Below are 115343 nucleotides of genomic sequence, written 5' to 3'. Positions count from 1 at the left end.
CCACCAATCCCATAGAAGGATTTTGTTGACCAAGAGGATATAAATCAAAATTCTCCGACACTTGATTATTGGCATCAAAAGCCTTATAATTTACTCTATAATAGGTATTAACCCCTACTGTGGAATCGCCAAGATAAGTAACAGTATACTTATCAATTTTCATAGGCTCATTTTTCCAAAGCAAAATATTTTCCCGCTTGTTTTTGGCATCAAACTGAGAGCCGTAATCCAAACCAGCTGTATTAATAGAAATTACTTTGTTTTGAGATGCAGCTATCAAAGCTCCTACCAACATTAAACCAAAGCCTATGTGAGCTATTGCTGAACCGGTAAGCTTAAACTTACCTTTTATAGCATCCGATAAAACAGTAAAGTTGGCTAAGACACCAAACACAGCAGCAAAAACCAAAACCAAGAACATCCAGTTGAAATCGTTGGTATTTTTGAAGCCTTCACCGTAAATAGTTGTTAATCCATTAAACAAAGTGAAATAAGCCACAATAGCAGTAATTAGCATACTCATTACAAATGAAACACCGGTACTAATCCAGAACTTAACAGGTTCAGACTTTTTGTATTTCATAAATTGAGAGAACCCAAGTAAAATGGCAACAACCACTGCAAATGGCATTTGCCACTGGTTGTAGAAGGCCACAGGTTCTAAAGGAGGAGCGATATCAGTACCAAAAAGTTTATTGATAACCGGAACGGAGGTAAATCCAATGATTTGCAAGCACGACAAAGTCATTACTAAAGCCCCGATAAACATCCAGAATTCACGAGAGTAAATACTTTCCTCTTTTTCAGTAAATGGCATTTTCTTCCAATTGAAAACAATTAGAACAATACTTAGTGCTAAAAATGCCAATACATAAATCACCAATTGGCCCGACATACCTAAATCAGTGAAAGAGTGTACTGAAGTTTCTCCTAAAATACCACTTCGGGTTAAAAATGAAGCATACAGAACTAAAATATAACTGATAAGGGTAAGGAATAAGGCGGTAAAATAGGAGTGCCCGGTATTTTTATAAACAACTAGCACGTGTACAGCCGAAATCATAGTTAACCATGGAATCAACGATGCATTTTCTACCGGATCCCAAGCCCAAAAACCACCAAAGTTAAGTGCTTCGTAGGCCCAAAACGATCCCATAATAATTCCAGTACCAAGTACCATTACCGCTACTAAAGCCCAAGGGATAGCTGGTTTAATCCATTCTGTAATTCGTTTAGTCCATAAGCCAGCAATTGCAAATGCAAACGGCGCCACCATTGAGGCAAATCCAAAGAATAAGGTTGGAGGGTGTATAACCATCCAATAGTTTTGCAATAACGGATTTAAGCCTTTACCATCTGCAATGTACTTGATTAAATATTCCGGATCTTTAAATATTGGCGCTTGCATAGCTTCGCGCAACAAAATAAACGGAGAACTACCAATACGGTGGCCCAAAACTTCTACTCCTAGCAACATGGAAAGAATGAAAACCTGCGAAAGCCCGATAATTGTCATCACGCTATCTTCCCAGGTTTTGGCTGTACGCATTATAATGTTTCCTATAACCAATTGCCAGAATGCCCAAAGCAAAAAGCTACCTTCTTGTCCTTCCCAGAAACAAGAAATCATGTACTCAACCGGAAGGGTCTTAGAGGAGTGTGCCCAGGCGTAATTGTACTCAAAATAATGATTGTAGATGATGTAAAATAACGATGCAATAATCCCGACTACGGCAACTGATTGTACTCGAAAAGACCAACGGGCAATTTGACGCCATGAAGTATCATTTTTATCCTTTACCGTTTGAAAATAGTATGCTATTGTAGATAAAAGAGAAGTGCCGAAAGCCAGAACTATAAAAAACTGGCCTATTTTACCGGGAAGCAGGTGCTCACCTACGTATTGAATGTCCATCTAAAAAATTAAGAACTCTATAGCAAAAATAACGAATAGCTCGTTTTAAGCCTACTTTTCTAGCTTAAAAAGGCTACAACATCATTAGTTAATTATTGCAGTTACCTTCAACCGCCGATTGTATTTACCACTATAAAGCGGTAGCCTTTTTAACAGAAGAAAATTCCTTCATGTCACCACCTTGTTCAGTATATTTTGAAGGACATTTCATTAATATTTTTGAAGCATGAAACTCATTGCCCACCATTTCACCGGTAAGAACAATTTGCTCTGATTTTTCAAAATCCTGAGGTTTGGTACCGAAGAACACTATTTTACATTCGCCACCTTTGTTGTCAGTAGCATAAAATGAAAAATAGTTTGCATCCTTAATCGGATCATAGTGTTGCGGCTTACTTTTTACTAAATGACTAACAACATGCATTTCTTTTGCCGATTCTTTTGCTTCAGCAAAAGTGGCGTATGTACTCGAATTACCATAAGTTGATACAATGATTGCTATGGCAACGGCAATGATAACAATACCTACAATGTGCGTCTTTTTCATTAATAATCAATGGGTTAAAAAGTTCTGCAAAGATACGTTTTTTTACCTTTTTAAGGTGATGTTTTAGGGATATTGTTTGATTTGTTACACTTAAAGTCAATAAAAAACCGGAGAGCACATTCCTCCGGTTTAAAATCATTCAGTTAAAACAAGAGTTATTCAAGCCTAAACGCAAGCTGACAAATGACACCGAAGGTGGTTACTCGTCCGTCTTTAACATGCGCTTTAACATCTTTTACATAAACTGAATCAATATTTCTAATGGTTTTAGATGCTTCGGTCACTGCATTTTTGATTGCATCTTCAATACTGGTTTCAGAAGAGGCAATTACCTCTATAACTTTAACAATTCCCATAAGTATAAAATTTAAATTGGTTAGATATTAGGTTGATTAACAAGCAAATAGCATTATGGGAAAATACCCAGATTTTTATATGAAATTGCTACTTTATCGATTGCACAAACAAAGGCCGCTACCCGTAAATCATTTATTTTCTTATCGCTTTGTTTTATTTCCCTTATTTCATGATAAGCACGTACCATTGTTTCCTCCAAACCCGAATTCACAAGCTCTAATTCCGAAGCTCCTTTAACAATCACCTTACGTTGATCAGCAGTAATAGATTGGCCTGTCATGCGTTCAATCATATCAACCATGTTACGGGCAGCATTTTCTTCAAATCGTTTATTCATTCTCCCAAATGCCACATGTGACAGGTTTTTTAACCATTCGAAATAGGAAACGGTCACACCGCCTGCGTTTGCATACATATCTGGAACTATTAATCCTCCGCCTTTGATAAAAGCAGCAGCAGCATCTGGTGTTGAGGGGCCGTTGGCACCTTCAACAATAATTTTAGCCTTTATATTTTTAATATTATCATCATTAATCTGATTTTCTAGGGCTGCCGGAATTAAAATATCACAATCCTGTTCCAATCCTTCGGCACTGTGCTTAAAGTTTTTCGCCTTCTTATAATTCAAAATAGATCCGGTTTCTTTTCGGTGACGAACCACTTCGTCAACGTCTAAACCTTTGGCGTCATAAATAGCTCCTTCGTATTCACACAATCCTACTATAATCCCTCCACCTTCCTGAATAAATTTTGCTGTATAATACCCTACATTACCTAGACCCTGTACAATTACCCTTTTACCGGCAAGCCCAATTGGCAGCTTGAGTTTTTTCATATCTTCGGTAACATTTACGCATTCACGAGTCGCAAAAAACACTCCTTTCCCAGTAGCTTCTCTCCTTCCGGCAATTCCATGTTGCGCCAGAGGTTTTCCCGTAACACAAGCATTTGAATCAATCTGACCTGGATGATAGGCTTGATAGGTATCAACTATCCATGACATTTCTCGTTCTCCTGTGCCATAATCAGGAGCCGGAACGTCAGTTCCCGGGCCAATAAAATTCTTTTTAATTAACTCAGCTGTATATCGACGGGTGATATTTTCCAGTTCTCTTTCGGTATAATTACGAGGGTTAATTTTCACCCCGCCTTTTGCCCCCCCAAACGGCACATTTACAATCGCACATTTGTAGGTCATAAGTGCGGCCAGGGCTTTTACTTCATCTTCGTTTACCATATCGCTGTAACGAATACCGCCTTTGGTAGGTAGTTTATGGTGGGAGTGTTCAACCCGCCACGCAGAAATCAGTTCAAAGCCATCACCTTTTCTGATTGGAAATTGAAAGGAATAAATACTGCTGCATTTTCTTATCATTTCCAAAATATCCTTAGGATGGTTGGTGAAAGAAGCGGCGTGATTGAAATAGGCAACTACATCATCCCAGAAACTAATTTCATGGGAAGGCGATTTCATAGATTTCTTAGCCATAGATTACATGATTGGTAATCTTAAAAATAAAGAAAGCCAAACACTTCAGCAACTGAAACTGAAGCATTTGGCTATTTTTATTAATAATTTGCTAAAAAAACTTTATTTACTTAGGCGGCGTTGCTCTTCTTCAAGCTTGGTAATTTTTTTATCCATTGTATACAGGTAAACAACAATACCAATAAAGATGATTGCTAAAACCCCAACAACGATATAAATCTTCCCTGACCTGCGTAATTCGTCAGCCATTTCAATGCCGGTATTACCCTGAGCAAAAGTGATGAACGAAATCAACATTAAAACCAAGCTCAATACGTATTTTTTCATTTTCCTTCGACTATTTAACTGTTAAAAGAGCGTAGCAATAATGTTTATTTTGATAAAAAATGATTTTGCAATGTTCTGATTCTAAAACGCAATTGCGCAATCCAAAAGCCTGCTAAAATCCAACCTAAACAAGCCGGATAAAACACAATGCGCATATTTGAGTCCAGGTCATATCTATTAAACCCTGGATTGCCTCCATTGCCCGGATGCAAAGAATCGGTCATACGAGGCAATACGAAGATAAGTACAATCATTACCGGAAAAGCAAAGATATTATAAACTGCTCCGATACGGGCACGCTTTTGTTCCTCGTCCAATGAACCTCTGAGTACCAAGTAAGCAAAATAAATTAAAATGGCAATTAAAGCCGAATTGAGTTTAGGATCGGGAGTCCACCACGTACCCCAAGTAAACTTTGCCCATAACGATCCGGTAAGTAAACCCAATACACCAAAAAGCACTCCGGTATTCACAAACTCAACTGCTTTCAGATCGTCATGCTCCTTACCACTCTGTAAATATTTTATGCTGTAAACAACCGAGGCCAAAAACAACATGATCATTGTAAACCACATCGGCACGTGAAAATATAGATTCCTTATGCTTTCGTGCAAAATGGCCAATTGCGGGACTTTAATAAGTAAACCGCTAATTAATGAGTAAAAAATTAACACTACTGCAAGTAGTTTCCACCAATTCTTCATAATATATGATTAGAATGATTTAAAAATCGATTAGCTTTTATACAAATGGCACATAAATCTTTATTGGAGAAAAGTAAAGCCTATGAGCTATCAGCTATCTACTTGAACTTATTATTCTCGCCAAAGATAAGGAAAGAGCAGTAAAGAAGTAACCGTAATGATAACATTGATACCCATTAGTAGAATAATTTCATCAACACTTACGGAACGATCAAGGCCGTCCATTGCATTTTTTGACAATTTTATAATAGCCATTAACACAGGGATCACCACTGGAAAGCTCAATACTGCCATTAACGTTGCATTATTACCAGCCTTGGAGGCAATTGCAGAAATCATAGTGAATGAAGTAGCAAAACTTAAACTGCCAATAAGTACACTCAACAAGTACAATGGAAAATCTCCTACCGGATTATCAAACACTACATTGTAAAAAAACAGTGCTATGGATGATAAAACGATCATTAACAAAAAGTTGTAAATAATCTTTGAGATTATAATTGCCTGTGGGCTAACCAAAGTGTAATAGTACAATTGCCGCCCCTTGCTTTCGTTCATAAAGCTTTTTGCAACTGCATTAATGGCGGCAAATAGCATAATTATCCAAAACAAGGCATTCCAGGTTATCGGATCAACTTTTTTAAATGATTGGTAACAGATAAAAACAGTGGCGGCTATATAAAGAAATATTCCGTTAATTGCATACTTCGAGCGCCACTCCAGCACTAATTCTTTCAGCAGCAATGTTTGAACTTGTGAAAATAAAGTCATGTACAAGTTTTAATCAGCAACAAAAATATTGTTTTTAGGGTTATCTCTATACCTTATTGGGTAAACAAAATGCAGAATCAAAGAATTTATTTTAATTTGCAGATTATTTTGAATCTGCATCAGGAATGAGAAATCTGTTTTTTATTATCATACTTATCTTCCCTTTAGCTTTAATCGCCCAAAAAGCTCCGGTAAAAACAACACCTAAATCTCCTGTTAAACAAACTGTTAAAAAGATCGATACGGCAAAAAAAAGCAGTGTGGCTAAAGTTGTATTAGTCGATTCCACTGGTAAACAACCGTTTGCTACTGATTCTATAAAAAAAGCTGTATCCAAAAAGACAGCAAAACCAGCCGACTCATTAAAGAAGAAAAAAGCTATTAAGGGAACTATTAAACCGGCTGATTCTTTAGCAAAAAAATCAACGGTAAAACCATCAAAAGTCGATTCAATAAAAAAAGGACAGGGGAAAGAAAGCAAACAAGTAAAAGGTTGGTTTGAAATTTCAGGAGTAGATTCTACTGATATGAAAGAATCTTTGTTAAAGAAAAACGCAGAAGAATGGTTTAGCAACTGGTTTACACTTCTGAGTGATCGTTATCCAAGCTTTAAATCATCTGAGCCGGATAGTATTAATCCAACGAAGGGATATTTCAGAGGGCACGGTCGCAATCAATTTAAAGATGAATTAAGCCAAAACCGTGTAAGCCAAATCACTATGGATTATAAAACCGAGGTTAAAGTTAAAGACCGGGCTTACCAGTATCGTTTTTATGATTTCAAAATCAAATCAACTTTAAGCCAAAACGGTAAAGTAGTCAGTGAGGAAACCATAACCGACATTGATCAGGAAAAGGAAAAAGTAAAGCAAACTAAAGATGCCTTTAAAAGTTGGCGCTTAAAACGACTACAAGAAGAAATGCAATTACTGCTTGATTCATTTCAAAATATAATGATGCAAACCCCTCAACGATTAAATCCTTTGGATTGACATTCTTAGGCTGTATGTTTTTGACAAAAAAAAGCAGTCAAACCCACCTAAATTCAGCAGAAGGTTTGTATGTTTATATGTAGTAAATAACGTTTGTCAGTGATTTTTCGATTAATTGCTTACAGTTTTTCTTTTAACGGCTACAGATCTAATTATAGGCTAAAAACTTATTTGTTTTTAGTTGCGTTCTTATTACCACAGCTTGCTAATGCACAATCAAATCCCACCACCGACAGCCTAATTCAACTCCTAAACAGAACAAAATCAACTAAGGAGAAGCTCCCCATAACACTACAACTTTCTGAAGAGCTTTATAAAAGTAATTCCACTTTAGCCCTTAAGTATGCTTTTGAATCTGAGCGCCTGGCAAAGAAGCTACATTCAGATTCATTACTAAATAAGGCTTATATTAACCAGGGTACTGCTTATTTGCATTTAGGCAACCATCCAAGTGCTCTCAATCTTTTTTTTAAAGCCATTCACGGAGCTCAAAAAAATGGTGATTCTCACACTTTATTTGCAGCGTATGATAACCTCGCCATTCTCTATTATTACCAAAAGGACATGGATAATGCCCTGAAATATTTATTTGCAGCACTTGATCAATACGCCCGTAAAAAACCTATGAGCAATTTTCAAATTGAACGTAAGATTTATGTGCTTAACAACATTGGAATTGTTTATGACGAAACCAAGCAATATAAAAAATCAGCCCAATACTTTAATAAAGCGCTTGCTTTGGCCAAACAAATGAATGATCATGAAATTATTGCCAACGTTCTCACCAATCAAGCTGATTTGTACAATAACCAAGGGAAATCAGAATTAGCTCTCAAACAATATGAGGAAGCCTTGGCCATAAGGAGGAAAAACAATAACAAATGGGGCCTTAGTAAATCTTACCTAAGTATTGGCCAATTTTATTTGACCAACAAGAATTACGATAAAGCTGAATCCTACATAAAGGAAGCCATTGAACTAGGAAAGGAAGCCAAGTATTGGCAAAATGTAGATGTAGCTTCATCAAAACTCTTTAATTTATATAAACTAAAAGGTGATTATAAAAATGCATTAACTGCTCTTGAGTTAAATAAAAAGGTGAATGATACACTGTTTAACCAGGAACGAATACGTAAAATAACCCAATTGGAAATGCAGTTTGAATTTGATCGCAAACAAGCTGATTTTTTAACCAAACAAAAAGAAAGAAACATCTATTATTGGTTGGCGTCAATTGCACTTAGTCTCTCCCTGGTTATAGTAACATTGTTATTTTATTTACAGAAAAACAGAACGCGAAAATTAAGGCTTGAACAAGAAAATTTAACGCAGGAAAAATCAAAACTTGAGAAAGATGTTGAGTTAAAGGAGAAAGAGCTCGCCAACAAACTATTGCACATAACTCAAAATAAAGAATTTATTGATGATATCTCTACCAAACTTATTGGCATTAAGCAGAAAATAGAGATAGAAGCACAATCCTCGGTGCAAAAAATCATTTCTGATCTTCAAGCCAATCTTCAACCTGACTTATTGCAAGAATTCGAATTGAGATTCCACCAGGTTCATGATGAATTTTTCAATACGTTAAATAAGAAATTCCCTGATTTAACTCCAAGTGAGCGTAAACTATGTGCATTTCTAAAATTGAATATGTCCACAAAAGAGATTTCAACCATTACTCATCAAAGTACTAAGTCAATTGAAATTGCCAGAACTCGTTTACGCAAGAAATTGAATCTTACCGGCTCTGACCAAAATCTAGTAGATTTCTTAACGCAATTAGATGTGTAACAAATCTTAGACACCAGATGCTCTCTACGTAAAAAGAATGAAGATTCGTATGTTTACAGCCCCTAACCCAATATTGTGAATTTTACTATAATACTTAAAACCTTACTTTCCACAATGGAAACGAAAGGATTAAGATTCATTGCAATAGCATGTATGCTATTAATGAATTTTAATTCCTATGGGCAATCAATAAACATCGATAGTTTAAAAGCGTTATTAAATCAAACTAATGATACTGAAGAACGCTTTAAAATCACCTATCAGCTTTCAAAAGCAACTCTAAGAACCGATCCTCTCCTATCTCTAGAGTACTCAGAAGAATCCGTTCGATTAGCGACCCGTATTAAATCAGATTCCTTACTGAATAAAGCTAATCTGGGTTTGGCTACAGTCTATTTTCAATTAGAAAATTACCCACGGACTTTACAATTATGCTATAGTGTTATTCAGAACTCACAAAAAACTCCTGATGAAAGCACTCTTTTTACTGCCTACAACATTTTAGGAAATATCTATTTAATACAAGGTGATTTAAAAGTTGCCATTTTAAATTTTAATAAAGCTCTTGAATATTTAAGTCCTAAAACAGAACGATTCATTGAACGAAAAGCAGGTGTGCTAAATAACATTGGTGGCACTTATAAAGAAATGAAGGAGTATGATAAGGCAATTTTTTACCTGAAAGAAGCACTAAGACTAAGTAAGCAGATAAATGATCAGGAAAATATTGCCAATATCTTAAATAACCAGGGTCAAATCTACCAGCATCAAGGTAAAAATGAGTTAGCTCTCAATAATTTTCTTGACGCAATGGAGCTTAGAAAAAAGACCAACAATAAAATTGGTATTATTACATCTAACTTCAGGCTCGGAGTATTTTATTATGAAATAAATGATCCAAAAGCTGCTGAAAGTTATTTCAAAGAAGCCATTAGCTTGGCAAAGAACATAGGCTCAATGCAAATTGTTGGCAATGCTTCAAACTACCTTTATGAATTATATAAAGATCAAGGGAGATTTAAAGAAGCCTTTGAGGCACTTGAATCGTACAAAACTGCAACAGATAGTGTGTATAATGAAAAACGTACACGTAAAATTGCGCAACTGGAGATGCAATTTGAGTTTGATCGTAAACAAAATGAAATTCAAGCCAAGCAACGTGTAAAAGACCTTTACTACTGGCTTGGGGCAGTTACCCTTGTGCTTTCGTTTATAATTATTGCCCTTCTCTACTTTTTGCAAAGAAATAAGGCCCGCAGGTCAAAACTCGAACAAGCGCATTTAGTACTTGAGAAGAAAAGTTTAGAAAAAGATATCGAAATAAAAGATAAAGAGCTAGCTACTAACATTTTGCACTTAATGCAAAAGAATGAACTCATTGATAATATCTCTGAGAAATTACTCGAGATTAAACAAAACGTTGGCAGTGAATCTCAATTGGCAGTTCAAAGGATAGTAACGGATCTACAGTCCAATCTACAACCTGAGCTCTTACAAGAGTTTGAATATAGATTTCAGCAAGTACATGAAGAATTCTATATCAGTCTCAATGAGAAGTTCCCTAACCTTAGTCCAAGCGAACGCAGACTATGTGCTTTTTTAAAGCTAAATATGACAACTAAGGAAATATCAGCGATAACTCATCAAAGCACTAAAACAATTGAAATTGCCCGAACACGTTTGCGCAAAAAATTAAATTTAACAGGCACCGACCAAAATCTTGTTAATTTTTTAGCAAAGTTGAACTAAAAAAGATCCTTTTGAGGAAGAAGAAACCCGCAGCATCTCCAGCACTGAAAAAGTCCCATTCTTAAACTTTTTAATCACTCATGCTATGAGTTGAAGGACTTCTTTTGTGTTCCAATTAGTCATAAAGTCCATCCTGATCAATAAAAGATCCATTAATACAAAATTGACCAAACACCTAATCAACGAAAGTATACAATTCATTAAAAAACCAAGCCCAAAATCAAATAATAAACTTAAAATCAATGTGTTAAAACCACTAAAACACAAAATGTAGTAGTTTATTTAGGGTACATTATTCCCCTTGTAGTGGTTTTGTAGTGGTACTTTTTTGCCTAAAACCCATTATAAACCACGTATTTAGCTCTTCGAGATCCAATCATTTTTTTAGCTCAAAAGCTCAATTGAAATTGATTATGTATATGGAAGAAAATAGAAGGAAAGATGGTTTTGTTGGCGAAAAGCAAATCAACATACCTACAGGTGCATTAAATACTCATATAGTTAATGTTCCTTTTAAAAATGCCCTTTACATTACGCATATAGGATACTTCCCTAATGCAAATTTCCATTATCGTAAAAGGGAACAGGGTTGTGAAGACTATATTTTAATCTATTGTTTGGATGGTAGAGGTCACTATGAAACCCCTAAAGGCAGTTTTACATTAGAATACAACCAATTTATACTGTTACCTCCAGATCAATTTCATTCCTACTGGGCCGATTTAGAAAACCCTTGGACAATCTGTTGGGTACATCTAAACGGTAGTATGCTTAATGAAATGAATGGAAACTTCAAGTTGGAACAATTTGAATCTCCAACAGCTTTACCATACAACAATCAAATTTTGGAATTGTGGAATGAAATGTATTCCAGTTTATCGGAGGGGTATACCGAAGAGAACTTAGTATATGCCAACCTTTGTTTATATCGCTTCGTTTCATTTTTCTTATTCCCTAGCAGAGTATCTAAGTTGCAAGTAGAGCATAAGAGAGAGGATCAATTGGAGAAATCCATTTCATTTATGAAAGCTAATATTCATAAACGTCTTACGGTGGATGAGTTAGCTAAAGAATTCAATTACTCTCCTTCACATTATGCAACCTTGTTTAAGCAGAAAGAGGGATTGTCTCCTATAGATTACTTTATCAGGATTAAAATCAGATATGCTTGTCAATTGCTATCAAATGGTAATCTAATTGTAAAAGAGGTGGCTGAGAAGATTGGATATGACGATCCTTATTACTTTTCAAGAATCTTCAAAAAGGTAACCGGTAAATCTCCGCAGGAATACAAGATAATTAATCTAAAAAACAGTTTGGCCTTTTCAGGCAGAACTGAAGAACTAGCTACTGCAATTTAATTTAATCTTAATAATTGTTTGTGTCGTTGCGTTAGCAAAAGAAAAGGGGCGTAAGCCCCTTTATCTTTACCATCAACCATAATAATCACCACTCCTTCTATGTTGTAAAGCAAGAGATCTGGAAGTTTTTTTAATGATTACCTTTGTGATATAAATCCGAAGAGGAAGTGGGCGCTGCTGGAGAGCAACTCACCAGCAATAGGATTTATGACGGTGAATATAGCTTTGAAGCCCCACAATGACAGGGGCTTTTTTGCTGTATTCATTGTCCTAAATGGCTAAAGAAAACTCTCTTGCCCTGAATCTTCAGACACACCTGTCTTTTCAATGAACTAAAAGCCTATAAAAACATCCTTCTATTAGCAGAACCGGTAAATCGGGCTGCAATGCCGTGTTTAATTTTTTATAGATAGTGAGCTGTAGCCTTCAGATAGCAGATACAGAATGACCAGCACTGCAGGAAGCGTGTTATCAGTCTCAGATTAAAAGGATGTTTTTATATGGCGTTTTAGTTTTATTTAACCACTGCACACTCATATTCTTGTTTGTTTATTAATACATACCTGATTCTGTTGAGTAATTTCCGGGCTATTCTTACGATGGCCTTATTCGGTTCCATTCGCCGGCAATACTCATGAAAACTTTTAGTCAGTGCCGGATCCAGGCGTGCGGCTACCCATGCACTTTCAATCAGGGCGCTGCGCAGCACGCTATGCCCCCGTCGGGTGATAGTACCGGCTAGTTCTTTTTCCCCACTTGAATGCGTCGAGGGGATGAGTCCTATAAAACTGCAGAGTTGATCCGTGTTTTTAAACCGGTTAATCGTCTCCAGCTCGGTTAATAAGGTCATGGCCGTTAATAATCCGATGCCAGGGATACTTCGCAGTAAAGCGATGGCTTCCTGGTAAGTACCTGTTTTTGATAGCTCTAGTAAATGCCGGGTGAGTTGCAATACAGAGGCTCTCAAATGTTTCGCTTCTAAAATCATGGCCTGCAGGGCCGTTTTACTACTCTGCTCAGCCATAGCGATGCTTTCCAGCCAATCAACAAAAGGTTTCGACCAGTGGGACTGTTTTTTGGTGAAGGGCGCAGGTAGTTCAATGCCATGAAAGTACAGGAACGATTTTACCCGGTTTTTATACCGGGCAAGGTCCTTGGTCAGTATGGACCGGGTGCGAACTAAACAACGGTCCTCTAGGGTTTTACTGGAAGGAACATAAATCGGGATTAAGGCGCCACTTCTTAATGAGTGTGCGATTTTACGGCTATCCCTGGAATCCTCTTTTTGCACTTTTTCTTTATCGGTGGTGGGAATATCGGCAGGATTGACCACGATGGAGTGAATGCCCAGAGCCTCCAAGCGGTTATGGATCCAGTAGCCGCAGAAGCCTGCTTCGTAGGCGGAATGATAGGTGCCGCCGGGGAAATTCTGCCGGAGATACTGGTGTAATACTTCGGGTTTAGGTGGCTGCGAAAAGGTTTTATGGGTGAGCAGTTCAGTCATAACGGTAACCTGCCAGCTTTTTAAGTGCACGTCAAAACCAACATAAATGTTTTGACCGCTAAAATCTAATTGATTAACTTGTGGTTGCATAAGTTCCAGTGTTATAAAATTTTAGGGGTTCTTTCTTAAATTTACATAACTTCCTGGAACTTATTCCTTTACAAACATACGGCCTTCAGAGCTTCATGGAATATTATTTCTTATCAGTAGTTAAAGCTGGTACTTGATCATTGTACTGCTTCATTAAATCAACCAACGTGTTTTTCATCATCAATTGAACCTTTTTATAGGAAGGATCGTTATATACATTATTCATCTCACTCTTATCGTTCTTCAAATCATACAACTCCCATTCATTGTTTTCATAAAAGTAAATCAATTTAAAACGATCAGTTCGTGCCCCTATATGCTTAGCAACCTTGTGCTCTTTATTTTCATAGAAATGATAGTATAAAGCGTCGTGCAAATTTCCTTTTTGAGTTCCCTTAAGCAAAGGCACAAAGCTTTTTCCTTGCATATCTGATGGGATTGGAAGTCCCGCCATGTCTAAAATAGTTTCTGCAAAGTCAAGATTCTGCACCATGGTGTTTGTGGCCAGCTTTTTATTGGTAACACCTGGCCATTTAACTATCAGGGGCGTCCTAAAGGACTCTTCATACATAAAACGTTTGTCAAACCAACCATGCTCACCAAGGTAAAAACCTTGATCCGACGTATAAATAACAATCGTATTCTCATCTAAACCATTAGCATTCAGATAATCCATCAACCTACCTACATTGTCATCTACACTTTGCACACAACGCAAATAATCCCTCATATACCGCTGATATTTCCAAATAGCTAGTTCTTTGCCTGTAAGATTTGCTTTATTGAAAGCCTCAATTGACGGACCGTAAGCAGCTTCCCATTTTTTCTTTTCTTCGACAGTAAGCCTGTTATAAATGCCTTGCCAATTAGCACCCAAGCCCGTCTGTTTTTCTTTTGGTAAATCAAAGGCAAGCTTCAGATCGTACGCATAATGCATATCTGTTGCAATTTCCATTTCTTGCTCCCTTGCCGCCTTTGTTCGAGTTGCATAATTGTCAAAGTAATTATCAGGTATTTTGAACTGAACGCTATCAAACAAATGGTAGTACTTTTCCTCTGGCATCCAATTGCGATGAGGAGCTTTTTGCTGATAGATCAGGAAAAAAGGCTTATTCTTATCTCTCTTCTCGAGCCAGTTAATAGCTATATCTGTAGTAACATTGGTTACATAGCCCGGTATCCGCTTGTGAACACCATTTTCAATAAAGTCAGGATTATAATAATCTCCCTGGGCAGGCACGATATTCCAGTAATCAAAGCCTTGTGGATCAGAAATCAAGTGCCATTTACCAACCACTGCTGTCTGATAGCCTGCATCATGCATTAGCTTAGCAACTGTTTGCTGATTACCATCAAATGTGCTATGGTTATCCATAAATCCATTAACATGGCTATGCTTACCCGTTAACATAACCGCGCGACTTGGACCACAAATTGAGTTTGTAACATAAGCCCGGTTAAATAACATACCCTGCTCACCCAGCTTATCAATATTGGGAGTTTGATTTAAACCATGACCGTAAGCACTGATGGCTTGATATCCATGATCATCACTCATCATATAAATGATGTTAGGTCGTGAGCTTTTTTGCTTTTGTGCCATTACCGGTAATGTAATGATGACCAGTAATATCAATGATCGAAAATATTTTAAAATCATTTTAGTTTAATTGCATTTAGATATCAATATACTTTGCATTGAATTTTCTTAAGCATCTATTCTCCTGAGGATGCCTTATAAAGTCCAACTTCCGCCAATTCAAGCTGATTTTCAACTTTAGCATCAGTTATTGTTAGCCTAATTTTACTTGCAGTAACCTGAGGAAAGCGAAGCAAACGTTTATACCCTATTGTACTGAAAGAGCTGATTAATTGCCATTCCTTTCCATCCCAGTATTCAAAAAATCCAGATTTTATACTCTGTCCGTTATGAATGTTCTCCTGGAGCATAATGCGATCAAAAGTCATTTGCTTTTTCAAACTAAACTCCACAGGCACATTTTTCTTAAAAATTGCATAAGAGGTTAACTTATTGTCAGTAAGTTTCGCTGAAACAGAGCCTTTTAAGTAGTTTGCAGCAAAGGTTTCATTTAAAATCGTTCGAAAATCAGAGATAGCTTTAATATCCGACTCTTCAAATAAACCTTGGTTATTGGGTGGAATATTAAGCAACAGTAAACTATTGCGCCCTACTGATTGATAATAAAGATTCACAAGATTCTTAGCACTTCGAACTTTATCATTTTCCTTGGCATGCCAAAACCATCCCGGTCTAATGCTAACATCTGTTTCTGCAGGAATCCATTTTTTGCCATTCTCATCGCCTGTATTTAGGTATTTAGAGTCTGCTACACCAGGCATCATGCCATCAGTTGAAATAGATGACCAACATATTTCTCCGGCATTGCCTTTTTCATTACCAACCCATCTTACATCAGGCCCTGCATCGGAAAAAATAACGGCTTTAGGCTGCAGTTCTTTGACCATTTTCCAATAACCGTCAAAATCATATTGCATGTCCTTTTCGTTTTTACCCTTTGCCCCATCAAACCATACCTCGGCTATCTCCCCATAATTAGTCAATAATTCTTTAAGCTGATTTTTATAAAATTCATTGTACACAGGAGTACCATATGTCCTCTCATGTCTATCCCATGGAGAAAGGTAGAAGCCAAAATCCACCTTAAATTCCCTGCATGCATCTGTCACCTCTCTTACCACATCCCCTTGACCATTTTTCCAGGGACTATTCTTTACTGAATGTTCCGTATATTTTGAAGGCCATAAACAAAAACCATCATGGTGCTTGGCCGTTAGAATGACCATTCTAAATCCGGCATCTTTCAAAGCCTTAACCCATTGCCTTGCATCCAATTTTTCAGGATTGAAGATTTGCGGACTTTCAGAACCATTTCCCCATTCACTATCAGTAAAGGTATTTACGGTAAAATGAATAAAAGCTGTTGTTTCCCTTTTTTGCCAATTCACCTGTAAATGTGTTGGTTTGGGAATAGCTACTTGGCAATAGGCTTGGATTGTTAATACTGAAGCAACGAGTGAAATTAAAAATCTATCAAACCTCATCTGAAATAGTTATCTATTTAAATTTACTTTGGCAGCAGGTCTTACCTCTAATCCCTTCTGTTTGGTAAGATCATCCCCAATCTCTTTTCTATACTTTTCAGCAATTTCTGAAAGCTGCTTTACTATCTCCGGGTATTTTTCTTTAACATCCATAGTTTCTCCCGGATCGGTGCGTAAATCATACAATGCAAGTTTTACTGAATCAGAAGCATACTTTCCCGGCCAGCCATCATTTCCAATGGCAGTTGCTTTTTTATAGGTTTGAGACACACATGGAAAGGTCAATACCCATTGCCCCTTACGAATTCCCTTTAAACTGCAACGGTCATAGTAGTAAGCAAATTCGTCACGTGGATTTGCATTGGAAACTTGTTTAAATAAGGAAAAAACATCAACTCCGTCGATTTTTTTCCTAGGCAGAGTTGCACCACAAACACGCATCAACGTTGGTAAAATATCCATGCTAGCCGCCATATTATTACAAATGGTTCCTGAAGCAATCTGATTGGGCCAGTGGACAATAAACGGCACCCTCACTCCTCCTTCCCAGGCTGTGCCTTTTCCTTCACGAAAACCACCAGTATTACCTGCGTGGTTACCGTAAGTCAGCCAAGGACCATTATCACTGGTAAAAATTACCATTGTATTTTTGGTTAGTCCATTAGCTTCCAATGTCTTCATGATCTCCCCTACCGACCAATCAATTTCTTCCATCACATCTCCAAACAAGCCTGCATTGCTTTTTCCTTTAAATTTAACAGAAACAGCCAAGGGCACATGCGGCATTGGATGAGCCAGATAAAGAAAAAATGGATTTTTCTTATTTCGTTTTATAAAATCTACAGCCTTATTTGTGTAAAAGGTAGTCAATTCGGCAGCATCATCTAATGTTCGAATTTCCTTCACAGGATTATCACCTTCCAACAAACGAAGGACAGGCCATTTTCCCCTATCGGTTGAAGCATCTAAGGGTTTACCATCATAATTAACCGGCCAGTAATCATGCGAATACGGCAAGCCTGTAAACTCGTCAAACCCATAATGCACTGGTAGATATGGGGCCTTTTGACCTAAATGCCATTTCCCGAACATGCCGGTTTTGTAGCCCTTGTCTCTTAACAGTTTTGCAATGGTCTCCTCTTCCGGATTTAAGGCTGTTTCAGAGTTGGGGCTCAACGCTCCGCTAATACCAATGCGGTTAGGATAACAGCCGGTTAAAAAAGCAGAACGAGAGGCACTGCAAGTTGCTTGCGCTACATAAAAATTAGTAAAGCGCATTCCGCCTGCGGCCAGTTTATTTAGATTCGGAGTGTGATATGGAAAACCTCCATAACACTCCAGGTCACCATAACCTAAATCATCCATTAAAATCAGAATCACATTAGGAGTTTCTGATTTCGGCTTTCTCAGATTTGTAAAAGAAGTTAAAAATATAACCCCCAATATGGTGAACAAAGGCCCCACCCATTTAATGATCTTTTTCATGTGATTCAGTTTTGATTCTTGAGGCTATTTTATATTTTTTACAATAAAAACACAACAAAACAATCAATTCGATAAAAATAAACCAGTTTAATTTTCCTAATGATAGACAATTTCATTTAAATAATGGTTTATTCAATGAATTTAAAATCAATTTAACTCGATTGTCTAGCTACCAAAGGATTAAACAAGAAAAATGCTGCCAAATTTGACAGCTTTCTTTCTTCATGCACTAATTTGAGTGAAATACTTCTTCCACCCTATGCCATATCTGTTTGTTAGCCATAGCTTCAGGCAATGGCTGCTGACAAGGATCCGTTTCTCGCCACCAACGTTGTGTAGTGGTATCGGCTGCCATTTTCTTCATATCTGCATCAAAATCATCACCCGTATATTCAAAATAAGAGAACAGGTAATATTTGTTTTCTATTTTTTGTAGATAGATCGAATAGTTTTCAATATTGCATTCTTTAATTTTCTCAATAACCTTTGGCCATGGATGCGCGTGCAACTCTTTATACTGAGCCAACTTTTCGGGCTTAACCCCTGTTACCATCCCGTATCTGACAGTTTTAGGGATTGGCATCCATGCTGAATTAAATTTCCAGACAACGAATACCAAAACAATTGAAACAAAATAAACTAAGCGACGCATGATGAACAGCCTTATATTTTATATTTAACGAAACACCCAGTATAATACAACCATAACAGCCAAAAGCAAACACGACTGAAGTTTATAGTTTCCAATACCCTTCCAACCCATTCCTTTTAGTGGTTCCAGAGGTGATTTCCAATAAAGCTTACTGCTTTCTGCAGTATGCTGAACCGGATAAACGTAAGATAAGCCTATTTGTAAAAGGGTACAAATACAAAACAGGTAAAAGGCCATCATCATAAATGGAACCTTAGCTAATGCCGTATTAGGTTCTATTTTATTAATGAAAAACACTGCAGCTCCTATTGCAGACCCAATCCATAATGTATATTGAGCAGATTTGGCCGAAGCCTTTTTCCAAAAAACACCCAATAAGAATACGGTAGTAATTGGCGGGGCAATGTGGGCAATTACATCATTAATACCGTTAAACAAACTCTCATAGCGATTTAGCAAAGGAAGTAAGGCAAAGGAAACTAGCAATGCTATTGCAGCTGAAACCCGTCCTGTTTTCACCAATTGCTTATCGGTAGCTTCCTGCTTGAAACGCTTATACAAATCATAGCTAACTAAAGTAGCGATAGAATTAAGAGCGCCCGATATTTGGCTCATTAGTCCGGATAGCAAAGCTGCTACCAAAACACCAACTAAACCGGTAGGCACTAATTGGGTAATCATTAAGGTGTAGATCCCCTTGGAGTCAGTAACAACTTTACCAGTAGCATCAATCATTTGAACACTACTGATATTAAAAACTCCTTTTTGAGCCAATACAAAAGCCATTAATCCTGGTAAAACAAAAATAAAAACCGGAAGCACCTTTATAAATCCACAGAATAATGCACCAACTCTGGCATGATTTTCATCCTTGGCTCCTAAAACTCGCTGGACAATAGTTTGATCGGCACACCAATACCAAATACCCAAAACAGGATAACCTAAAAATATGGCATACCATGGCATACCGCTGGCATCGTCTGCAGGGCGAAGCATGGATAACTTATCGGCATTTCCTGAATGCCTTAAGGTCTCTGTTAATTCAACCCAACCACCCACTTTATTGTAGCATAAAACAGTTATAATAACAGCTCCTGCAAGCAATACAACAGTTTGAATTGATTCAGTTACCACCACTGCCCGCAAACCACCAATAATAGTGTAAACTCCGGTAAGCATAGCAATAATCATAACGCTTAGGTACATGTTTACCCCAAATAAGGTTTTAAGCACAATACCGCCCGCTAAGAAGGAAAAAGCAATATGAATGATAACGGCTGAAATAACTGACACGATAGCCAACCAGTCACGACAAGCACGGTTGTACCGTTTTTCTAAGAAATCAGGCAGGGTTGCTACGTTTGAGCGAAGGTAAAAGGGCACAAAGAACAGTGCCAGTACGATAAGCGTAAAAGCAGCCATCCATTCAAAGTTTCCATTGAGCAAGCCCGAATCAAAACCTGATTGAGCAAGACTTACCAAGTGAAGACAAGAAATATTGGTGGCAAATAAGGCCAAACCAATCATTGGCCATTTAAGTGTTTTTCCTGCAAGGAAATACTCATTGGAGGCCCCATTGGCAGACAGGTGCGGTTCTTTTTTAAATCCAGCCCACAATCCGATGGTAACAATACCAACAATGTACAATACACTTATAATAATATCGATATTTCCAATCATAACCTTATTACTATTTTAAGTCACAACTACTTCCAGGTTCTTGTGGGGTCTGATATGTACCGTTTACAATTTTTGCCGGATGAATAAAGTGTTGTTGCAAATGCGGAATATGCTCTAAAAATAAAGCTTCATGGCCCATCGCAATATGGTTGAATAATACTAAGTGCTGATGTAATTGACCCATATCGCCCACATGGGGGACAACTGGAACACCAAACTTTTTACACAAAAGGCTTACTGTAATAAACTCACTTACTCCACCTAAGCGAACTGCATCAGCCTGCATAAAACCTGAACAACCTGTTTGCAAGTAATTTTTGAATATGATACGGTTGGGCACGTGTTCACCCAAAGCCAGTTTAGTGGGAGCAATTGCATCAGCCAATGTTTTGTGAGCCAGCACATCGTCCGGATGGGTTGGTTCTTCAATCCAGTAGGGTTGCATTGACAGCAGCTCTCTGCAAATAGTCATTGCCTGCGGTAAAGTCCATTGCTGATTTGCATCCAGCATTACTTTACAATTATTACCAGCTACTTCACGCACAATATGTGCCCTTCTAATATCTCTTTGCGGATCGCTTGATCCTACTTTTAATTTCATGGCTGTAAAACCGGCAGCAATTGCTTTTTTGCAATTAGCTCTTACCTGTTCATCATCATAATTAAACCATCCCACTGATGTATCGTAACCAGGATACCCATTTTCCAATATAACAGAACGTTCCTGCTTACCAACCAAACCACCTTTCATAATTAGCAGCGCCTGTTCTCTTGTTAACACATCTTCCAGATAGGACAAATCAAGAGTATTAATAATTTGTTCAGGAGAAAGATCGATTAATAACTTCCAAAGCGGCACACCTCTTATTTTAGCCCACAAATCATAGCAGGCATTTGTGACCGATGCAAGAGCCAAATGCACAATTCCCTTATGCGGACCCAACCACCTGAACTGCTGCTCATTTGAAAACTGATTAAATACCTGACCGAAGGTAGCCATTAGCTCTTCAATATCTTTACCTTTTAACTGTTCGGCATAAAAAGCTGCTGCTTTACATACTAAATCATTTCCTTCTCCTAGCGTAAATGCAAACCCAGTACCTGTAATACCTGTATGATCCGCCAGTTCAGTTACCGCATAGGAATAAACAGGATCCCGATGAATAGCATCGCTACCGGCTCCCCCATTCAATTGAAATCTTTTATCTTTTATAGTAAAGGCTTGTATCATTAGTTATTTGGTGAATTATTAACAACAGGAATGTTCTCTACATTTTGATTCATCTCTAATACAATCACTGAACAATTGTTATCAGGCATTTGTCCAACCCAAGTCACAATAATTTTTTCATCATCTTGTTGAAAATTAACAGAATGACCATTCAAGAAAGATGCACTTTTAATTTTGTAGCCAGGTAGATTTTTAAACTGCAATTGCTGTTTATTTTCAAACAAATGCACATATATTTTATTGCCTTTGCGTGTAAACGCTTTAACACTATCAGTAACAAAAGGACCTCCTTTTGTACCATATATTGCTTCTCCATTTTTATGCAACCAGGCACCGATTTCTTGCAAGCGTTTAATCTGCCTTTCCTCTATTCTCCCATCAGGCATTGGACCAACATTAAACAGTAAATTCCCATTTCCCCCAGAAGTGCTGGCAAGTGTTTGCAGGCATTGTTTCAAAGATTTCATTTCATCATTAGGTTTCCATGCCCACTGTTTACAAATAGTAATACACGATTCCCAAGGATCTTGCATATTCATTTCACCTATTTGCTGCTCAGGAGTAGCATAATCACCAACTGTTGAAGAACTAAGCACTTTATGATCACCTTTCCCTAATCTGTTGTTTACAATTACCAAGGGATCCTGCTGTTTTATGAAAGCATACACATCCTCCCCCATTTCCTGTGTCCATGGAGCTTCCCAGTTACCATCAAACCAAAGCATATATGGGTGATAGTTGGTTATTAATTCTTTCAACTGGTTTTTCATGTACTGGGTAAAGCGTTGCATATTGGCATTGGTATCCGGCTGCTTAGCTCCATCATTATGTAATGGATAATCTTTAGAGTACCAATCCAATACGGTATAATAAATACATAATTTTACATCGTATTTTTTGCAGGCTTTTGCCAAAAGCCCTACAATATCTTTTTTGTAAGGTGTATTGGTGATGTTATAGTCGGTAAATGCCGTAGGCCATAAACAAAATCCATCATGATGCTTGGCGGTGATGGTAAGGTATTTCATTCCGGCGGATTTAGCTGTTTTCACCCAGCTTTCGGCATCAAACAAAACGGGGTTAAATTCCTTATACAAGCTATCATAGTCATTTTGCTTTACCTGATGATTTCTTGACCAGCCAATTTCAGTACCACGCAAGGTAACAGGACCCCAGTGTATAAACAGCCCAAAACGCAAGTCCATGAACCCATCAAGGACCTCTTTACTAGTTTTGGCTACACTCTTAGGCTGAGCATGTATAACAACAAACGAAAAACAAAAGAAGGTTGAAAGTAGAAGTATTTTCTTAAGCATAAACGTCAATTTTATTTGATAACTGTATTGGATTCCGAAACAGAAAGAATGCTTCTGTATCCCAATTCGGCACCTCCGCTAACAGGCATTATACAACCGGTAATAAAACGGGCTTTATCTGAAAGCAGAAACACACAAGCATCAGCTATTACGTCTCCACTCGGGCAATATCCCAAAGGATGGATGGCATTCAGATACCTGACTATATTGGCGCTGTCGGGTTGTTCTTCTTTCCATTGGTGCAGCATAGGCGTCCAAACACCAGCCGGACTTACAGCATTTACCCTGATATTATATTTTGCATAGTCAAGTGCCAGAGATTTAGTTAATGCATTAACACCTCCCTTGGTTGCCGTATAGGCAGCGTGTAATTCCTGCCCTATTTCACCAACCATACTGCTGGTGTTAAGAATGCAACCTTCAGACTCTTTCAATGCCTCAAAACCATATTTTACTGTATGAAAAATACTTTTCAGATTTACATTCATAAGGAGATTCCATTCCTCATCTGTGGTCTGCTCAAGCGTTTTAGATGGATGGGCAATTCCGGCATTGTTATGAATAGCATCAATCCGACCGTACTTCTCTAATCCTTTATTGATAGCATTCTCTACATCATTAGCATTGCTAACATCACAATAAACTCCAAGCTGATCAGAACCAAGTTGATCAATAGCTCTATTTAGTTTGGCTTCATTGTTCGCGGCAATTATTACTTTGGCGCCTTCCTTAACGTAGGCTTTAGCACATTCATAACCTATACCTTCTGAACCACCGGTTAAAAAAATAACCTTATTGCATAATTGTTTCATTCTACCTGTGTTTAGCTTTACTTCGTTGTAAAAGTATTCTTGAAGCATTAACCCTTCAATAGACTATTTTATATTTTTAATAGATTTTACAATTACATGTTGAGTTTGCACGCTTTTGAGCTCTCTTCTTTTGACAAATAAAAATGTGTAACTATAAATCAACTCATTTAAGCAAACTACAAGTTAAAATATTCCCATTTCTACTTAATAGGAAAACAAACATTAAAGCTATTATTCTCAAATGCCGGATTTTCCATTTCTCCCTTAGTAGGTTCTTCAATTGAAGCGGCGGCAAATAGTGCTATCGGCTTACCTTTTTTATCAGTTACCACAAATGGACGCTCCAAGTGTGCCAAATCAACCTTTTTTCCATCTTTCATTTTCATCTCTCTTAAGGAGATCAATGGATGAGCAGCAGCTTTCCAATTCAATCCGTTCTCTGAAGTAACCAGGGCGAGCGCACCAAATTGAGGTACCAGTTTTTGGCTATGAGAATAATATTTAACTGCAGCGTAAAATCTTTTATTGGTTTTATCGTACCACATACACGGATCTTCACAGGCCATATCTGCTGATGTAAATACCTCACCTAACATGGAATAAGGACCGTCCGGCTTATTACTTACCGCCATGTAAAACGTCATATTCCCCACATTGGGTTTCCTCGACTTATACATCATGTAATACCGTTTATCCGGACCTTGGGTAACGGTAGGGTTAGTTGCAACTTCAAACGTATTGATGTTATCTGGTCGCATTAAGGGCTGTTCCGGCTTTTCATACTTACCTTCCAACAAATCCTTAATACTTTTAGCTTTAATTACTCCTATTGCCTGTGTACAATTGTATTTAAGCCAATGCGCCCAGTCTTTATCGATTTTTTTATCATTTTTCACCTTAAAAGTTGGATCAAATGAATTACTTATATAGTATAAGTAATAATACTTACCGAATTTTCTGATTTGAGGATTATGCATCGTAAAACGATCCCACTTTGTCGAATTTCCGTCACCTTTTAGTAGGGTTGCGGTGTATTTATACGGTCCATTTATGTGCTCCGCAACTGCATGTGCTATTTCTGAATATTTACACCAGCCTCTAAAGCCATTGAAAATATAGTTCATGGAGTCGTCATCAAGTGATCTTTTACCATGGGACCAACGGGAATAAAACATATGATATTTCCCATCTTCCCCCTGTATAACACTACTGCACCAGGTATAGTGGTTATTTGAATAGAAAATATTTGAAGAATCAACTTCTTTTAATAAAGGCTGAAAATCCAGATTATCTTGAGCGTAACCTGCCTTTAAAACAATGAGCATTAATAAGGAAAAAAGGGGAAAGATGGATTTAATTTTCATTATAGAGTTAAAATAAGCATAATAGAAAGAAAATTATAAATGTAATCTCTTTGCTGGTAATGAAAAAGGAGCCATTCAATACAAATGCCCCCCCTTCCGTATGAACACTATTTACAGGAAATAAAAATAAGTCTATAAATAACTAAAATAAATAGACTAACCTATTGACTTAATGCATTATTCGATGTCACATTCTGCCAGTATGGTAGGCGTTCAACTATGAATTCACAAAACCATTAATAACTTTACCGTACGGTGGACTAAGTTGGCATAGATATCATCACCCCAGCCTTTACCGCCCGTTGTTACCAATTTTAGTCAGACACGGAATATGCAGACAGGCAGCAAACTTTTACTTAACAAATTAGCAGTTAAAAGAATTGACAATTATGCAAACAGACCAACTATTATTTTTCTGCATGATTCCTTAGGCTGTATTGAATTGTGACGGGACTTTCCACAAACATTAGGGGAATTGACTCAATGTAATGTGATTGTCTATGACCGACAAGGCTATGAAAAGTCATGTCCCTTTTCCTAAAAACGCGACAACTATTATATGGAACAGGAAGCCGACATTTTGAACGAACTGTTAGACTATTGGAACATTGACAAAATAATACTTTTCGGACATAGTGATGGTGGTTCAATTGCTTTGATTGCAGCTGCAAAATATCCAAAAAAATCTTAGGCATCATCACAGAGGGGGGCACACACTTTTGTAGAAGATATTACACTTAAAAGCATAAAGGAAGCAATAGAACTATATCAGTCGACTGACTTAAAAACCAAATTAGAGAAATATCACGGTTATAAAACAGAAGAAATGTTTTGGGCCTGGGCCGCAACTTGGACGACAGACGAATTTAGGGCTTGGAACATTGAACCCTTTTTGACATTAATTCAATGCAATTCGCTTATTATACAAGGAAAAGAGGACGAATTTGGAACGTTAGAACAAGTAGATAGAATAACTAAGCAAACGAACGGACAATCACCAAAATTGATTATTCAAGGTGTTAAACATACGCCTCACAAAGAAGTTCCCGAACTGATTTTAGAGAAATCGACTGAATTTATTAACCAACTTACAGACGAATTCGAACGCACAAAATCCGTATAATCATCCTTTTTTTTAATCGTTTAACAATCCTTGAGCCCGTTTGCAACGAGTGAACAGTACCCCAAAAAAGATGAAGACAAAACGAGGCATCAACCCACAAACTCAACGCATGGCCGCCGTTTTGTCTTCCCTGCACTGTTCCCTAAAATTTTTCTTCAACAAGTTCCTTGTTTACTATCATTCCTGTGGTTGTTCCCATAGCTACGGCATTTGCAACTGTTCGCATACGGGTAGTATTATCACCACAGGCATAAATTCCTTTAATGGTCGTTCTTTGAAAAGTATCGATTTTAATATATCCATCGTCAGTTAGCTCACACCCTAATTGTTGAGGTATTGGGCAATGTTGCACAAAAGGAAGCCGTGTGTAAATTGCTTTTAAGGTTTTCTCTGAACCATCTTTAAAAATTATTTTTTCAAGTTTACCGTTGGTGTGTTCCAATTGACCAATTTCCTTTTCTACTATTTTAATATGATGTTTTTGAAGACTTGCCGTTTGTTCATTTGTTAAAACGGTTATTCCATTGGTAAACAGCGTTAAGTCTTTTGTCCAATTTGAAATAAGTTTTGCAAACTCAAATCCGTATTCTCCATTACCCAAAATACCAGTTGTTTCGCTCCTTTCTTCATAACCGTGACAATAAGGGCAATGAAGAACAGAAATACCCCAACATTCAGCAAACCCCTTTGTGTCTGGCATTGCGTCTTTAATGCCTGTTGCGAAAATCAATTTGGTTGAAGTAAATACGTCTCCAGATGACGTTTCGATTTCAAAACCTTTTTCTGTTTTTTTTCCACTGGTTGCCCACTCACTTAAAAACTCCACAGTTTTATAAATTGCTACTTGTTGTTTTGCAAGTGTTGTAATTTCCTTTGGTATTTTTCCGTCCTGTGTTAGAAAATTATGCGAAAGTGGGGTTTGTCCGTTGCATGGTTTTCCGCTGTCAATGATGAGTACTTTTCTTAAGGCCCTTCCCAAAGACATTGCGGCTGCAAGTCCAGAATAACTACCCCCAACGATTATAACGTCAAAATGTGTGGTACCTGTCATGCGATTATTTGAGTTTGAATTACTTGATGATGATGTGATTTTTTCAGTATCACTTATCATCACTTTTGTTTTTAGCATTACCTGTTTTAAGCATAGAATCAACGAATGGAATACCTATAAAAACCATCCAAGGAACTAATGTAATTGTCAAAATAAGGGTCCTTATATATAACGGAAACCCAGACAAGGCTTCTCCCAAAAGGAAAAGAAAGAGCGTAATTGAAGGGTAAATAACAACCCATATTTTTAGAGCTGCTATTAATTTCATTTTAAGTTTCATAAACCGAGGTTAGTAAGGTTTAATTATTTCTCCTGTATTTGCACCAAACAGACTTTTTCTGAAGCCATATTCCAATTGCTTCATCGTTACAGGAATTTCTCCAGGAAAATAAGGGAAGTATTGAGGCGAATCTTCAATTACTGTAGGGCTTACAGCATTGATACGAATACCTTTGTCCAGTTCAATGGCAGCAGCTCTTACAAAGCCCTCAACTGCACCATTAGCTGCTGATGCGTTGGCAAAATTTAGCTGTGGTTCACAAGTTAATGCTCCAGAAATCAATGTAAATGAACCTTTGGGATTAATATAATGCTGCCCAATTAAAACCAAGTTAATCTGCCCCATCATTTTACCCTCTATTCCTTTTCTAAACATTTGGTCTGTTAGGGTTTTCCATGGGCCTACATAGGTAGGGCCGGCTACAGACAGAAGTGCATCAAAAGAGCCTATTTGGTTGAATAGATTTTCAATTGATGAGACAGAGGTGATGTCCGTATTAATATCAGATTTTTTTGATGCCACTCTGATGATTTCGTGTTCTTTTTCAAACTCATGGGATAAGTATTTACCCATTGTGCCCGTGGCACCTACGATGATAATTTTCATATTGTTAAGTTTTATTTTATAAAAAATATGGAAGACCTCTTTTGATAGGAAGATTATGAAGTTGTACTGGAGTATTTGGAAATACTTAAAGGTGCAGAGTAAAAAACAAACCGTAATTTTCTTTGTGACTTTTATATTTCCCGTACCAATCAAGATTACTGGCCACGCCGAAACTGTATTTCTGGTAATTCAGCCCCAATCTTGTGTACATATAGCTTCTGTAATGACAGTTATTTTCAAAATCGTAAGCATACGTTGCTTGAAACCTGGAATATACAGACCAATGTTTGCTGATTTTGGGTTTAACTTCAATAGCTAATAAGTTGGAAAGCATTTGTGAATTGATAAAATAATAACCGGGGAGGTAAAAAAGTGATAAAATCTTGTCTTCGTAATAATATTGCAAGCCCGCAAAACTTCTTAATCCAGACTTTGAATTGAAGGTTGATCCCAAATTGGCACTTAATCCTTTGCAAACTTTTTGATAAAAAGCGACAGTGGTCAAATACTCATTTTGAGAAAGCTCTTTTCTATAATCAGCTGCAAACGATGAGATGCTTAGTATGCCGTTTTTCTTGTTATCAGACAACGGTTTATTGACAATTATTTGAAGATACTGCCGATTATTACCAATAACGTTTTCAATTGGAATTGATTTACGGCTGTAAACGTTGATAGTATCTTGTGCAAATATTTTGCTATTTATGGCGCTAACAAGAAATACCATAAAATATAAACAGAACTTTTTCATACCCGAAACTTTAGAGGAGAATAATTATTTATTATTCAGCAAAAGTACCGGCATGAAAAGAGTCCTTTGTAGGACAAACCCAAAGTAGGATAGCACTTATCTAAAATTCTGCCTGAATGCTTCTGGCGAATAACCTGTATGCTTTTTGAAAAATCTGATAAAGTAGGAAACGTCTTCGTATCCCAAATTGTAAGCAATTTGAATTACCCGACTTGATGTTGCAAGAAGATGTCGTTTGGCTTCAAGAACAAGCTGTTCATTAATAAGTTGAGAACAGGTTTTTCCCAATGTCTCCTTTGTGATTGCGTTAAGCTGATAAGATGTAAGATGCAGCATGTCCGCATATTGTGCCACTTGTTTATGTGTGGTAACGTGAGTACGTAATAGTTCTAAAAGATCTTCTAACCTTTCTTGGGAATATGAATTCTCATCTTTTGAAAGAGCATTAGGATTTTTACTTTGTCTGATAAGCTCAATGAAAAATATTTTTAAGTTTGCGATAATTACTTCTTTATATTCTTGTTGCTTTTCTGTGTATTCCTGGAAAATATAATCCAAAACAGAAAATGCTTTTCTAAATCTATCCGAATTAAGCCGACAACAATTTTTGTTACTAACCTTTCGCAATATCTTATTGGCTTCCTCCTCACGGAATGAGTAGAAATTGGCATTAAACTGCATTAAGTAACCAGAACTTCCTTCTTTTAAAGTAAGTTGATGTACTTGTCCGGGCCGCATAAAAAAAACGGAATAGTCGTTGATAGTGTACGATGTAAAATCAATAATGTGTTCGCCCAATCCTTTTTTTAAAGCCAAAACCAAAAAGAAATTGTGCCTGTGAAGTTCCTCCATCATATCTTTTCCTGAAAGCAGGGTTTCGATGTTCCGAATAGTGAAACTCTCAATAAAGTCAGGTTCTTTAATCTGTCGTACAGGAATTTTTTCCATTTTTAATCTGTCACTGTTATCATTTTAAGTCTGGCGTAAGCATGAAATTATTAAAATCGATATTGAATTCCTGCTACAACACCCAAATAACCGGTAGCCTGGCTGGCATTTGCCGCGCCCGGAGGAGGTCCGTCAGTAACGATCGGGGCATTCAGTTCAACGAAAGGTAATAAACTTTCCTTCCACTTCATTCTCACACCCGCTTTGGGAATAAAGCTGAAGCTGACATTGAAAATCGCCTCTCCTGTTGTTGGGCTGGTATCGTATGCAATATTATAAAGACTACCCCCCAGGCCTAGACCAGCATAAGGAATCCATTTTCCCTTTGTTAATTCATAATCGGCATATAAGAATATCGGAATCTGGTCAAGGTGTACATTCTGGAAAATATCTAGATCATTATTATCATTATGCATGCGTGCCCATGCCAGCTCTATGCCAACTCCCAAACGTTCCTCAGCCAATCTTTTGGTTATGTTGAACTGAAGGGCGGTGCCTGCACTAACCATTTCATTGTATCCTGTTATGGGGGTTGCAATGCCTATTCCTCCTTCCAACGACCATTGTGCATATCCGCTAAATGAAGTGACACTGAATAGAACCAACAGAAAATATTTGATATAAAACTTCATAACTGAAGATTTTAAAAAGCAACAAAAAAATAAAAATTATCAGTTTATTCTCTTATAACTTAATCAAGCCTATTTGTTTGTACAATTCTAAAAAATCATAACTATTCCATGCTTCTACTATTTTGCCGCCGACAATCATTACCCAGCAAATTCCGGAAAAATTCACCATGCTATTTGTCCCTTCATGTCTAGCCGTAACATTTGTTCTCGCGCATTCGATGTTGTCATGGCAAATAACATCCTCTACTTCTATTTTAATGTCTTTAAAGTCTTTGCGAAATTCACGATAAAAGATTTTAAATCCAGAAGCTCCGTTGGGTTGCCCTTCTTGAATTATTCCATGAGCATTTGAATTTTCTGCCATCAATTTGTCTATTGACTCTTCATTTCCTTGATTCCATACTTCATCGAACCACTGAAATAATACTGTATTCTTTATGTTTTTCATTTTAGTAGATTTTATTCCTTCATTGTTGTTTTTGCATAGTGGCCGTTATAGTAGGCCGAGACGTAAAGATATTGCACCTCGCCCGTTTGTAGTGGCTCATTTTTAAAATTACTTCCAAATAATTTTTAATATCAAAGGCTGTTAATCCGAGTTTATATGCTGCTCTGGATGGATGTCTCGGGTGTTTACTTGCGGTTAAATTACCAATTCTTAGCCAACTAATATTTTGGTTTTTAGTCGAATTGTAAATATCATTTAAACAATCGATGAAAAACGGTTTAACATTAATTGTTTGCCCCCAACCAGCGAGAACAGAAGGATTTTTATGTTTTTTTAAGGTTGAAACAATTTTGTCAATATTCTCTCTGTGTAGCGTGCTGTCAATCTTGTCGTGAATTTTATCGGGATAAGGTGTTCTTTGAGCATATAGATTAAACATTACAAAACTGTCAAAGCCCGCTTGCTCTGCAAAAGTCATTACTTTCTTAATTGTCAAGTCAGGAATTTTGTCGTCTGCTGTGCTTGGATTAAGACCAACAACGAAAAGAGGTTTTGCTCCAACAGTCCCCAATGTAAAACGGGAAAGATTGTCTGGCCTTATATTGTAAAGTTTAATTTCGTAAACCATTTTTACTTGCTTTAAACTTTATTATTATTTCCACTTTTTCAGATTTGCACTGTCGTCCATCCGGTGTTGATGCTAAATTGAAAATATAAAGTTTAAGTTAACTACTAAAGTTCAATTTATAAAACCTAGCCCAAAAACTAAGGCTTAATTTCTTGTCCTACAAACAAATCGAAGCTCTAATTTTTTGTGGAAGTTTCTCAATCCGTATACTTGTAAAAAAACGAAATGAAAAATTGGATATCAATTATTGCTGGATTTATATTTCTGTTTTTTATCTATCATTTTCCGGAATTTTTTCAGTCTTTTTGGGTAACTGCCGTATTCAAGATCGGTTTTTTAGTGGCTGCAATATTTCTCTGCAGATTACAGGGGTGGAAGTTACTGGAAGGTTATGGCCTATCATTAACCGGAAAATGGTATCGAATATTACTTGTAGGACTATTGGTAGGACTTGCCTCATTCACATTATCAATCCTACTGTCTATTGGATTAAATTATGAAAATTTAGAAAGTCTGCAAACATTTGGATTTTTTCTAAAAAGTCTTCCACTAACTTTATTTATGACTTTTTTCCCTTCCATTGCTGAAGACATTCTAACAAGAGGATATTTATATGGGCATTTGAAATCTTTAAAGCCAATTGTTTGGATATTATTATCTTCTGCACTCTATGTATTAAACCATATTTGGAGGCTTAATGAAGATATATCAGTATTGTCTTATTTGTTTCTATTGGGATTAGTTTTAGGTTTCTGTGTGGTAATAAAGAAATCACTTTGGCTCGCATTAGGAATTCATTGGGGAGCAAACATTGCATATGAATTAAGTAATGAAGGTCTGCATCTGAATAGTACTGGCGATAAAAATGCTTCAACTTGGATGCTTTCATTAGTTTGGGGAACGATATTAGTTATCCTGATAATGATACACCGCAATCGCACATCACAATCAATTAGGCAAATCGTATTGGAATAAAATAACCACCAATTTATGGTGTACAGGCCCCCTAACTTTGGAAGGGGTTAAATCATCAGAATCTGCTTTTGTTCTTCATTTCATTTAGAATAGAAGGAAATAAATTTTGTTGACTTCGTTAAGCGGTTATTTATTTATTTATTTATAATAACCCTGGTAGGGACTGGCCCTGAAACATTATTTTTATCCCAGGCATTTTTCACATCTTCCTGCACTGTAAAAAATGCATCCCAGTAGTCAACAGGTGTTGCATAAGGACGAATTGCCAGTGTAATCATTCCATCACCAACTTTAATTACATTTACTGATGGAGCTGGCTCCTTTAAAACAAACCTATTTGCATCAATTGCTTGTAAAGCAACCCTACGCACTTTTTCAATATCGTTGTCTGGTGCTACTGCCATTGTAATATCCACACGCAAATTCCCATGTCGACTATAATTAATTATTGTACTATTTGATACTCCGCCGTTAGCAAGTATTACCGTTTTATTTTCAGGCGTAAGTAAAATAGTGTTGAAAATTTGGATTTCTTGAACATGCCCTGTTTGTCCACCTGATTCAATTAAATCTCCAACTTTAAAAGGTTTAAAAACCAATATTAAAACCCCGCCTGCAAAATTTGCCAGTGATCCCTGCAAAGCCAAACCTACAGCCAAACCTAAAGCACCAATCACTGCAACAAAAGAAGTGGTTTGAATGCCTAACATACCGGCAACGGAAATAAGTAGCAATATTTTCAATCCAACACTCACTAAACTTCCTAGAAAAGATTGTAGGGATATATCAATCCTTCGTCTACTTAACGCTTTGGAAACCAGTCGTGCCACCATATTGGCTAAGTAAAGCCCGATAATAAAGACTACTAATGCACCGAGAAGTTTTGGACCGAAAGTAACCAGCCAGTCAATAAATTTTGTCGAGTAATTATCCAGCTTATCCATATTGTATTATTTATTGCTTTAATTAATGTATTTGTAAACAAATAAATCATCCGCCCAGCTTTAGCAAATACTCATGTTAAGTTCATCTATTCTCTCCTTAAGTTATCTCTCCATTTGGACACAACACCTTCGGTAAATTCGTTTAGTTTAGCTGCTGTTGTTCCTGGATTTAGATCTTAAGGTTTTTTACCGTTGAAGGCTTTGAAGAAATCATCCAGAAACTTTTCCCCTTTTACCTTATAGATTTTTTCCCCAGGGTAGTATTTCATAGAGCCATTGGGTTGAGTCAAGCATTAATAGCTTTACATCGAAAGGCTTTTTATACTTATGAATATAATATGAGAGTGCGTTGTTTCAATGAAGATAAACAAAGTTTGCAAATTCCGGTTAGTTATTAACCAACAATAACGTCTTAACATTAAAACACTTTCAAGCAAAACTTTAAATCAAAATAGTGGCATTATAACACTTAGGCCGACTGACTTTAGGTACATGATAATGAAGCGAATGGTATGATTAGGCGTTAAACAACCTCTCGTAAAAACAATTTATGTTAAAATTATTTACCTTAAGAGGCATAAACTGCAATAGCCTGCTACCTTATGCTGGTTTGAAACTAACCTAAAGTGTTTGATTATTAGAAACTACAACAATTAAAATGGATAATACAAGAGTCTTTAAAATGTCATTTGCAAGTGTCTATCCGCATTATATTAACAAAGCAGAGAAAAAGGGCCGGACAAAGGAAGAGCTAGATAGTATCATTTGTTGGCTGACTGGATATGATCAACAAACATTAGAACAGCAAATTGATAATAAGACTGATTTTCAAACCTTTTTCGAGGAGGCACCAGAAATTAATCCCAACGCTTCAAAGATTACAGGTGTGATTTGTGGCTATCGTGTAGAAGAAATCGAAGATAAACTCATGCAAAAGATCCGTTATTTAGATAAACTAGTGGATGAATTGGCAAAAGGAAAAACAATGGAGAAGATTTTAAGAAAGTAGTGTGAAAAAGTTAAAAGTTCTATTCGCATTTTTTGTATTGGGTAACAGCATACTGTTTGCTCAAACCAATAACTCTATGATTCAGAATGAGTATTTATCGGCAGTTTATCAACCGCAGCTGAAAATGATTGAAGTAAAAGACCTGACATCCGGAAAAGTCTTTCTCAAAAAGGGAATTGCTGAAAATGTTGCTGGAGCTTCAGTTGAGCCAGTATCAGATAAGGTTTTTGGTCAAGGACGTGCATTGAAACTGAGCAAAGCCGATGGCGGTTATTATAACATTGCGCTATATCCGCAACATGCTTTTCTTTTTATCAGGGAAACCATCGTTAATAATGGCCACGCAGCAATGAATTTGCAGAAAGTAAATCATTTTTCCTTCGAGGTAGATTTGCAAAAGCCATTACAAAATCTAAAAACACTGGGAACAGCCGGACTCCTTTCACCCAAGGATAACCCTGGCAGCTATGTTTTTCTTACAACGGTTGACCCTGCTACACGCAACGGTGTAGTTGCTGGATGGCTTACCAATGAAAAAGGAAGTGGTGTGTTCTTTTCCGATACCAGCGATAACAGGGCACGGGTGCAATCGCAGATTGATTATGGCAGATTGATCATTCCAAAAGGAGCAGCAGAGCCATTGGAAACATTAATGATTGGCTATTTCAAGGATGCACGTGAGGGTGAGGAAGCATTTGCTGCTACGATAGCCCGTCATCAACATATTCAATTACCACCCCGCAAAGCGGTGTATTGTACCTGGTACAGTGAAAAAAACGGGGGCGCCGGAAACAGCGCTTCTACATCGCAGTTAGCAAAGTTTACTGCCGAAAAACTGAAGCCATATGGTCTAAACGTTATCCAGCTCGATGATCAATGGCAGGACGGAGGCAGCTATAACGGGCCAACACGTGGCTTCGATAGGCCAAAACCGAATGGGCCCTACCCTACAGGAATGCAATCAGTGGCTAGCAGTATTAAAGACAACGGGTTGACTGCCGGCATCTGGTGGATGCCCTTTGCACGTAATCACCAGGATCCTGAGTACAAAGATCGCCAATCCTGGTTTGCAAAACGGCTCGATAGCACACCCTACGAAACAAAATGGGGTGGCACATCACTCGATCTGACTAACCCTCAGGTTCAGCAGCATTTAACTTCCGTAGCTAAAACCCTGCATGGATGGGGTTTTAATTATTTTAAGATGGATGGCTTGTGGACTGGTACGGTTACAGAACAGGTTTATATCAATGATGGGTATAAAGACGATCAAATGGGCAACTGCTTGCCTTTATACGATGCAAGCAAAACACAAATCGAAGCATTTCGCAGCGGGTTAAAACTATTGCGAGAGACCGTGGGGAAAGAAGTATTTTTTTCAGGATGCTGTGTTAGCCAGAATATGCGGTCTTTCGGTGCTTCTATTGGATTGGTTGATGCTATGCGGGTGGGCCCTGATTTTAATCATGACGGCCAAAGTATCCGCACAGGCGCCATCAGAGCATCCCGGTTATATTTTTTGAATGGAAGGGTTTGGTGGAATGATCCGGATCCGTCCATTATACGTGAGTCAGGTTCGGCTACCGCAGATGCTGCCTGTAAAGGAATTGGCTCAATAACACGAGCCCGACTGTTACCATCCTGGGTAGCGTTGAGCGGTCAGTTTTTTCTTAGTAGCGATTGGTTACCCGATCTGCCTGAAGACAGACTCGAGATCATGAAAAGATGCATGGCTTCTCATAGCGGCACAGCTCGTCCCGTTGATGCATTTGACAGAACATTGCCAACCATCTGGCTGGCAACTGATCACAAGAAACGCGTACAACGCAATGTGATAGGCCTGTTTAACTGGGATACTACGAAGCAGGTGATTGGCTGTACTACAGAATGGGCCGGATTACAAAAAAACACAAGCTATTATGCGTTTGATTTCTGGGAAAAGAAGCCATTGACCGAGATCAACGATCAATTCGCTTACGAGCTTCCTGGCGAATCATGCAAGATTATTGCAGTGCGCGCTAAGACTAACCATCCTGTACTGGTATCTACATCGAAACATATTACACAGGGAATGATTGATGTGCAAGATGAGAATTGGAGCAATGAAACGCTTTCAGGCAAAAGTGAAATTATTGGAGGCGATGTTTATGAATTGCGCATTGCTGGTCTAACAGACAATGGAAACTGGAATGTAGCAAAAGTGGATGTGAGCGACAAGGAAAATGGCAATACCATTCAGGTGCTCCCGCAAACTGAGAAAGGTTGGGTGCATATCCTTATCCATAGCAAAAATGATACTACCGTTCAATGGAAGATACAGTTTAAAAAGTTATGACCTATCATGTTATGATTTCAAGCGATGGATAAGATGATGGAAGAATTAGAAATGGAAAAAAAATAGAGCAAACCACATATTAGTTCTAAACAGTGTATGACTTATCGAGAAGCAAAGTTTCAAGACATCCAACAAATACAGTTTGTCCGTAACTCTGTGAAGGAAAACATACTTTCTAACCCTGGTTTAGTAACAGATGAAGATTGCAATCAATATCTATTTAACCGTGGTAAAGGCTGGGTTTGTGAAATCAATACAAAAATTATTGGGTTTGCAATTGCAGATTTAGTCAACAACAATATTTGGGCACTCTTCCTCCATCCGGAATTTGAAGGTAGAGGAATTGGAAAAACACTTCATAACTTGATGCTAAATTGGTATTTCGAACAAAACAAAGAGGATGTATGGCTTGGAACCGCTCCAAATACAAGAGCAGAGCAGTTTTATATTAAAATGGGGTGGCGAAAAAATGGAATACACGGCAAGGAAGTGAGGTTTGAGCTGACCAAAACAGAGTGGTCAAATTTAAATAAATAGCCAATTTGTTTGCTGCTTTTCGGTTCAACTAACCAATCAACTGTTCTCTACATTTACGTTCAATGCAAAACTTAGTTAACCATGTGGGCTTCGAAGCAACAGTGAAAATTTAACGAACTACGTCATTAACGATAAACATTCTAACAAATGAAAAAGGCATTACTTATTTTAGTTATTGTGACATCTTTTCTTTCAGGTTTCGCAATTAAAACAATACTGACCAAGCAAAGCTCAACAACAAGAAATTTAAAAAAGGCAACAGGCATAGGTGGCATTTTTTTTAAATGTAAAAACCCTAACAAAATGAGGGAGTGGTACCAAACCCACCTTGGCTTAAATACAAACCAATATGGGACAGTCTTCGAGTGGTATCAAGGTGATGACAGCACAAAAAAAGGTTTTACGCAATGGAGTCCATTTGCCGAAACAACAAAATACTTTAGCCCTTCAACAAAAGACTTCATGATAAATTACAGGGTTGAAAATATAGAGGTTCTTGTGAAAGAATTGAACAAAGGTGGTGTAACAGTTGTAGACACCATTGAAACAGTTGAATACGGAAAATTTGTTCATATTCTTGACCCTGAAGGCAACAAGATTGAACTTTGGGAGCCTAATGACATCGAATATGAAAAAATGGGTAAACAACTTGGCAGCAAGACAACAAAATAACGAAGATACGAAGTTGTTGAAAAGCATTAAACTACTTAAAAGAAGGCAAGAGAAAATCAATACTTCTTTACTTTCCCGCTACCACTAATATGTGTAGTTACCTGCGGATTGCCCATATAAATGATATTACCACTGCCGCTGATAGTGGCATCCAGGGTTTGCGTAGCATTGACCTCGCAGGTGCCGGAGCCCGAAATGGATACTTTTACATCCTTACTAACCAAGCCAAATGATCTAATCTTCCCCGAGCTCGAAATGCTTTGGTCGGTGTTGGTTGCTGTACCCCATAATTCCATTAAACCCGAGCCTGACATATTGCTATAAATCTTTTCGGTATTAACAGGCAATTTTACTTCGCCCGAGCCGCTGATATTCAACTTAACTTCCGAAGCAAATAAAACCGGTGTACCATGTATTGAACCGCTGCTTTGTAAATCAACAGCTCGCAGGTTTTTCACTGGAACGTAAATATCAACCCGGCCATGGTCATATTTGCTACGATAATCGCGGTAATAAATACTCAATGAATTATTTGAGTTTAATTCAGTTACAATTTCGGGGACGATATTGTCTTCGGCGTATATCCGTACTGAGCTAACAGAGTCTTTATGCAGTACCACATCAAAATCGCCGCTGATGGTAACAGCATTAATCTCGCCCAAAGCGCGTGTTTCTGTAACATAATATCCCGAGCCTTCAATGGTATTCCTGCAGGAGCTTATTATTGATAGGCCTAAAAAAGCAAATAGAATGAGAGTTAGTTTTTTCATGTTTAGTAGTATTTTAACCTAAAAAGCCCTCAAGACAAGGCAACATTAAGTTTTTGCAATATCTTACCAGCTGACAAGGTGTGTTACAAATTACTTGTTCACTCGAGTTGCATTATGGCTCATTTTCTCCACCTGCAACGAATTATAGTAATACAATGATATATCGGCATAATTATAAGAGTTACCCCTACCCATTATCGAGGTGGAGAAATGCTTTTGTTTTTGTTTATTAGTAATGTACTCATTGTTGTGCCAATAGCCGCAATTGTAGGCAGTAGCATAAAACCTTAGTTTCTCGGTTTCCGAAGACCATCTTTTGTTTTTGAATTTTTGTTCGCAAAGCTGATAGAATGCAGCCAGATACAACACCTGCATTTGCCTCGATTCGAGGTTTTTCACAATTTCTTTTCGTTTACATTCCTCATCCTTCCCGTTCATAACAAGCAGCTTGAATACTTTCGTCAGTTTGGCTGTTTCTGCATCAATCATTAATCGTTCAACAAACGAAGGTTTCATTTGAAAGTTTCCGATGGAAAAATCAGCATAATCATTACCAAAGGAAACGTACAAAATTTTCAACCCGCCAATTTCCATCTGATCGCGCAGGGCTGAGTAGCGTATCAACTCAGGGAAAACGATTGCCTGTGCAAACGTTGCGGGTACCTTATATTGGCATAATGAATCGACAATCCACGCGTTGTTTTCCCAAAATCGTTGAGCACGTGTATAGTCATCCTCAAACTTCTTACGAAAATCGGCAGTTTGGGCCTGGCTATAAAATGCCTGACCCAGACATGTCAGCAGCAGGAAAAGTTTAAAGTGTTTTTGCATAACGAGTAACTGAATAATCCTGCTTCGAAACGGCAACCCAGCTTAAAACAGTTTTGCCATTTTGATTGGATGAACCTACACTGAACCCGTCATCAATTTTGCTGCCATCACTAAAATGCAATTGATTGTCAACTAAAGCCGCCCATGCCGATCCGTCGCTGTTCAGCCAAATATCTCTCCAATCCGAACCAACAGTACGTTCAAATTCTTTTAACACTTTACCGTTTAAAAAGACCGTTTTCTCGTTGGTAGCTAACAGATGATTATAGGCATCGTACCAAACACTGTTTAGTTGTGGATTAATCACTTGTTTGTTGCCGCTAAGTGTTGCCAAAACAGATTGCATGCCACCTGTTTGAGCATAGGCTGCTGCTAGGTCTTGTCCCCAAAACGCAGCATCGGTAAATGATGAGTTGACCACTATCTGCCCGAAAAGCTGTCCGCCTTTGGCTAATTCAATCTTCTTACCCTCCTGGTTAACCAAGAACTTTTGCTTGTTGTTGTCGTCAATATCAATCGAAATCACCGCCACAAACTTTGTTTTCTGCGGGTTGACTTTCATGGCATCCAGGGTACTGAACGGGCCGTGCTTTTTACCGTTAAAAACAATGTAGGTATTGTCGTTATCTGTTTTAATATAGTTCTGATAAATGGCAATCATTTCCTGCGGGTCAATATTGTCGCTTTGTGTCTTTGCTGCTTTATTGGTTTGCTTGAGAAAATCGAGCGGAATGGTTTTAACAGTGTAAGGTCCTTTTTTAACGCCGTTTTCAACCACATAGCGGGCGCCGCTTTTGTTTACAATTACAAGGCCCGAAACCTTGTTATCACTGCTCACCATAATCCTTGATTCTCGGTAATCAATGCGTTCCCCGGCATCAAGCTTATAAATTAAAGTTTTTTCAACACCCTTAAGGGCTTCGCTACTCGAAGGATTTGCCCTGTTTTCACTACTTGTGCTGCCGGTTGCCGATGAGCTTTCCTGAGCCGTTTTTTCTCCGCTAACCTTTTCGTCGGCCTTATTAAGCTGTTCATTTACCTTGTTTTTGATTTTATTGAGCAGTTGAGCTTCAGAAGGAATAGCCAAGTGCATCAATAGTGCAACGAGCGTAAATCGATAGATTGTTTTCATGAATAATTGTCTTTAAGAGATTTAGTTGAATGAGTAAAAGTGTATCCAGTGAATTAATACAAATTTAAAAGGATACTTCCGACGCTTTTTCAGTAGTAATACTGATTTACATCTAAGTAAAACTACCTGATTTTGAATCGGTGTTTATCAAAAAACAACAATTGGATCAAAGGAATTTTGTGACTTGATTTTAGGAAACTATGAAAATGATAAATATGATGGGGAATGGAAAGCCTTTGATGAGAACCGGAGCATTGATGCATCATTACATACAATTAAAACAACTATATTTGTAACAAATCTCATTTATGGAACTTATATCGCCTAGCATTGGTCTTATTTTTTGGACTACATTTACTCTTTCTTTAATTATTATCCCAATTATTGCGCTCATTAGTCTATTAAAAACAACATTTAGAGACAGTACTACAAAGTTAATTTGGCTCGTAGTGATTTTGTTTGTTCCAATAATAGGATCAGTTTTATATTTTACTATTGGTAGAAAGCAAGCGTAAAACTATTAACACATCACCTAGTTAAAATTGCCTAAGAAAGGTCCAGAGATACAAATCCTCTTTGGCAGGCATAAAACGTTGCCTGCATTTTAATTATCAATTAATCGTACTATTGATAAAAAATCAAAACCATGTTTTCTAAGATGACTGTAAAAGCTTTTGCGCTTGTTGCTATCATTCTTTCATCTTTTGCACTTCTATTATGCATTGCCAAAGCTTTACTTTTAAAGACTACACTTGCCCTTGTTAAAGGCATTGTTTCATGGACAATTTTACTTTGGGCCAGTATCATAGGCTTTAAACTTTGTTCATCATACAACCTCTATGACGATGAATATGAAATAATAGGTCCCAGAATTTATACTATTATTTTAGCTTCCATAGTATTTATATTAGTTGAATTTCCATTTGGAGCATTAAACTCTTTCTCTTTACTATTTACAATTTGGGAACTTATAGTAAATACATTTGGGGCATTAAACTCTTTCTATTTACTATCTACAATTTGGGAACTAAAAGAATATACTTTGAGTGTATTTGTCTCTTTCTCTTTACTAACTTCAATTTGGGAACTTAAAGTAAATTATGATCAATGGGAGTATAATAATACTACTACTGAGATTGTTTCAATTAATGACACCAGTAAATCAGAAAATGTATGACTTCTAAAGTAGTAAGCAACACAAACATTCACTTTATGTCGGATGGGATAAAGACATTTTAAAAACAAAATTCGACTTCAATTCGATCTTAAAGAAAACCCTAAAAAAATAATGTTTTGGAAAGGTAAATTTTATACTGATATCAAGACAAAGTGAAGAAGGCAACAGCTGATAAACTCAATAACCATTAGGATTGTTAATTCAATAGTATAGAATGAAAAAAATATTAATAATAAATGGAAGTGCAAGCGAAAAATCTTCAAATCAAAAACTTATTGATAACATTATAAGCATAACGAAAGAATTCTTCAATGTTACAATTTTCAATAATTTAAAAAACCTGCCTCACTTCGACCCCGAACTTTCTGAAAATAATACTCCCAAAATAATATTAGATTTTAGAAGTGCTATTGAAAAATCAGACGGAATTATAATTTGTACACCTGAATATGTTTTTAGTATACCAAGCGGACTCAAAAATTGTATAGAATGGTGTGTTTCAACAACAGTGTTTTCAGATAAACCTACTGGATTAATTACAGCATCTGCAAGCGGAGAAAAAGGACACGAAGAACTAAAGTTAATTATGAAGACCTTGATGACAAAAACAACCAACGAAACAACATTATTAATTCAGGGAATAAAAGGAAAACTGAACGAAAGAGGAGAAATAAAAGATAGTAAAACAGTTGATGAGTTAACAAAGTTTATTCAGGCGATTAAAGAACTAACAGAAAACAGCAGCAGCTAATATCGTGTTATAGGTCTATTAAGTTTACAGAGACCACCTTATAGCTATGAAAACACAAACCAACCCCATGCTTCCAGCATTACTATCACCATGTTCTTTTAGTGGGTAATATCTTGTTGTAAGTGTTGTACTCTGTTAATAAATAATTTTATCAGCAATGTTAGCAGCTAAGTCGTCAAGACTTACGGTGCCGGTGTTACAAAGAATAATTATCGTAGAACCATCCTCCAATATATGAAACAACATAGCTTGTGCGCCCATTATTGAGCCGGGTCTTTTAACAATTGTGTACATTGTATGATTGATTTCATAATTTTTATACACCCAGACACCATAGCCATACTCACCAAGCCCTGAAGTAAACATTTGATTTAAAGTTTCCTGTTTTACTAGTTTGCCTTTAAACAAAGCATTTGCAAATTTTAAAATATCGCCTGCAGTTGAATACATGGCTCCTGCAGCATACCAGTTGCTCCAATAAACAGGTAAATCATTTGAGAGTATTTTTAAATTGTCTCTGTAAAAATAGGTGTCGGCAAGTTTCTCAATAATTTTTTCCTGCGAAAGCAAACCAGAATTATCCATTTGCAATGGCCGCCATATTTTTTCCCGTAAATTATCTTCATATGTTTTGCCTGTTATCCTTTCAATAATTTTCCCCAGAATAATAAAATCAGCATTATTATAATCAAAAACTGTCCCCGGCGTTGTAACCAGTGTATCGCTGCAAAATTTTGTAAGCATTTCGTCTGACGTGTTCGGCGTTTGATACTGTGGCATTCCATTCTTTAATACCTTTTCAAGTGTGAGTCCATCATCCATATTCTTCATGCCAGACGTCATATTCAGCAGTTCTTTTACAGTAACTATATTACCGGCTGCTCCTTTATAATCAGGTAAATAAGTAGTTATTATTTTGTTTAAATCTATTTTTCCTTGCTCATACAATTGTAAGATAAGTACAGATGTAAATGCTTTTGTGATAGAAGCCACCCTATATCTTGTATCGGATGTGTTGGGTATTTTAAACGGAAAGTTGGCGAAGCCAAAGCTTTTGTTGTAAGTTACTATTCCCTTTTGCTCAATAAGTATTGTCCCATTAAAATTGTTTTTTGCAACAAATGAATCAATAAACAAAGCAACTTTTGTTGTTTGCGAAAAAACACTAGTGAGTTGTGTAAATAAAATAATTATCAGAAATATTTTTTTCATGTGTGAATCATTTGTTTAAAGCTATTTTGCAGAAGAAATATGTTACAGGTAACCGCAGGTTGTTGTTAATGGCGTGCAACATTTCCGGCGCGAGAAAACTGCGCCGTCATTGTTCGCCTTTACCGTAAAGATATTAATTAGGTTGTAAGTTGTGTCTAGTTGTTGTTGTCGGCTTGTTTTATTCGCAGCGATGAGGGACTGGAAAATCATAGGATGGACTATTCAAGGTAAATAATAGCTTATTCTTCGACTATTATTCTCTCTTTAATTTTATCTCTATTTTACTCCTTAATTAGTTAATCCATTCGATTAATCAATAGCAGAAATTAAATTAAAGGTCTCTTAATGAATTAAGGATCAATTAATACGATTTCACTAACATGGAAAAAGAAGTAATTGATATAATTAAAGAAGGTCAAGGTGGATTAAACTCTATTAAAAAACAGAGAGACGGCTTTATTGGTGCCAAGCAAATAGACATACCAGCATCGATATTGGTCAAACAGATAAACCTTATTTATATTACCCATATAGGCTATTACCCAAACGCAGAATTTCATTATAGAATTAGAGAAAATGGTTGTGATGATTACATTTTGATCTATTGCTTGAATGGAAAAGGATATTATAAATCAGCACAAGGAACCTTTACAATAACACCGAATCAATTTATCTTGATTTCACCTAAGGAATTTCACTGTTACCAATCTGATATTGAAACTCCATGGACAATCTACTGGGTTCATTTTACCGGAAAAAACGTAGAGGGGTTAATTAATAATTTAAACCTTAAACGTTTTTTCATTCCAACCGATTTACCTTATAATGAACAGATTGTAGAGCTATGGCAGGAGATGTTTAGTAGCATTCAAGAAGGATTCAGTTTGGAAAATCTAAATTACGCCAATCTCTGTTTGTGCAGATTTATCACTTTTTTCTTATTCCCTGAAAAAACTAATAAAAAGGTCAAAGAATCGAGTACTGTAGACCATTTAAATCTATCAATCGCCTTTATGCATGAAAATATAGATAAACGGCTTTCAGCAGAAGAGATTGCTCATGAATTTAATTTTTCAACCTCCCATTACTCGGCTCTTTTTAAGAGAAAAACAGGCCTGTCTCCTATCGAATATTTTATCCGAATAAAAATTCGATATGCTTGTCAATTACTTACGCAAAGCAATCTTATCATTAAAGAGGTGGGTCAAAAAATTGGATATGACGACCCTTATTATTTCTCCAGGATATTCAAAAAAGTAATGAGCTGCTCCCCTATGGAGTATAAAGCCTTACATGACAGATCGACTACTGACTCTATACCAGGCAATTAACCTCCGATAACAAAAAAAGCCGTTCCTAAAAACGGCCTTCATCACCTAATGATAAATCATTTATTACTCTGGGGGTAAATATCGGGACATGCATAGATTTCAAGAATGGAGATTTCCATTGAAATAATACACTATTCAACTAACTTAATTCAGATATTTCAGAAGGATGGGTTGGGGATTATATACTGATGAAGAATCAACTGATATATTGATGGAAAACAATCTAGTATATAAAAGTCGAGGGTTTCATCAGCATTTTGGAAAAAACAACACCATTCTCAACAACAACTTTGCCTTTAGTGACCGGTAAATAAAGAGAGGCTGCTTAAAAAGTTAAGGAGCCTCTCTTATATTATTTACTGCATTTTAAATTACTACTGACAATGTTTCTTTAACTTCTCCATTTACCCGCACTTTTATTTTCTTCTGTTCTTTTGAAGTTATTTTATAAGAAATCACCTTACCATTTTCCCAGCTGCATTCAACGGTAAATCCTCCTCTGGCTTTTAAACCTTTGAATGATCCTTTAGCTTCCCAACTTTTAGGAATAGCAGGCAACAAACTGATTTCGCCCGCATGACTCTGCAACAACATTTCAGGAATAGTTCCGGAAATACCAAAATTACCATCCAATTGAAATGGAGGATGAGTGGTAAAAAGATTAGGAAGGGTATTGTACTTTAATAATCCGCGAATCATCATTCCCGCTTTGTCTCCATCACCTAACCTTGCCCACATTCCACAACGCCAAGGCCATGACCAAGAACGACGGCTGTCTCCTATCGTAGATTCCACTGTAAATGGAGTATTAATATTTTTTCCGTAATTGCCACTTCGGCTACGTAAGGAAATAATTGCCGCTTTCGCTAGCTCCGGAGTGGTTGTTGGACTGATTTGATGGCCTGGATACACCGCAAACAAATGTGACGTATGACGGTGCTGATCATCCGGATCATCACGATCTGTTTGCCATTCCTGCAGCTGTCCCCAGCGTCCAATTTTATTTGGCCCCAAATGAATCAACATATCTTTCACTTTACCCTGATAATCAGCATCTACACCCAAGGCGCCTGCAGCCTCCAGGTAATTTTGAAACAGGTCCCAAACCAATTGCTGATCATGCATTACTCCATCTTCCCGAGGACCATGTTCTGGCGACCAACCATTTGGAACCAATAAAGTTCCATCGGGCATTTTTTTCAAACGGTCTTCCCAGTAGTTGCATATTTCTTTTAAGATAGGATATGCCTTTTGTTGCAGATAGTTTTTGTCCTGAGTAAATGCCCAATGCTCATATACATGCTGAGCGTACCAGGCACTGGCAGGAATATTCCATTCCCAACCATTACCTCCATAAATACTCTGACTGGTACGAGCTGTCCAGCCTCGTGTATTTTGACCAAAAGCTTTTCGTGTTGCAATACGACAAGGCTCCTGAGCGGCAATAATAAAATCAATTAATGGCACATGGCACTCTGATAAATTGGTTGACTCAGCAGCCCAGTAATTCATCTGCACATTAATATTATTGTGATAGTCGCTGGCCCAAGGAGGATTATTGCTATTGTTCCACAAGCCTTGCAAATTAGCAGGTAAGCTGCCGGGGCGAGATGAACTAACTAATAAATAGCGTCCATATTGAAAAATAGTTTCCTCCAAATCCGGATCATTGCTACCTGCAGCATACTGTTTTAACCGAACATCAATTGGTTGAGCAAGAACTGCATCAAGAGTTTTTCCAACATCAATTGTTGCAGCTGCATTGAGCCTTGAGATATCCTTAATATGTCGATTTAATAGATTCTTATAATCCAGCTTTAATACTGCCGCTTGCTCCTTTTCAATTACAGGCATTGGATCATCACCTCTCCACCCCGAGTTGTAATCAGGCTTATAATTGGTCCGAGCATCCAAATAAACAATAAAGGAGTTGCATTTATCGAAAACAAGGGTGTTTCCTTCCATACGAACCGATCCCCCTTCATTTACAATAAGTAGCTTAGATGCGTATTTCAATTTATTTGGCATCTCGCCAAGAAAACTCAACGTTTTGCCATTAGCCTTACTTATAGCTCCTTGTGCTGATGTCATTGAAATCTTTCCTGACAAAGCACCTTTTTTACTAGCAGCAAACCTGAATACAAGCATTTGATCAGGATTGCTGGCGAATGATTCGCGGATAAATTTTATGCCATTGCTTTCGAAAGAGGTATTTTGTACACCAGTCGTCAGGTTCAAGGAGCGAGTATAAGCATGTACTGTTCCAATATTATTAAAATCAACCACAAAACGACCAAAATCACGATACGAGCCAAAACCGCGATCACCGGTTTCATAATCTCCATCCCAATTATTATCACCTGACCAAAGGCTTATTTCGTTGAATTGAATAGTATCAGTGTTAATGCCTCCCATCATCATGGCACCCATACGACCATTGCCAAGAGGCAAGCCTTCGGCATGCCAAAGCCTGGCTGGCTGTTTATACCATAATCGCAAATCCTTTCCATTATCGGCATAAGAAACCGACGTTGCAAATAACAAGGCAATTGTAAATGCTTGTTTTAGTATTTTCATATATAATGTATTTCCAGTTGTCATAAGTAATTAATTAGAATAACTCTGAATGAAAAAAAGCACAAATCAACTCACTTTTTGATTCCTTTCTTGTTTAGTCGCCCTTTAAAACGGCTTTTGCCTTCAATGAAAACCTCCATTATGATTCTACCGTCAGGGAGATCTTCAAGATTATAGCTAAATGTGCCATTTTTTATCCCAACATACTCGTGCTGCTGGTACACTTTTCCATCCACAGTGAACACTACCTTCATTTCACCCGTTTTATTAGAGATGACAGTCAATTCAGTATTAGAGGTAATAGCCCGTGGATACAAAGAGAATGCGTAATTAGCCTGTGTTGTATCGGCAATGAAATTAGAAGTAGCGACAAAACTCAGCTTCTCGCCATCGCCGCAATCGCTCTCGAAGGTGTAAATGAGGTTTCCTTTCAAATCAAACATCCGCAAATAGCCATCGCCATTCTTCGGCTCTGCCCAAAATTCCAGCCCATTGCCTGCTGAGTCTGTCAGGCACAACTCATATTTTCCCTCTTTCAACCGGATGGTATCTTGGTAAAGGGAATCGGGGCTCAGCTCCGGAGCTGCCCTATGAAATATTTTATTTCCAACTGAATCTATCAAATAGACATCATTATCCATCGGTTGGTTGTTTGTCTTGAATTTCAATACAAAGTTGGTAGGATAAAGCTCAGGAGCCGTGAAGGTGGTGGTTAGCTCATTGTCACCCATCCATGCATCTGCCACTCCATTGGGTTTAGATAAAGTAACTGTATACGTATTTATTCCTTGTTTGAATTGCACCGGTTCCTGCAGTATAATTTCGGTGGTTTTATTGAACCCCAGGTCGCCCTTCCAATGGTAAATTCTTTTGGGGAATCCCTCTGTGCCATAAGTTATAGTGAGCTTTTTCAAATTGCGGGAACCCAGGTTCCGGACAATAAAGCGAGGATTGAAGGCGGCAGGATTCAGACGCGAAAATTGCTGCTCGTCTGTAGGCACAACAATCTGATCTAAAGTCACATCCGTTTTTTGAAGCGGTGAAGAGTAGCTGTATAGAAAGGCGCTAATATTTTCCTCAGCCTGGATATTGCCCGTAGCTGTATAAGGCTCCATCATTATCGAAGCTGTGTGTTGACCTGCAGAAGTTGGCAGATCGATGATGTCGGGCACCTGCAAGTCGCCGGGGCACCAGTAAGCGCGGTTGTAAACCCATGTTCCACCCTGAGGGTAAAGAGGGTTACTTCCACATTTCTTCCATATATCACGACGGTCTACCAGCTTGCCATCCATGCGCAACTCGCGCCAGCGGGAACAAAACTCGCTGCACCCCTTTGGTTTGTCCATACCGTGGCCTGTATGCTGTATCCTGATACGGCTAATGGCTGTGCCGAATGGCGCCACATAGCTGATAGGATGCAGAGAATCCGCGATATTATATTTGGGATCACCATATTTGAAGGCGCCATTCCAGAGCGTAGTGATACCAAGTGGCCGTACAACAGGTGGGCCGGAAAGTATTTCAAAATCAATTGTCAACGCCCAACCGACTGTTTTATCCTCATATCCGGTATGAACGTACACAATCTCTACACTGTCTCGCAGGAGGGGTTCAAAATCGGTCACATCAACTTTCCAGGTCCAACTCCACCCTTTATTGTAAATACTTCCGTAAGGGGTAAGCATCCGCCCAATCTCACAATTGTTCAATTTCCCATGCTCCCCACCTTTTCGGCGGATATATATGCGGTCCAAATAATCCCAATGAGCAGTACGGATGCTATCGGGGCTGCCAAGCGTTACATGCATAGTTATTTTTCGCACAGGCAATGATTCGGATGGAAAGACGCCCCAGGCGGGAAATGGATTGCTCCCGGACATTTTGGTGTCGCAGATCACTGTTGTTCGATGATGCGGCACCACATGAATGACCTTCGATTTTTGCGCGTAACAACTGACAGAAAGTACTAAAAACAAAAAAATTAAAAACTTTTTCATCAAAGGGATTGAGGTATTTATTGTAAGGCTCCAATTGCTGTGGCCTAGTTTATTCTCCTGTTCATAATGACCTATTTCTCATTTCCCTATTTTTTATTGGGTTTTAATGAGATGAGCAGGCGTTATTTTTTCAAATTTTATCTATCTCTAAATCTATCAGCTTTTGAGCCGGTACATTTATTCTTTGCTGGGAAAACGCCTGAGTATGTACCCCTGCCCATCCAATAAAGGCCAATACAATATGAATTTTCTTCATAAATAATCTATTTAATGAATTATACCATCAACTGATGCTGCATTTACCTGTGACAATATTGCAACTTCACCATTTTTCTTGACCATTACTTTTATCGTTTCCCCTGCTTTAACCTGAAGTTTTGGCCAACTCAAAAAATTAACATAGCCCATTGGCTTAACAGCTTCATTACTGGTTTCTGCAAAAACAGAAATAGCAGCTTCATAGATGGTTGGATTTTTTAATGAAAGTGTAATTCCGGTGTCATCATGCTTTATAATTGATGCCTCTACGTGGTCAAATACTTGTAACGTTCGGGTATCAGTTTGCAAATAAATACCGGGCAGTTCCATGACCATCAGTATGCCGTTGGTCTCGGTCCATGAATTTCGTGTGTGAATAAAGTTCCCGATGCTGCCTTTACCTTCGGCATCAGAAGGTTGAATACGTTCCATCGAAGAGCCTATTAAATAATTAGTAGTTACATGATTAGGCATATTTGTCGCTTCAACATTTGCATGCTGTATATCCCTAATCAAATCAGCATATAGTTTATTACCCGTTGCACGAAATAACTTGAATAAATAATCACCCGAAGCAGTACATATACCGGGTGCAGCATGTTTGTTTTGAATGCTAGCCCATAAAGCACCTGCCATATGGCACCCAAGTTTAGCGGTAGTAGAATGTTCAGGAAAAATCGGATCATAAGAAATGGCCCATGTAGAACAAAGAGCCGCCTGAACTTCTGCTTTTTTCAACCATTGAGCGTCATTGGTAACATAATATAGAGCCATTAATGACTCCAAAAAACCAAAGGCCGATTCAGAATTAGCATCCTGCGATATATCTCCACAGTCACCACCGGTAAGCCCTTGCTTTACCACATCCCTCTGATAATAATAGTCAGCAGCTGACTTTGCCGCGGTTAAAAAAGTAGGTTCATTAAAGTATTTTGCTGCCAGAGCCAATCCTCCCGGGGCTATAGCGCCGGCAGTAGAATTAAACACTGCAATTTCTCCTGTTTCAGGCACAATGTACTGCCCGAATTCACCATACTTATTCCAGGTGGTTGTAAAAGCTTGTGCTAATTTTTTTGCAGAGGTTTCCCATTTCGGTTTGATGAACGAAGCGAGGCCTTGTCCTTTTAACAACAACAGATGCTTCATAAACCATAGCAGTACATCACTATTTTTCCTAACCATTGCCTGAATGGCAGGAAAATCAGGATGCATTTTCTCCGGACGGATTTTGCCATCACTTGTAATTCCTCCGTAGAAGAAACCGCTTTTACCCTGCAGCTTATTTACAATAAAGTCCAGTTCCTGCCCTACCCTGTTACGTTCTATGTCATCGTTTAAGGCTAGCATAGGATATGTGTTCATCATACCACTAACCCACCCTAATTGAAAATGCCTATTATTTTCTGGCAAATAATAATTCCCTACCGGGTTCTCCGACCAGTTATTACGACAAATAGTAGTCCCCAGCTCAATCTGTTTGCTCATCGGGAGCTGATTGCGCGGCTGATTGGGCATGGTGAATCGCTTACGAACCTCCATAAATTTTTGAAGCAAGGCTGGAATGTCATTCGCAGGAAATACATATACACGAAACTGTAATGATAATGCGTCTCCAGCTTTCCAATCAGGGGCTTTATCCTCGCTTGCATGAAAATCGCCAAATCCTGCGGCCAGTTTACGCATAGAGGGTGCGGAAATTTGGAATGAACTGCTATCCTGCTTTGCGTTTTCAGTAATTGTTAAGCCGCTATTTCCAAACTTTGTTTGTTGATGAGTGATTACAATAAAACCCTTCTTTTCTTTGGGAGAAAAAAAACACATTGCGGGAGTGGCGGCATTGCCTGTTTGCAATTCTATTAAAGACTCCTTTCCTTCATCTATCTGTAAACGAGGATTATTGGAAATAGTAAGCGGCACCTTCGGATTGTAGTACATTTCCTTTGGATAGTCTGGATTGTAACCATTTCCAATTGTCCGATAGCGATTACCATTATAAACAATCGCTGGCACTAGAACATAATTATTTCTACTCCAATTGCTAAAATTAAATGATGCCGCAAGAGCAGTAGAATGAGCCTCTCCTCTGTTCAAGCGACAATTAATAGTAATGTCTAATGCATCAGACTCTCCGCTTGTTTTTTTTGAAGACAACTTCAATTTCCAGCTACTCTTTAGACTTTCTTTACTTGTTAAATTCTCCTGATGGGTCAATATAGTTCCATTATATTGTCGAATCGAAACCCCAAAAGAACCATGTATTTGCTGTAAGAACTTTGCTAATGACTTATCTTCTGTTGTCTGAGCCTTAGCTGCTCCCCAAAGAAACAGCAATGCAATAAAACCCTTAATTTTTGAAACGTTCATATTTAATCAGGTAAGAGTATTACATGATACTATTTTTACTAATCATAACTGTTTGTTGAACAGTATTTGAAGTACATTTTGTCTTAACGTCTGGTTGACCTCCTCCCACACTGATTGTCAGTTCTCCTGTTGGCTGATAACGCTGACCATTATCATCCACTAATGATAGGTGTTCAGGGTTTAGAACGAAACGAACCTTACGACTTTCGCCTGATTTCAGAGAAATTCGTTGAAATCCTTTGAGCGCCCTGATTGGTGTTTTATTCTTCAACTTTGGATATGCCACATACAGCTGTACCACTTCTTCCCCATCTTTCCTGCCCACGTTTTTCACATTTACTTCAACTGTTATGGAAGCACCTGTTTTTATGTTTTTAGAAACACTTAAACCACTGTAATTAAAAGATGTATAACTCAAACCATAACCAAATGGATACAATACCTCTCCATTAAAATATCGGTAGGTATGTCCCTGCATATTGTAATTATTAAACTTTGGTAAATCCGTATCCCTTTTATAGAAAGTAACAGGTAATCTTCCAGCCGGATTGTAGTCTCCAAATAGAACATCCGCTATGGCAGTACCTCCACTTTGTCCTCCATACCAAGCGTTTAAAATTGCCGGTATATTTTCTTGTTCCCATGGCATGGCAATGGCACTTCCCGTAAGCATAACAAAAACAAGGGGCTTACCGGTAGCTTTAAGTTTTTTTAATAATGAGGTTTGAATGGCCGGTAACAGTATTGAAGTACGGTCACCTCCGTCAAAACCTTCGACATTAACGGGCATTTGCTCCCCTTCTAATTCAGGTGAAATTCCACCCACAAATACAATGGCATCAGCATCGGCAACTCTTTGTGCTATCGCTTTCAGATCGGCCTTTTGTTCTGAACCTTTTTGCATGCGGATCATAGCTCCATCTTCATTCTGCCAATATTCCAATACCATTTTATAATTCACCCCCTTCCGGGCGTTCCATTTAAAAATACGCTTACCTGGTTCATAGCCCCAACGGTTAACAACTAAACTATCGTTAATATACAGGCGGTAACCATCATCACCTTCCATTTGCCACGAAATAGTTTCATCTTCTTTCGTAGAAAAATCAGCAGTAAAGCGAGCTGAATAATGCCTGGCCCTAACTCCTCGAGCAGGCAATTGTCCTTCAGGATAAGCAAAATTGATATCATTTACCACTGTTTCATACACTGGCGGACCCTTCAATTCTTCATTATTGAAATAAGAAACCTTTATTCCTTGTTTCTTCTCATTTGAATAGAAACTAACATCATTATCAGACAAAAACAGAGTTTCTCCAACATAGTTAATAGCAGATTCATAAGTAATTTCCGTATTGGTCCCAACCTTATCACGAATACCATCTAACACCGACACAATGCGCGAAGGAACACCATTATAATTGCCAAGCATCGCTACCCGGCTGTCAGCGTTGGGGCCAATTACAGCAATACGTTTCAAAGATTTGGACAAAGGCAAAAGCTGATTATCATTTTTCAACAACACGATTGACTGTTGCGCCATTTTAAGTGCATGTGCTTTGTGTTGAGGTGCTTCCAATGTACTAAAAGGAACTTGTGTATAATTTACCTTTTCCTTTGTATCAAACATTCCCAAGCGATAACGAATGGTAAATAAACGCTTTACGGAAACATCAATTTGTTTTTCATCTATTATTCCATTTTTCACTGCATCCACCAATGATTTATAAACAGAAGTGCCACATTCAACATCGGTACCGTGCATTACCGCATCAGCAGAAGCCGCAGCAGTTGTTTTATGCGTTTTATGATTCTTCACAAAATCGTCAATTGCCCAGCAATCGCTAGTTACATAACCCTCAAACTTCCACTGATTTCTCAAAATTTCATTCATCAGCAGATCGTTAGCGCAACAAGGTTGAGTGTTTAAAGCATTGTAGGCACACATCACTCCGGCAACTTTTGCATTTACCACCAACTCTTTAAATGCCGGCAAGTAGGTATCCCACAAATCATATAAAGTTGGATTCACATTATCGGTATGCCTTGTAGGTTCAGGACCACTGTGCACAGCATAATGTTTAGCACATGCTGCAGATAAAAGATATTTAGGATCATTACCTTGCAAACCACGCACAAAAGCAGCTCCAAGTTTAGCTGTGAGAAATGGATCCTCCCCATAAGTCTCCTGTCCTCTGCCCCAGCGAGGATCACGAAAGATATTGATATTGGGTGTCCAAAATGTCAGCCCTTTATAGCGTTCCTTTGTTTTGCCCTCTTCAACCGCCTTATTATTAATAGCGCGACCCTCCATAGCCGAATAATTCGCCATTAGCTTTAAGGACGTCGTATCCCAGGTTGCAGCCATACCTATAGCCTGTGGGAACACCGTTGTTTTATAAGGCGTACGAGCCACTCCATGTAAGATTTCATTCCACCATTCATAAGCAGGAATGCCAAGTCGCGGAATGGCAGGAGCGGCATTTAGCATTTGGAAAACCTTTTCCTCCAATGTTAACCTGCTTACCAAATCATTCACCCGTTGATCAATTGGCAAAGATGAATCCCACATTGGTAATCGCTTATAATCCTGCGCATGCAATATTGCAGAGCAAAATACAAGCACCACCCATACATGTCTTTTAACCGTGTTTATTATTTTATTGCTTAGCATTATCAATTTATTAAACCTGCATTTCGTCCTATCAATTACAATAATCGATTGGTCTTTAAAAATGCGGATTTAGATAGCTCAAAACCTACATTATTTTGGTAAATTCTTATGCTTTATATGCAAAACTTTAATGAAAACAGTAATGAATTTTACAATTATCTGCAAACTTCCACTAATGCAGCTGGATTTTGAACATTACAATGAGTATAAATAACACCTCAAGCCCTTTATGGTACTACAAGACATTTAATCTAATCGGGAATTGACAGTAGTTGCAAAATTTAGATCAGCACCTATATTTGTTAAATCTATTGTTAATCTTTTAGCATGATTAACAATGATACCGAAACATGCTATCACAGCGGATACCAAAAATTTCTAACTTCAACAAACATTTTAAAGAAGTAAAAGGTCTTTCGCCTCGGGATTTTGTAAACCAATATAAATTAGCAGAAAGTGCATAGAGAATTTAGAACTCTTGCACTTGAAAACTGAATCTGAAAAAAATAAGCCTAAAAGAATTGCTTCTTAAAGGCTTATTACAGCAATATATTAATGCATTTCTATTTGGTTGAAGTTGTAGATGCGGGATATTTCTCATCCCTCTTCAACGATACAAACAGTTGCTTGCCGGATCCATCTGCATTTACTTTATATAAGTTCCAATGATTGGCATCTAATTCCTCCAGGTGAAAAGATTTAGAACCATCGGCCAGTTCTTTTTTAACCCACCGAGGAATAGCATTGGCAGCCCTGGCGTTTTCCCAAGTACGTATTGCTTTAAAAATTTCATCTTTCTGCGGACAACTCTCAACATCTTTCTGATTTAAGACTAAGCTGTAGGTTGTCCCAACTCCTACAGAGATTGCTTGTATATGCTCGTATTGGCTAACTGTTGAATTAGCATTGATCGGAAAATTACCGCCCATACCAACAGGGAAATAATTAGCATAGGTTACATCCCGAAGGTCTTTGCCTTGACTGGTGGTACTACCCCATTCCCTGGTTTCTACATCATAAAGGTTTTTCCCTCCCCCAACGTTCCAAATACTTTGATAATGCCATGAACCCTCCGATAAAGTTGCTCCGGTAAAGCGGATATAGGGAACGCCCAACGCTGATGCTTTCTCAAACATCTTACGGAAGAATCGCTTGGCAGAGTAGTAACCATGACCATTATTAAATAAAAATTCCTGACCATCAAAATCATAATAACGCAAACCATTGATGGCACAAACATCAGCATAGTATTCTGCGATCTTATCCTGTAGTTCCATATTAGGGATCACTCCATCATAGCCGTAATTGACAGTCACTTGTAGTTTATAAACAGCATCGCCCACAGAATGGTTAGCCGGTTTAGTTCCCCAGTATCCCCTTTTTACATTTAAAAGTCGATAAGGAGCTTTGTCAGAGACACCAAGGTAATGAATCAGTTCCTTACCAATTTTTATCATATTTAAATTGGCACAATGGCCTTCCCAACTGGCAATTTCTTCCATATAAGTCGGGTCGTCTACTATCAAAATTGTATCAGTTGGATTAATACTTTTCGCCAATAAACGTTTTTGCTGATAGCATATACTGTCACTGGGCACAGGACTGGCATCCATAGTCCCCGGAGCCAAAGAATTTGTGATAGGAGTTCTGCCTATTGTAATACCGTATTTTGCTGCCATGTCGGCAAATTCTTTATGCGACATATCCCCCGAACTTAACTTTAGGGGCTTCTTCTCAAAATAATTTCCATCAATATAACCCTTATTCCCGCGGTCAGGCCTCAAGAAACCTTGGTCATATAAGCTTATTGTTTTAAAGCCTAACTTATTGGTATAGGATATAATATTATCATATAACCCGCCGGCGGTAAGAACATCGGGAACATAAGCAGCAGGATCCTTAACCCATTTTCCATTAATAGTTGGATATGGAAGCCCTTCAGATTTTACAATGTTCTGTACAACATCCATCAATGCCGTACTATCAGGACTGCCCCATAAGGCAACCGATGAACCGATAAAGTCTATACCCGGTAATGGCTGCACGTCAATATGATTAGGTTTATTGGCTTGCATATTAGGAATAAGTGAGTAATAAACCTGCCTTTTGAAAGACCTATCCCTTGATTGGTAAACAATGGATATTCTCCCTTTCTCATCAACGTCTGCAGAATTTCCATACATAATCCTGTAATAAGGCTCCTTGTGTGCATAAAACGCTACATCACTAATCCCATTGCCTCCAAGAGAAAAAACCTGTCCTTCATGCAAATGACTCGGCAAGGGATAACGCTTCGCATCAGGGGTGTGAATAATATACTGGAAAGGAGCAGCATCGCCAATCGTTTTAGAAGTACCTCCCAGTGTATTATCGTTTAAGGCAAGCATACCAATGGCGTAATTGACTGCATCACTGGTATCGCGGCTTACGCCAATTATTTCCCCCATCAAATTGGTAATACTGGTATGAATAGGTCCCCACTGAACATTATCTATATCCTTGCGATTGGTCAGTGAAAGCAACTCCAACCTAAAGTATTTTCCATTTTTGGGTATGATGGATACAGTTGCGGTCGAACCATTCTTGTATTGTAGTACAAGCTTTTGATACTTAACATTGTATACAGCCCTTTGTGGATAGTAATACACATCTTTTACTGAACTATACAAACACAATAAAGGCGAAGGCTTATCAATCGGGCTAAACTCTTTTTGGGAGCTTGTATTTACCATGCTGGTAATATATCCACGTTTGTCGATATGTATTTTAAAATAATTGGTTCGAAAATCAGTCTGTGCCAATACTTGCATTGCTATTGCAAGACTTGATATAAGTAAAATTGAACTCTTGTAAAATCCTTTCATCTTTATGAAACAGGTTATTATTATTCCATCTTTCAACTTTTGAATCTATTAACGACCCAACCTCACTAATGATCTATAATCAATGCCTTCTCTTGTTATTTATTTCAACTAAAACTTAGGACCTAAACTATTTCCTTTTAGAATCAATATCCTATGTTTTATTACCCAGTTCTTAAATTATTTTTACAGGTAAAAATAGTGGCCAACAGTACAGATATCCTAACTATATCCGGAAAATATTGAACAACACAACCACGGCAATTGGGTTAACCGTGGTTGTGTTTATAAAATTGAACTAAAAGCAACTAGTGTTTTATTAACAATTCTGCATATACCGGACGATGATCAGAAGCATATCGATCATCCAAAACCACATGATTCGCTACCTTAATATTTTTAGAAAAGCGTTTATCAAAGGCAATAAAATCAATGATTTGATTAGGAACATCCTGAGGAGCTGTTGGTTCACAAGTTATACAACTACGAATAAACGTTTTATCAAACAGGTTAAGAGCTGCACTTTGAGGAATATCATTAAAATCACCCGCGATAAAGAATGGCAGTGAATCGCTTTTAGCCATTTGGGTGATCTCCTTAATCTGTAATTCTCTATTCGCTACGCTGGCAACATCCAAGTGCGTACAAGCAAAACGGATAAATTTATTTTCTCCAATGGCTAATTTAACAGTAAGTAAAGACCTCTGCTCAGTTTTGGGATCAGCAGCCTTTGATAAAAGCATACATTGCACGTCGCTAATAGGGTATTTAGATAAAATAGCATTACCATAACCGCCTCCTGCAAAATCAAGGGATTTACCAAAGCAAAAATACATGCCACAAGCTTTGGCAATGGCTTCCGCTTCATTCAGTTCTTTTCCTGATCTCGACGTATTGACATCAACCTCCTGAAGTGCTACAATGGAAGCATTGCTCTCTTTTACCACTTTCGCAATAGCGGCTACATCGATTACATTTGTACCTGGAGGATTGCAGTGATGGACATTATATGTTAAAATTTTTAAGGTATCGCTTTTAGTCACGGCAAAAGAATCGCCTTGTTTCATAATTAGACCTAAGCATAAACCGAATAATAGTAAGCTTTTACCAAGAATTTTCATCATTAATTATTTAGGGTGATTTTTTCTTCTTTTTGAATACCTATTTTCGAAAACGGAATTTTCTTGAACTCAGACATCAGCTTAAACACTTCCGAAGAAGGCAAAAGTTCAAAGTTCATTTTTTCAGAATCCACAAAACCTGGATTACCAAACAAGGTGATATTCTTCCCAACATCCGACCATTCGGCTTTTGCGTCAGTGATCTGCTTGGTATTCACAAACACATTACCCTCGATGTAATTTCGCTTTGGTAATCCAGGCTTATCATCGAAATAGTTGGTAAGGGATGGATAAGCTAAGGAGTAAGGAGGCTGTTGGTAATTAACGGCCTTCAAGCGTTGCTCGAAGATTTCATCGCGCTTCACCATATTCCGCCCCCAACCCAACAAGCGGTTATCAATATGTATTGCAACCGAACAATCAATGAACAAATTGTTACGGTAAACATTGTCGTTACCACCGCCAATGAGTGAGGCACGACTTCCTGCTTTGTAAAATACGTTGCCGTAGACTTCCATTCCACAAGCTCCATCATCATGGTAAACGGCTACTAAATAACCGTGATCATTACCTAAATGGTGAAAGAAGTTGTATCGCACTTTATTGCCAAATTCACTCGGGTCGCGTCCATAATAAATAGCGCCCATATCATCACCTTGCGTTACAGCATGATGGATGTTATTATATTCAATTAAATGGTCGTTGCCATGTAAAAGCACTGCACTACCCGGACAATCGTAGATTTCGCAATTACGAATGACATTACCCACGCCGTCAATATTAACTCCGGCTTTGTAGGAGCGTTCGATGCGATTAAAATCATGAATGCGGCAATTAACAACCTGGTTATTTCCTTTTTCAAGGGTTAACCTGTTACCTCCGCCTAAAATGATTCCACCAGATCCTATGTTGTAGATGTGACTATTACTGATGATATGACCGAAACCGGCTTCACGTTCAAAAGTGGTGTTCGTATACAGGTGGCCGTACAAACTGCCGATCTTTCTTGAAACAGGTTCCCCTGTAACATCATGCTGCAAACCTTTGGGTGAATGTATGCCTTTACCAACCATAACTGCTACAGTACCCAAGTTTCGGAAAACGCAACGATCAATCTTATTTTCCTTACCTTTTTCAATATAGACACCCATGCCACGTCCACATTCAAAAGTAATGTCTTTAAATTGTACATATGATGCATTTTCTAGCACCACTAAAGGATCTTCTGTAAACGATACTTCAAGGCTTTCCAAATTTCCTACAGGGGGCATGAAGTAAAGCATACCCGCAGCCCGATCGATATAATATTCACCCGGCAGATCAATTTCCTCCAATAAATTAAAAGCATACCAACGCTGGAAAACTTTGCCACTTTCAAAGCCATACAAAGTTTCTTGCACAGTAGTAAATGTTTTATTTACAGTATCAAGCTGAGCAATCTTCACGGCGTCATCAGCATATCCATATTTGAAAAAGCCAGAGATCCACAGATCATTTGCCTTTGTCCAGCGAGATGGTCTTTGCACATTGTATGAAAACTTTCCTCCTCTTTGGGAAAAATCACCGTTACGTGGGATAGATCCCGGATCATGTACTTTGCCAATTGGAACTAAAGTATCATTGGGCCAACGGGCCGGCCTCATGGCTTCTTTATTGCAGAAAAGCTCCATTGCGGCATTGGAGTAGGCACGGCCAAAACCTTTTGGTTTAACAGCTCCGTAATTTTTTATACCTAATGCCTTCAGGTTAACCTGCAACACCTTTTTACGAGCTTCGGGCAACAGGCGGCTAATGATTGATGGATTGGAAACAACAACAGCCCTATTCACAGGAATATTTATTCCACCTGAAAAACTTACTTTTTCATCCTGATAGGCACAGTAAGTAATTGGAGAAGTTTTCCTTCCAGAGTGAAGACTATCAACTACAAAACTCTTATCAAAAAAATAAGTCCCTTGACGGATATAAACAGTATATAAGTCTGTTGGATTAGATTTTATTAGAGCTTGAACAATACTTTGTGCTTTTTGAAGTGTAGCAAAAGGTTTTTTAAGTGTTCCTAAGTTGCTATCCTTCCCATCTACAGAAACATAAATGACATGATTTTTTCTTTGTGCGATAACAACGGATGGTAAAGCAAAGAGTACGCTTAAAATAAGTAAATAGCTAAATTTCATCTATCGACAACTAGTTTTGGTAAATATGAACGGATGAATAATTAATTACAAATTTTATTCACTTAAGTAGATTTATTTAATGTTAATCAATGGTCAACAAATCTATATTTTAAGTAGCTAAACAAGAATGGACAAATCTATACTAGCAATGGATTTTTCAATAAAATTAATTTCAATGATAAGTTAACGGTATAAAAAAAAATGGCCCTGCTGGAGGCCACTTTTTTTTAGCTTATGAAGCAATAATCTTAAATATTTCTTTGTAATTCCCTATCAATGTATTTCTTAAGCTTTTCCTTATTTTCAGGAAGCGGACAACGTACTTCGGCCCAATTACCGTTTTTATCAATTAATAAAAAGCGAGGAATCGCAACCATTTTGTATTTACGGCCAAATGTTCTGCCGAAATCATCCAAAAGCTGTACACCTTCAAGCTGCTTTTCATGAATCATGTTCAGCCACTTTTGCTTGTCTTTTGCGGCATCCAAAGAAATGCCTACAAAAACAATACTGTCATTTCCTTTATAAAGTTCTTCTACTTCTTTCAGGAAAGGCATTTGCGCTTTGCAAGGCCCGCACCAAGTAGCCCAAACATCAACCAAAACAACTTTGCCTTTAAAATCCTTCATCGACACCATTTTGCCGTTTACATCTGGCAAAGTAAAGTCGTAAGCTGATTTGCCTAAAAATGCTGTGTCGGCAGCATACATGCCGCTAACACCATCGTACTTGGCTTTAACTGAAGGCACTTTTGCATATTTTTTGTACGGCAGGAAAACATCACGAAACTCCGTATAGTTACTTACGTTGAGCTCCAGTTCATTCAATTGAGATTTTAACAAATAAGCTTTTAATGTATCATTTGGCGTTGAATTCATCAAAACCTTCACCTTTTCAGCATCTGTAATTCCTTTCGCCTTGGTATCGTCCAAGCTTAATTTTGCATTCAGATTAATATAATCATAACCATCTGCTAATTTCAACAAATCAGCAGAGTTAATGGCATTAGTTTTTAATGTCTGTTTGTAATAATCCGGAACGTTTACAAATTCTTTATAAGAGGACGAAAACGACCCTCTGTTTACACTATTTGTTTTTAACAGCAGGTTCAAGACGGCCATATTGTTATCAAGCTGTGCAGCAGTTTTAAAAAGTGCATTAAATTTCACATTCTGAGTTTTAACCTGCTGAACAAATGTTTTAATTTTTGGCTGCAATGACTGATGCATAGACATAAACGCTTCACGATCCGGCTTTGGCGTTTTAACGATAGCCTTCAAAGGATAAATCAATTCTTCCCATTTTTGAAGCGCATTATTCTCTTCAGTAGATTTAGTGGTACTGATTTGTATTCCAGATCTGTTATCTAACACCAATTGTAACTGGTCATTAGGCTTTAGGTAAACCTGCTTTTTCCAACCCATGGTGGTCAGGTAATAGAATCCTTCCTTTTCAACAGGTACCAAAAAGTTGAAAACTGAATCTCCTGCTTTACCAAAAATGATTTGAACCGGCGCCAACCGACCTTCAACCACCTTTTCGAAGGTAAGGTCTACCCCATATTTGGCATTGTTAAACGAACCCGAAATTGATGCCGTTGAGAGTTTAGCCGGCAGTTTTTCAATTTTAAAACCTGACTTTTGATCAAACAAAGCAGGGTCGATAGTTAAGTTTAAACTATTTTTTCCGGTCAGGTTCAAAGGATAATCAACCTCGGTTTCAACTTCCAACCTGCGATTACCCATTTTCATTACCTTTACCTTCAGTTGATAGTTTGCATCTGCAATTGCAGGAAAAACAAATGAAAAATTAGGATTGCTGGGATCATTATTGTGTTGAACTACTCTGAAAGATTTATCACCCGACTTGCCAGCAATCGTGATCTCATAATTCTTTTTCTGGGTAAATGAACCGGTGATTGTTACCAGCCGTGATTGTGCTGATGCATTTACCACGGCGGCTAAGCAAAAAAAGACAAGCACTAAACTTTTAATGAAATTTTTCATTTCCAATATCTTTTATGATTAAAGTTAATCTTAATTGTTAAAAACTGCCCATTAAAAGTCTTGAATTAATTCGCATTCAATGTGGCATCAAGGAGCTTTTTAAAGCCTGGATTTGATGGCTTTGGTGCATCTACCGTTATAATTTTACCCTCCCGATCAAAAATTAGAAAACGAGGAATACCTGATATTTTATAGTATTTAAATAGTGATTCATCGAATTGTGATAATAGTTCAATGCTTGTAAAGTGATTTTTTTTCACAAAGCTCTTCCAAGCATCCTTTTTTGCATGACCATCTACTGACATTCCAATAAAGACAATATCGTTTCTGTCATGATAACCTTCAGCAATTTTTTCCATGATCGGTTTTTCTTGCAAACAAGGAGCACACCACATAGCCCAAACGTCAATTACCACTACTTTACCCTTAAATCCGGCCAATGTATAGGTTTTGTCATTAACATCCTTTAGCTCAAAGTTATATCCCGGTTTGCCTTTAGCGAATGGCCCTAAATCATTATATAATTTATTATAAGCTTCTTTCTGCTTGGGGGTAACAAATACATTTTTATATGGTTCAACGTATTTCACAAAGTTTTCATATTCTTTAATTCCAGGCATTTTATGCATTAAAAATGCAACCTTAACTGCATCATTAGTAATTTTTGCAGCATTTTCTGGAGAAAAAAAGTTATCGACTACCTTTTGTTGGTTTTTTACTTCATTGAATTTCCAATATCCAAAAACATAATCAAGCAGTTCCATTCCATGCTCCGATCGAAGTATGCGAACATCATTGACAATATTCTTATCAAGTAAAGGTTTATAAAATTCCGGAGCACTTATCGAACTGTCACAAGCGGCATTTAATCTGCCTAAACCAAAATAATTACCAGCTCTTAAGTATTTAAGATCGATGGCAACTTTATCATTAAGCCAAGTATTAAAGTAAGGATTAACGGTTTTGTTCGTCTTTAAAAACGAAGCTGCAAACTTTTCGAATTGAGCATATTTGCTGCGACCCACACTTGGTTTAGTTTTCACAGCATGAGCGTATTCATTCATGGCATTTAACCAAGACTGGAAACTTTTCGTTTCGGCGTTTGGCTTTGTAATGGCACAACTATCATAATCAATAGATTCCTTGCCTATATAAAAATCTACTTGTTTTTGCTCACCGGCTTTAAGGTAAATAAGGGTTTTAAACTCATGTCCTTTACCTCCTGCCTTTTTGAAAAAGAAAACACCCTCTTTAACATCCAAGTTAAAAGAGCAGTTTCCATTCGCATCAGGGCGCTTAAAGCCTAAGCTTACAGCATCCCCATCCTGTAATTGGTATAGAAATAAACCACTCGTGCTATTTCCATGAATTGTACAATTAATAACTGCATTTGTAGCGCCTGCATAAGCACTAAAAATGCATAAATTGAACAAAAATAAAACCGATAATAACTTCTTCATACTGTTCTTACAAACGCTATATAGAAAAACATGCCCGATTGCTCGAGCATGTACTTTAATTATTTAGTGTCGAATCGCTTGTTTAAGGCCCTTTTAATGTTATCAGCAACATATTGAAGGTGCTCTTTTGAATCTTTATCCGTAGTTGCCGGAATGGCAGCCAAGATGTCTTTGCGCAAATTCTCTAAATGTACAGCTAATAGGGCTGAAATATCTGTATTAGTCGTTAATGGCGTTTCTTCCGCTGCACCAGGAGAAAACAATAAACCAATAGCATTATTTCCTATTTCGCCTTCTTTCATCGCACGAATGATTCCAGTAACATAGGATTTTTGAACATCTCGGCGGAATTGATCAATCGGCTTATTAGTTTTCAACTCACTAAAAACACCTTGTTTCAAATCTGATAAATACTCATTCATTGAATAGGTATTTGCTTCTCCAAACCGCTGTTGCATTAAATTCATTGTATTAAAAACACGATCACTTAATAAAACAGCCATTTGGCGTTCTTGAATGTTTCTAACACTGCTTAAATGAATTGGAGCACCAATTTTATTAAGAATGTTCTGATCTAATAACCAAGTTGGAGTTTCAAAAACATATTTATTTAACCATGCCACAGCTTCTTTTTGCTTCTCCACAGGAGCAGATGCATAAACTTCACCCGCATCACCAGGATATTTAAATGTTTCATAAACGCTGGCTACGTTACTGGAAACATGAGTAGCATATCGGTTAAACTGTGTTACCACCTGAATATACATTTGAGCAAGGTTTTTATATAAATCACCTTCTTCTTTAGTCCACTCAGGCAAGTGAGCCACTACGTGTTTCAAGTTTTTAATACCATACTCATTGGCTTTCATGCTGTTGTCGCCCAAGTCTTCTGTCTGGCAACGAGCATCGTGATTACGACCTTCACCACCGAACCATAATCCTGGGTTAGCTTTTAAGCTGTCAACAATCCATTGAGAAACGATTTTTTTATCTTCATCATCGTCCTTAGCACCGGTATAGGTATAGCCCCATTTAATAGCCCATTTATCGTAATCACCGATACGTGCATAAATTCCTTTAGGGCCAATGTTATCTTCAGGTTGAGCTACGTAGTTGAAACGTGCATAGTCCATAATCGAATTACAGTGACCATGTTTTTCAACCCATTCTTTATCTCTTAATTTTTCAACCGGAGTTAAACTACTGCTACCCATGTTATGACGTAAACCCAATGTGTGACCTACCTCGTGTGAAGAAACGAATCGGATCAATTCACCCATTAGTTCTTCGTCAAACTTCATGCTACGAGCTCTAGGATCGTTCGGACCTGCCTGAATCATGTACCAATCGTGAACCAAGGTCATAACGTTGTGATACCAACCAATATAGCCCTGTAAGATCTCACCGCTTCGAGGGTCGTGAATATTAGGCCCATAAGCGTTAGGTGTATCTGAAGGTAAATAACGTAATACCTTATAACGAGCATCTTCCAAACTCATTGTTGTATCATTCTCTGGCCATTCTTTACCGATAATTGCGTTTTTGAAACCTGCCGCTTCAAATGCTACATTCCAGTCATTGATACCGGCGATCAGGTACTTACGCCATTGCTTTGGAGTAGCCGGATCGATATAATAAACAATTTGTTGCTTAGGCTCAACCAATTCACCTCTCTTATAGCGCTCCATATCCTCAGCCTTGGGCTCTAAGCGGTAGCGAACAATGAAGGTTTTGTCCTTAATGTTTTGCTGATCATCTGAAAGAGGAATGTAACCACTATTATCCGCAAAATAACCTACGCGCAAATCAAATTGGCGACCCACCATTGGTTTTTCAGGCATCAATAAAATTGAAGTTGAAATTTCCATTGTTGCAGCTCCACCTACTTTTGCTGCTTCAAGTGCAACAGTATAACGATCAACTTTTGCTGGAGCAGTGGCCGCATAAGTACGCACCATCTTAATTTCAACATTAACCGGATATGATGCAAAACTCTTTACATAACTTCTGTCTGAAGCCATAGCTCCTAAGTTCAATCTCTTAGCAACTTCTGGGCTTAGCATTGTAAAAGAGTTTTCTTTTTGAAGAAAATCCGTTACGTCGATGATTGAACTTTTACCTCCATTACCCTTAGCCTTAATATCAAACACAATGGCAATAGGATCTATATTTGAGTTGGCAACGGCTTTGGCAATGGCATTGCTTGAATCAGATTTAGTCATTAAGGTAATGATACGTAAGTTGATCTTGTTACCTAAGCCTTTATCAAAAGACATGACCTTTTCATTCATCTGCTCGCCACCAAACTTCGGACTACCACCTGGAGTCTTTACTAAGAAAGTGGTTAATAATAATTCTCTTTTTAAAATAGAATCAGGAATTTCAAAATAATACTTATCACCAGTACGATAAATATTAAACAATCCCTTTTTAGTTTCTGTATTTTTAGTGATGATCGTACTTAACGGATCTTTTTTTACAGAATCGACCTTTGCTATAGGTTGTTTATCCTTTTTGCGCTGAGCCATCACCTGATTGCAGCACACCCCCAACAACACTATAAATAATATTTTAAGTTTCATTTACCTGCTAATTATCTTACTATACAGTCTGTTTATTAGTTTTTCGGATTTAAAGCATTATCAATTTTATCCGAAATGTATCTAAGGTGAGCAACCATTATAGGATCAGAGTATCCGGCAGCTGCTGCTTTACATTGTACCATTATGCTTTTCAATTGCGAACGCAAAACTACAGCAACATCAGTTCCTCCAATACCTTCCTTAGTTGGGTCGCCAGCTTGCTGCTCTCCATCTAATAAGGTTTTAAGCAAATTGGTTACCAGGGATTTTTGCAGATAACGTTTGTTCGAATTAATCGGTTGACGAGTCGACAACTCTGCAAACAAACCTTTATTTAAGTCGGTAAGCATTTCATCAACCGTATAAGTTTTCTCTTTACCAAAACGCAGAGTGGTAGCATTCATACGGTAAAGACGAGAAGACTCAAGAAGATTAAAAAGAGCATCCTCCTGGAATTTCAGTACTTCCTCTTTCTTTGCCGGCTTTCTGAACTTATTTAACACGTTTGGATCTAAAAGCCAATTTGGAGTGTTAAATACTTCTTTGTTCAAAAAGGCAATAGCAGCTTTTTGAGTTTCCTTAGACACTGGGCTGAAAACATCACCTGCTTGCTCTACGCTCTTAATATTTTCATTGATACCTCCTACTTGAGTAAATCCATGACGTATGAAGAACCCATACTGAGTAAGTAACGTATAATAAACATCAGACGTATTAAAATAGGTATTATCACCTTCTGTAGTCCATTTAACCAAATTAGACATCACAACTTTTAAGTTCTTAATACCATACTCAGCTGCTTTAACAGGATTATTACTCAAATCTTCCCATTGTGCTGCAGGGTTTGTAATGTCATCACCTTTTACTCCAGGAGTAGCACCAGCAAATGCCAATTTAGATCCAGCTTTTACATTCTCTGCAATCCATTTTAAGCGGATTTTTTTATCAGCTTCAAAATCATTTGCTCCTGTATAAGCATATCCCCATTTAATCGCCCATTTATCGTAGTCGCCAATTTGAGGAATCAAACCTTTACGAGAAACGCCGTCAGTAGGCTGTGCTACATAATTATAATGGTTGTAATCCATAATTGAGTTATTGTATGGATGAGATTCCAACCAAACTTTGTCTCTCAATTTTTCAAAAGGAATACTGCTGCTACTTAACAAGTTTTCACGCAGACCAAGCGTTAAACCTACAGTTTTGTTAATTTCTGAACGAATTAAAGCTCCCATTAATTCATCACTGAATTGCATGCTGCGAGCTCCAGGATCAACTGCTCCAGCTTGTACCATATACAAGTCGTGAAGCGTTTTCACCTGACTGTGCGACCAACCAATATACGTTTGAAGAATTTCACCAGTACGAGGATCCGTTACCTGATTATTATCAACAAATGGATTTGTAGAAGGCATATAACGAATTACTCTGAAACGAGCATCATCAATATCAACTGATTTATCATTTTCTGGCCATTCTTTACCAATAATAGCATTTTTAAAACCAGCAGCTTTGAATGCTTCATTCCAATCGTTAATACCAGCAATAATGTACTGACGATATTTTTTTGGAGTTGCAGGGTCAATGTAATAAACTAATGGTTCTTTCGGTTCCACTAATTCACCAGCTTTATAACGCTTCATATCACCTGGCTTAACTTCAAGTCTATTACGAATGATATAGCGTTGTTCCTCCACCTTTTGTTGTGAGTCAGAAAACACATTATAGCTTTCAAACTTATAACCAACACGAGGATCATATGCCTGTAATTGCATAGGTGTTTCAGGCAATACCGTAACAGCATTGCTTATTTCAAATGTTACACCCGCACTAGGAGAAACTGAAGCCCCCTCACCACCTTCCGGCTTGGCACCTCCACCCATTGAATACGTCTTCATTGATTTAATCTCAATGTTATTTGGAAACGCATTCATTGACAAAATCTGTGATCTGTCAGCAGCAGGAGATCCTGTACCCATTTGCTTTTTAGCAGCAGGATGGAAACCCGAAATCAAATTATCTTTCAGGAAAAAGTCGGTAATATCAATTACTGATGACTTATTATCTGCGCCACGAGCTTTAAGATCAAGCACCATAATAATTGGGTCGATCGTCGCATTTTTTACAGCGCGTGCAATAGCATTCGAGGGATCACTTTGTGCAACACTTGTAACTGCACGTACATATAATTTGTCACCAGGAGCCTTCTCAAAAGAAACTATCATTCCATTCATTAAATCTCCTCCGAAACGAGGGCTACCGGTTGGCACCTTTGACAAACGTGTAGTAAAAAGAAATTCTCTGGATAATAATTCATCAGGAATTTCAAAAAAATACTTGTCATCTACCTGATGCACCTTAAATAAACCTGTTTGTGTAAGTGCTTTGGCAGGAATAACCTCTTTGTAAGCTTTCAGCTTACCTGCCAAAACAGGAAGAGCAACAGGTTTCTTCACTGCTGTAGAATCTTCCGCAAAGCCTGCTTTAAAAGCAAACAAGGCAAACACAAAAACTGGGATAAATTTTAATTTCATGATCAAATAATAAATGGATTTCTCTTTTGTTTCTTTCTCTCTCTTGACATTAGATCAGCTATATCTCTATTACTTCCTTAAAATCAATATGTTACGAATTGACACTATTTTGACATTAGGCTGACCGATTATCGACCTAATCCTTTTTTAAATACTATATCTTTAATTGTGTTAAAGCCACGGTAAACATCAGCAGGGCTTGTTGGTGATCCTAAAATGTCTCCCGTAGTAGGATTCAGATTAAAGAAATACACATTGTTTCCTCCCCCACTTGCTGTTTCGTCCGTAGCAACTACAAGAACCTTACCTTCAGGTACGTTTAAAGCTGTAATGTTGGCAGCAGTATAACCTGAGTTAAATATTTTCATTGCCTTTATTACAGTACCAGTTGGGAATATAAGTCCGCCAACATCTGCTCTTGCCGTTGAAGTTGCAACTGTATTTACTTTACAGGTGTAAACTTTGTTGCCGTTTACATAATAAAACACACCCTTAGGCATTGTCAGGTAAGTTGGACAAGCAAATTGGGTAGCCGTGTTAATACCCGGACAATTTGCCTCAGTTAATTGGAAACGACCGGTTGTAAAATTATTTGCATATGAAATTCCACGCGGGAATTGAACTAAATAAGTTTTAGTACCGGCATCATTTCTAAAAAAGCAATTCCAGTTAGTACCTGCAGTAGTTAATGGCTGCGCATTTTCAGCATAGATCATATTATCTGCCATGTTTTTCATATCAAATCCCTGACCTGTTGTAGGATTCAAATTTGTGGCAGCAGCTGCGTATGCAGGTATATTTACAAATGATGAAGTTGATGCATTGAATATCACAAAGCCTCTGTTTGCCTTATCATAAAGTGTATAATACTGATCGCTTGCAGCTGCATTAATAACATAAGGACTTACTGAAAGGCCTGCATAAGGAGGAAAGAACAATGGCGCATTTATTAAATGAGCAGCACTTGCAAATTGACGATAAGCAATTTGATCGTTAACAATGGTATATTCCCATCCTGCAGAAGATCCCCCAGCAGAACCATTCACTTGAAAGTTAGCAGCTCCCGGATTTACGGCAAACCAATACTCACCTTTAGTGGAATCAGCAAAGTCGGTGTTTCTAACTTGCAAAGCTCCATTGGGATAGAAAAACGATATTTTTTGTGCACGCAGGGTAGTTCCATAATTGATCACATTTGCCTTATAGGTACCTACAGGCAACTTATGACCGTTTACGATCGAATAAATATCGTGATAAACTTTCCCTTTGACAGATCCGTCTCTGGTAGTGATTACTGAGATGTCTGATCCGTCAGGCTCGCTTTGTAACACAACCCAACCTTCACCGCCCCAATCAGCCGTAGACACGTTTAAGGCAAAGTGTTTATAGTAAGAAACACCTGTGCTTTTATCAGTAACCTTGGCAACCAACTTGTATAAATTAGGGGCCAACGTAATTTTAGTTTTCAACGTTGCTGAAGAGTCCAGTAAGTTTTTTGAAGGATTACCAGAAGATTGGTCATACTGTGTAAGTAACCATTGATACGAGAAATTTTCTGCTGCGCCCGATGATTGTTCAATTTTAAGCTTTACTTTCAGGCTATCATTTTGATGCAAGTCAATTGAATCTGCAGTAATGAAAATATTCGGATCAGCACCAGTCATATCCGTAGAAATCTTCAGTGAGTTTATCTCGTTATAATCGTATCCTCCAATATCTTTATAGCAACTTGTAAAGCCAAGTGATGCAACAATTGCAGTCAAGAAAACACCTAATACTTTTTTCATCTGTTTCATTTTGTTATAGTTATCAAATGAACATTTCTTAATAATTTGCAGGACCTACCTGAACTGGAAGGTTACTATTGTCCGGATCTGTCAAGGTTGCACCTCCAGCTACCCCGTAATTGCCTGGATACTTCGTTTTAATGTAATTTCTTACCGTTGCCAGATACTGACTATAGATAACTGGTGGTCCAAATCTGTTTCCAGGAAATTCCGTAACAGTTGTGCCCGTTTGAGGATCATACAAGGCCTCTAAAATCAATTTGTATTTCGTCGGAGTCCAGGTTCCAAAATTGGCACTAAAGCCAGCCCAATAACCTGTAACAGTTCCTGTATATTCGCCCCAGGAAGCCGGTTTTTGGATATAAGCCAAATTAACCGTCAGTTTCTGTTTTAAGCTGATACCCTCCGATGGGAAATTTTCATCTTTCCTTAATCTGATTGCGAACTTCTTCACACCACCTGACTCTAAATCAGGGGTACGATAAACAGCAACCTGAATTGTGGACTTATGCGCGTTGGCTGGAATAACCGGATTAGAAAGAATCTTAAAATGAGTCCCTTCAATAGCAGTACCCAACTCACTCATTGCCACCACTTCAACACCAATTGGTCTGTCTGAGGCAGCAGAATTCCCTAAAACATTTACCGGTATTTGAAGAGTATCAGCAATTTTTTTTGGGTACTTCGCAAATGAATACGAAATGGCTGTATCTGCTGTTCCAAAATAAAGACCATCAGTATCCGTAAATAACGCAGGTTTCTCTTCGCATGCTGTAATTGACAACATGCTGAAAAAAGCGAGTATATATTGAAATCTAAACTTCATGACTTTTAATAATTTAAAGCGAACAATACCTATTAATTATATTCAACTTCTTTATCAGGAATTGGGAAAACATATGCATCAGCAGGAACATTTACGGTAGTACCGGTTTCTGCCTTCAAATCCTTATTAAGTCTTTTATAATAAAAGAATGTCTGACCTTCCTGAAAAAATTCTTTCTTATACTCTTTGGTAATTTCAAGTGAGAGAGCCGCCGAACTCGAAGCGTCAGTACTAGTTAAAGAACTTAATCCACGAGCATTTCTTACTTTGTTTAAGTACACCAATGCCTGGGCTAAATCACCATTGTTATTTGCACATTCTGCGGCGATATAGTACATTTCTGAAATCCTGATAAGCGGTACTATATTTTGCATAATGTATGGCAAGCCAGCGTTTTGAAAGTATTTAGAAGGTACTTCCGTATTAACATTGTTCTTATCAAACCATGACAGTCTCCAATCACCTGTACTATAAAGTGTAGTCTTATTGGTAAACTGAAGAGAAGTTCCAGTACTTAAATTAAACATACCATCATTAATGCTACCTACGTTTGCGCTGTATACTGCAAATACTAATTCTTTCGAAAACAAACGATCCCTGGTAGTATTAGTCGAAACAGCAACATTGCTGGTTGACAAAGGAAACTTATTACTTCCGATAACTTCAGCAGCATTTTTCCATGCATTAGCGTAATCACCTTTATACATGTACGCACGTGCCAATAAAGCCTTGGTTGCCCAATAATTCATATGGTTTTGTGTGTAGCCTGCAAATAGGTTAAGTGAACCTTCTTGCAGCGATGCAGTATCGGCCTTGGCCAATAAACTTTTAGCTTCATTTAAATCTGAAATACAAGACTCAAGAGCTGTATTAAGTGTTACAAATGGAACTGAGGACGAGCCAAATTTGGTAACATACGGAATAGCTTTTTCATTCATTCCTGTAACAGGAGACTTTCCATACAATCGAGCCAGATCAAAGTGAAAGAAAGCACGTAATGCTAACGCTTCACCTTTAACCCTTGCATAATGATCACGTGTAAAAACACTCTCCTTAGCATCAATATGTTCAAGCAGGTTATTCAAATTGGCAACATTATTATACATACCACTCCATATATAGGCAATTTCCTGCTTTACCCCTGCCTGGTTATAATCATATTTTGCAAAGTTGGCATACATACCATCACTGATTGCCGAAGAGGATGCATTTGAGTAATTATTACTCATCACTGATAGCGCCCCAACTGACAAATCGTTAGTATATAAACCCTTAGTTGGTCCATTTTGAGGCTTATCCATGCCTAAATACACTCCAGTTAGTGCATCCATAAATCCTTGCTCATCACTAAATACCGATTCTTGCGGCACCTTATCCTTTAATGGCATTTCCAAAAATTTCTCACATCCACTAAGGGTAGTTAGCGTAATGGCACCGAACATGAAGCAGCCAGAAGTAACCAATGTGGATACTTTATTTATTTGCTTTGTTAATTGATTCATTTTGAACATACGCTTAGAAATTTGTTGATAAACCAAAACTTAAACTTCTAGAAAAAGGATAACTTGTACCTCTCTCGTTTTTAATGGTACCTAAATGGATCAGGTTGTTTTGTGTAACCATAATTTTTGGTGCAGATAAGTGAGCTGCTTTAACCCACCTTAAGCTTGCAGGAATATTATACCCTACTGTTAAACTTGCCAGATCAAGGAAATCATTTTTTTGAACAAAACGTGAGGTTGCATTTGTTTGCTGCAAACCTTTACTGCCGTCGGCAATTAATGATTTAAATGAAGAATGATCACCCGGTTGTTTCCAACGTTCAGTTATTACCCGCTCGTCGGCATTACCCAGCAGTAAATTCACATTCTCTACTTTATCTACCAATGTTTGATTGTACATATAACCACCATACTGGTAAGTCAGATTAAAGTTTAAAATGAAGTTTTTATAATTGAAATTAGATGACAAACCACCTTTGAATTTCGAATTTGCATCTGCAATCGGACGCTTATCATTCGCATCCCAAATAAATGTCTTACTGCCATCCAGTTTTACAAACACTTCCTGACCAGTAGCAGGATCAATTCCTAATGACGGTACTGCCCAAATTCTAGACATTGACTCACCTACAACAAAGCGCGGAAGTGGTGAAGTTTGGTATTTTGAATTATTAGCATTGTTCGGATCTGTTGAACTGTTGAAACGATTATTAATTGCATCAATAGCAGGAGACAACTTAGTTATAACATTCTCATAATGACCGGTACTGAAGCCAAGGGTCCAAAAAATATTGCGTTTTGCATCTTTTATAATTGGAGAGGAGATTGTTATTTCATAACCCTCATTTTTGGTTGCACCTAAGTTATTTTGATAGGATGTAAATCCTGTAGAAGGCGCAAGATCCAATGGCAAAATCAAGTTGTTAGTTGTTTCACGGAAATATTCAAGGGAAGCATTAACTCTACCTTTAAATAATCCAACATTTAAACCGATATTGTTTTTAAGGGTTTGCTGCCATTGTAAATCCGGATTAGCATAGCCACCCACAACAGTACCCACCATGAACCGGTAATTATTGTAATAATTGTAATTGTAAATTTGCTGAGCCATATCTGAAGAGAAGTTTTGGTTACCAGTGATACCAATACTAGCTCTTAGCTTAGCTGATGAAATAATGTTGTTTGGTTTGAAAAACTTTTCGTTTGTAATATTCCAGGCAACCCCACCCGCATAAAAAGGAGCAAATCGGCTGTTAGAACCAAACTGAGATGAACCACTCTGGTTAACTGTAGCTTCAACAGTATAACGATTATCAAAATTGTAGCTCAAGTTTAAGAAGCTAGACAAGTTTTTAGATAAGTTATTGATGGTTCTAGGCTTAGTATTCAAATAATTAAACCCATTAGCCAATCCCATTTCTCCTAAGTAATCGTTCGGAATTCCATTAACAATAACAGTGGTACCATTGCTTGAAGTTTTCTGAAAAGTTGAACCTAGATTGGCAAGAATATTATGTCTGCCTAGATTTAGGTTATAACTTGCACTCACTCTGCCATTAATTGCACTATTAGAACCCTTAGTTTGTTGATAAGACCCTAAATCAGTAAACGTTGCCATGGAATTTGCAAGGAACATGGTATGATCTGCAGGGAAGAAAGCCTCTGCATTAGGTGTATTTCCAGACCAACCCAAGCTACCTGATATTTTAAAATCATTAGTAATAGACCAATCAACACTTGTATTGTTGGTTAAACTTAAAGTCGTAGTATAATCTTTTATGTTTAAGGTTGAGTTATACATTGGATTGGCAAAAGTTCCACCTGGAGCAGAAATACTGAACCCTAAATCTGAGGAATTAGGTTCCAAAACTTTAATTGGATTGCCCGCATCATCGTTATTTTTAAAATATGGAAATTGTTTAGCATAACTATCAAAACTACCCCACGGAGTGTTATTGCCCTTAGCATAACCAAGAGAAATGGTATTGTTTAATTTTATCTTTTTTGCGGTGTATGAAACATTATAGTTCATACCATAGCGGTCTCTACCTGAACCTTTCATTACCCCTTCTGCATTGTTATAACTCAATCCAAAACTATAGCGTAATGCTCCTTTACCTCCCGACAATGACAAGCTATGACTTAAACCATAACCTAATTGCAACGGCTGAGAAAGCCAATAGGTGTTTACACCACTCTTAACTTGAGCTAAGCGGTAATCATACCACTGTTTCTTAGCAAGATCCTTATTGTAGTTACTCGGATCGCTATAAACACCTGTTAAGCGTTGAGCCTCCAGAACTTGCGCTGCATCCATTAAGTGATAAGATGAAAGATCAGGCAATTCAGCACTTGCATTTACCGAGTAAGTAACTCTTAACTTACCAAAGCTAGGCTGCTTGGTTTCAACTACAATTACACCGTTAGCTGCTTTTGAACCATATGCAACAGTAGCAGCTGCATCTTTCAAAACAGTAATATTGGCAATTAAATTAACATCCAAATCATAAAGGGTCTGCATTGTGGTTTCAAAACCATCTAAAATAATTAATGGCTGATTTGGATTTGCCAAATAGCTCGCCATGATATCACCATTTGAAACCGGATTTGCACCTGCATTAGTATTACCTTGCAATGGAAGGTTATTAGCTCCCCTTATCTGAATGTTAGGTAATTGATTGGGATTGCTACCCATCTGGTTGTTTTCAGCTAATCTTACTGCTGGATCAATAGCCGCTAATGCCTGTATCACGTTGCGAGGGTTAACAGTTTTCAATTCTTCACCGGAATAAGTTTTCGCCGAACCGGTAAAATTACCTACAGGACGTTTGTATAATCCTGTATTTACTGTTACTTCTTTTAGTGTGATAATGTTACTTTTTAATATAAAGATGACACTAGTCTGACCAGGCTTAATCGACTGTTTTTCAGTCTTATAACCCACATATGAAACACTCAAGATTGCATCCGGAGCAACGTTTTTTAGCTCGAACTTACCATCCTTATTTGTTGACGTAGCATTTTTGACGCCCACTTGTTGAACAATGGCTCCAGCTAAAGCCTCTCCAGATTCATCTTTAACAGTACCCTTTACTACTATGCTTTGTGCAAAAAGTACTGTGGTAAAAAGATTTAGAAGGAAAAACAGTAGAACACCCTTATTCCATCCCCCGTTTAATTTTTTATTATTGCTACCCATAATGATCATTTTGCAATTAATTTTTTACCCCTGTTATTTACCCCTATTATTCAGGTTTAATGAATGTATAACTTGCATTGGCCGCCACAGGAACGTAAGCTTCGCCAGCTACGGCAGGCACTTTCGGATAAAATGGCAAAGCTGTAAATGGCGTATTTTTCCGCTTATAATAGAAGAACATTTGCCCTTCTCCGATAAATTCTTTTCGATATTCTTTCATAATTTCATTAGAAAGGCTTCCTGCATCCGGAACGTTTGCAGCGGTTAAAGCCGGAACCCCTCTGCCAGTTCTAACTTGATTGATATACGATAAGCCTGTTGGTACATCGGCAGCACATTCAGCTGCTATGTAATACATCTCCGATAAACGTATCATTGGAAATATATTCGAAGCAGTTGCATAGAATTTCTTGGGCATGAGTGCTGCACCTGTTCCATTTCCGGTTAGTGTGTTAATAAAATTCTTCCGATAATCTGAGGTAGCACCATTGCCTGTTACATATACTGCAGTTTGAGCTGAAGATGATAAGCCCAATAAGACTGGGGAGCTAAACACTGATTTATAGTATGCGTAATAATTATTGTTGTATATATAAAGTTTAAACAAGCTTTCTTTTGTAAAGAATAAATCATTGTTGTTTGTTGACAATGAAAACTTATTGCTGTTGATAACTGCTAAAGCATTTTCTTTGGCTTGTGCATTATCTCCTTTATACATGTACACACGTGCTAATAAGCCTTTTACCGCCCATTTTGTAAATTGAGATGCTGTTAAATCATCGGCACTTAACAACTCATCTGCCGCAGTTAAATCAGCAATACAGTTTTGTAGTACTTGCTCAACAGAACTTACCGGAGTAGCATTGGCACTTAACGCTGTTACATATGGAATAGCCGGACTAGCCAACTGACCTGTTACAGGAGCTGGAGCAAACAAACGAAGCAAATCAAAGTGTAAATACGCTCTAAGAGCTAGAGCCTCTCCTTTTACGGTTTTATAATTATCGCCCGTAAATATGCCTTTTCTTGTTTCTGCATTAGCTAAAACATTATTCAGGTTGGCAATGGATTGATACATTTTGTTCCAAACCTCAGCAGAATAACTTTTAACCGAAGGATCAGCAAGGTTACATGTAGCAGCTTTATAATATAAGTTGCTCACTTTAGTAACACTTACACTATCGTAGTTTCTTCCAGCCAATGACAGTACTCCCATGGTTAACTCTCTTCCGTAAAGAGCAGATGAACCCAACTGTAAATAAACCCCGTTTAAGGCATCACGAAATCCCTGCTCAGTAGAGAAAACTTTTGATTCATCCACTTGCAAAGGTTGAGGAGCATCATCAACCCATTTTTGACAGGCTACGGTACTAAATAGGACACATAACCCTGCCATTACTAATATTTTCTTTCTCACAACTTGCATAATACCTGATTTAAGCATTTAAAAGTTTGCATTTAAAGTGAACGTATAATTACGCTGGAATGGATAATAAACTCCACGCTGCATATCTGCACCACCAATTTCAAAAGCATTGTTCATCATTAATTTGATGCCCAAGTTTTTGGCCTTAATTTTTTCTGCAATTGTTTTTGGCATGGTGTAGCCCAACATGATGGATGAACATTGAATCTTATCATCATCTTCAACCAACCTGGTGGTTGCGAAGGTTGGCGCTGTTAATAGACCATTTAATACAATTGGTTTACTTAAGGTTGTCACACGACCATCAACATTGTTTTCAATATTTCCATTTTCGATATCGGCGATCGTTTGATTATAAACCTTAGCGCCAAGTTGATAATTGAAGTAAGCACCTAACGCGAATTGTTTATAGGTAAGATCGGTTCCGAGTGAACCTGACCATGATGGTGTCAATTTACCTGCATACACTTTATCATTTGCATCCCAAGTAGTGGTGGTTGAACCATCTTTCTTTACGAAAACTTCCTTGCCGGTTTTAGGATCGATACCTAAAGATGGTACGGCCCAAATTGCATATGGAGATTTTCCTAATACGTACTGAGATTGAAGCGCATTTTGAGGAGTATTATAATTGTTATTATAATTTAAATTATCGAAGAATGGCCCACTATTGGTGGTAAGCTTATCCGTGGCATGTAGTGTGTTTGCCATGACATTCCAGCTCAAATTATTCTGAAGAGATTTATAAACTGTTGCAGCCGCACTGATTTCAAATCCTCCGTTTTCAAGTTCTCCATAATTATCATAAAATGAAAAGTTTTGGTATCCTGTTGAAGAAACTGAGCTTATTGGAAGCACCATTCTATAGCTTCTCTGCTTGTATGCATTAAGACTTAATGCTAAGCGATTATTAAAGAAGGCCGCATCTACTCCAATATCCTGCTTATAGGTTTCAGGAGCTTGTAAGTTCTTGTTGGCCACACCAGTTATATAGGCACCCAATCCCATACCTATGGTACTGCCTGCAGGTACGTATTGCTGATCAGTATAATAGTTATATGTAGTATGGTTAAGGTATGATAAAAAGTACTGATTACCAGTAATACCTAAGCTTCCTTTAATTCTTAAAAGATCAATCCATTTTGCTGACTTAAGGAATTTCTCATTATGTACATTCCACGCCAAACCTGCAGCAGCAAACTTTGCCGGATTGCTTAGCGATGAATGATAATCAAATGAACCTGAAAGATCAATCTGGTAACGTTTATCGTAACTGTATGTTAAATTGCCAAAAGTAGAAGCATAACGAGTTACTACTTTACCACTGGCTGGTTTTGAACTTGAATATGCATTACCAAAAGCAATATCAGACAAACGGTCTGTGGCAAAACCTCTGACCATTACACCTTCTGACTCACTTGAGGTTTGAATTATGTTCTCACCAAGGTTGACAAAAATTTCATTTCTACCGAAATCATTTTGATAACGTAAGCTCGCACCACCTTGAAGATCTGTAAATGAGTTCGAAGTATATTTATATAAACCACGTTCAAAAATTTTATCAAGAGTTATGTTCGCAAACGCTGTATGGTTTGGTGGCAAGAAATAATTTATCTCATCATTTTGTTTACTGATGCTAGCCAACCCGTTTAATTGAAATCCGCCACCCAATACCCAATTCAGGTTAGTGATATTACTATAACGAGCGTACTTAGCAGCATCAGTCGTTGAAAGCATTGCATTGTAAGCAGGATTGGTGTAGTTAAGATATTTAACAGCTCCAGCTTCATTAATGGTATCGTTTTCAACGAACTTTTGAATTTTTCCGGAAACTGCATCATAAGGACTCCAATATGAATTCATCTTTGCATACTCACTAAGCGATCCGTATGGAGAATTGACAGCATTTGTGCCTAAATAGTTAAACTGATTATTGAATGAGAATGAACCGAAACGACCTCCAAAATGAGCTCCTAAATCAAGATTCTTTCTGCTAGAACCTTTCATTGAACCTTGAATATCATTATAAGAAGCTGTTAAGCCATAAACTATATCATCATTGCCACTGCTTAAAGCAAGGGAATGCTTCAAACCTACACCATTTTGTAATGGCAGATTTAACCAATCAGTGTTAACATTATTATTAAGCTGGTTTATTCTTTTTTTGTAAATAGCAAGTTTGCCATTATATAAACCTGCATTATACTCTAAAAGAAATTTATCCTTTGCACTTAATGAATTGAACGAAGAAACATCAGGAGTAGCAACTTGCAATTGCTCTGTAAATGAAACATTTAAATCACCTCCTTTAGGTTTTTCAGTTTGAATAGCAATTACCCCATTTCCGCCACGCATACCATAGCTGGCAGTTGCAACTGCATCTTTCAATACGGTAACCTTTTGAATGCGATTCAAATCAATATCAAGTGCTGTTTGAAGTGATACCTGAATTCCATCCAACAAAATTATCGGAGCGCCAGTGGAAGTTACATTGTTAGCAATAAAATCTCCAGCTGAAGGATTCGTTTGAACCCCTGCAACAGAGTTATTGTTGTTGGCAGCAGTAGCAGAATAAGGAAAACTATTTGTACCCAGCAATTTGATTTCTGGAAGTGCATTTGGATTACTTCCATTGTAATTATTTTTAGAAACAATTAATGAAGGAACATAATATTTTAGTCCATCAATAAAGTTGATTGAGTTGATCCTACGAAGCTCATTACCTGTAATGGTGATTTCAGAGCCACCAAGAGACGTGCTAGAATTTTTGTTCAATCCGGCATGAACAACAAGTCCGTTTGATTCACCATCAGATTTTATTAAGTTTACTGTCATCATTGAGGATGTCAGTTTCTTCATAATTCTATAATAACCTGGCTTAAATACTAATACGGTTGAATCATTAGAGTTTTCAAACGTTACAATACCATTAATTGTATAATTCGCCTGTCCACCTAGAGTTACCCGAACACTGTCAATTAATTTGGAGGTTGCCAAATCCTTTACAGTTATAGTTACTTTTCGAGCAACAGCTGTATCTGCAACGTTGGATATTGTTTGCTTGGCACCTTTATTCTGAGCATAACCGTTCTGGTGAATAAGGCATGTTAGACAAGCCAAGGCGAGGAAGTAATACACTTTTTGTTTCATTGGATCTCCTTGATTGATAAATAATTGGCCCTTGTAAACCCTTAATAATCAACTAATAAACTTCGGATACAAAGGTACCCCACAATGAAACGGACTGGAATAGACTATAAACCTAATAAGATGGACTATCCTTCGAAAAAAAGGTCAGACAGATATAAAATTTTGAGAACTTAACACTCAACAAAATTTGATTCATTCATTTCAGTAAATAAGATCACTTTTTATTGCTTGAAATATTAAGTACATCTGAAGGATACTATATTAGCAACTTATAATATTTAATTACCCAATATTTATAAGTGGTTTTATTCAGTCGATAGCTTTTAATTACCTGCTTTCATAACCTAGCACAACTCAATGGCTTTTAATAATAACCAGTCCAGAATGCTTGTTCAAACTCCTAGTAATAAGCATAGCATTAACTGAATGGACTATATAATGAATCAAAATACGTCATCTTTGACTATCTTCCTTTTACGAAATCAGCTAGCATGGTTGATTTAACAAAACTTAACAAAACGTTAAAAAGTCACCAAGGGTTTAATTAATTTAAATAATTAGCTTTGTAGCCATAAAATTAGCTCAAGGCCAATTTTAACATACTGAACCTTAACCTAACATAGCTCACAGCATTCATCGATATGAAAAAACTTATCCTTACGATATGTTTATTTTTTAATGCAACATCATTTTTGTACAGCCAAACTGATCCTCTCTTTTGGGAAATACGCTCAAAAGACAATGCAAAAACTTCTTACTTAATTGGAATACCATACGTCCTATGTCCCAAGGACCTTATTTTTACTGAAATTGAGAAACAAAAGCTATTGAAGTCCGATCAGATTTATATTCAGAATGATATCACCCGTCCTACTTTTATTACGGAGGTACTTTCAGCCAACAAATTACCTGATAATGTTAGACTAAAGGATTATTATTCAACTAAAGACTATGCCTATCTGAAATCATTTTTTAAAGATTCTATCAACGTAGATTTGGACGAAGATCGCTTCAATTTTGCTCCAATTGTGCTTTATAATATGGTAATAGCCCAAATGATCGGCTGCGAACCACAATCAGCTGAAACGCAGATAATTCGCCTTGCACTCGACAACAATAAAAAGATTTGTGAATTTGAAAAATCTACAGAAATCTATGAACATCTTAATAAAATAGAACTGGAAACCAGAACAAGTTTACTGTTGCAGTTTGTAAAAAACTATCGTCAAGTAAGACAAACGTATACCCAAATGAAAAGGGATTACTATCGACCTGAACGAATCCAAATTGAGACTTTATTAAAATCCAGTTTACCATTAAAAGAACCTTATTCCTTTCCACAACAGTCCCGAACTGAATATTTATCAAAATTTACTTCCACCCTTAGTGATCTTCATTATAAGTTCCTTGTTGAAGAAAGAGCTTTAAACTGGGCAACCAAAATGCAGAGAGCATTAGAGGATAAACCAACATTCTTCATCGTTCCAGAATATATTTTATCAGGCAATCAAGGCTTGCTAGTTCATTTGTCTAAAATGGGATATGAGCTAAAACCATTTGAGAACATCTTCAAGAATAATGTCAATGTGCAGAATCCTAAAAAAACCGATAACTCATACAATTAATTTAATTTTATGGTTAACAAAAAAAGGCTAATGATTATGTTTAAAACATAGCCATTAGCCTTTTCACACTTATTCACACTTACCCTACAATGAAATGAACACTTTATTAAATAACAGCTAACGTCTTTAATAAGCCTGTATTTTGTAAGCGAAACACAGGCTTGACGATTCTGCTAATGTATGTAAGCTTAATAAGAACCAAAATAGATGATCAGATTAACAAAATGGATTATTCCATGAAAATAGTAGCCAAATTTCATCGTATCCTATCCTATTATCGTGCTAATTCTTTATTCTAAGCTCAAAAATACCCATACCAGTTATTGAAATAGCCTCAGCTAACTGTAAGCCTTTACCCGTTTTTGCATTAATAACTTGAGTTGGTTTTAAGCTTTTCCACTGAATACCTGTTTGTTCAGTTGTTGACTCAGGATTAAATAGCCTGATCAGAAATCCTCCATCCTGTTGTGGAGTTATGCTGGTTACAACTATGTTAGCATTGCTCAATTCAAACAAGCTTTCTTTAAAACCTGTAGTAGAATTTACCGGTACAGCTAATAATGGTTGCGTAAATTCAGTCCCCATTTTTTCAGTTTCAGAATAGCTAAATTTTCCATGAGGTCTAAGTGCATACTTGTAATTCGTAACGCCCTCCTGATCTGCCTTATAATTGGTATGCCAGTAGTTATTCATTGCGTAGCTAAACCAAGTCGAAGTTGGCTTCCCTTCTTTTTTCCACTCCTTATGACTCGGTTGAACCGTTAAACGCTCATCAATCATTTGCCCTGGTTCAACCAATGGATTTTCACGCAGCATCCACTGCACACCCTTATCCGCTGTAGTAACATCCAACCATCTGCGTCCATACATATAGTCCATGTTAGACCCCGGAAGTTGATCAGTCAAATACCTTATAGAACCATAACCAGCATCCATAATTGTTTTGTCTAAGGTAGCGTTAAAAGGAAAACCGAAATGAACTGCTTCCTTGGTTCTGATTGCTTTTTTATCAATGATATTTTCAATTTGTACTTCCCCACTCTCTGCATACAGATTAATTCTTCTTTCCAGCCAATTGGCACCAGGAGCTGATGAATATAAACCAACCGATTTTAGGACAGGCCCATTCTCCAAAACTTTAACCTGCACATTACCATTAGAAACAGCATCGGCCGGGTTCAAACCTGGAACATACCAATAACTATTCAGTCCCTGGTTATTAAATGTGCCGGCAAAGTTGAAATCTGAAGACCCTAACTTTAACAAGCTTCCGTTTGTTTTATCCCATTGTACGCTTACTTTGCCATTAGCAAGAGAATTGTCAGTTAAACTGAATTGTGAAGTTTCATTTTTAGCCTCTGAGTTTGAGAGCTCATAAAATGATGCACCCAAAGCAGGAACGTCTTTAGCAATGAACACATAACTTCCGTTACTTAATTTTTGTAGCGGGTATAACTTACCTGAAGCACTTTTTACAGATTTACCACTAACACCTGAAGGAAGAACAACAAGGCCACTGCGTTTCCATGATAAAGTGTTAAACACTGCAATCATTTTAGAGTTGTTATTGCTTAAAGGCTGCAATAAATCTTTTTCCAGTGCATTAATTTCTGCATCTGCATCCAGCATAAATTGCTTTTTAATACGCCATTGCTCCGTAACAAAAGGAACATCCGGTTGTGTGGTGCTATTGTGGGCACCCCAGGTATGCTCATGAAACATGATCACATTTTTCCATGCTTCATAAAATCTTTGATTGTTATAGTTTTTAGGGCTTAGCATGGCGTAAAGATTGGTCAACTGCTGTAAACGTAAGCTATTAACCCTGTTTTTACCTTCCTCAGCGGCTGTTGAAACAGCACCATCTTCCCAATACGGAGAAATATCCCCTTTTACAAGCTGTAGTTGTGCCCCATACTTTTGCTCGAACTCCTCAAAAAGCTTATCCGTAGTATTCAGTACAATTTTTGGGGATGCATATTTTTTATTCCATTGATCAACAAAGCGGGAAATAGCAGTATCTATAGGTCCATTATCAGAAACGCAGTTATAGCGCCATTGCACCATATCGTAAGGATAATTATTATTATCCAACTCATTAAGATAGGCTGCAATTTTTCCTGGACCACGCTCAAACACTCCTCCAGGAGCCATACCATGCCATGATGAATACCCTTTGGCACCGGTCCAGAACAATACCTTCTCTTCTCCTGATGGAGAAGCCCACCAAACATGTTTATCACCCCAGGTTTTGACAAAATAACCTGCCCGGTCTCCCCAGTAAGGATGATTTTCTCCTAAAAAGTTAGGACCACTGGAGAAATAACGGACGCCCCCATTGGCCAATGCCGTCACGGTTGTCCAGGCAAAACCAGGCACATCCGAAATCATGGCACTATTAATTTTAAATCCGAACTCTTTTTTTAACTGTTGTGCATAATCCGTATAGTGAAACATTTCTTCCGGCTGGCTCAAACCCGTAAGTATATTTGCATACAAAGCCGATAACCCAATACTTCCGCTTTTCACCGCCTTAACAAACTTGTCTTTTTGTTCAGGTGTTGCTTGCTTTAGATAATTTTCAACGGCCCATAACGATTCTATGTTCCACTTAAACCTTGCTTCTAGTGGCAAATTTTTCGTTTGCTCAATCATTTGCAAGGCGTCATCAATATTTTTAAGATGGATTTTCAATACTTCCGGCTGGAGGTGAGAATATCCAATATCGGTGTGTGAATGATGAATAAAATGAAGGGTCCTTGGTTTTACTGGCTTGACCTGTACAAACTTATTTATCAGCGTCTTTTTTCCTACAGAAACATTAACCATCATACTATCCACTTTAGAGACAGCATTTACAGGAATATCGAACTTATTTATGCCATTTCGGATTGGAAAAGATAATGACTCTTTATTATTTAGTTTCACATTTAAATTCGCATCGGCACCAAAATGTAAGGCTGTAAGTGCAATTATTTGCCGGCCATCCTTCAACAAAAACGGACGAGGATAAACATCGGCCTTTTCTTCAAATGAGAACTTAAACACCATATACCAATCATTGCTATCTTGATTTTGGCCTACAATTTTAAGCTTAACCGGTACTCCTGCTTTTACTTTGCTCACAGGCAATCTCAAAAACGCAATTCCGTGAGCATCATTTGCACCATCTCTTTTGGTTTGCTGAAAGACCAATGCAGAACTATCTGCAGCGCTGAACTTCCAATTGGGTGCTTTGTGGTCAGGCAGCGTTGTAAAGGTCAATAACTTTTCATCGTTAAGGTATAAATCGAAGTGGCGAGTACCTTTGCTGGTACCGGAAGAATGTGCCGCTACCCAGCTAAAATAAACGTACTTTCCATTTACCTTTTGAGGAACCGGAGCAGTTTCCCAGGCAATTGCCTTTTGGCCATTTGTACATCTGGTAAGTAAGGCCATTGTTGCATACTCCGGGTATGCAGAATCATAACTTATGTTTTCGCCCGAAATTTCTTTTGCATAACCATTTACCCACTCTATCTTTCCGAAATACGGCACAGTTAATTGGGCATAAGAATTAACTGCCAGTATGGTCATGAAAAGTAACAAAACAACTTTCTTCATAGCTATTTTTATATATCTGAATGATTTTTAGTTCGAGACTTATTTAATTGTGTTTAAAGGTTCTAAGTCTTGCTGGGTTTTGTGCTTCCAGAAATGCTCTATTTCTTCTAAAGTTTTGCCTTTAGTCTCAGGAATTTTTTTCCACGAAAGAATAAATGCGTAAGCACTGAATAAAGCAAAAATCAAAAAGGTAACTGATGCTCCTACTTCATGCAGCATTAAAGGAAAAAACTGTCCGACAATCCAATTAGCGACCCAAAGGCTCATAGTAGAAATGGCCACAGCAACACCCCTTACATTTGTTGGGAATATTTCACTTATCACCACCCAGGTAACCGGACCAAAGGAAAAAGCAAAACAAGCAATGAATAAAATAATGGGAATTAATACTAAAAAGCTGGTGGTATTTAATGCAAATAATACCGCAGCCATAACCAGAGATATAACTGCTCCCCCAATACCCCATAACAAAAGCGGTTTTCTGCCTTTCTTATCAATAACATAAATTGCAACAAAGGTGAATAGCACATTCACAATGCCGATAGTTACTTGCCCGCCTAATGCTTCTCCGAGCTTAAAACCTGCCTTTTCCAGTATAGATGGACCATAGTAAATAATGGCATTAATACCGCTGAATTGCGACAAAGCAGCCAACAGAATACCTATAACAATTGGTTTCCTTAAACTTTGCTCAAAGACAGCACTAAGGTTTGTATTATTTTCTGAGCTTTCCAATGAACCAACAATCGCCTCTATTTCTGTTTCAGCATGAGCTGGACCAAAAATTTTTGTTAATACCTGCAGTGCTTCATTAGTTCTCTTCTTCATTGCAAGCCACCGTGGGCTTTCTGGCACGAACAAAATCATTAATAGAAAGAGCAATGCCGGAATTATTCCGGTTGCGAACATTCCTCTCCAGGACTCTTGATGAAAAACAAGTTGCAGCCAACCAGTTCCTTCTACTTTATTCCCTGATACGGATTCAATAGCGGCATTTGAAAAATAAGCAGTCAAAATACCAATGGTAATTGCTAATTGGTAATAAGTCACAAGCTTTCCTCTGGCGTGCGAAGGAGCTAATTCTGCAATATACATAGGACAGATTACCGAGGCTACCCCAATTCCCAAACCGCCTATTAATCTAAAAACAATCAGTGAAAAGGCACTTGGTGCTACTGCACAACCAATGGCCGAAATACCAAAAAGAAACGCTGAAAAAAGCATTACTTTTTTACGCCCCAATTGATCGCCCATTTTGCCGCTTATGGCAACTCCAACTATTGATCCTAGTAGGGCCGAACTAACAAACCACCCCTCCATTAAAGCATCCAAATTATATTGTTGCTTAACAAAGGCAATAGTTCCGGAAATAACTGCGGTATCAAAACCGAATAAAAATCCGCCTAGGGTTGCAGCAAGCGTAATTAATGTTAAAAAGCGTGTGTTTAAGGTTGAGTCTTTTTGCATTGGTTTTCTTAATTACTTATACAACATTCGTTTTTTACATAAGCTATCACTAAATAAGCTTTGTCATTATTTCTGTATCGAACCGTATATTCTTTTACCAATGCTGGAATAACAAACGTTTCGGCATAGTTAAAGACAGATGTTTTACCATCTACAATAACTTCTATTTCAGTTCCTTCAACCAGCATACAACAATGGCATTGCTCATCAGTAGCTATGGTTACATCATTAGTAAACTCATATCTGTCAACTGTGTAGAAATGCTCAGGATGTGTTGGAAGTTTAACCAATCTTCCATCGCTCCACTCTTTTACTACTGTAGGATGAGAAATAAGATTTGAAGGCACATAATCTCCCTTACGATCAAAATACAGGTTATTGAAGGCGTGCTCAATATTTATTGGACGAGGTTGGCCGTTGAGGTCTAATCGAAGCCAATCATACATTTTAAAAGTAAAGATGTAAGGGGTGCTGCTAATTTCCAGCACTAAATTGTTTTTGCCTGAAGCATGAACGGTGCCGTTAGGAATAAGAAACAAATCATGCTTATTGGCCGTGAATTTTTGAACATATTTTTCAACCGGCATCTCGATACCCTTGTTCTGCGCATCCAACAGCGCCTGTTTAAATTCCCCCGGATTGATATCATCCTGGAACCCTAAATAAACATCGGCGTCAGGTTCACAATCAAGTATATAATAAGTTTCATCTTGTGTGAAAGTTTCCCCAAAATTCTCCTGTATATATTGAGTTCTTGGATGGCATTGAATGGATAAATTACCACCGGCAAACGTATCTAGAAAATCGAAACGGATCGGAAACTCATTTCCAAACCTAGCAGCAGCTTTACCTAGCACTTTTCTGTTATTGCGGAATAAAAGAAAGTCAAATGAAACCTCTAACAGATGATTGTTACCATCTAACACAATTCCATTTTCAGGAGTTATTAACTCAAATGACCAGGCATAATTCACTTCATCCTGAACTAAGCCATCCAGCTTATTTTTCATCCAGTGACCACCCCAAATTCCTGCTTCAAACCACGGTCTTGCCCTAAAAGGTTGTTCCAGCATATCATCAAGTGTTCCTCTGAAATCCTCACCACTCATCCAGGTTATTTCGTTGATCCGCTGCTCATCAACTATATAATCGATTTTATTAAGCAATTCCTCTTTATGCTTGTTTAACACCGGCCAATCAACAAAATAATAACGTTTATACATTTGCTGATTTGAGCTCAACTCCTGTGATCCAAGGTTGGTAATACTCCGGGCCCGCATACGGTACTGAATTTCGTTTTTGGGAACATCTAAGTATATAATTGATCCTTGCCAGTTACTTAAGGCAGCTCCGGTACCATATACAATGCATAGATCAGCTTCCGGCTCCGGCTTTAATAACGCCAACTTCTTTTCATTGAAGAAATCTGTCAGTTGACCAGAATATCTCTTTCCAAATACCGGATCGTCACCATTTAAACTCGGTGCAACCATTTCGTTTATTTCTTCAGGTGTTTTCAGACATGCCGCTATATCATACCAAAACACCTTTTTATTATATTTATCGAAGCTTTGTTGCAACTCTTTACGGAATACCTCCCACAATACCCCTCCAAAACCATCAATAACAACGGTCTTTTCGTTTAATAAACCTTGGGCCAGTAAATCATGACCAATATTTATTGAGTTATTTGTTTTAAAGGATGGAAAGATGGTATAGGATTGATCAGACTTCAAGGTATTGGAAACAGGCAACAAAGGTTGGCTCGTTTTACGAACCTCATGAATGTCTTCTAAATATTGCTCCTGATTAAGTTGATTTAATTTTACTTCGCTCATTTTCTTTTTAGCAATAAGTGCAGCTCCAGTTAAAATGCACTCTTCTGTTTTATTACAATAAATAATCTCTAAATTCTCCAGCTTCTTTAATTCAGCCTTAAAAGCACTATCAAAGAGCAGTTTGGCATTGCTTATGTTTCCGCCAATAACAAGCGTATCACATTTAAATTTTTGCAGCCATGGGAATAAGAATGCACCCATATTAGACCCAAAATCCTTAAATATTGAAATTGCAATGTCATCCTTAGATTCTGCCAACTCTTTAACGGTAGCAACCTCTTTCTCCGACCTTACCTTATATTCTTTTAAAAACCAACGGGTTGAAAAGCAATCATCAGCATTAGAGTCTAGAAAAGGTTCATTATAAAAAGCACCAACTTCCGGTAAATCCGGGTGTTTATATAAGAGCTCCTCCCCTTCCATGAATGCTGAACCAAATCCGGTTCCAAGAGTAAGAAATACGGCCCTTTTACTATTAAGCTTCAATTGATAATGTGCTCCTACAGCAAAGCAATGTGCATCATTAGCAAAAACGAAGGGTATATTATGAAGTCCGGTAATATTTTTCAGTGCTTGTTGTACATGCAAGCCAAAAGTTGATTCAAACTTTCCGCCAACAAAGGCAATGTTGCTTACACCCTTTTCATAGTCGAAGGGACCAGGGAAAGCTATCCCTACCGCCCCAACATTTTCATCAAAAGCGGCTTTTTGGATGCTCTTTCCAATAGTACCTAAAATAGTAGCTGCACTGTCAAAAGCATTAATGTCATCTCTAAGGATCTTTTGACTAAACGGCGTACTAAAATCAATGATACTAGCCGAAACATGGCTTCCGCCCACATCAACCCCGATCAATTTTGTATTGTTCATTTTTTACTTTGTACGTTTAATTTCTATACTGTATGTAAACCAATCACTTCTGTAATAACAAACATTATATTCAACAGGTCTCCTTCCTGCATCGAGCACAACTCTCTTACGCTCCAAAACAGGTTCCCCTTCACTTATTTTAAGTATGTCGGCAATTTTTTTTGAGGCAGCAATAGCCTTTATTTCTTCTTGGGAATAAACAGGTACGATATTGTACTTCTTATCTAATGTTTCGTACAGTGGTTTTTCAAACGATTCTTGTTCCGAAATAGCTAAACGTGGGTGAAAATACGACTCGAAATAGACCATTGGACTTTCATCCGTACTGCGCACCCGTTTTAAACATAACACTTCAGTTTTCTCTTCAATTTGAAGTCCTTTGGAGACTTCATCATCTGCCTTTTTATTTTCAACCTTCAGCATCAAGTTCTTAAAAGATAAGCCCATGCTTTCCATCTCCTGAGTAAAACTCATCCAGTTATTAAGATTGGTACTGATCTTTTGGTTGGTAACTCTGGTACCCAATCTTTTCTTTCGTTCAAGCAAACCCTCTTTAACAAGATTATTTATTGCTTGCCGCAGTGTATTCCTTGAAATGCCCCAGCGTTGAGCCAAATCAGTTTCCTTGGGAAATAAGGCCCCTTTACCAAAATCAGGATGACGCATCAAAGCCCGTAAAGCATCTTCCGCCTGTTTATTTAACGGCACTTTACTGTCATGATCCAGCATAGGTATTTTGTGCATATGTTTGAACATATTACAAATATAAAAGACTGAATAACAAAATCAATAACCAATACCTAAATATAAACACTAGCTAGCGGATTGACGAATTGGCCACAATTTTGTATTGTTTTTACCGACCATAATAATAGCATCAAAAATGACTAGACATACCTATCCACTATTTGCTCTAATAATATTATTAATCCCTATTGGTTGCCAGAGCCGTCAACAAAACAAAGAAACTACAGACACAACAAGTCGAGTAATTTCGGCTCCTAAAAACCAAGCTACTCAAGCAGAGAAGTTGATAGGCAAATGGGTACAACCAATTCCCGGACAGGAAAGCCAGAAACAGGGTTTTCAATTAAATAGTGATGGAACTGCGAGTTCAATAAATATGCACACGCTCCTTTATGATAAATGGCAACTAAAAGGCGATACCTTGTTATTGTGGAATCATTCTGTAGGTGTTAAGAATCCAATTGCAGGTATAGACACCTGTATAATATACAATCTAACAGATTCCACGCTTATTTTAACTAGAAAACCAAGCTTGAAACTTAATTATACCCGAGAGAAATAAAACCTCTGACCATATAAGTGAGAGAATTCGGGAGAATGATTTTCGTCTATAAATAAAAAAGAGAAGCAGGAAACACTTCTCTTTTTTTGCCAAAGATATATCGTGATTAAATGTTACTCAGCTTACATTGAGCTTATATAGGCTCCGAAAGCATCAAGTCCAATTGATTGACAGACTCCAAATTTTTGCTGTTCATTCATCGATGCAATATTCCACTGATAAATATCATCAGCAACACCAACTAGCCTTCTAAACTGAGAAACGTATAGCTTATCCATTTCAAGACTGGTAAATTCTGGCTTGAATTGATTTGTTGCCAAATCTCTCGTTTTCCAGATGGCATCAGCAGTGGCTCTAATATTTTTATTGAAATCGATGCCCTTACCCGGACCCTTTAATTTTCCAAGATATCGCATCATTATACCACGACCAGCCAGGTAATCATTGCCAAACTCAGGCCCAAAGTTTGCCATGAAAGGAGCTTCCCTAATTATGCCATCAGAATTGCTGACCAATGCATTTTGGATCCCTTTGCTTAACAGATTGATATAGGTGAGGATGGATTTTTCGTAAACTTCAACCTTAAAGTCCGGATCAATTTTATTTTTTGAAATCCAAGATGCCAGATGGTTTTTAATCTCCAGCATATCATTAAGTGCCGCTAATAACATTCCCTGATCGCCAGTCCAAATCCAACCCTTTTCCCATGTAGGATGCGTTGTTTCTTTATAGTCAGAGCCTTCAAAAAAAGCCGTAGGTCGTTCCTGTACCAGGGCGCCTTCATTTACTATCATTTTAAGGTATTCATATTCCTTAAGTTTAAACCAGCTATTAAACCACATCCACTGACGATAAGCCATTTCAAGATATTTTTCATTATCAGCAATGTTTTCTTTTAAGGTTAAACGATAAATGCGGGTTGACAGCAGGAATAACAGAACATTAGTTACTGTATTTTTAACCCCCTTGCTCTGACCTTTGGCATCACCGTTCCTGCAACCATGCGGTACCGGCCTGGCAGAGGAAGTAAAATCATAAGCATGGGTTTTCTTCTGTTGCCAACATTGAATGCTGAGATCAAGATATTTATCTGCTAGCGCTTTATCGTTTATCCTTAATAAATGTTTTCTAGCATTCAGAGCCATCAAGCCCCACCATCCAAAATCATCTGCCCATAACCCACCCAGATCAAATGAGGAAAAGTACTTCAAATTTTCATCAAGCATTTCACCAATTCGATTTTGCATAGCTACAACTCCCGCATCTTTCGGCCATTTGTTGTGCATTGCATCTGCAAAAGTGAGGCAGGCATCAAATGTATTTCCTCGCTTCCAGAAATCATTAAAATTCCATACGGTTTCAAATCGCCTAAATGCTGCTAATGATTGATTTTTTATATTTTCTTCATAGCTATTACCATTATAAAACATAGCGCTTGCCATTTTACTGCAAGGAAATAATAACGTAAAAGCTGATGTCAGTTTTACAAATTCTCGTCTTTGCATTACTGTTTTGTTTAAAGTTTTTACAGGAAATTGATTGTTACGATTTGATAGCATGCCAACCTACAGCTCAGTGTCTATATTCACATGTATTTGAATCTCTCACAATATATAAAAGAGTAGTTAATTTTTGCATCAACTAATTGAAGGAATAGAATAAAGAAGATAGGATAAATATCAATATACTTTAATGTAAAAGCCTGGCGGGGAACCAGGCTTACATTTACAAATTTAAAAAACCAAAACCTTATACAAGATCAAATCCTATTATGAAATTAAAGTGAAATTTTGATTGCATATAAAAAATTTCATCTTATCGAAAGACGTTGAAAGAAGTATTTGACTTAAGCACAGTGTTGAAGTCAAAGCTGCATGCAAAATTATTGGCACGGAGGACGTCGATTTGTATAATAATTACCTGTCTATAACGAAAAATCCCAGCCTCTTTTGAAACTGGGATAAATATCAAAAACCTTTAACTTATTTCAGGACGTTCATTTGTTAGACTTATTCTTCTAAGTCTTTGTGAAACTGAATATTTCCTTCAGCAATATTAATAAGAGTCGGATTGATTGATGGATGACAATCGCAAACACTGTTAGCCACGGAACTTGATTGATTAAAAAGCGGAACACTTACCTGATCCACTGGGTCATTAGCGCCTTCTCCATTATCATCGGCTTTCCAAACAGCTCTTGCACCAGGGGTTTCACTATTGTCGCCTTCAACTCCTACAAACCAAGCCACATTATCAATTATCACCAGACAAGTAACATCACCATGACGATGTACACCAGTGATATGGTTTACATAATTAAATTCTCCAATATCACCCTCTTTTTTTTCACTATCACCATGAAAAGAAAATGTGAAGTTTAGGCTTTCATTTTGAACTAGAAGACTTCCTGCGGTAACTTTTCCACCTCTACAATGGCAACCACATTCATTAGATAATCCTTCATAGTCTCGATTAGAAGTTGCACTTGGTTTAGATTGTTCTTTACTGCATCCGCCGATCATTAAAATTGCAAAGGCAACGGACAGAATTAGAGAGAGCTTTTTCATAAATTTTAGATTTAAAGTTAAAAAATTTGTTTCCCTTAAAATACCCTGATTTTCGCTCTAAATCAACTTTCCTAATATTACTCCTATTGGGAATATTAGTTGTATATAACACTATTAATCAGTAAATTAATAAGGATAATTATTTTCCTTTATCTATATGAAAATATCATTACTTGAAGAAGTTAGGCAAATTTTAAAACTTCAGCGTAAAAGTTACCGAACTGAGCAGTCCTATTCTGATTGGATTTACCGGTTTATCGTTTTTCACGAACAGATTCCCCCATCTGAATTACGCGAGAAAGAAATTGGCTTATTCCTGCATTTTCTGGCGAAAGAACGCAATGCTTCCGTGGCAACACAAAACCAAGCACTTCAGGCAATCCTGTTTTTATATAAACATGTATTAAGGATAGAACTTAAAAATGCTTCTCTTTTAAGAACACGAAACCCCCAACGGCTACCAGAGGTGCTAAGTCGAAATGAAATAGGTTCGATCCTTAAGCAATTGAAGGGTGAGGTATGGCTGATGACTGCTTTGCTTTACGGCTGCGGTTTGCGTTTAAGTGAGTGTGTTTCGCTGAGGGTGCAGGATATAGATTTGAATCGAAGCAGGCTAACCATCGGACTGGATAAAGGGAATAAAGAACGGCTGTTAAGTTTGCCCGAAAGCATAAAAGTTCCACTTAAGGAGCATGTTGAAACACTTCGCCTTCGACACCAAAGGTGTCTAAGCAATGGTTTCTGTGGTGTGTCTCTTCCCAATGGAATGGAAAAACAGGCTATGCAAGCGCTCTGTGACTGGCAATGGTTTTATCTTTTTCCGGCCGACAAACCCTCTGTTGAGCCGGTGTCGGGTAAGATTACGTTACATCATCGCAGTGATAGCTTTCTTGAAAAGTCAATTAAGGAGGCTGTTAGTAAAACCAGTATTTCAGGGCGAATCAGCTGCAATGTATTTCGTCATAGCTTTGCAACTCACCTTTTAGAAAATGGGTACAGCATTCACACTGTTCAAACCCTTTTAGGACATTCTGATATTCGCACAACAATGGTCTACACGAAGGTGGCTAATTCAAAACTCCTGGTTCGGAGCCCTTTGGACGACCTGGATTAGCCGGTGTATATTTTTATTCCTGAAACTCGAAATACACCAATTCGAGCTTAAGATTTAATTTTTTATTCCCATTTGAACTTATCGTGATAAATATATTCCAATAATTTAGAATCAGTCTAAACAATAGGTATATTTATATGTTAAAAACCTAAAGGTTACTTAATTGCTATAAAATGAGTAATAAGAATAAAGATATAATCACCGAAATAACAGGTTCAGAGTATAAATATGGTTTTTATACTGATATCGAAATGGAAATGGCTCCAAAAGGCCTGAATGAAGATATTATCCGTTTTATTTCTGAAAAGAAGGAAGAACCTGAGTTTATGCTGGAATGGCGTTTAAAAGCATTCCGCTACTGGCAAACCATGGAAGAACCGAAACATTGGCCAAATATCACTTACCCTGCTATCGATTATCAGGCTATCAGCTATTATGCTGCACCTAAACAACCAATGAAATACAGCAGTTTAGATGAAGTAGACCCGGTATTGAGGGCTACCTTTGAAAAACTGGGAATTTCATTGGAAGAGCAAAAACGATTGTCAGGAGTTGCTGTCGACGCGGTATTTGATTCGGTTTCAATAGCCACCACTTTCAAAGAAAAATTGTATGATGCTGGTGTAATCTTTTGTTCAATCAGCGAAGCGATACAGGAACACCCTGAACTTATAAAAAAATACATGGGCACGGTAGTACCTCCTACCGACAATTTCTTCGCATCATTAAACTCTGCTGTATTTACCGACGGATCCTTTGTATATGTTCCTAAAGGCGTACGATGCCCTATGGAACTATCAACCTATTTCCGGATCAATGCCGAAAACACCGGGCAGTTTGAGCGGACGCTGATCATTGCAGATGAAGGTGCTTACGTTAGTTACCTGGAAGGCTGTACCGCTCCTATGCGTGATGAGAATCAGTTGCATGCAGCTGTAGTTGAGCTTATTGCACTTGATGATGCCGAAATAAAATATTCTACGGTACAGAACTGGTACCCGGGCGACAAGGATGGCAAAGGCGGAATTTACAATTTCGTTACTAAACGGGGAATCTGTTCTGGAGCAAACTCAAAAATTTCCTGGACACAGGTAGAAACCGGTTCTGCCATCACCTGGAAATATCCTAGTGTGATATTGAAAGGTGATAATTCAATAGGTGAGTTTTATTCTATAGCTGTAACCAATAACAAGCAACAAGCCGATACAGGCACAAAAATGATCCATTTAGGTAGTAATACACGTAGTCGTATAATTTCTAAAGGTGTAGCAGCTGGAAAAAGCAATAACACTTATCGAGGGCTGGTCAGAGCAGCAAAAAAAGCTGATAATGTCCGTAACTATACCCAATGTGATTCATTATTAATTGGAGACAAATGCGGCGCGCATACCTTTCCTTACATAGAAACCAAAAACAAAACGGCTCATATTGAACACGAAGCCACTACATCAAAAATTGGAGATGATCAATTGTTCTATTGCAATCAACGAGGAATTGGCCCGGAAGAAGCTGTGGGTTTGATCGTAAACGGCTATTGCCGCGAAGTATTAAACCAGTTACCAATGGAGTTTGCTGTTGAAGCTCAAAAGCTACTGGCGGTAAGCTTAGAAGGAAGCGTGGGATAAGGAGATTAGTCCTTACATAATTAACAAACCTCAAAACAGCTTTAAAAGATGTTGAAAATTAAAAATTTAAAGGCCGGAATTGGCGATAAAGAAATATTAAAAGGAATTAGCCTTCAAGTGAACCCGGGGGAAATTCATGCCATTATGGGACCGAATGGATCGGGAAAAAGTACCCTGGCATCAGTATTAGCCGGACGGGATACCTATGAAGTCACCGGAGGTTCAGTATACTTCAACAATCAAAACCTCTTGGAAATGGCACCCGAAGTAAGGGCCCGGGAAGGAATATTTATGGCATTTCAATATCCTGTTGAAATTCCGGGAGTAAGCTCTACTAATTTCTTAAAGACCGCATTAAACGAAATCCGAAAGCATAAGGGCCTTGAACCATTGGACGCAGTCGATTTTCTTAAACTGCTGAAGGAAAAAATGAAATTGGTAGAGATCGATAAGGCCTTACTTGGCCGTTCATTAAATGAGGGATTCTCCGGTGGGGAAAAAAAACGTAATGAAATCTTCCAGATGGCCCTTCTCGACCCAAAACTGGGCATCCTGGATGAAACCGATTCGGGTTTGGATATTGATGCCTTAAAATTGGTTGCAAACGGAGTTAATAAACTACGCAGAAGCGATAATGCCTTTATTGTCATCACCCATTATCAACGGCTTCTCCAATATATTATTCCTGATTTTGTGCATGTATTGCATCAGGGAAAAATTGTAAGATCCGGCACTAAAGAACTAGCATTGGAGCTAGAGGAAAAAGGCTACGACTGGCTTAAAGATGAGGTTTTAGTTGATCCTGAATAACCTTACGCATAATACTTATCAAAATGCTTACAACTGAAGTAACAGATATAAAATCGAAAGTAACAGCCTGGTTTGAAGCTTTACCGGATGGATTAGTTGCAGAAAAACAACGTAAAACCGCTTTGGCTAATTTTCTGGAAGTTGGCTTCCCAACTATTAAAAATGAAGACTGGAAGTACACTAGTGTCAATAAAATTGTAAACCTACCTTATGAACTCTCAAACGGCTTGGCTGATAACATTACTCAAAAAAATCTGTCTCAGTTTCCGTTTACCAACCTGGATGCTTACTATCTGGTATTTGTCAATGGTCATTACAATTCCAAGCTTTCTAACTGTCAACATACAGATAATACAATTACCATTTCTCATTTGCAGGATCAGGAAAATGAAAAACTTGTTGAAGAATATTACAACGGGGTTGTAAAAAACGATTCCGGTTTTGTCTCACTTAACACTGCATTGGCTACAGATGGCGCATTAATCCGGCTACCATCAGACAAAAGCCTGGACAAGCCCTTATTCCTGCTATTTATTGCGGACACAAGGATAAAAACGCCTTTAATTCAACCCAGAAATATAATAGTGACAGAACGGAATAACAATCTTCAATTGATTGAACTTTTTCTATCCATTGGAGACAATCAAAGCATGACCAATTCAATAACTGAAGTAATTTGCGGCGAAAACACGCATATTGACTACACAAAGATTCATTTGGAGGGAGATACAAATTACCATGTCGCCACCACTCAGTTTGCACTGCAAAAGGATTCTTCCGTCTCGAGCCATACCTTATGTATCAATGGTGGTTTTATCCGTAACAACCTAAATTTTATACTGAAGGATAAAAACTGTAATGTATTACTAAATGGACTATACATTCCGAATCAACAACAGTTTATAGACAATCATACAATGGTTGATCATGCCGCCCCCGAATGCTTTAGCAATGAATTGTACAAAGGCATTGTAAACGACGGCGCAACGGCTGTTTTCAATGGTAAAATTATGGTCCGACGTGATGCGCAGAAAACCAATGCTTACCAGCGAAATATGAACATCCTTTTAAGTGCTGAAGGCAGTGTTAATACCAAACCTCAACTGGAAATATTTGCAGATGACGTGCGTTGTACTCATGGCGCTACAACCGGGCAAATGGATGAAGAAGCGGTTTTTTATCTCCGATCAAGAGGACTCTCTGAAGAAAATGCCAGAAGGTTATTAGTGAATGCTTTTGTCGACGAAATTATAGAACAACTGAAAGTAGAGGAGTTAAAGAAAAAGTTAAAGAAACTGGTATCTGCCAAATTAACCCGGTAGATATTTAAACATTTCGGATCATAAAAAAATGCCAATCATGAAAGACCAACTTATTGAAGCTAAATACGATGTGGAAACCATCAGAAAGTTATTTCCGGTACTGGATCAGGAAATAAACGGCTACCCTTTGGTCTATTTTGACAATGCCGCAACTAGCCAAAAGCCACTTGAGGTAACTGATTCGCTATTAAACTACTATCACGCTGACAATGCTAATGTACACCGAGGCATACATACCTTAGCAGAAAGGGCCACCAGCGCCTTTGAAAAAACTCGTGAAACTGTAAAAGACTTTATAAATGCAGCAGAAAGTGAGGAGATAATCTTTACAAAAGGAACTACAGAAGGAATCAACCTGGTTGCTCAAACTTTTGGAAGAGTTAATTTAAATGAAGGTGATGAAGTGATCATTTCAACCATGGAGCATCATTCCAATATTGTACCATGGCAGATGATCTGCGATGAAAGAAAAGCTAAGCTCATAATTCTTCCCATTACTAAAGAAGGTGAACTGATTATAGAAGCATTTGAGGAGTTGATTTCGACCAAAACCAAAATCGTGGCAATCGTTTATGCATCAAACTCATTGGGAACAATAAATCCTGTACAAAAAATAATTGAACTATCTCATAACGCAGGAGCCAAAGTTTTGCTTGATGCAGCCCAAGCTGCCGCTCACCTGGAAATAAATGTACAGGAGTTGGATACTGATTTCCTTGTATTTTCCGGCCACAAAGTTTACGGTCCTACAGGAGTAGGAATACTGTACGGAAAAAGAGCATTACTCGAGGCCATGCCTCCATATCAAGGTGGTGGGGAAATGATCCGGGAAGTAACTTTTGAGAAAACTACTTACAATGACCTCCCCTATAAATTCGAAGCGGGCACCCCTAATATTGCCGATGTAATTGCCTTGCAGGCAGCTATTCATTTCATTAATAAAACAGGAAAGACTGCAATGGCCGATCACGAACACCGCCTGTTGATTCGCGCCACTGAAGGATTGCAGCAAATTCCGGAGGTAAAGTTGATAGGAACCGCCAAAAACAAAATCGGAATAATTTCATTTTTAATAGATGGCATGCATCACTTAGATGTGGGTATAGTGCTAGATGCCAAAGGTATTGCCATACGTACTGGCCATCATTGCACCCAACCTCTTATGAATTTCCTTGGGATTGAAGGCACCTGCAGAGTTTCGTTTGCCGCCTATAACACCGAAAGGGAAGTTGATTTCTTTTTGGAAAGTGTGGCCCGAATTATTGCAAGGAGGAAATGAAAATGTTTAAAGCAATAAATGATATACAGGAAGAAATAATTGAAGAATTTTCATTTTTAGGTGACGACAGGGAAAGCGCTATCTTCTATATAATGGAGTTGGGTGACAAGCTCCCTCCCCTTGATGATCGTTATAAAACAGAAGAATTCATTGTGAAAGGCTGCCAGTCAAAGGTTTGGCTGACAACTGATTTTAAAGATGGAAAAGTCATTTTCAAAGCCGACAGCAATACAGAAATTACTAAAGGGTTAATCAGCATGCTAATTCGTATATGGAGCGGACGCTCCCCTGAAGCGATTCTAAATACAAACTTATATTTTATCGATAAGATCGGCATGAAAAGCATGGTCGGTTCTCAGCGGTCAAATGGGTTTGCTGCTATGATTAAGCAAATGAAATTGTACGCTCTTGCTTATCAAACCAAGGAAAGTCTAAATTAAGTGGCTTTGATAATTATAATAAGCTAATATTCCCGACATGACCACAAATCAACATAAAACGTTCGTAGAGGTACAAATGGAAGCTATTGAAGCCATAAAAACCTGTTATGACCCGGAAATCCCTGTCGATATTTACGAACTGGGTTTGATCTATGAGATAAAGGTCTCCATTGATTTGAATGTCCACGTGATTATGACGCTGACTTCGGCATTTTGCCCCGCAGCCCAAACATTACCAGCCGAAGTTCAACGAAAAGTAGAAGCTATTGAAGAGGTAAAAAATGTAACCGTTGAAGTAACCTTCGATCCTCCATGGACGCAAGACATGATGAGCGAAGCTGCAAAACTTGAATTAGGTTTTTTGTGACAAAAGCATCCTTTTGAGAAAAACGACCAACAATAAATTGAGAATCCTACGCCTATGACCGGTGTCCCCCCTCCTACCATCTTCTTACTTGCAAGTCGAAGCGGGAATTGTATAATCTTCCTCGTAAAAACTTTACGTCGCTCAACGATTAAGACATCAAAGCTGGATACTTAAGTGGAGCTATTTTATTATTAAGAACTCATTTTAAAAGTACTTTCTGAAAAATTCAAAAGCATTATATTGAAATATTCTTTGTACTACTTCTGCTGGTTCAATTCGGTTGTAATTGTTCTTTAAAACAGTATTTGGATCGTTGAAAAAATTGAATGCATGACGTTCTGTGTACTGCACTAGATCGTCCATTTCTTCTTCTGTCCAAAACATATTTATTGGATCTATAATACCATCAAAATCACTTCCAATAGCAATACAATCCCAAGCAAAGAGATCATTCTTGTCTAGCAACTGAACGATGTGCTGAATATTGTTCCATACCATTTTACTATTCGAATGTTTACGTTTACTTGCGGATGCAAATTCTAAACGCAAGGAATTTTTAAATCGTTTTGAGGCGATTCTCCTTTCATCCAGCTGAAGACCGATGACGCCACCACTTTTTGCAATTTCAAGAATCTCCTCATCATAAAAGTTAATATCCCCATCGAACATCCGCGATGCAGTTAGTTCAAGACCTGGTGTAGGATTAGGATTTTCACCGCTTTGCTTACCATTACAAGCTCCGTGACTGGCAATCAAAGGAAATTTCTTCATAGCGTAATCTGCAGCATGCTCCGTTTTAAGGAAATTAATATATTCCTTCCTGGCTAAGTAGCTCATATGCTTGATATCAACAAGAATTCTTTTGCCATCAGTATTATCAATTAGCTTTTTTAAAACTTTCCATCCGAGCTCAGTAAACCCGGTATTCATGCCTGGTTCCTGGTTAGTCATCAAATCCTGAAAAAAATCAGAAAGGCTTTCCGCATGGCCACACAAATCGTTGTAAAAGTGATGCGCAAATGTGACAAAAAAGGGCTTGTACTCCCAATTTTTTAATTTATCAAGATTTTCTAATATCTTAACTTCATCTGGAGGATTTCCATTTCCGGCATTCAGATCATGCAGTCCTTCAATTGTTACAATGACATAAATTGTTTCAACTCCAATATTGTTTTCATTTATCTGCATGGCCTCCTGAAGGTCAATAAAACTTTTTACCATTACATACTTTCGCCTTATATCGCTAAAACTGATTTCTTTATCATGTAATTGCAGGTAATAGTTGTATTCTCCTACCAGGTCAGAGAAATAATCATTATTAGCCTGCAAAAACTGTATCCGTGCAGGTCCAAGACCTGAAATTAGATTAGCAAGAAAATCAGCCGCTAACCCAGTTCCAATAGTTAACCTTACAAACCCTCTTTCTACTGAATATAAAGAAGCACATATACATCTGGCACTACCATAAGACAAAGCGGTAAAGTTACTTTGTGAAAATTTTGTCAAACCCAGTGTTCGCTGAGCAAGCCTGTCTCCAAAAGTAGGTGGGTCATAGTGCCAAATTGAATGTTTTTGTTGTTTATTAGTAGTATTTTGACCAGGAGTATCGGTAGAAAAGCTTTTCCCATAAGCCCTCATCCCTGGGTGACAGTGAAGATCAATATAAAAGGTTTTCATCGGTAATTACTAATTGAATGCTTATAAACTAAGGTTTTTACATTTTGCTCTAATTTTTTTTACCAGGATAGAATTAGATAGATACTATCATACTTCTTTTAAACCAAGAGCCGCAAAAGTTGCAGGGCCCACAATTCCATCTGGTTTCAAATTCTTTTTTTGCTGAAAAGCTTTAACAGCAGCCAGGGTATCATTGCCAAACACACCGTCTTCTTCAAGAACAGGATTAATACCCAAACTATTGAGGGCATGCTGAATACTTACTACCACATTACCGCTATCCCCCTTTTTAAGAAAAGCCCCACTTGTAATTCTTTTCTCAGGAATAGCGGGCGAGGACACTTCTTCCTGTATAACACCCAACAATTCCGGCGTTACAATACCTGTAACGGACAAGGAGTGCATTTGCTGAAACTGTTTAATGATATTTTCTGTTTCTGAACCAAAAAAGCCATCAACAGTAATTTTAAAGTCCAAATCATAAAGCATTTTCTGAAGAACAGTAACATCACTTCCTATGTCACCCTTTTCTAAAATATCATTGAGAAAAGAAGGCAATTCCTCCTTCAATGCAATGGGAGTAACAAAAGCTTTCACTAAGTTTTTTTTCCTTTCCCTCAACATCACCTGACCACCATCGCTATCATTGCCTTGAGCTGTATTTCCCTCCCAAGCTTGTAGTACAGTTTTTTCAGGGTCCATCCACTTTACAAAGATTCCAGTGTGATCACAGATTCCATTGCCAGTCCAATCATACAAAACAATGTCACCTGGCTGAGGTTTTTTTACTATACAGTTATTTCTTTTCCAAAAATTAAACCCCGATTGACACGATTGATAGCCCTTTGGCCTATCTATTGATTCCAGTGAATGACCTGCATGATGATAGACCCAGCTAACAAATATGCAGCACCACTTTACTCCATCCAGTCCATACCACTGACCATAAATTGTTTTATTGGAATTAGCAGGACTTTCTTTGACCCCATTTTGGGAAGAGGCCATATCTAATATTAATTGACGTGACATAAAATCTATAGTTTAGTGATAAAAAACTTAAGTTATTGTCAGGAAATTCTATTGAATGGTGACCCTGAAGGGAACCAGTCCCTGCTATGCTTCCACTATTTGGAAGCAATCATAAAGTCACCCAATCAAGAAGGAAATGAATTATGTTCTTTTCTAAGTAATCCGTATTTAATCAGCTCTTTCTCTATTGTATTTAATTGCTCTTCAGCCCTGGACTTTACATATTTATGCCAAATCAAAGGATCTGCAATCATTTCTAAGGGCAAACTAAAATCTGTCATTGAGTCACAAAGCCTTTTGGCTCTATTTAATGCCATAGCTCTTAATTCTTCCCATTTATCCAATGACATTGAGGGCCATACCGGAGGCTGTAAGGAATTTATTAAACCAGGCTCTTCTGTTCTTGGGATTATTTGACACAACCCATTACTATTATTAGGGATATACCATCCTATTGCTTCATATTTTTCTTTGGTTGCAGGAGAGGCGTTTTGACAATAGGTAATTTCTTTATTTGTTTCAGGTACACAGAAGTAATTTGAGAGGAATTGATAAGTATTATATCGACCCAATTTATAATCATGCTCTCTAAAGCTTTGATCTAAAAAGCCAGAAAATGCGCCTAACAACCCTGCCGCTAATGGCAAAGCAGCTTCTTGATTAGCTGAATCTCTACGAGTTGGAGAAATAAAAAAACGGGAATAGTAAGTATTATCTACAGCCTTTTCAATCCAATCAGGCCTGAAACGTCCTTGATCAACAGTTGAACCAACAAAATATTGAGGTTGCTTAAATAAAGAAGGAATGCCGATTACTGTATCGCCAGGCTTTTTTTGTAAATCAAAATTAGTTGGGAAAGGGTCTAAAAGTATTACACAAGCATTTGTATTTATACCATCGTGGGGTATCTGGCCTTTTATGCCTAAAGATTGCATTAATGACGCCCGGGCTAAATCATGCGGATCCCTATTAAAAGTGCCCCCATCAATATATTCCATTTCAAAATCATCATCCGGGTTGCCACACGGCCATTCCGGGTCGAGAGTTGAATAGTCTATTTTGGATCCTGAAATGGTATAACCTAAATAAAATAATTTTCCAGTATACTCCTTTCTTAATCGCTTTAACGAGCGAGGCTTAAACCCAAAAGGGAAAGCTGCAGTGGCAGGAGCGCTTTCAATAAGTTTTAACCAATTATTATCATTCTTAAAGTACTCGTTTTTCCGGAAAAAGAGCTGATACCCCCATGGTAAATATTGAATACTTGAAAGATCAGGGAAATCTTGGTTTTTTGAAAAATTGAATTTTATATAGTCTAAATGAGTTTTTTGAATACCATAAGAAACATTATTCGCCTGAACAGGAGAAATCTTAAATGGAATACCCTCATAAGAAGCTAATGTCAGGAAGATTTCAATATTATCAGAAAGGTAATCAAGACCTTCTGCATAATTTTCTGACGACCACCTTTCATTTCTTAATTTTTGAACCAAATCATCAATCGGTTTAACATTAAGAAGTGAGTAGATTTTTTTTCTCTCTAAATCATCCGAGTCTAACATTCCCCTGACATCAATTTCCGTCCAGGTATCTCTTAGAAATTCTTCAACTTTGTCAGTTGTTAACCCCAACATAAATAATGCGGCACTGATACCCCCTCCAGATGCTCCTGTGAGAGTCTTTATTTTTACATGATGATCAGGTATTTCCTCTTTAGCGATTGTAATTAAATCACCTTTTTTGAAATTAGCGGTATCTTTTATAGCTTTTAATTTAATTCCATTTTTAGCGGTACGGATATTTTGCCAATTAGCTAACCAATTATTTAGTTCTACTAGGGTGCCACCAGTATAAGTACCCGCTGATACTGTGCCGGCCATTGATAAGGCCAAATGAAAAGTTCCCATAGATTTATGTACAAAACACCTACTCTTCTGCGGATTTTCGGCTACTTCCGTTTTAGAATATATAGAAAATGAAAAGTTAACAGTTAAAGAATGGTAGAAAAGGCAATGATGCTATAGATATGATTAAATATACCACATTTGATTCAAATAGCAAAAGCAATAAAAAGTATAATTAACTGTATATGATGGGTTTATGTAAACAAGCACACTCCCTTTGAGTTGGTGATTCGAACTTAGTTCAAGTTAATCACATTTAGCCGCTTATCGCCATTTTCTCAACAATGGAATTTTAGCCTTGCTTGTTCATTTTGACAATGCGTTAGTTCGAATTTGTGTTTTCTAATTCAATTATTAGAAAGCACTCCAAATTCAAACCAACCATCAGTCAACCCGCAGATTCAGGATTGGGGACATTTCAATAACTTGACTGCGGAATGTTGCAAAGTTATTCTGCTGTAACCTATATTAAAACATGGGCTCTGGGATATTCAGTAGCTATCAGAGCTTTCAGAAAGCAAGCTAAAAAGCCGTCCCAAAATTGCTTTTGAGACGGCCTTTTGTTTTATAACCTTTATAAAACAATACCTCTTTTGTTTCAAAATTTTATTTAAAACAACTGAACGTATTTTGTTTTTACAACAAGCCCATACTGTCGGTTGTTGATCATTTGAATTACATTTTTCGCCTAAACAGAGCAACTTTCATATTTAATGAAAGATTTCCATCTGTATAGGTTCTCAATGCTTTGGTTCCCGAGGTATAAAGGGCCAGCAACTGCATACGCGAAAGCAGCTTTACACCTAAGCCTACGGTATAGCTCTGGGTAGAATGGTAAACCGCTTGGATATCCGCCAGATTGTTGGCCCACTTAAGATCAACACCTGCATCCCAAATATCACTATTCCCTTTCACCATTGTATAAGCCAGTTTTGGCTCCAGGCAATTTAATTTTTCACCCAACCCGATTTTATATGATGCTGCAGAATAAAGCACACCCTGGTCAACCGTATTGTAGGTATCCTTCACTATATAATTGCGAATAGTCGGTATAGCTACCTGAACGGTTAATGCATTTGCAGTATAGGCCATCCCAAAATCACCGTCAATGTAAGCACCTCTTGAATTATAATTAGCCAGATATGGATCGTTCGGATTGCCGTTCACATCATTAATTGGTAGACTGTTATTCTCCACCGCAGCCGAAATACCAAAATGCAGCGATTGCCCATTGCTGTTCAATGGTAAGTGATAGGCATAAGAAAGGGCTGCACGTGTGCGGTTTAACAGCCCGGCCTGGTGATTGGCCACATTCAGCCCAAGTCCCACTCGCCTGCCCAGGTAATAATCGGCGCTAAGCCACTTACTGACCGGAGCACCAGGCATATTATCGTAGTGCTTACTATAGGAAAGATTAACATTTAACCCTGAGTCAATTCCTGCCATAGCTGCATTAGCTTGATACTGATTAAAGAAAAACTGCGCCGGACTGACATTGTGTTGAGCCTGAACGGAACAAACAACTCCGCCCAGCAACAAGATTAATAATACAACACTTTTATTTATAGTTTTTAATTGTGATCTCATGTTGAATTCTGTTAGTTGCGAACAATAGTAATATAACCCTTATACAATTTTGACCCGTTGCCCAGATCAATGAGATAGTAATAGGTGTCTTCGTGCAAAGGCTGTCCATTCAAAGTACCGTCCCATTCATTTAAATAGCCCGTTTTCGTATAAATGATCCTACCCGCTTTATCAAAGATTTTCACCTGGTTATTCGGATAGAGGTCAATGTTTCTTACCAGCCATTTATCGTTGTAACCGTCTCCATTAGGGGTGATTACGTTAGTAACATCTAATTTAAAATCTTCAATTACTTCGATGGTAATAACCTGCTCGGTATTGCAACCGTCTCTATTAAAGGCCATTACTTTGTAAGTAGTGGTCTGCAAAGGACGAACAGTTAACACGGCAGCATTTTTATTACTTTGTATACCCTCTGCTTCGGCCCAAAAATAATAACTGGCATTTCCTTGAGCTTTCAACTCAACAATATCTCCCTTAGAAATTTGCTGAGGTTTGTTACTGCTAATACTTACCTGAGGTAAAGCGTTAATTGTTAATACTCCATTTACATAAACAAACGTGTAATTGTTGGAGGCAGCACCTTCTGGAGTTAGCGTATAATTACCAGCTTCCGAAGTTGAATTTGCAGTGGTATTAACCGCTGGCGCTGTTTGCAAACTATTGATTCCATCTCCATTTTTAAATCCACTATAATTTACGGTTAGAGCGGGTAAAGGGCCTTGACAAGTTTGCTTGTTTTCAGCTGTAACGGTTAATACAGCTTTAGCAATTGTCAGATTCGCAGGCTGGTAATTCAGAATATAATTATTACCGGCTGTCAACGTACCTTGATTGATACTATAAGAACCGCCATTGTTGCCTGGCGAACGATTTAAACTTCCCGTTAAAACATCACCGTTAATTAAACCGGTAACTGCTGCGTAGGTCAAAGCCGGATCGGCATCTCCATAAGTTTTACTCTTCGCATCGGCTGTTACGGTGATCGCTTTCGGACTGATCGTTAAAGTTTGTTGTATTGCAGGAGCTGCATTGTAAACTGAATTACCTGCTTGACTTGCAGTTATTGTAACACTTCCAGCTTTACGAATACTAACTGTATTTCCACTAATTGATGCTACAGATGGATCACTCGACGCATAGTTTACAGCTAACCCAGAACTTGCATTTCCAGTTAAATTGAAATCTGCATCTCCATATATTTTTGCAGGCAATGAGGTAAATGAGATTGTTTGCTCTTCTTTATTTACGGTAAGGGAGTAGTTTATTAGCTTCGTATAAGGTGCACCTGTACCCGTTGAAGCATCCGTCGCCGTTACTGTAAAAGTAGAAGTTCCGTTGGAAGTTGGTGTACCCGATAGTGTTCCGCTTGGAGACAAGGTTAAGCCTGCTGGTAAAGCTCCTGCAATAACAGCATAAGAATAAGGAGCTGTACCGCCTGTAGCCGTTATACTTTGGTTATAAGGAGAAGCTACTGTGCCTGCGGTTAGCGAAGTGGGTGTAATTGTTATCGTTGGCGCATTTACGGTAAGCGTATATGTGTTTGTCCCTGTAAAGGATCCTGCATCCGTCGCCGTTACTGTAAAATTAAAATTTCCGCCTGAGGTAGGAGTACCGGATAGTGTTCCGCTTGAAGACAAGGTTAAGCCTGCTGGTAAAGCCCCTGTAGTAACAGCATAAGTATAAGGAGACGTACCGCCTGAAGCCGTTATACTTTGATTATAAGCTGAAGCTACTGTAGCTGCTGTTAGCGAAGTGGGTGCAATTGTTATCGTTGGTGCAGTTATGGTAAGTATGCTAAGTGTATAGACACTTGACCCCTTATAAGGCGCTCCCGAGCCCGTTGAAGCATCTGTCGCCGTTACTGTAAAAGTAGAAGTTCCGCTGGAAGTCGGAGTACCCGATAGTGTTCCGCTTGAAGACAAGGTTAAGCCTGCTGGTAAAACTCCTGCTGTAATTGTATAAGTATAAGGAGCTGTACCACCTGAAGCCGTTATACTTTGATTATACGGTGAAGCTTCCCTACCTTCAGGTAGTGAAGGCGGTGTAATTGTTATCGAATTAACGGTAAATGTATAGGTACTTATCTCCGTATAAGGCCCTGCCCCCGTTGAAGCATCCGTCGCCTTTAATGTAAAATTAAACGTTCCAGTGGTCGTAGGGGTACCGGATAGTGTTCCGTCTGGAGACAAAGTCAACCCGTCAGGTAATGATCCTGCAGAAATCGAATAAGTATAAGGAGCGGTACCGCCTGAAACCGTTATACTTTGATTATAAACTGAACCAACCATACCTGCTGTTAGCGAAGTTGGTGTAATTGTTATCGTTGGCGCATTCACAGTAAGCGTATATGCTGTTGTCCCTGTAAAGGATCCTGCGTCCGTTGCTTTCACTGTAAAATTAAAAGTCCCGCCGGCAGTCGGTGTACCCGATAATGTTCCGCTAGAAGACAAAGACAGTCCGGCTGGCAATGCCCCAGTAGTAACTGAATAAGTATAAGGAGACGTACCGCCTGAAGCCGTTATACTTTTACTATAAGCTGACGCTACTGTAGCTACTGTTAGCGAAGTTGGTGTTATTGTTATCGTTGGCCCAGCAGATATAGTAAGTGTATAGGTTTTTGACCCCGAATATGGCGCACCAGTACCTGTTGAAGCATCCGTCGCCTTTACTGTAAAAGTAAAAGTCCCGCCGGCTGTTGGAGTACCCGATAGTGTTCCGTTTGAAGACAAAGTCAACCCGTCCGGCAATACTCCTGCAGAAATTGTATAAGAATAAGGTGCAGTACCGCCTGATGCCGTAATACTTTTAGTATAAGCTGACCCTGCTGTACCATTAGGTAAAGTAGTGGCTACGGATACTGGCGAATTTACGGTAAGTGAATAGCCTCTTGACCCTGTAAAAGTAGAAGCATCCGTTGCCGTTACTATAAAATTAAAAGCTCCGACGGCAGTCGGGGTTCCCGATAGTGTTCCGCTCGAGGACAAAGACATACCAGCCGGTAATGCTCCTGAAGTAATTGCATAAGTATAAGGAGCAGTACCGCCTGCAGCCGTTATAGCAGTTGAAACATAAGGTGAAGGTGCCGTAGCTGTTGCAAGCGATGTCGAAGTCGGTGCAATTGTTATCGCTGGCCCAGTTGCGGGAAGTATCTTAAATGTTAAGACTGTTTGTGTCCTTGAATAAGGTCCAGTACCCGTTGAAGCATCCGTACCCATTATTGCAACAGAGTAAGTTCCGGCGGAGGTCGGGATACCGGATAGCGCTCCGCCTGACGCTGACGACAAAGACAACCCGGGCGGCAATATTCCAGAAGCAATTGAAAAAGTATAAGGAGCTGTACCGCCAGAAAACCCTAAAGATTTATTATAAGATACATCCACCGTGCCATCCGGTAAAAATCCAGTAATTCCAAAACTTGGCGTATTTACCACAAGCGTGTAGGGTTGATCCAACGGAACCCCTAATGCATCTGTCGCTGTAACTGTAAAATTAAAAGTTCCGCCTGCAGTCGGGGTACCGGATAGTGTTCCGCTTGAAGATAAAGACAACCCGGCCGGCAATGCTCCTGCTGTAATTGCATACAAATATGGAGCTGTACCGCCTGATGCTGTAATTGTTTGAGTATAGGATATACCTACCCTTGCATTTACGGTGAGTGTATAGGTTTTTGACCCAGTACTCCCTGAAGCATCCGTTGCCGTTATTGTAAAATTAAAAGTTCCGCCGACAGTTGGGGTACCTGATAGTGTTCCGCTTGTAGACAAAGCCAAACCAGTCGGCAATGCTCCGGCAGTAATTGCATAAGTATAAGGAGCAGTACCGCCAGTAGCCGTTATAGTAGTTGAAGTATAAGATGTGGCTATCGTACCTGCTGCTAGTGAAGCTGGTGTAATTGTTATAGTTGCCGCAGTAAGGTCTATAGCTCCGTCACCATTATAATCAACCAGCTTCATATTGGCAAAAACCGTATTAAAGCTGGTTGCGAGTAAAAAAAATGCACAAAGTAGCAAACGAGTTGCTTTTACGTTTAAAGAGGTAGATAAACCTCTTTTAATCGTATCAACAAATTGAAAATAAAGTTTTTCAATAGTTGATTTATCGTTGTATATATGCGTCATGTTAAGTTTTGTTGTTATATTTTAAACACATAAATATTTTCTCGAAAAGCTCAGATTTATGGCTTGAAACCTCTATAATGTCTCAATAGATTTCGTGACAATACTCCCCTGATTTTATGTTATTTTAAATCAGGCACTCAGGGGTCAACATTCTGCTTAAAGCAAAATCATGACGATTAGTATAATCCTTTGAAATCAATAGGAAACAAATTCGGTAGCTATCAGAGCACTCAGTTTAAGAGATTAAGATGCTGTCCCAAAATTACTTTTGAGACAGCATCTTAGTTTTATAACCAAATATCTTTTAATACAATACAAAGGTCATGGCAACATCAGGGCGTTCTACACCTGTAATTTTCCCATAAATATTTCCGCCTTCAACATGATAATCCAATTTAAACTGACTATTTAAAAAGAAATTCTCCATCTGATCCAAATACCTCCAAGCACGAACATTATACTGATCATATAATGATCTATTGCTCAATTTATAGTACCCCGTAGCTGGATCAAAGGTATAGTCATATGTAATTATTGACGGATAATCACTATACATATTAGTTATATTCCCTGTAAGTTTTATTTTTTTGTTGTAAGTATCCCAATCTATCTTCATAAAAATATTGAAATAAGGTGGATTAGTAACAACCGTCCCATGAGTCCAGAATCTTTGAATTAAAGCAGCGCCTGCAGTGGAGGTCCCTAGATTAATATTAGGGTAATTGATTATGAGACCCTTATAACCCACACCCATCATTTCATTTATAGGTATTGGTGGGGTCGATGTACCGTTGACAGCTATCTTTTCTCCACTTTGTGTTATGGCATAAAACTTGTCACCCAACATCAGCAGTTTATTAATCAATTTGTTTCCTACCTTTAATCCTCTGGGGATTTCAAGGCCATCGATCGCAAAAGAAAAAGCCTGATCGGTTATCTGGATTTTATTATTGACCTTCCCGATTACTTGAATCCGCTTATTCGATACAACAGGCACAATCTGATAGGTAACATCATTTAATTCGAACGTAGAAACCATATTATTGGCAAAAATTTGCTTTACTTTATTAATAGCAGCTAAATAACCGCCATTTAAATAAAGCTCTTGTTCTTCCTTAGTGGCTTTAACCAATATCATTTGTGTACCGTTTTTTCTACCCTTTAAAAAGACAGTATCACCGTTAGACCGCTTAAAATCAAATTCTATATCTGCTTGTAAGCCTCTTCCTGCAGTCCCGCCCATTACTCCTGGATTAGGGTCATTTAGCAAATGAAGGTAATTGTAGGTCTCGAACGAAAGCATTGGGGCATTTACAATTTTAACCCTATATGCCGATTCTTGTAGTTGAGTGCTACTATTGGTATTAATGTCTGAAACCATACGAACTCTGTCTTTTCCATTAACGTCAAAATCCATATAGTATCCATAATTCCCTTTTGAATAGGTTTCATTTAAAACTTTCCAGCCATATTCAGCACTTACAAGTTCCTGCTTGTATTCTTTTTGTAGCGCGTTCATGCGTTCATCAGGAGTCGTACCAAAAGTTAGATCGAGTTCCCTTTTACAGCTTGTTGTTAAAATGAGGATAACGAACAAGAATTTATATAAATTTCTCATAATCATTTTACTATTCTATGTTCAATCTATTTTGTTATTTTCACTAATGGAAAGTTTATATAGCTATTAAGCTCACCATCTCTATAAATACCACCAGAAGTAAAATATCCTTCATCGCGACGCGTAAGCCCCTTACCTATAGACCAATCCATTATAAATGTGGAACTGGTTAGATAATTAGAGATATTAGCCATAAAAGAAGTCATAAACATATTGGCGTTAGTATAAGTAGCTCCCGTACCTTGCGCAGCTTTTGTAAAAGTGATCTTATGTGTAACAGGATCTAAACTATAGGTAAAGTTGTAGTCGGCATTACTAACCGGAGCTGTACCTGATTTATAAGGAACTCTGACTATTAAAGAATTGCCAGTTGGGTTAAACATAAAAACCAGGTCTTGAACAGTATATTTACTAACTGTACTATAAGCAAGCACAGCAGCTTTAAAGGCCTCAACACGTGTTCTAATATCCGAAGAATAAGCAGCCGTGTTCAAACTCAGGTCTTTAACAAACAGACCTTGGTTTAACAACCAGTATTCTAAACTTTGCGAACTTTTATCATTATAATTATTATAAAGGCTATAGGCTACTTCCCGTTGTAATTTTCTAAAATCAACCCCAAACTTATCTCTCCAAAAGTTAACTACAGCGGCTTCTTTTCTCTTCAATTTGTCATAGCCATTTTTAGGACAATTTTTTGCTTTATTATCATACCATAGCTGGCCATGACTTATCAAAAAACCTGCAGTTTCGGCAAAATCTTCAATAAAACTCGATCTGGAATATCTAGAAATAAAGCCTAATGAATCGTTTTCCTTATCGGGATGGTAAAAAGTACTCCGCCAATCTGACACATAATCTGTTAAGGAAATATTTTGAAATTCTTCAGGAAACAACTGAACTTGAGTCAAGGTATGGCTAAATTCGTGGTGGATAGTCTTCAGTCTCGCCTTAAGCCCATCAATATCAGTACTATTTATAGTATTTACCTCGTATAAGGTGATATTTCTGCCTCCGGTTGATATACCCAGAATTCTCGAACCATCATTTGGATCGTAATGCCATGATCCGGATAAAACCCACTGCTTAGGCGCATATTTACTAATAAATATTTTACCAGCAGCGTTTTGGTATGGCATTAAGTACAAATCCAAAACCTGAATCATCTGTTCCTTTGCCTTGGCTTCTGTTGGAGGCGTAAGATTCATATATACATCGTCTTTATATCTGTCATAACGATATACAACTTCTATATTGGCAGGATCTAAAAAATTCTCTGTAAGCCATTTATCGAAATCTGTTG

85 protein-coding genes (2 of these 85 running past the window's edge) are annotated in these 115343 nt (G+C 37.9%); 24 read left to right on the top strand and 61 right to left on the bottom strand.

The window, feature by feature from the left end; genetic code table 11:
• The 7 genes from L2B55_RS09255 to L2B55_RS09225 all read right to left on the bottom strand — a co-directional run.
• Positions 1 to 1915, bottom strand: the 5' portion of a protein-coding gene (locus tag L2B55_RS09255; protein ID WP_237850252.1) for a heme lyase CcmF/NrfE family subunit. It extends 617 nt beyond the left edge of the window; only the first 1915 of its 2532 coding nucleotides appear in the window; its start codon is at positions 1913 to 1915; its stop codon lies off the left edge, out of view.
• A 130-nt stretch (positions 1916 to 2045) separates the two neighbouring features.
• Entirely contained in the window at positions 2046 to 2462 is a 417-nt protein-coding gene (locus L2B55_RS09250; RefSeq protein WP_237850251.1) for a cytochrome c maturation protein CcmE domain-containing protein, read from the bottom strand.
• A 155-nt stretch (positions 2463 to 2617) separates the two neighbouring features.
• A complete protein-coding gene (locus L2B55_RS09245; protein WP_237850250.1) occupies positions 2618 to 2818 on the bottom strand; it encodes a dodecin family protein in 201 nt (66 codons plus the stop codon).
• Between the two features lie 53 nt (positions 2819 to 2871).
• Positions 2872 to 4308 (bottom strand): Glu/Leu/Phe/Val family dehydrogenase, encoded by a 1437-nt coding sequence (locus L2B55_RS09240; protein WP_237850249.1) that lies wholly within the window; start codon positions 4306 to 4308, stop codon positions 2872 to 2874.
• Positions 4309 to 4410: 102 nt separating this feature from the next.
• On the bottom strand, positions 4411 to 4635 hold the full coding sequence (locus L2B55_RS09235) for a CcmD family protein (protein WP_237850248.1): 225 nt from the start codon (positions 4633 to 4635) through the stop codon (positions 4411 to 4413).
• Positions 4636 to 4679: 44 nt separating this feature from the next.
• Positions 4680 to 5342, bottom strand: coding sequence for a cytochrome c biogenesis protein CcsA (gene ccsA / locus L2B55_RS09230; protein WP_237850280.1), 663 nt, complete (start codon positions 5340 to 5342; stop codon positions 4680 to 4682).
• A gap of 108 nt (positions 5343 to 5450) precedes the next feature.
• Positions 5451 to 6110 (bottom strand): heme exporter protein CcmB, encoded by a 660-nt coding sequence (locus L2B55_RS09225; protein WP_237850247.1) that lies wholly within the window; start codon positions 6108 to 6110, stop codon positions 5451 to 5453.
• Between the two features lie 125 nt (positions 6111 to 6235).
• Between L2B55_RS09225 and L2B55_RS09220 the strand changes: the two genes are divergently transcribed.
• From L2B55_RS09220 to L2B55_RS09205, 4 genes are all read left to right on the top strand, one after another.
• Complete coding sequence (locus L2B55_RS09220) at positions 6236 to 7102, top strand: hypothetical protein (protein WP_237850246.1); 867 nt, start codon at positions 6236 to 6238, stop codon at positions 7100 to 7102.
• 171 nt (positions 7103 to 7273) lie between these two features.
• Positions 7274 to 8896 carry a tetratricopeptide repeat protein gene (locus L2B55_RS09215; protein ID WP_237850245.1) on the top strand — a complete coding sequence of 541 codons (1623 nt, stop codon included), beginning with the start codon at positions 7274 to 7276 and terminating at the stop codon, positions 8894 to 8896.
• A gap of 114 nt (positions 8897 to 9010) precedes the next feature.
• Positions 9011 to 10645: a tetratricopeptide repeat protein gene (locus L2B55_RS09210; RefSeq protein ID WP_237850244.1), complete on the top strand. Its 1635-nt coding sequence runs from the start codon at positions 9011 to 9013 to the stop codon at positions 10643 to 10645.
• 413 nt (positions 10646 to 11058) lie between these two features.
• The gene (locus tag L2B55_RS09205) at positions 11059 to 12006 is read left to right on the top strand and encodes an AraC family transcriptional regulator (protein ID WP_237850243.1); all 948 of its coding nucleotides are present in this window, start codon (positions 11059 to 11061) and stop codon (positions 12004 to 12006) included.
• Positions 12007 to 12520: 514 nt separating this feature from the next.
• Here L2B55_RS09205 and L2B55_RS09200 read toward each other — a convergent pair.
• From L2B55_RS09200 to L2B55_RS09155, 10 genes are all read right to left on the bottom strand, one after another.
• Entirely contained in the window at positions 12521 to 13600 is a 1080-nt protein-coding gene (locus tag L2B55_RS09200; RefSeq protein WP_237845150.1) for an IS110 family RNA-guided transposase, read from the bottom strand.
• 103 nt (positions 13601 to 13703) lie between these two features.
• Complete coding sequence (locus L2B55_RS09195) at positions 13704 to 15260, bottom strand: sulfatase family protein (RefSeq protein ID WP_237850242.1); 1557 nt, start codon at positions 15258 to 15260, stop codon at positions 13704 to 13706.
• A 56-nt stretch (positions 15261 to 15316) separates the two neighbouring features.
• On the bottom strand, positions 15317 to 16684 hold the full coding sequence (locus L2B55_RS09190; RefSeq protein WP_237850241.1) for an alpha-L-fucosidase: 1368 nt from the start codon (positions 16682 to 16684) through the stop codon (positions 15317 to 15319).
• 9 nt (positions 16685 to 16693) lie between these two features.
• A complete protein-coding gene (locus L2B55_RS09185; RefSeq protein WP_237850240.1) occupies positions 16694 to 18169 on the bottom strand; it encodes a sulfatase-like hydrolase/transferase in 1476 nt (491 codons plus the stop codon).
• A 229-nt stretch (positions 18170 to 18398) separates the two neighbouring features.
• Positions 18399 to 18821, bottom strand: a complete 423-nt coding sequence (locus L2B55_RS09180) for an L-rhamnose mutarotase (protein ID WP_237850239.1) — start codon at positions 18819 to 18821, stop codon at positions 18399 to 18401.
• A gap of 24 nt (positions 18822 to 18845) precedes the next feature.
• On the bottom strand, positions 18846 to 20501 hold the full coding sequence (locus L2B55_RS09175) for a sodium:solute symporter (protein WP_237850238.1): 1656 nt from the start codon (positions 20499 to 20501) through the stop codon (positions 18846 to 18848).
• A 10-nt stretch (positions 20502 to 20511) separates the two neighbouring features.
• Positions 20512 to 21732 (bottom strand): enolase C-terminal domain-like protein, encoded by a 1221-nt coding sequence (locus tag L2B55_RS09170; RefSeq protein ID WP_237850237.1) that lies wholly within the window; start codon positions 21730 to 21732, stop codon positions 20512 to 20514.
• Positions 21732 to 23048 (bottom strand): alpha-L-fucosidase, encoded by a 1317-nt coding sequence (locus tag L2B55_RS09165; protein WP_237850236.1) that lies wholly within the window; start codon positions 23046 to 23048, stop codon positions 21732 to 21734. The genes L2B55_RS09170 and L2B55_RS09165 overlap by 1 nt, the downstream gene beginning before the upstream one ends.
• 11 nt (positions 23049 to 23059) lie before the next feature.
• Entirely contained in the window at positions 23060 to 23908 is an 849-nt protein-coding gene (locus tag L2B55_RS09160; RefSeq protein WP_237850235.1) for an SDR family NAD(P)-dependent oxidoreductase, read from the bottom strand.
• Between the two features lie 152 nt (positions 23909 to 24060).
• Positions 24061 to 25224, bottom strand: a complete 1164-nt coding sequence (locus L2B55_RS09155; protein ID WP_237850234.1) for a glycoside hydrolase family protein — start codon at positions 25222 to 25224, stop codon at positions 24061 to 24063.
• Between the two features lie 559 nt (positions 25225 to 25783).
• Between L2B55_RS09155 and L2B55_RS09150 the strand changes: the two genes are divergently transcribed.
• Together L2B55_RS09150 and L2B55_RS09145 are read left to right on the top strand one after the other, a co-directional pair.
• Positions 25784 to 25915, top strand: a complete 132-nt coding sequence (locus L2B55_RS09150) for an alpha/beta fold hydrolase (RefSeq protein WP_237850233.1) — start codon at positions 25784 to 25786, stop codon at positions 25913 to 25915.
• A gap of 135 nt (positions 25916 to 26050) precedes the next feature.
• Positions 26051 to 26347, top strand: coding sequence for an alpha/beta fold hydrolase (locus tag L2B55_RS09145; protein ID WP_237850232.1), 297 nt, complete (start codon positions 26051 to 26053; stop codon positions 26345 to 26347).
• Positions 26348 to 26489: 142 nt separating this feature from the next.
• On the opposite strand, the gene L2B55_RS09140 is transcribed toward L2B55_RS09145, so the two are convergent.
• From L2B55_RS09140 to L2B55_RS09105, 8 genes are all read right to left on the bottom strand, one after another.
• A complete protein-coding gene (locus tag L2B55_RS09140) occupies positions 26490 to 27476 on the bottom strand; it encodes an NAD(P)/FAD-dependent oxidoreductase (RefSeq protein WP_237850231.1) in 987 nt (328 codons plus the stop codon).
• Positions 27448 to 27678: a putative antibiotic biosynthesis monooxygenase gene (locus L2B55_RS09135; protein WP_237850230.1), complete on the bottom strand. Its 231-nt coding sequence runs from the start codon at positions 27676 to 27678 to the stop codon at positions 27448 to 27450. The genes L2B55_RS09140 and L2B55_RS09135 overlap by 29 nt, the downstream gene beginning before the upstream one ends.
• A gap of 9 nt (positions 27679 to 27687) precedes the next feature.
• Positions 27688 to 28284 carry a short chain dehydrogenase gene (locus L2B55_RS09130; protein ID WP_237850229.1) on the bottom strand — a complete coding sequence of 199 codons (597 nt, stop codon included), beginning with the start codon at positions 28282 to 28284 and terminating at the stop codon, positions 27688 to 27690.
• 85 nt (positions 28285 to 28369) lie between these two features.
• Positions 28370 to 29035: a hypothetical protein gene (locus L2B55_RS09125; protein ID WP_237850228.1), complete on the bottom strand. Its 666-nt coding sequence runs from the start codon at positions 29033 to 29035 to the stop codon at positions 28370 to 28372.
• Positions 29036 to 29131: 96 nt separating this feature from the next.
• Positions 29132 to 29983 (bottom strand): AraC family transcriptional regulator, encoded by an 852-nt coding sequence (locus tag L2B55_RS09120; protein ID WP_237850227.1) that lies wholly within the window; start codon positions 29981 to 29983, stop codon positions 29132 to 29134.
• A 50-nt stretch (positions 29984 to 30033) separates the two neighbouring features.
• Positions 30034 to 30615, bottom strand: a complete 582-nt coding sequence (locus tag L2B55_RS09115; protein WP_237850226.1) for a hypothetical protein — start codon at positions 30613 to 30615, stop codon at positions 30034 to 30036.
• 52 nt (positions 30616 to 30667) lie between these two features.
• A complete protein-coding gene (locus tag L2B55_RS09110) occupies positions 30668 to 31063 on the bottom strand; it encodes an ester cyclase (protein WP_237850225.1) in 396 nt (131 codons plus the stop codon).
• Between the two features lie 19 nt (positions 31064 to 31082).
• Positions 31083 to 31691, bottom strand: coding sequence for a DUF1643 domain-containing protein (locus tag L2B55_RS09105; RefSeq protein ID WP_237850224.1), 609 nt, complete (start codon positions 31689 to 31691; stop codon positions 31083 to 31085).
• A gap of 225 nt (positions 31692 to 31916) precedes the next feature.
• Between L2B55_RS09105 and L2B55_RS09100 the strand changes: the two genes are divergently transcribed.
• Positions 31917 to 32666, top strand: a complete 750-nt coding sequence (locus L2B55_RS09100; protein ID WP_237850223.1) for a CPBP family glutamic-type intramembrane protease — start codon at positions 31917 to 31919, stop codon at positions 32664 to 32666.
• A 134-nt stretch (positions 32667 to 32800) separates the two neighbouring features.
• Here L2B55_RS09100 and L2B55_RS09095 read toward each other — a convergent pair whose 3' ends face one another.
• Entirely contained in the window at positions 32801 to 33610 is an 810-nt protein-coding gene (locus tag L2B55_RS09095; protein ID WP_237850222.1) for a mechanosensitive ion channel family protein, read from the bottom strand.
• Between the two features lie 658 nt (positions 33611 to 34268).
• On the opposite strand from L2B55_RS09095, the gene L2B55_RS09090 reads away from it, so the two are divergent.
• The 4 genes from L2B55_RS09090 (at position 34269) to L2B55_RS09075 (ending at position 38163) form a co-directional block, all read left to right on the top strand.
• Positions 34269 to 34619, top strand: a complete 351-nt coding sequence (locus L2B55_RS09090) for a DUF2200 domain-containing protein (RefSeq protein WP_237850221.1) — start codon at positions 34269 to 34271, stop codon at positions 34617 to 34619.
• 1 nt (position 34620) lies between these two features.
• A complete protein-coding gene (locus L2B55_RS09085; RefSeq protein WP_237850220.1) occupies positions 34621 to 36954 on the top strand; it encodes an alpha-amylase family protein in 2334 nt (777 codons plus the stop codon).
• 96 nt (positions 36955 to 37050) lie between these two features.
• Positions 37051 to 37491, top strand: a complete 441-nt coding sequence (locus tag L2B55_RS09080) for a GNAT family N-acetyltransferase (RefSeq protein WP_237850219.1) — start codon at positions 37051 to 37053, stop codon at positions 37489 to 37491.
• A gap of 147 nt (positions 37492 to 37638) precedes the next feature.
• Positions 37639 to 38163, top strand: coding sequence for a VOC family protein (locus L2B55_RS09075; protein ID WP_237850218.1), 525 nt, complete (start codon positions 37639 to 37641; stop codon positions 38161 to 38163).
• Positions 38164 to 38219: 56 nt separating this feature from the next.
• On the opposite strand, the gene L2B55_RS09070 is transcribed toward L2B55_RS09075, so the two are convergent.
• The 3 genes from L2B55_RS09070 to L2B55_RS09060 form a co-directional block, all read right to left on the bottom strand.
• Entirely contained in the window at positions 38220 to 38933 is a 714-nt protein-coding gene (locus tag L2B55_RS09070) for a head GIN domain-containing protein (protein ID WP_237850217.1), read from the bottom strand.
• 90 nt (positions 38934 to 39023) lie between these two features.
• A complete protein-coding gene (locus tag L2B55_RS09065) occupies positions 39024 to 39764 on the bottom strand; it encodes a hypothetical protein (protein WP_237850216.1) in 741 nt (246 codons plus the stop codon).
• Entirely contained in the window at positions 39748 to 40896 is a 1149-nt protein-coding gene (locus L2B55_RS09060; RefSeq protein ID WP_237850215.1) for a hypothetical protein, read from the bottom strand. Before L2B55_RS09060 ends, L2B55_RS09065 begins: the two co-directional genes overlap by 17 nt.
• Before the next feature lie 308 nt (positions 40897 to 41204).
• Between L2B55_RS09060 and L2B55_RS19045 the strand changes: the two genes are divergently transcribed.
• From L2B55_RS19045 to L2B55_RS09050, 3 genes are all read left to right on the top strand, one after another.
• Positions 41205 to 41411 carry a PLD nuclease N-terminal domain-containing protein gene (locus tag L2B55_RS19045; protein WP_420854517.1) on the top strand — a complete coding sequence of 69 codons (207 nt, stop codon included), beginning with the start codon at positions 41205 to 41207 and terminating at the stop codon, positions 41409 to 41411.
• Positions 41412 to 41542: 131 nt separating this feature from the next.
• The gene (locus tag L2B55_RS09055) at positions 41543 to 42073 is read left to right on the top strand and encodes a hypothetical protein (RefSeq protein WP_237850214.1); all 531 of its coding nucleotides are present in this window, start codon (positions 41543 to 41545) and stop codon (positions 42071 to 42073) included.
• A gap of 214 nt (positions 42074 to 42287) precedes the next feature.
• On the top strand, positions 42288 to 42824 hold the full coding sequence (locus tag L2B55_RS09050) for an NADPH-dependent FMN reductase (RefSeq protein WP_237850213.1): 537 nt from the start codon (positions 42288 to 42290) through the stop codon (positions 42822 to 42824).
• Between the two features lie 135 nt (positions 42825 to 42959).
• Here L2B55_RS09050 and L2B55_RS09045 read toward each other — a convergent pair whose 3' ends face one another.
• Positions 42960 to 44036, bottom strand: a complete 1077-nt coding sequence (locus tag L2B55_RS09045; protein ID WP_237850212.1) for a serine hydrolase domain-containing protein — start codon at positions 44034 to 44036, stop codon at positions 42960 to 42962.
• Positions 44037 to 44416: 380 nt separating this feature from the next.
• Here L2B55_RS09045 and L2B55_RS09040 point away from each other — a divergent pair, with 380 nt between their 5' ends.
• A complete protein-coding gene (locus L2B55_RS09040) occupies positions 44417 to 45367 on the top strand; it encodes an AraC family transcriptional regulator (RefSeq protein ID WP_237850211.1) in 951 nt (316 codons plus the stop codon).
• Positions 45368 to 45733: 366 nt separating this feature from the next.
• On the opposite strand, the gene L2B55_RS09035 is transcribed toward L2B55_RS09040, so the two are convergent.
• The 18 genes from L2B55_RS09035 to L2B55_RS08955 form a co-directional block, all read right to left on the bottom strand.
• Positions 45734 to 47944 (bottom strand): glycoside hydrolase family 95 protein, encoded by a 2211-nt coding sequence (locus L2B55_RS09035; protein ID WP_237850210.1) that lies wholly within the window; start codon positions 47942 to 47944, stop codon positions 45734 to 45736.
• Positions 47945 to 48015: 71 nt separating this feature from the next.
• The gene (locus tag L2B55_RS09030; RefSeq protein ID WP_237850209.1) at positions 48016 to 49941 is read right to left on the bottom strand and encodes a peptide-N-glycosidase F-related protein; all 1926 of its coding nucleotides are present in this window, start codon (positions 49939 to 49941) and stop codon (positions 48016 to 48018) included.
• Between the two features lie 130 nt (positions 49942 to 50071).
• The gene (locus L2B55_RS18860) at positions 50072 to 50197 is read right to left on the bottom strand and encodes a hypothetical protein (RefSeq protein ID WP_255696572.1); all 126 of its coding nucleotides are present in this window, start codon (positions 50195 to 50197) and stop codon (positions 50072 to 50074) included.
• Positions 50198 to 50208: 11 nt separating this feature from the next.
• Positions 50209 to 52563, bottom strand: coding sequence for a hypothetical protein (locus L2B55_RS09025; protein ID WP_237850208.1), 2355 nt, complete (start codon positions 52561 to 52563; stop codon positions 50209 to 50211).
• Between the two features lie 19 nt (positions 52564 to 52582).
• Positions 52583 to 55237, bottom strand: coding sequence for a glycoside hydrolase family 3 C-terminal domain-containing protein (locus tag L2B55_RS09020; protein ID WP_237850207.1), 2655 nt, complete (start codon positions 55235 to 55237; stop codon positions 52583 to 52585).
• 563 nt (positions 55238 to 55800) lie between these two features.
• A complete protein-coding gene (locus L2B55_RS09015) occupies positions 55801 to 58101 on the bottom strand; it encodes a hypothetical protein (RefSeq protein ID WP_237850206.1) in 2301 nt (766 codons plus the stop codon).
• A gap of 305 nt (positions 58102 to 58406) precedes the next feature.
• Complete coding sequence (locus L2B55_RS09010) at positions 58407 to 59222, bottom strand: endonuclease/exonuclease/phosphatase family protein (protein WP_237850205.1); 816 nt, start codon at positions 59220 to 59222, stop codon at positions 58407 to 58409.
• A complete protein-coding gene (locus tag L2B55_RS09005; protein WP_237850204.1) occupies positions 59222 to 61396 on the bottom strand; it encodes a right-handed parallel beta-helix repeat-containing protein in 2175 nt (724 codons plus the stop codon). The genes L2B55_RS09010 and L2B55_RS09005 overlap by 1 nt, the downstream gene beginning before the upstream one ends.
• A 248-nt stretch (positions 61397 to 61644) precedes the next feature.
• A complete protein-coding gene (locus tag L2B55_RS09000; RefSeq protein WP_237850203.1) occupies positions 61645 to 63402 on the bottom strand; it encodes a TlpA family protein disulfide reductase in 1758 nt (585 codons plus the stop codon).
• Between the two features lie 65 nt (positions 63403 to 63467).
• Positions 63468 to 64862, bottom strand: coding sequence for a TlpA family protein disulfide reductase (locus tag L2B55_RS08995; protein ID WP_237850202.1), 1395 nt, complete (start codon positions 64860 to 64862; stop codon positions 63468 to 63470).
• A gap of 59 nt (positions 64863 to 64921) precedes the next feature.
• On the bottom strand, positions 64922 to 67444 hold the full coding sequence (locus tag L2B55_RS08990) for a zinc-dependent metalloprotease (RefSeq protein ID WP_237850201.1): 2523 nt from the start codon (positions 67442 to 67444) through the stop codon (positions 64922 to 64924).
• 35 nt (positions 67445 to 67479) lie between these two features.
• Positions 67480 to 69978, bottom strand: a complete 2499-nt coding sequence (locus L2B55_RS08985; RefSeq protein ID WP_237850200.1) for a zinc-dependent metalloprotease — start codon at positions 69976 to 69978, stop codon at positions 67480 to 67482.
• Positions 69979 to 70106: 128 nt separating this feature from the next.
• Entirely contained in the window at positions 70107 to 71765 is a 1659-nt protein-coding gene (locus L2B55_RS08980) for a PKD-like family lipoprotein (RefSeq protein ID WP_237850199.1), read from the bottom strand.
• Between the two features lie 37 nt (positions 71766 to 71802).
• The gene (locus L2B55_RS08975; RefSeq protein WP_237850198.1) at positions 71803 to 72591 is read right to left on the bottom strand and encodes a DUF4843 domain-containing protein; all 789 of its coding nucleotides are present in this window, start codon (positions 72589 to 72591) and stop codon (positions 71803 to 71805) included.
• Between the two features lie 32 nt (positions 72592 to 72623).
• Positions 72624 to 74093, bottom strand: coding sequence for a RagB/SusD family nutrient uptake outer membrane protein (locus L2B55_RS08970; protein WP_237850197.1), 1470 nt, complete (start codon positions 74091 to 74093; stop codon positions 72624 to 72626).
• 13 nt (positions 74094 to 74106) lie between these two features.
• Positions 74107 to 77301: a SusC/RagA family TonB-linked outer membrane protein gene (locus tag L2B55_RS08965; RefSeq protein ID WP_237850196.1), complete on the bottom strand. Its 3195-nt coding sequence runs from the start codon at positions 77299 to 77301 to the stop codon at positions 74107 to 74109.
• 37 nt (positions 77302 to 77338) lie between these two features.
• Positions 77339 to 78736 (bottom strand): RagB/SusD family nutrient uptake outer membrane protein, encoded by a 1398-nt coding sequence (locus tag L2B55_RS08960; protein ID WP_237850195.1) that lies wholly within the window; start codon positions 78734 to 78736, stop codon positions 77339 to 77341.
• Positions 78737 to 81868: a SusC/RagA family TonB-linked outer membrane protein gene (locus tag L2B55_RS08955; protein WP_237850194.1), complete on the bottom strand. Its 3132-nt coding sequence runs from the start codon at positions 81866 to 81868 to the stop codon at positions 78737 to 78739.
• A gap of 641 nt (positions 81869 to 82509) precedes the next feature.
• Here L2B55_RS08955 and L2B55_RS08950 point away from each other — a divergent pair.
• Positions 82510 to 83493, top strand: a complete 984-nt coding sequence (locus L2B55_RS08950; protein ID WP_237850193.1) for a TraB/GumN family protein — start codon at positions 82510 to 82512, stop codon at positions 83491 to 83493.
• 282 nt (positions 83494 to 83775) lie between these two features.
• Here L2B55_RS08950 and L2B55_RS08945 read toward each other — a convergent pair whose 3' ends face one another.
• Genes L2B55_RS08945 through L2B55_RS08930 form a run of 4 tightly spaced genes read right to left on the bottom strand, consistent with a single transcriptional unit; the run spans position 83776 to position 92015 of the window.
• Positions 83776 to 87096 (bottom strand): glycoside hydrolase family 38 N-terminal domain-containing protein, encoded by a 3321-nt coding sequence (locus L2B55_RS08945; protein ID WP_237850192.1) that lies wholly within the window; start codon positions 87094 to 87096, stop codon positions 83776 to 83778.
• Between the two features lie 39 nt (positions 87097 to 87135).
• Positions 87136 to 88563 (bottom strand): sugar porter family MFS transporter, encoded by a 1428-nt coding sequence (locus L2B55_RS08940; RefSeq protein WP_237850191.1) that lies wholly within the window; start codon positions 88561 to 88563, stop codon positions 87136 to 87138.
• Positions 88564 to 88571: 8 nt separating this feature from the next.
• A complete protein-coding gene (locus L2B55_RS08935; protein ID WP_237850190.1) occupies positions 88572 to 91271 on the bottom strand; it encodes an ROK family protein in 2700 nt (899 codons plus the stop codon).
• A 3-nt stretch (positions 91272 to 91274) separates the two neighbouring features.
• A complete protein-coding gene (locus L2B55_RS08930; RefSeq protein ID WP_237850189.1) occupies positions 91275 to 92015 on the bottom strand; it encodes a GntR family transcriptional regulator in 741 nt (246 codons plus the stop codon).
• A gap of 139 nt (positions 92016 to 92154) precedes the next feature.
• Between L2B55_RS08930 and L2B55_RS08925 the strand changes: the two genes are divergently transcribed.
• Entirely contained in the window at positions 92155 to 92580 is a 426-nt protein-coding gene (locus L2B55_RS08925; RefSeq protein WP_237850188.1) for a lipocalin-like domain-containing protein, read from the top strand.
• A 122-nt stretch (positions 92581 to 92702) separates the two neighbouring features.
• Here L2B55_RS08925 and L2B55_RS08920 read toward each other — a convergent pair whose 3' ends face one another.
• Together L2B55_RS08920 and L2B55_RS08915 are read right to left on the bottom strand one after the other, a co-directional pair.
• Positions 92703 to 94085 (bottom strand): glycoside hydrolase family 76 protein, encoded by a 1383-nt coding sequence (locus L2B55_RS08920; RefSeq protein ID WP_237850187.1) that lies wholly within the window; start codon positions 94083 to 94085, stop codon positions 92703 to 92705.
• 504 nt (positions 94086 to 94589) lie between these two features.
• Entirely contained in the window at positions 94590 to 95147 is a 558-nt protein-coding gene (locus L2B55_RS08915) for a hypothetical protein (RefSeq protein WP_237850186.1), read from the bottom strand.
• Positions 95148 to 95304: 157 nt separating this feature from the next.
• Between L2B55_RS08915 and L2B55_RS08910 the strand changes: the two genes are divergently transcribed.
• The 7 genes from L2B55_RS08910 to L2B55_RS08880 all read left to right on the top strand — a co-directional run bounded on the left by L2B55_RS08910 (position 95305) and on the right by L2B55_RS08880 (position 102104).
• Positions 95305 to 96261 (top strand): integron integrase, encoded by a 957-nt coding sequence (locus tag L2B55_RS08910; protein ID WP_237850185.1) that lies wholly within the window; start codon positions 95305 to 95307, stop codon positions 96259 to 96261.
• Positions 96262 to 96434: 173 nt separating this feature from the next.
• The gene (gene sufB, locus L2B55_RS08905; protein WP_237850184.1) at positions 96435 to 97886 is read left to right on the top strand and encodes a Fe-S cluster assembly protein SufB; all 1452 of its coding nucleotides are present in this window, start codon (positions 96435 to 96437) and stop codon (positions 97884 to 97886) included.
• 48 nt (positions 97887 to 97934) lie between these two features.
• Positions 97935 to 98696: a Fe-S cluster assembly ATPase SufC gene (gene sufC / locus L2B55_RS08900; protein WP_237850183.1), complete on the top strand. Its 762-nt coding sequence runs from the start codon at positions 97935 to 97937 to the stop codon at positions 98694 to 98696.
• Positions 98697 to 98719: 23 nt separating this feature from the next.
• Positions 98720 to 100018 (top strand): Fe-S cluster assembly protein SufD, encoded by a 1299-nt coding sequence (gene sufD, locus L2B55_RS08895; RefSeq protein WP_237850182.1) that lies wholly within the window; start codon positions 98720 to 98722, stop codon positions 100016 to 100018.
• A 37-nt stretch (positions 100019 to 100055) separates the two neighbouring features.
• On the top strand, positions 100056 to 101297 hold the full coding sequence (locus tag L2B55_RS08890; RefSeq protein ID WP_237850181.1) for an aminotransferase class V-fold PLP-dependent enzyme: 1242 nt from the start codon (positions 100056 to 100058) through the stop codon (positions 101295 to 101297).
• A 2-nt stretch (positions 101298 to 101299) separates the two neighbouring features.
• Complete coding sequence (locus tag L2B55_RS08885; protein WP_237850180.1) at positions 101300 to 101737, top strand: SufE family protein; 438 nt, start codon at positions 101300 to 101302, stop codon at positions 101735 to 101737.
• A 37-nt stretch (positions 101738 to 101774) separates the two neighbouring features.
• On the top strand, positions 101775 to 102104 hold the full coding sequence (locus L2B55_RS08880; RefSeq protein ID WP_237850179.1) for an iron-sulfur cluster assembly protein: 330 nt from the start codon (positions 101775 to 101777) through the stop codon (positions 102102 to 102104).
• Positions 102105 to 102308: 204 nt separating this feature from the next.
• Here the strand turns inward: L2B55_RS08880 and L2B55_RS08875 are convergent, their stop codons facing one another.
• The 7 genes from L2B55_RS08875 to L2B55_RS08845 form a co-directional block, all read right to left on the bottom strand.
• A complete protein-coding gene (locus L2B55_RS08875; protein ID WP_237850178.1) occupies positions 102309 to 103781 on the bottom strand; it encodes a membrane dipeptidase in 1473 nt (490 codons plus the stop codon).
• Positions 103782 to 103868: 87 nt separating this feature from the next.
• Positions 103869 to 104810 carry a C40 family peptidase gene (locus tag L2B55_RS08870; protein WP_237850177.1) on the bottom strand — a complete coding sequence of 314 codons (942 nt, stop codon included), beginning with the start codon at positions 104808 to 104810 and terminating at the stop codon, positions 103869 to 103871.
• Positions 104811 to 104935: 125 nt separating this feature from the next.
• Positions 104936 to 106717 carry a patatin-like phospholipase family protein gene (locus L2B55_RS08865; RefSeq protein ID WP_237850176.1) on the bottom strand — a complete coding sequence of 594 codons (1782 nt, stop codon included), beginning with the start codon at positions 106715 to 106717 and terminating at the stop codon, positions 104936 to 104938.
• Between the two features lie 672 nt (positions 106718 to 107389).
• The gene (locus L2B55_RS08860) at positions 107390 to 108301 is read right to left on the bottom strand and encodes a PorP/SprF family type IX secretion system membrane protein (protein WP_237850175.1); all 912 of its coding nucleotides are present in this window, start codon (positions 108299 to 108301) and stop codon (positions 107390 to 107392) included.
• 11 nt (positions 108302 to 108312) lie between these two features.
• Positions 108313 to 112422, bottom strand: coding sequence for a putative Ig domain-containing protein (locus L2B55_RS08855; protein WP_237850174.1), 4110 nt, complete (start codon positions 112420 to 112422; stop codon positions 108313 to 108315).
• 304 nt (positions 112423 to 112726) lie between these two features.
• Entirely contained in the window at positions 112727 to 114040 is a 1314-nt protein-coding gene (locus L2B55_RS08850; protein WP_237850173.1) for a DUF4302 domain-containing protein, read from the bottom strand.
• Positions 114041 to 114066: 26 nt separating this feature from the next.
• Positions 114067 to 115343: the 3' portion of a substrate import-associated zinc metallohydrolase lipoprotein gene (locus L2B55_RS08845; protein ID WP_237850172.1), read on the bottom strand. It continues 109 nt past the right edge of the window; the window shows 1277 of its 1386 coding nt (coding positions 110-1386); the start codon falls outside the window, past its right edge — the gene reads right to left on this strand; its stop codon occupies positions 114067 to 114069.

Source organism: Solitalea lacus (assembly GCF_022014595.1).
In the GTDB taxonomy this organism is placed as follows: Bacteria; Bacteroidota; Bacteroidia; order Sphingobacteriales; family Sphingobacteriaceae; genus Solitalea; species Solitalea lacus.
The sequence above is the reverse complement of the archived record's forward strand: the minus strand, read 5'-3'. Positions and strand labels throughout refer to the sequence as shown.

Coding starts and splice junctions, on each gene's coding strand:
- L2B55_RS08940 (WP_237850191.1), bottom strand. CDS start 88,563: ATGCAAAAAGACTCAACCTTAAACACACGCTTTTTAACATTAATTACG.
- L2B55_RS09155 (WP_237850234.1), bottom strand. CDS start 25,224: ATGAAAATTAAATCCATCTTTCCCCTTTTTTCCTTATTAATGCTCATT.
- L2B55_RS09165 (WP_237850236.1), bottom strand. CDS start 23,048: ATGCTTAAGAAAATACTTCTACTTTCAACCTTCTTTTGTTTTTCGTTT.
- L2B55_RS09220 (WP_237850246.1), top strand. CDS start 6,236: ATGAGAAATCTGTTTTTTATTATCATACTTATCTTCCCTTTAGCTTTA.
- L2B55_RS09135 (WP_237850230.1), bottom strand. CDS start 27,678: ATGAAACTTAAAATGAAATTAATAGCAGCTCTAAAAATATGGGTTGTT.
- L2B55_RS18860 (WP_255696572.1), bottom strand. CDS start 50,197: ATGAAGAAAATTCATATTGTATTGGCCTTTATTGGATGGGCAGGGGTA.
- L2B55_RS09090 (WP_237850221.1), top strand. CDS start 34,269: ATGGATAATACAAGAGTCTTTAAAATGTCATTTGCAAGTGTCTATCCG.
- L2B55_RS09025 (WP_237850208.1), bottom strand. CDS start 52,563: ATGAACGTTTCAAAAATTAAGGGTTTTATTGCATTGCTGTTTCTTTGG.
- L2B55_RS08855 (WP_237850174.1), bottom strand. CDS start 112,422: ATGACGCATATATACAACGATAAATCAACTATTGAAAAACTTTATTTT.
- L2B55_RS09240 (WP_237850249.1), bottom strand. CDS start 4,308: ATGGCTAAGAAATCTATGAAATCGCCTTCCCATGAAATTAGTTTCTGG.
- L2B55_RS09205 (WP_237850243.1), top strand. CDS start 11,059: ATGTATATGGAAGAAAATAGAAGGAAAGATGGTTTTGTTGGCGAAAAG.
- L2B55_RS08930 (WP_237850189.1), bottom strand. CDS start 92,015: ATGCACAAAATACCTATGCTGGATCATGACAGTAAAGTGCCGTTAAAT.
- L2B55_RS08980 (WP_237850199.1), bottom strand. CDS start 71,765: ATGAAAAAAGTATTAGGTGTTTTCTTGACTGCAATTGTTGCATCACTT.
- L2B55_RS08995 (WP_237850202.1), bottom strand. CDS start 64,862: ATGAAGAAGTTATTATCGGTTTTATTTTTGTTCAATTTATGCATTTTT.
- L2B55_RS09105 (WP_237850224.1), bottom strand. CDS start 31,691: ATGGTTTACGAAATTAAACTTTACAATATAAGGCCAGACAATCTTTCC.
- L2B55_RS08875 (WP_237850178.1), bottom strand. CDS start 103,781: ATGAAAACCTTTTATATTGATCTTCACTGTCACCCAGGGATGAGGGCT.
- L2B55_RS09075 (WP_237850218.1), top strand. CDS start 37,639: ATGAAAAAGGCATTACTTATTTTAGTTATTGTGACATCTTTTCTTTCA.
- L2B55_RS09055 (WP_237850214.1), top strand. CDS start 41,543: ATGTTTTCTAAGATGACTGTAAAAGCTTTTGCGCTTGTTGCTATCATT.
- L2B55_RS09195 (WP_237850242.1), bottom strand. CDS start 15,260: ATGATTTTAAAATATTTTCGATCATTGATATTACTGGTCATCATTACA.
- L2B55_RS09040 (WP_237850211.1), top strand. CDS start 44,417: ATGGAAAAAGAAGTAATTGATATAATTAAAGAAGGTCAAGGTGGATTA.
- L2B55_RS08965 (WP_237850196.1), bottom strand. CDS start 77,301: ATGATCATTATGGGTAGCAATAATAAAAAATTAAACGGGGGATGGAAT.
- L2B55_RS09145 (WP_237850232.1), top strand. CDS start 26,051: ATGTTTTGGGCCTGGGCCGCAACTTGGACGACAGACGAATTTAGGGCT.
- L2B55_RS09200 (WP_237845150.1), bottom strand. CDS start 13,600: ATGCAACCACAAGTTAATCAATTAGATTTTAGCGGTCAAAACATTTAT.
- L2B55_RS08885 (WP_237850180.1), top strand. CDS start 101,300: ATGTTTAAAGCAATAAATGATATACAGGAAGAAATAATTGAAGAATTT.
- L2B55_RS08920 (WP_237850187.1), bottom strand. CDS start 94,085: ATGCAAAGACGAGAATTTGTAAAACTGACATCAGCTTTTACGTTATTA.
- L2B55_RS09130 (WP_237850229.1), bottom strand. CDS start 28,284: ATGAAAATTATCATCGTAGGTGCCACGGGCACAATGGGTAAATACTTA.
- L2B55_RS08850 (WP_237850173.1), bottom strand. CDS start 114,040: ATGAGAAATTTATATAAATTCTTGTTCGTTATCCTCATTTTAACAACA.
- L2B55_RS08925 (WP_237850188.1), top strand. CDS start 92,155: ATGACTAGACATACCTATCCACTATTTGCTCTAATAATATTATTAATC.
- L2B55_RS09060 (WP_237850215.1), bottom strand. CDS start 40,896: ATGAAAACAATCTATCGATTTACGCTCGTTGCACTATTGATGCACTTG.
- L2B55_RS09140 (WP_237850231.1), bottom strand. CDS start 27,476: ATGCTAAAAACAAAAGTGATGATAAGTGATACTGAAAAAATCACATCA.
- L2B55_RS09000 (WP_237850203.1), bottom strand. CDS start 63,402: ATGAAAAATTTCATTAAAAGTTTAGTGCTTGTCTTTTTTTGCTTAGCC.
- L2B55_RS08935 (WP_237850190.1), bottom strand. CDS start 91,271: ATGAACAATACAAAATTGATCGGGGTTGATGTGGGCGGAAGCCATGTT.
- L2B55_RS09070 (WP_237850217.1), bottom strand. CDS start 38,933: ATGAAAAAACTAACTCTCATTCTATTTGCTTTTTTAGGCCTATCAATA.
- L2B55_RS19045 (WP_420854517.1), top strand. CDS start 41,205: ATGGAACTTATATCGCCTAGCATTGGTCTTATTTTTTGGACTACATTT.
- L2B55_RS09030 (WP_237850209.1), bottom strand. CDS start 49,941: ATGAAAAAGTTTTTAATTTTTTTGTTTTTAGTACTTTCTGTCAGTTGT.
- L2B55_RS09170 (WP_237850237.1), bottom strand. CDS start 21,732: ATGATACAAGCCTTTACTATAAAAGATAAAAGATTTCAATTGAATGGG.
- sufC (WP_237850183.1), top strand. CDS start 97,935: ATGTTGAAAATTAAAAATTTAAAGGCCGGAATTGGCGATAAAGAAATA.
- L2B55_RS09005 (WP_237850204.1), bottom strand. CDS start 61,396: ATGAAATTTAGCTATTTACTTATTTTAAGCGTACTCTTTGCTTTACCA.
- L2B55_RS09175 (WP_237850238.1), bottom strand. CDS start 20,501: ATGATTGGAAATATCGATATTATTATAAGTGTATTGTACATTGTTGGT.
- L2B55_RS08870 (WP_237850177.1), bottom strand. CDS start 104,810: ATGTCACGTCAATTAATATTAGATATGGCCTCTTCCCAAAATGGGGTC.
- L2B55_RS08880 (WP_237850179.1), top strand. CDS start 101,775: ATGACCACAAATCAACATAAAACGTTCGTAGAGGTACAAATGGAAGCT.
- L2B55_RS09015 (WP_237850206.1), bottom strand. CDS start 58,101: ATGAAAGGATTTTACAAGAGTTCAATTTTACTTATATCAAGTCTTGCA.
- L2B55_RS09095 (WP_237850222.1), bottom strand. CDS start 33,610: ATGGATAAGCTGGATAATTACTCGACAAAATTTATTGACTGGCTGGTT.
- L2B55_RS08915 (WP_237850186.1), bottom strand. CDS start 95,147: ATGAAAAAGCTCTCTCTAATTCTGTCCGTTGCCTTTGCAATTTTAATG.
- L2B55_RS08970 (WP_237850197.1), bottom strand. CDS start 74,093: ATGAATCAATTAACAAAGCAAATAAATAAAGTATCCACATTGGTTACT.
- L2B55_RS09065 (WP_237850216.1), bottom strand. CDS start 39,764: ATGCAAAAACACTTTAAACTTTTCCTGCTGCTGACATGTCTGGGTCAG.
- L2B55_RS08955 (WP_237850194.1), bottom strand. CDS start 81,868: ATGAAACAAAAAGTGTATTACTTCCTCGCCTTGGCTTGTCTAACATGC.
- L2B55_RS08990 (WP_237850201.1), bottom strand. CDS start 67,444: ATGAAACTTAAAATATTATTTATAGTGTTGTTGGGGGTGTGCTGCAAT.
- sufD (WP_237850182.1), top strand. CDS start 98,720: ATGCTTACAACTGAAGTAACAGATATAAAATCGAAAGTAACAGCCTGG.
- L2B55_RS08950 (WP_237850193.1), top strand. CDS start 82,510: ATGAAAAAACTTATCCTTACGATATGTTTATTTTTTAATGCAACATCA.
- L2B55_RS09160 (WP_237850235.1), bottom strand. CDS start 23,908: ATGCTTCAAGAATACTTTTACAACGAAGTAAAGCTAAACACAGGTAGA.
- L2B55_RS08975 (WP_237850198.1), bottom strand. CDS start 72,591: ATGAAGTTTAGATTTCAATATATACTCGCTTTTTTCAGCATGTTGTCA.
- L2B55_RS08865 (WP_237850176.1), bottom strand. CDS start 106,717: ATGGGAACTTTTCATTTGGCCTTATCAATGGCCGGCACAGTATCAGCG.
- L2B55_RS09180 (WP_237850239.1), bottom strand. CDS start 18,821: ATGCGTCGCTTAGTTTATTTTGTTTCAATTGTTTTGGTATTCGTTGTC.
- L2B55_RS08860 (WP_237850175.1), bottom strand. CDS start 108,301: ATGAGATCACAATTAAAAACTATAAATAAAAGTGTTGTATTATTAATC.
- sufB (WP_237850184.1), top strand. CDS start 96,435: ATGAGTAATAAGAATAAAGATATAATCACCGAAATAACAGGTTCAGAG.
- L2B55_RS09125 (WP_237850228.1), bottom strand. CDS start 29,035: ATGAAAAAGTTCTGTTTATATTTTATGGTATTTCTTGTTAGCGCCATA.
- L2B55_RS09100 (WP_237850223.1), top strand. CDS start 31,917: ATGAAAAATTGGATATCAATTATTGCTGGATTTATATTTCTGTTTTTT.
- L2B55_RS09110 (WP_237850225.1), bottom strand. CDS start 31,063: ATGAAAAACATAAAGAATACAGTATTATTTCAGTGGTTCGATGAAGTA.
- L2B55_RS08910 (WP_237850185.1), top strand. CDS start 95,305: ATGAAAATATCATTACTTGAAGAAGTTAGGCAAATTTTAAAACTTCAG.
- L2B55_RS09020 (WP_237850207.1), bottom strand. CDS start 55,237: ATGCTAAGCAATAAAATAATAAACACGGTTAAAAGACATGTATGGGTG.
- L2B55_RS09185 (WP_237850240.1), bottom strand. CDS start 18,169: ATGAAAAAGATCATTAAATGGGTGGGGCCTTTGTTCACCATATTGGGG.
- L2B55_RS09050 (WP_237850213.1), top strand. CDS start 42,288: ATGAAAAAAATATTAATAATAAATGGAAGTGCAAGCGAAAAATCTTCA.
- L2B55_RS08890 (WP_237850181.1), top strand. CDS start 100,056: ATGAAAGACCAACTTATTGAAGCTAAATACGATGTGGAAACCATCAGA.
- L2B55_RS09010 (WP_237850205.1), bottom strand. CDS start 59,222: ATGATGAAAATTCTTGGTAAAAGCTTACTATTATTCGGTTTATGCTTA.
- L2B55_RS09035 (WP_237850210.1), bottom strand. CDS start 47,944: ATGAAAATACTAAAACAAGCATTTACAATTGCCTTGTTATTTGCAACG.
- L2B55_RS08945 (WP_237850192.1), bottom strand. CDS start 87,096: ATGAAGAAAGTTGTTTTGTTACTTTTCATGACCATACTGGCAGTTAAT.
- L2B55_RS09225 (WP_237850247.1), bottom strand. CDS start 6,110: ATGACTTTATTTTCACAAGTTCAAACATTGCTGCTGAAAGAATTAGTG.
- L2B55_RS09235 (WP_237850248.1), bottom strand. CDS start 4,635: ATGAAAAAATACGTATTGAGCTTGGTTTTAATGTTGATTTCGTTCATC.
- L2B55_RS09045 (WP_237850212.1), bottom strand. CDS start 44,036: ATGAAAAAAATATTTCTGATAATTATTTTATTTACACAACTCACTAGT.
- L2B55_RS09250 (WP_237850251.1), bottom strand. CDS start 2,462: ATGAAAAAGACGCACATTGTAGGTATTGTTATCATTGCCGTTGCCATA.
- L2B55_RS08985 (WP_237850200.1), bottom strand. CDS start 69,978: ATGAAATTAAAATTTATCCCAGTTTTTGTGTTTGCCTTGTTTGCTTTT.
- L2B55_RS09245 (WP_237850250.1), bottom strand. CDS start 2,818: ATGGGAATTGTTAAAGTTATAGAGGTAATTGCCTCTTCTGAAACCAGT.
- L2B55_RS09080 (WP_237850219.1), top strand. CDS start 37,051: ATGACTTATCGAGAAGCAAAGTTTCAAGACATCCAACAAATACAGTTT.
- L2B55_RS09150 (WP_237850233.1), top strand. CDS start 25,784: ATGGAACAGGAAGCCGACATTTTGAACGAACTGTTAGACTATTGGAAC.
- L2B55_RS09210 (WP_237850244.1), top strand. CDS start 9,011: ATGGAAACGAAAGGATTAAGATTCATTGCAATAGCATGTATGCTATTA.
- L2B55_RS08960 (WP_237850195.1), bottom strand. CDS start 78,736: ATGCTTAAATCAGGTATTATGCAAGTTGTGAGAAAGAAAATATTAGTA.
- L2B55_RS09115 (WP_237850226.1), bottom strand. CDS start 30,615: ATGAAGTTTTATATCAAATATTTTCTGTTGGTTCTATTCAGTGTCACT.
- L2B55_RS09120 (WP_237850227.1), bottom strand. CDS start 29,983: ATGGAAAAAATTCCTGTACGACAGATTAAAGAACCTGACTTTATTGAG.
- L2B55_RS09190 (WP_237850241.1), bottom strand. CDS start 16,684: ATGAGGTTTGATAGATTTTTAATTTCACTCGTTGCTTCAGTATTAACA.